Below are 115343 nucleotides of genomic sequence, written 5' to 3' on the forward strand. Positions count from 1 at the left end.
TTTGATTCAAACAGGCGACGGCGTTAGGAGTCATGTGGTGTGACTGGTGTGCAGTCATAAGCTCTACCGATCTTGGAGGCGGGGGCTGGGGATTTGTTTTTTTTGTGGTGGCTGTTGTTTTATCAGAGTGGTGAGTTGGTTGATATCTGACTTTTGGTTGCTCGAAATAGAATCTTGGGGTTATCGTGAAAGGGAATTATCTTACCATTACAAACACGAAAAGCCCAAACGGTAACAGAGAAGCTGTCTCAAGGCCCGAAGCAGCTCACGAAACCCGAACGGTAACAGAGAAGCCGTCTCAAGGCCCGAAGCAGCTCACAAAAGCCCAAACGGTAACAGAGAAGCCGTCTCAAGGCCCGAAGCAGCTCACAAAAATCCCAAACGGTAACAGAGACCACGTCTCAAGGCCCAAAGCAGCTCACGAAAAGCCCGAACGGTAACAGAGACCACGTCTCAAGGCCCGAAGCAGCTTACCCAAATCCCAAACAGTAACACTCTTTATCCGCTCCAGTTTTCTTGATATATCCCGAAATCTCTCGATATAATCCCAGAATTATTGATATCCCGAAAATCCACCAGTTCACATGGTCCGCACACCCCCACATGCGCCCCTAATGCACGCAAAAAAACCACCCTACCCCCAAATTCCCAAGGTAGAGTGGCCAATCTACTCAAATCTTACTGCATATCCATCAAAACAATACGTGCTGGGGATGCGTCCACACCGCTCAGCTTCAATGGCGCTGCACACATGATGTACTCGCCTTCTGCGATATCCTTCAAACGCAAGCCTTCAATGATGATTACACCATTTGCGAATAGAGTTTTGTGTGTCGGGTGGCCTTCTTGGCTGCGCTCGATGCCAAGTGCATCGACGCCAACGCCACTTACGCCGATTTCAGCCAAATAAGCCGCTGCGTCTTCTGCTACATACACAAAGTCAAAGTTGAACTCTTCATCAAAAGAGTTTTTCGTTTTAAATAAAAGGAAATCGTCCTTGCCAATATCAAGTCCTTCGATATCTTTCACCGTAATGCGGTCCTCCACTGCAGTCAAATCAAACACTTTACAAGGGCCGACAAGCTTTTCCAATGGTAAGGTTTCGATTGTTTCGCCGTCGACTACCATATGAAGCGGGGCATCCACATGTGTTCCTGTGTGGACATCAAGCTCCAAGCGTGTTTCAGTGACATAACCGTTTGTGTTGGTTGTTTGTTTAGGCTGCTTTTCCGGTTTATTTTTATATACTGGCATTCCCGTGTAAATAGGGGATGAAACGTCATAAACTTTCATGTAAAAAAACTCCCTTCTAATTTCCAAGCACTAGCGTTCAAAAAGCGTTCATGTGCTTACAATGGCCACCAATGGAAGCCGTCTTTTTGCAATAGCCCGTCGGCCTGCTTTGGACCCATGGAACCTGATTCGTAGTTCGGGAAGTCGAATGCTTTCGTGTTTTCCCACGCTTTGGAGATCTCATCGATAAAGCTCCAAGACAGGGCCACTTCATCCCAATGGGTGAAGTTTGTCATGTCACCACGCATTGCGTCATAGATCAGGCGCTCATAAGCTTCTGGTGTGTTAATACCATCGATGCAATTGTTCGTGTAATCAAGTCTGATAGGTGTTGTTGTTACATCCTTACCCGATTTCTTAGCATTTAAATGCAAGGTGATTCCTTCTTCCGGTTGAATGTTGATGACTAGAAGGTTAGGATCCACTTTTTCCCCGCGATTATAGTATAGGTTCATCGGAATATCCTTGAATTGAACGATAATCTTTGTGGACTTTTCCGTCATTCTTTTGCCGGTACGGATATAGATTGGGACACCAGCCCAGCGGAAATTGTCAATCAGCAGTTTTCCTGCTACATATGTTTCCGTATTGGAGTTAGGGTCCACAGAATTTTCCTCACGGTAACCTTGGACTTGGTTGCCGTCGACAATCCCTGCTCCGTACTGACCGCGCACGAAATAGTCCTCCACATCATCTTGTTCAATCTTTCTCATCGCACGCAAGACTTTTACTTTTTCACTGCGAATTTCTTCTGGATTCAGCTTGATTGGGGGCTCCATAGCAAGAAGCGCAACCATTTGAAGCATATGATTTTGCACCATATCTCTAAGGGCGCCAGAATTTTCATAATAACGTCCGCGATCCTCGACTCCAAGTACTTCACTGGAAGTGATTTGGATATTTGAGATGTAACGATTATTCCAAAGCGGCTCGAAAAGGGCGTTGGCAAAACGGATTACTTCAATATTTTGAACCATTTCTTTTCCAAGATAATGGTCGATACGGTAAATTTCGGATTCGTCGAACGCTTGACGAATTTCAGCATTCAATTCTTTAGCAGATGGAAGATTGTGTCCGAACGGTTTTTCAATGACAAGGCGTTTCCAGCCATCTGTTTCTGTCAGGCCTTCTGACTTTAGGTTCGTTGCAATAGTGCCGAAAAACTCGGGTGCCATGGCAAGATAGAAAATTCTATTACCATTTGTTTCGTAGTCGGAATCTAGCTCACCGCACAATCCTTTTAGCTGTTGGTAAGATTCGCTGCTAGTCACATCAAAAGGATGATAATAGAAGTGAGAGCTGAACTCTTCTACATTTCCGTCACCATTTGCCACGCTGCTTACAGAATTTGACACATTGGAACGGAACTCCTCATTTGTGAGTGGACGTCTTGCAACGCCGACAACAGCAAAGTTTTTAGAGATGCTACCATTTTTATAAAGACGGTAGATGGAAGGATATAGCTTGCGTTTCGCTAGATCTCCTGTTGCACCAAAAATGACAATTAAAGATGTCGGATTTTCTTTTTTACTCACCGTAAGAACCTCGCTTTATGTACTATTCTTTAAAATATGTGTTATAACATTACTGTTGATTAGGCTGATTAATTATGTAAAAATGTAACAATTTCAAAAATAAGTATGAAACATTGAAAAAATAACCTACCCAAGTATTTTATTTTATCTGTTACGGGGGAGGAATTCAATCTTTATTAAGCCTTATTTACTTACCAATCACTATATCACATCTGCAGTGGAACTCAGAATGATAGGCCTCGTCGTTAGTATGAAAAAATAAGGACAAAACCATTCATACAGAAAACTTCAAGGCCTCATAAATTCTTCTATATGATAAAGTAAGAAAGACAGGAAAGAACGGAGGGACAAACAGGTGGAAAATGTTAGTGGAACATGGAAAACTTTGTGGGAAAAGGAGTCGTCCCAAAAGTATTTTAAAGAACTGATGGACTTTCTGGAAGACGAGTATGCCAAACAAACCGTCTACCCTGAAAAAAAGTACATCTTCTCAAGCTTTGAGGCAACAAATTATGAAGAGGTAAAAGTCGTCATACTAGGTCAAGACCCTTACCACGGAAAGGGTCAGGCACACGGTATGAGTTTTTCTGTGCAGAAGGGCATTCGAATTCCGCCTTCCCTAAAAAATATCTATCAGGAACTCTATGATGATCAAGGTTTAGAGCCTGTGAATCATGGCTTTTTGATGGAGTGGGCGAAGCAAGGTGTGTTATTATTAAATACGGTTTTGACGGTGAGAGAGAGCAGTCCGAACTCCCATAAAGGAAAGGGCTGGGAACTTTTTACCGATGAAGTCATCAGATTATTGAATGAACGAGACAAGCCAGTCATTTTCATCCTCTGGGGTAAACATGCGGAGCAAAAGGAAGCATTGATTACAAATGGTCGTCACTTTATCCTGAAAAGTCCGCACCCAAGCCCTTTTTCTGCACGGAAAGGATTCTTTGGCAGCAGGCCATTCTCAAAGGTAAATGCCATCCTAGAAGAAATCGGGGAAGATGCAATCGATTGGCGGTTAACGCCTTGAAAAAGAATAATTGAGGAAGTGCACGAATGCAAACTTGGAAAAAAACGATACAACATATAGTCCAACACCGTAGTTTTATGAATGCCGTCATGTTTGTTATCCTCTTGAACGCAATCTTAATCGGGGTAGAAACTTATCCAGACTTAAGAGCAGAATACGCAGGACTGATTCATGGCTTTGAAGTGTTCTTTTTATGGTTTTTTACCATTGAAATCATTTTACGGATGCTGGCAGAGAAGAAAATTCATCATTTCTTCCGAAGCAGATGGAATGTATTTGACTTTGTCATTGTCGCTGGGGTCCTCTTTTTTAGCGGAACCTATTTCATTTCCGCCATCCGGATTTTACGTGTCCTAAGGGTGCTGCGGGCCATTACCGTCATACCATCCTTACAGCGTCTTGTGACAGCTTTTCTAAAAACAATCCCGTCGCTTGGAACAATCATGATGCTATTATCGCTTGTTTTTTACATTTACGCAGTATTAGGAGTCTTGCTTTATGGAGACATCTCACCAGAATATTTCGGATCGCTGCATTTAGCGCTTGTAACACTGTTCCAGGTCATTACATTGGAATCATGGGCAAGCGGGGTATTCCGTCCCATATTTGCTGAAAGCCCACTTTCATGGGTATATTTCGTTTCCTTCATCTTGGTTGGAACGTTTATCGTCTTGAACCTAATTGTCGGTGAAATTTTGAACAACATTCAGGAAGCTAAGGAAGAGGAATTAAAAGAAGAGAAAATTGAGGTCAGTAAAAAAGAGTTGGCGAAAATCACAAACGAGATTGCTGAGCTGAAACAACTGATACAACAAAAAGAAAAGATGTAATAGGATGGACACGGAGGAATTATAACTTCGTGTCCTCTTTTTAATAAAAAAGTTAAGGGTGATACTAAAGACCCACACGCTAGATGCCGAAATAAAATAAAAGAGAGATACGAAAGTGGCTATTTGTGCAAACGGTTTCATTTAAAAGGGTGTAGGGGGTAGAAATATGGGGAATTTGAGGAAAAGACTTTTGGTTTTGACTTTATTAATCGGAAGCATAGGCTTGGCAGCATCCATTGTTATTTGGCTGAATAGCATGCAGGTGCAAAAGGGCGTCAATGAGTTAGATGAGATAACCAAGATCAATGAGAGTTATTTTGAACTCGTACAATCTTATCAAAGCACTTTGGCCGATATGTACTTTGTTGTATCAAGTGGATACTCCAAAACACATGTTGAAAAGATTGAGAAAAACTTAGAGCAAACCGAGAAGAAGCTGCAGGAATTCGAGCCTTATTTTACGAAATTTGAGGAATTTGGTCAGTTGAAGCAGTATTTTGTTGTTTCACATGAAACATTGTCAAAACAATTCGACATTATTAGCGATGTTTCGAATGCTGCCAACATGGACCGCGTTCGAATCACGACATCGGAGGACCTAGCGAAAGCCCGTAATCAAATAGAGCGTGCCAATGATAGTGGCATGCAGTTTCTACAGGCTTTTAATGATGAAAATAGACAGGTCATTCTGGATAAAGTAAAATCAACGGAGCTATGGACCTTAGTGACGCTCGGTATCCTTGTATTCGTTCCGATTTTTGCCCTTTTAATGTTCAGGAGAGCATTCAACAAGGGAGTCAACCAGGTTCTTGGTCGCGTGAACGCCTATCAGGAGGGGGACTTTTTATATGAAGCAGAGCAATCTTCTTTTAGAAAAGATGAGTTCGGGCAAATTGAAACTTCTCTCACCACCATGGGGCAAAATATAGAGCAACTTATGCAAGGGAGTATTGGTGCAAACCAACGTCTTCAGCTTGTCATGAAAGAGCTCTTGGTAGCAGCGGAACAGAACTTAGAAGAATCAGCTGAGATTAAACAGCGTTCTGAACAAGTAACCAAAAAAGTGTCTATGCAGTATGAAGGGACGACAGCGATATCTGCCGTAACAGAGCAGGCTTCCGCCAGTACGCAGGAGATTTACAGCATTGTAGATGAAATGAAACGCAACCTGGAAGCAATGGAGAGCCTATCGAAAAGAGGGGCACAATCATTAAAACAGATGGTGGCAGACATGCACCAATCTTCGAAGGAGACCGAAACGATTGTAGATCGTTTTACCAAAATAAAAGTAGATATTGATGAAGCGAACAGCTTCCTTAAAGGAATAACAGAGATTACAACCCAGACCAATTTGCTAGCCCTTAATGCCTCCATTGAAGCGGCAAGGGCAGGGGAGGCTGGAAAAGGATTTGCTGTGGTGGCAGAAGAAATCCGAAAGCTTTCCGGCCAAACAGATCTTTTTTCCAAGCAAATTAACAGCATTACTGGTCGCATTCAAGAAGATACCAATGAAGTCCTGAAAGAATTCCAGCTTTTCAAAGAAACAATCGAGCAGACAAATGAAAAAAATGAAGCGTCCGCCAAGCTGTTCCAGGAAATAGCCACTAATAGCGGGGCATTGCTAGAGCAGGGCACTCATATTACGGTGACCATGGAAGAGATAAGTCACGGAGTAAATGAAATCGTCCATTCGGTAAATGACTTGGTTGCATCCTCATCTGAATTGACAGAGGAGATGGGAGAGGTTGTAAAAGCTGCAGATCATCAAGTCGATCTATCGAACAACATGAGACGCACGGTCGATACAGTGAAAGAGACCGCCGAAGATTTGGCAGCCAACATCGCATCCATAAACATGAATAAATCGTGAACATGAAGCCTGTGGAGTGATTTCTCCACAGGTTTTATATGTTATGGGAAGATGGAAAATGGTAGAATGGAGGTTGGACAAGAAGGGATTCGAGAGGAAAGGGTGGGGAGCATGGCCAAACGTATTAATTGCTTAAAATGTAAGCATTACTATGTCACGTGGGATGCCAAGTTTCCAAAAGGCTGTCGGGCATTCGGTTTTAAGGCAAATCAGTTGCCTTCCGTTGCCGTGTTTCGTTCTTCCGGAAGTCCTTGTTTGAAGTTTGATGCAAAAGATTCACCAATAAAACCCAGCCAGAACGGGTATTATGTGTAAAAGGAGCTCACTATGAAAAAAATAAATTACCTTCCATGGATCATCGGCATTTCGATCGCGGTAAATGCACTGGTTGTCGTATTGTTTTTCTTACCTCAATATGAAGGGTTAGCGCACGTCGATTTAACATTTTTACCGATGATGAACGCGATTTTTAACAGCTTTACTTTTGTCTTTTTGGTATGCGCCTTAATTGCCATCAAAAAGAAAAATATAACGGTCCATCGTCGCTTTATATTGGCGGCTTTTTCATCCACCACCTTGTTTTTAGTTACATATGTGACCTATCATTCCTTAACAGAGTCCACTCCATTTGGCGGGGAAGGAATTATTCGTTCCATTTACTTTTTTATTTTACTAACTCACATCGTGTTGGCTGTCGTAATCGTGCCTTTGGCCTTGTACTCCTTGGCTACAGGGCTAAGCATGCATAAAGAACGACACCGGAAGATTGCGCGCTGGACCATGCCATTATGGTTATATGTCAGCCTGACAGGTGTTATTGTGTACCTGATGATATCGCCGTATTATTAATAAACATTATTGGATCTCAGGACAAGGAGGGAAGAAGGATGAGCATTACGCTGGATAAGGTTTTGGCACGCTTGGAGTCGGAACTGGAGAAGGCCATAGATACCGGAAATGTGCAAAAAAAGCGGGAGCACCTTGCTGCGATAAAATCCCTGTGTGAGTTGGCCTTGGAGACGGATTCGGAAGGGGATGTGTTGACTTCGGCAAGGACTGCAACTCAACCAGCTGCGGCCTCAACGGCTCGTAGCATCCAAAGGGCGCCCGTATCTTTCGAACAAGCGGCACCTATCTACACGCCGCCAACCCAACCACCAACCATCACAAACGCCCCGTCCAAACCAATCAAAGAAGACGACGCGAATGGGGACTCACTGTTTGATTTTTAATAAAAGGGGTCAGACCCCTCTTTAACTATTTAAAGGGTTAAAGAGGGGTTTTTATTGTTCTTTTAGGGTTTCTCCCCACAACTTACCATACTAAAAACGGTGTGGTAACTTAAACTATAAACACCCCAGTAAGTAATGGAGGTGTTTTACATGCCTGGTGGTACAGACGGATCGATGTATGGTTTAATGGCGGCGTACGTTAGCACTAATTTTGACTCGTCGACAAAACTTTCTCACGATCGTTACGAAGTGTATGTAAATGGTGACTTTGTTGGGCAGAAGAATTTGCTCTCGACTAGAGAAGACGTCACAAGTGTCAATGAATTCTTACATTCACATGGATATAATGACTTTTTGTCTAACATAGATGGTGATCATTATCATATACAAACGGAAAAGAAAGAAAGGGAGCTCAAACAGGCTCTGCAGATTTATCTTCATTCTAGATAATTCATAAATGCCCTTATCGCTTTGCTTGTTGGAGCGGTGGGGTGTTTTTTTATTTGGTGTGGCGAGAAGTGAACATTGTGTGTACTTACATGTCATATAGCAGGTTAGGTTTTAGTATCCCGCTTGGTCAGGGGAAGCTAATACTATATAATTCATTATATTGAAGAAATATAACAGACCTTTTGAAAGGTGGAAAAACAGATATGAATTTATTTATCATCCTTGCAGCAATAAACGGATTTTTGGCAGTGGCTCTCGGGGCATTTGGAGCTCACGGACTTGAAGGAAAAGTATCCGAAAGAATGATTGAGATTTGGAAAACAGGTGTCACCTATCAAATGTTCCATGCCGGCGGACTTTTTGTCGTGGCCCTGCTTATGGAACGCTTCAATAGCACAGGCCTATTAAACGGAGCAGGCTGGTCCTTCCTCATCGGAATCATCCTATTTTCCGGAAGCCTGTACATCCTCACCCTCTCCGGCATAAAAATACTCGGAGCCATCACCCCACTAGGCGGCGTAGCCTTCCTCATTGGCTGGGTGCTAATCATTGTTGCAGCGGTCAAAGGATAAGGGGTTTTGAATGAAGGGTTTAGGTTATTGCGTTGAAGTTTTAAAGAGGTAGAGAGATAAAGAGGGGTCTGACCCGCTGTGCGTTAATACGTTAACACACAGCATCGTCAGACCCTTTTATTATTTGTTCTTTAGCTCGTTTTTTATCTTGGTTGGTACTGGGTTAGGCCTTGGCCTCCGCTGTTGAATGGGTATTCGTAGTCTAGTTCTTCATCGAATGTGATGTAGTCTAGGTAGACCATTAGGAGAAGATAACGTTTGCCGGTTTGCGGATCACTTAGGATGATGTGATCGCGTCCTGCTGCTTCGATGATTCCTTTAAATATTTTGGCATTCCATTCCCGGTTGTTCTCAAATGTCATGTACACAGTTGCCAGCTTACCTCGATTTAAGCGAAGAATATTTTCAATATAGGATTGTTCTAGCGGCAACATGCCTGGCACATCCTGCCCACCTTGCGGACCGCCAGATTGGAATTGTGTAGGATAAGACGGTATGCCTGTTTGCTGCCCCGCAACTTGCTGTTGTTGAGGCTGTTGTTGCAATTGTTGCATCGGAAAACCTCCGCCTCCACCGCCGCCATACCACTGCTGTCCATAGTTTCTGTAATAGGATGAGTAAGGATCTGCTCCGTACCCCGCTGAAAATGGGGCACCTGCTGCCTGTGAAAACTGTTGATTCATCTGTCATTCCCTCCTCAAAACTTTTATCTGCTTCATTGTGAGAAATAACTCCCATCTTCACGCCTCGAGTTATAGCAAGCTCTTTGGCGGAAAAAGGGTTGCTAAGGTTCAAATAATTAAGTCGCACTACTTGATTGTATGAAAATTAGAGAAGGAATATGACAGGGGTAAGAGAAGGGAAGGAGGTGGAAGTATCTAAGCCGGAAGCGGTGAAAAATCATATACTTCGGTAACAGAGGAGGCGTCTCAAGGCCTAAAGCCACGTCTCAAAAAGTAAAACGGAAACAGAGAAGGCATCGCAAGGCCCGAAAGAAGGAAGAATCCAGAAGTTCGGGAACAGAAAAGGCGTCTCAAGGCCTGAAGTAAGAAAGAATCCAAAAGTTCGGTAACAGAGGAGGCGTCGCAAGGCCCGAAGGAAGAAAGAATCCAAAAGTTCGGTAACAGAGAAGGGGTCTCAAGGCCTGAAGGAAGAAAGAATCCAAAAGTTCGGTAACAGAGAAGGCGTCTCAAGGCCCGAAGGAAGAAAGAATCCAAAAGTTCGGTAACAGAGAAGGCGTCTCAAGGCCTGAAGAAAGGAAAAATCACAGAGTTCGGTAACAGAGAGTGCCAAAAATTAACTACCAACAAAAAACGCCAAGCAACCAAACTGGAAAACCAGCCGGGCGACTTGACGTCAACAAACAATCTTTATTTTACACGTGTAAGAAAGAGTAAACGCGATCTTCTTCTAACAGGTTTCCAACATAGAATGCACCAAATTCACCAAAGCGTGCACTTACTTCGTCAAAGCGCATTTCATACACAAGCTTCTTGAATTGAAGTGCTTCGTCCGCAAACAGAGTTACGCCCCACTCGTAATCGTCGAAACCGACAGAACCAGTGATGACCTGCTTCACTTTTCCAGCATACTGACGGCCGATCATGCCGTGGCTGCGCATCATGCGACGACGGTCTTCCATCGGCAGCATATACCAGTTGTCTTCTCCGTTACGGCGCTTGTCCATCGGGTAGAAGCAGACATGCTTTGCTTTTGGCAATTCAGGGTATAGTCTAGCAAGGATTTGTGGGTTCTGATACGGGTCCTCGCCTTCTGGTAAGTAGTTACTAAGCTCCACAATCGACACATAAGAGTGCACAGGGATTGTGTATTGAGCTAAAGTTGTTTTGTTAAATTCGTTTTCGATGTCATTCAACTCTTCTAACGTCGGACGTAAAAGCATCATCATGAAGTCCGCTTTTTGACCCACGATGGAGTACAATGCGTGGCTTCCGTTCTTCTCTAACTGAACTGTGTTCCACTTTTCCACAAGTCCGAGGAATTCATTAATAGCCGTTTGGCGTTCTTCGCTAGAAAGCGTCTTCCAAAGGGCCCAATCTACCGTACGAAAATCATGGAGGCAATACCAGCCGTCCAATGTTTGAGCTGCTTCACTCATTACAATCACTCCTTAACAAGATTGTGTATGTATCCTTCCTTACTATATCACAGTTTCCCCATGACTTCCTGTAAGTAAAACTCTGAAATTGTGAAAGCTTCATGAATAGTAAAGGTCAGCTCAGATACAATAGTAGGGCATAGATGGAGCAGTTTTTTTAGAAAATAAAGACTTTTTTCTGTAAGCGATAACAATAGAGGGTACCGGTTGCTTTTCCATGTTGAAGGAGTATCCTAAACAATAGAAGCAAAAATAAAGCGGATTAAGGAGTGACCTTTGTGAGCGATTTATTTCAAACATTAAAAGACAAAGTAGCAGGAAAAGATATTAAGATTGTATTCCCAGAAGGCAATGACGAGCGTGTATTAACGGCAGTTGCTCGTTTGGCTGCGGAAAACATGGTTAAACCGATTGTGGTTGGGGATTTGGACGAGATTAACGGACTTGCTTCCGAGTTGAAGTTGACATTGGACGGCGTGGAAATTTATGATCCAAAAACATACGAAAACATGGACGAGCTTGTAGCGTCATTCGTGGAGCGTCGTAAAGGGAAGGCGACTGAAGAGGATGCACGTAAAATCTTGTTGAACCCGAATTATTTTGGCACGATGCTAGTACACGTTGACCGTGCACAGGGGCTTGTAAGTGGAGCGGCGCATTCAACGGCTGACACAGTGCGTCCAGCCCTTCAAATCATCAAAACGAAAGAAGGCGTACGCAAGACTTCGGGTGTATTCATCATGGTCCGTAACGACGAGAAGTATGTATTTGCAGACTGCGCGATCAACATTTCCCCTGATAGCAATGACCTTGCAGAAATCGCAGTAGAGAGCGCGGCAACAGCGAACATGTTCGGCATTGATCCAAAAGTTGCGATGCTAAGCTTCTCTACAAAAGGATCTGCAAAATCTTCTGAAACAGAGCGTGTAGTAGAAGCGGCGCGTATCGCTTCCGAACGCGCACCAGAGCTTGTGGTGGACGGAGAATTTCAATTTGACGCGGCATTCGTACCTTCTGTAGCGGAAAAGAAAGCACCAGGCTCTAAAATTCAAGGGGACGCAAACGTATTCGTATTTCCAAGCCTAGAAGCAGGAAACATCGGCTACAAAATTGCCCAACGCCTAGGAAACTTCGAAGCTGTAGGCCCAATCCTGCAAGGCCTCAACAAGCCAGTAAACGATCTTTCCCGCGGCTGCAGCGTAGAAGACGTCTACAAACTAGCACTAATCACAGCAGGACAAGCGGTAAACTAACAAACAAAAGCGAATACTCAATGCATGCTTAAAAAACAGAAAAAAAAGAGGTATGTGCCGCCAAAGCACATACCTCTTTTAATTATTCGACGGAAAGAAGCAAAACCCTTTGGGGGTCTGACCCCCAAAGGGTATTTTTTTCTCCCAAAGCATGTATTATAATGCTAATGAAGCTTTTTAGTCCGGAATTTAAGAGGAGCATTAATAATTATGGTAGATCCAACAGAACCAACACAACCAATTTACACGCCTGCGTTGCAGTTGTTGAAGCAGCCGAGCTGGCGAATTATAGATCAGTCGTCTTTAGGGACAAATTTTCATGCATTGCAATCTTTTGCGATGGATGACACTTTATGCACCGCTGTTGGCAAAGGGGATAGCGGAGCGGCATGTCGGACGTGGGTGCACCATAACACGGTCGTTTTAGGTATTCAAGACACGCGTCTCCCTCATTTACAAGCAGGGATTGATTATTTGAACAGTCAAGGCTATGAGGTAATCGTCAGGAATTCAGGTGGTCTTGCAGTCGTCCTTGACCAAGGAGTCCTGAATATTTCCCTTGTTTTTCCGGAAGGGGAGAAGGCAATTGATATCAATCGTGGATATGATGCCATGTGGGAGCTGACAAAGCATATGTTCCGCGATATGCCATACAACATGGAAGCCAAGGAGATTGTCGGTTCCTATTGTCCTGGAAGCTACGACCTTAGCATTGATGGCAAAAAATTTGCAGGCATCTCTCAGCGCCGTATCCGAGGTGGAGTGGCTGTCCAAATTTACTTATGCATTAACGGAAGCGGATCAGAGCGAGCAAAGATGATAGGAGAATTCTACAAACGCTCCCTTCAAGGCGAAACAACCAAGTTTGCTTTTCCTACCATTGTGCCAAACGTGATGGCTTCCCTGACAGAGCTCACTGGTCAGAACCTAACAGTACAAGATGTTATGCTGCGCCTTCTGACTTCACTTAAAGAAATTAGCGGCACCATCTTCGCCAACACCCTCCAAGGCCAGGAATTGGAGCTGTACGAACAATACTACTCAAGAATCGTCGAACGAAACGAAAAAGTACTGGGAGAAAAGTAAAAGGGTCTGACCCCACTTTAACGCATTAACGTAAGTGGGGTCAGACCCCTTTTATTTCTATTCCGCCAGTTTCTCCAAATTACCATTGCGGTCCATCATGAATTTGGATGGGACGTGTTCTTCTTCGTCGAAGAGGACTAGTTTGCGGGCTCGGTTCATGATTTTCATGAGTGTTTCGTAGTCTTCTTGGACGGTGACTTGTTCGGCTTGCAGTTTTTGGACGCGTTTTTCCAGTTCGTTGTTGGCGCGCGCAAGTTCTGCGTTTTCTTTTACTAATCTCTCATTTTCTTGTTGTAGAGCACTAGTATGAACGTTTGAGTGTTTCATGGTTTGTAAGAAACTAATTACTTGCTCCATAGATAAAGAAGATTCTATTCCCATTCCCATGCCGCTCCCGTAGCCTGCAAAAGATGGTTGAGCTTTCAGTTCTGCTGCTCTTCTTTCCACTCTAGTTTGTGGAACAGTCATCGGTTGTTTTACCTCTGTACCTTCAAGCGGTCTTTCCTCTATTTGTTCCAACACAAACGGCAGGTCTTCATTCACTACAGTCTCAGGTGGTGTGTACAATAACTTCTTCGTAGGCTGCCCTAGCGCACGCTGACGTTGCTTTCGCTGCTTTTTTGCAAGCTGCAGTGCCTTTTCATAATCATGGCGCACCACTGCGTTCCAGCGGAATCCACATGCAGCGGATGTGCGGTTCAGTTTGTCGCCTACTTCTTCAAATGCATTCAATTGGGTGCTTCCTTCACGGACATGGCGCAGAACGGTTTCTGCTAGCAATAAATCATTTTCTTCAGACCAAGCATCTTGACGATCTTTCATATATAATCCAACTCCCTTATCTAATCATCGTTCTGTCTATATTTTTGACGGAGAAAAAAATATTTATACATATTCATAGAAAAAATTACTAGATTGTTATCTGTCAGCATTTCGCCAAGAATCTCATAGAAACGAACTTGCATTGTCCATGGATTCCCTGTAAAATACCTTTTAGCTAATGAACGATAAAGTGATTCCACTCACTTTTTGAATAGAAAGGGCTGTGTAGAACCATGGCAAATGAGTTTCGCATTTGTGATGACTGCGATGCTACCAATGTGAAAACCTTGATCCCGAAACTCAAAAAAGTGGACGAGGGCGCATGTGTGGAAGTGGGCTGTCAATCCTATTGCGGGCCGGGAAGAAAGAAGTCGTTTGCATTCGTAAACAACCGTCCTGTCTCCGCCCCAACAGAAGATGAACTGATAGAAAAAATAGTGAAAAAGCTAAAGAAATAAAAAATCGCCTCTGTGTCCCTGCATAGGTGATTTTTTATTCGCCTTTTCTAGAAAAAAGCAAGACTAAGAGGCAACGAAGTAGGGTAAACCCTTAGAGGGAGTTTCCCCTGTTAGGCGGAGTGCAGGGTGTCCGACTCCGAGGCAAGATAGCGGTAGACTTGAGACCTCACAGGCGAAGCCGAGGAGCCTCAAGCACAGCCCTAAGGATAAGCGAACACCCGGAACGCAGACTAACAGGTGTTTAACCAAAACCCACCTTTTCTTGTAAAATATTTACGATATAATAGAGTTAGATAAATATTATGCCGAAAATAAAGAGGTCAATGAAATGAGTTATGCAACCGAAAAACTGAGTGAAGAAAAGGTGTTTAAGGACCCTGTGCACAGGTATGTCCATGTGCGCGACAGGGTCGTTTGGGATTTGATTGGGACAAGGGAATTTCAGCGCTTGCGCAGAATTCGCCAGCTTGGTACCACCTATTTGACGTTCCACGGTGCGGAGCATAGCAGACTGAACCATTCATTGGGAGTATACGAGATTGTCCGTCGCATCATTGATGACGGATTTGAGGGAAGACAGGATTGGAATCCGGATGATCGCCTGTTATGTCTATGCGCTGCCTTGCTGCACGACCTGGGACATGGTCCTTTTTCCCATTCCTTTGAAAAGGTGTTCCACTTAGATCATGAAGATTTCACTCAAGCCATCATTCTTGGGGACACGGAAGTAAACGCCGTCCTAAAAAAAGTCCATAAGGATTTTCCGAAAGATGTGGCCGAGGTCATCGCGAAAACGTATAAAAATAAATTAGTGGTTAGCATGATTTCTAGTCAGATAGATGCTGACAGAATGGACTACCTTCAGCGTGACGCTTATTTTACTGGTGTCAGTTACGGGCATTTTGATATGGAGCGGATTCTGCGCGTTATGCGCCCGAGAGAAGATCAGGTTGTTATCAAGTCTAGCGGGATGCATGCGGTGGAAGATTATATTATGAGCCGCTATCAAATGTACTGGCAGGTTTATTTTCACCCTGTAACAAGAAGTGCAGAAGTGATTTTGACGAAAATATTGCACCGTGCGAAACAATTACATCAAGAATATTACACCTTTAAATATCATCCTGTTCATTTTTACTCTCTTTTTGAGGAAGAAATTTCAGTGGAGGACTACATAAAGCTTGATGAAGCAGTCATTATGTATTATTTCCAATCCTGGCAGGAAGAAGAAGATTCGATATTAAGTGACTTATGTCGACGATTTATGAACAGGAATTTGTTTAAATACGTCGAATTTAATCCTAATAAGCAAATGATGGACTTGATGGAACTGACAAGTCTCTTTAAGAAAGCGGGCATCGACCCTGCATACTATCTAGTGGTGGATTCCTCGTCCGACCTGCCATACGACTTTTATCGTCCGGGAGAAGAAGAGGAGCGCCTTCCGATTCACCTGCTTATGCCAAACGGGGATGTGCGTGAGCTATCGAGGGAATCTGAGATTGTGGATGCCATATCCGGCAAAAGAAGAACCGATCACAAGCTTTATTTTCCACAAGACATGCTAGAAGATTTAACGACAAAAAAAGCGGCAAAGAAAAAAATCAGAGAGATACTAGGAATATAGGCAACGGATAAGGTTAGGAGATGAAAGGGTTTGTTGACAGATCACGCAAAATTAATGAAGGTGTTTGCATCTGCAGGTGAAGTCATTGGGAGAAAAAAGCTGCAGAAAATGGTGTATATAGCCAAAAAGCTAAACTACCCATTTTATGAAAAGTACAATTTCCATTTTTACGGACCATACTCAGAAGAAGTGACATTAAGAGTAGAGGAGCTTTGCAATCTCGGCTTTTTAAGCGAGCTCAAAGAAAACAAAGGGGGCTACTCGCAATATCGCTATTCCCTGACGGAAAATGGGGAGGAGTTTCTCACGCACTACGACCTGGAGATGCCGCATCTGAACGAGTGCATGACAAGGATGAATGAACAGAGCTCTCGCTTTTTAGAGCTTGTTTCCACGGTGCTATTCTTTGAGAACCTGCCGCGGGAAGAGGTTAAGGAGAAAGTCTTTACGTTAAAAAGCAAGCAGCGATATACAGAGGACGAAGTGAACGAGGCCTACGATTATATCGAAAGCCTTCGTGCATGCATCACACAATAATTGTAAGAAGCCCAAGAGGATGGTTGGATCCTTTTGGGCTTTTTCTATATGGAAAAATTTAAAAGTTACAATAATCTCTGAAAAAGTCACAATCATCACCTGAAAAGTCACAATCCCCCTCAAGAAAGTCATAATAACGGCAGAAAAAGTCACAATAACCAGAAATGGCCCTCTCAAAAGGCAAAATTTCTTCGGATAACCACACCCATGGCAAGACAACAGGCTTACCTCCACCCCAAAAAGGGAATGCTACCTATAAAAAGCCGACAAAAAGGGGAGTAACATACATATGGAAAAGTGGACCTTAAGAGTAAGAAAGGAAATATGGTTTGTGCCAAGCCTTTACGCATTGGCAAGCCTTATTCTAACAGCGATTGTCATAACGGTAGACACCGTTTTTGCGGATTCGGTACAGAACAACCTTCCGAAAATATTTTTCACTAACGTCGACTTGAGCACCACCATCTTGAGTTCGATTGCGACCGCAATTCTCACGATGACGACTATTTCGTTTTCCACCATCATGGTGGTGCTGACAACCTATTCGAGTCAGTTCTCCCCGAGGACACTGCAAGATTTCATGACAGAAAAGACAACCTTGCATGTGCTGGGAGTGTTTGTCGGGTCCTTTATTTATACGGTGTTGTCCTTATTGTTCATGAAAGATTGGTTAGATGAGCAGCGAGTGTTAGCGTCAGGGGTTGGCGTGATTCTCGCTGTGATTTGTGTTGGATACTTTGTCTTTTTCATTCACCATGTCGCACGCTCCATCCAGGTCAGCAAGCTTATTGAGAGGGTTATGAAAGAGGGGATTGCTACAGTAAAAAAGAAAAAGCTACTCTATAAAGCCGAAAAAATACTTTTTGAAAAGATGGAAGTTTCAGCGACCTCTTTTCAAGAAAAAATGGAACTCACTCCAAAAGCCACAGGGTATGTTCAAGTCATCGATGCAGAAGGGTTGGCAGCCAAGGCGAAGGAGCAAGGTTTTCAGGTTGTTTTCAATAAACGCATTGGTGACTTTGTAACGGAACGTAGCGTGATCGCCATTGTTTATTTTACAAAAGGTAAACCAGAAGATTTGGACTTGACCGCTTTCATCGAGGTGGGAGAAGAGCGTACACCGCTTCAGGACGGGGAGTTTGCTTTGCAAAAACTCGCGGAAGTGGCCCTGCGAGCAATATCTCCAGGGATAAACGACCCTAATACGGCCAATAACTGCATTCGGTACATGAGCAGGCTGCTGATCGATTTTGGTGAGGTCGATTCAGACGCGATTACTTACCTGGATGAAGATAAAGAGAAACGGGTGACGATTCCGCAACGGACCTTTGAAGAAATCCTGTACACCGGTTTTTATCAGATTCGAATTTACGGAGAACGGGATATTTCGGTTGTACTCACGATCTTGGAGTGCCTGATTCTTATAGCCGAGGGAAGCAATCAGGAGATGAAGGACAAGGTTAAGAACATGTGGGAGTTTTTAGTAGAAAGCATTAAAGAGGAATATTTCGAGCCGCTTGATATAAAAATGGTAGAGGAGAAAAAGAAAAAATTAAGTGAATTACTGAACTAAAAAGGGATTCGAGAGCCTGTCCGAATCCCTCTCAACATTTATTGATCGCTTAATCGCTTACCGCCAACCGCATAGTGGCCCTTTGTCATCTCTTCAATAAAGACGACGATTTTCTCTTCCGGTGCACCGGTCGTTTCGCTGACAGCAGCTGTCACTTTTTCCACCAACGCTTTTTTCTGTTCCTCACTGCGGCCTTCAAGCATTTTAACAGTTACATATGGCATATTGAAATCGCTCCTTTGAATGTTTTTAACTCTCCCGTAAATTATTGTATAATGTAAAGAAAAGCGCAAGCGGCAGGATCGGTTTTGTCGCTGCAGCTAAACAAATGGCAAGGGGGCTAGAATATGGATCAGGAAAAGAAGAAAAAACCAATTGGCTTTAATATTATAAAAAATGACCCGACAGATGGGCACGGAGGATTTGGAATCGGGGCGCTCAGCCTTGATAATGTTTCGCCTGTATTTGTAGATGTGGAGGGTGGGGAAGCATTTGTCGATATTGGCGCAATGCATGCCCGCAGTACGGTAGAGCGTGGGATTAAGTTCCTTCCCAACAAAGAGGACGTGCCGAACGGAAAACCATACTGGCTTGTGTGGGTAACCATCGACCGCAAGCAGGAAGGGCCGTATTATGCAGGAGTGACAGCGTGTGAAATGACGGTGGATCGTGAAATTCGCCGAGGCTACAAGTCACTGCCGGAGCACGTGAATAAAATGGATAAGTCCATGAAACGCCATATCATGGTGGAGCATATGGATGACCATTCTAAAGCTATTTTGCAAAACTATTTGGAGTCTCATGACAGTGGAATGTGGGAAAGAGCTTCCGATGACCTCAAAAAGCAATTAGCAACAAACTAGTTTGTCAAGAGGATATCAAAAATAAAGATGTGACATTTTTTTGAATGTTCGACTCTACCCACTTGAGTTATTACGACAAAAAAAGTAAAATTAAACTCACATGTGTAGAACACATGGAAAGCTAGGACACCTAAAACCCCCGGGAGACATCCCGGGGGTTTTAACTTTTTTAGGATACTATTTGTTCTTTGAGGCATATAGCTGTTGATTGGAGCAAAAGGCGAAGACTCTTGAGGGAGATAGCGCTAGGTGGAGACCCCACAGGCGCAGCCGAGGAGTCTCACGTCAGCCCCTAGGAAAGCGAAGCCGTTTGCGGAAATCAACAGCGGTGTTTCTTATACATTACATCCAAGGTACAAATCGTTTCCACCATTTTTTATTTTCTTTTTTCGGTTGTTCTTCAGGAACTGCTTCCTCTTCTTTTACATCTTCTAAATGCGCCATGCAGTATTCGGTTGGTTCGGTTCCTTTAATATAATAGCTTAGCCTTGAAACCGGACAATCGCTTGTGGCAAGAAGGCCACTTTCCGGATTGACCTGCACCCCGACAACTCCTTCTGTTGGTGCAAATGCCACAACAGATTTATTGTCGAGCGCGCGCTCCATGAATCCTGCCCATAAATTTTTTGCATAATGTTTTTCCGCCCAAAGCGTAATGGATTGATCACGGTCATAGCCTGTCCAGACAGCACTGACCAGCTGCGGGGTGTACCCGATCATCCAGCTATCCGTTTCTGTGGACCCTGATTTTCCGGCATAAGGCCTTGTCAGCTTGTCGAGAATCGCATTCCCGGTTACGGCCATATAGCCGTTCAAGGCCGGATCGAACATTCCGGTCATCATATGATTCAGGACAAATGTTACATCAGGATCCAGTAATTGCTTCGTTTCTTTTTCCCGCTCAAAAAGGATTTCTCCCTTGTAATTCACAACTTTCTCAATAAAAACAGGCTTCACTTCTTTTCCACCATTCGCAAAAACACTGTAGGCATTGGCCATGTCGAGTACCCGGACAGGGGAAGTACCTAATGCAAGAGAAGGGACATCCTTTATTTTAGAATGGATTCCAAGTTCTTTTGCCTGTTTGGTCAATTCTTTTTCGCCAAGCAGTAAGTGAGTTTTAACCGCATAGACGTTATCGGATAATGGCAAAGCCTGCATCATCGTCAACACATCATTCGCATAGTAATTATTAAAATTATGAGGCGTGTATTGCGAGCGACCGTTATCGACTTCGAAGGTTGTCACTTCACTTCTAAAGCCGGTAGATGGCGTGAATCCTTGCTCAAGCGCTCGATAATACAGCAATGGCTTAAAAGTCGAACCGGGCTGTCTTTCTGCCTGCGTCACCCTGTTGTACGGGCTTTCTTCGTAATCTCTTCCGCCTACAAGCGCAAGCACTCTCCCCGTTTTCGGATCCATAGAAACGAAGCCGACCTGCATATCAGACTCCGGATCGAACGTTTTCTCCACTTCCTCTTCGGCAATAGCCTGGAGAGAAGGATCCAACGTAGTGTAAATATGAAGCCCACCCATTTCTAACTCTTCTTGCAGACCCAAAACATTTCTAATCTCCGCTCGAACAGCATCTTGAAAATAAGGGGCCATGAACTCTTTCGGCAAATGCTCACGATTTCCGTATGTTAGCGGCTGTGCGAGTGCTTCTTCCGCTTCTTTTATCGTAAGAGAGCCGTTTTCCACCATGGAATGCAAGACAATTTCCTGCCTTTGTCGTGCCCGTTCGCTGTCTGCATAAGGTGAAAAGACGCTTGGACCTTTCGGAATACCTGCAAGCATGCTGGCTTCCGCTAATGTCAGCTCTTTTGCAGGCTTGTTAAAATAGTAATAAGACGCCGATTCAATTCCATAAGCGCCATGACCATAGTAGATCGTATTCAAATAGCCTTCAAGAATCTCTTCTTTCGAGTAATTAGCCTCAATCCTAATCGTATAAAGGGCTTCATCCCATTTTCGCTTCCACGTCTTATCATGAACAAGAAAAAGATTACGGGCATATTGTTGCGAAATGGTACTAGCTCCTTGCACCTTTGCACGGGCCTTAATATCAGCAAGGATGGCACCACCGATTCGCTTAGGATCAAACCCGTGATGGGTGAAAAAACGTCTATCTTCCACCGCCACCGTCGCATCAACTAAATAAGGGGAAATGTCCTCGAGTCCGACCCAGTAACGCTTCTCGCCACTATGAGCCTCTCCAATTATCGCCCCGTCCTTGCTATAGAAAATCGATGACTGCGTAACAGAAAGGGGAGGAGCGCCCTTGGATTTCGCATAAATCCAAACACCGCCAACCAAAAGAAAGAAAGAGATTGATAGGATAATTCCGATAAATAACATGGCACGAATATATTTAATAACCTGCTGAAACCGGTCGTTTGTGATTAATTCCATTTTTCTCGAACCCCCTTTATCTAAGACCTCTATCTAATGAAATTTTCATAGTGAAAAAACTAAGTTGATTGAAGTGGAAGGCGCGTAGACTTCCGGGGGAGGAAGGGATAGGGGAGACCCCGCAGGCTTGCCGAGGAGGCTCCCGGACCGCCCGCAGAAAAGCGAAGCGCCTGGAACGAAAATCAACCGTTAAAACGAACATATATCTTCATTCATAAAAAATGGTTTTATTTCCTAGTATTAAATTCTTTGAACCTTTTTAAACATTTGCAGAAAAATAAATTTTTTACTTGAATTTTTGCTAGATTCATCTATACTTTTTTCTTGGTGATTAGAAAAGTGGACGCGGTTGTTTTTTGGCCGAAGAAGCAAGAAATCCCGACAATTCAATGTTTCATTTTTCATCGATAGGGAACGATAAAAACGAGCATTTAACGATAGAAACTAACGCTTATGGCCGCAAGATAGATAGTAAATTTAATGTTGGAAGGGAATGTTGTACAAAATGGAATTATGGTACACAGAATATCAAACAAAAAACTTCGGAATCACAGCGAAAATCAAACGCACTTTACATACAGAGCAGACGGAATTCCAAAAGCTTGATATGGTAGAAACAGAAGAGTTCGGCAACATGCTTATCTTGGACGGCATGGTTATGACGACACAAAAGGACGAGTTCGTTTATCACGAAATGGTGGCACACGTGCCATTGTTCACGCACCCAAATCCTGAAAATGTGTTAGTAGTAGGCGGTGGAGACGGCGGCGTTATCCGCGAAGTCTTGAAGCACCCAAGCGTGAAAAAAGCGACACTTGTTGAAATTGATGGGAAAGTAATCGAGTACTCCAAGAAGTATCTTCCTGAAATTGCAGGAGAGCTTGAAAACGAGCGCGTGGAAGTGAAAGTCGGTGACGGCTTCATGCACATCGCAGAAAGCGAAAACGAGTATGATGTAATCATGGTTGACTCCACAGAGCCAGTTGGACCAGCTGTTAACCTATTTACAAAAGGCTTCTACGCAGGAATCTCCAAAGCGTTAAAAGAAGACGGCGTATTCGTAGCGCAAACGGACAACCCTTGGTTCACACCTGAGTTAATCACAAATGTACAACGCGACGTACGTGAAATCTTCCCGATCACACGCCTGTATATCGCAAACATCCCAACATATCCAAGCGGCATGTGGACATTCACAATCGGATCCAAAAAACACGACCCACTGGAAGTAAGCGAAGACCGCTTCCACGAAATCGACACAAAATACTACACAAAAGACCTGCACAAAGCAGCATTCGCCCTACCTAAATTTGTAGCGGATTTAGTGAAGTAATAAGGTAGAGAGATAAAGAGGTAAAGAGGGGTCTGACCCTCGCCGCGGTACAGCTTTGAAGTTATAGAGAACTAAAGAGGGGTCTGACCCTCAGCGCGTTAAAGCGCTAAGGGTCAGACCCCTTAAAATAAATATAAATCACACTATGAGGGACGAAAGTGAGATACGTCATATTTTAACTGTTTCGCCTGTTGATTGAAGTGCAGGGTGTGAGACTCCTCGAAAATGCTACGCATTTTCTTCGTGCGATGCGTCGCTGTCGAAGCCTTCCATGTCCTACGGGAGGAAGGGACTGGGGAGACCCCTGAAGCGTTGTGAGGAGGCTCCCGGACCGCCCGTGGAAAGCGAACACCCGGAACGGAAATCAACAGGAAGTTGACTAATTCACACCATTTTCTTGAAACTACCCCCTCACTCCAAGGAGGAAACTACCCATGCGTTTTGATGAAGCATATTCAGGCAACGTATTTATTAAAAGCCATCCAAGCTTTGAAGATAGCCAAGCAGTAATCTACGGTATGCCGATGGACTGGACAGTAAGCTACCGCCCAGGATCCCGCTTCGGCCCGTCCCGTATCCGCGAAGTATCCATCGGACTAGAAGAGTACAGCCCGTACCTAGATCGTGAATTAGAAGAAGTAAAATACTTTGATGCTGGTGATATCCCATTGCCATTCGGTAATCCGCAAAAAAGCATCGAAATGATTGAAGAATACATCGACAGCCTTTTAGAAAAAGATAAGTTCCCACTTGGTATGGGAGGAGAGCATCTTGTATCATGGCCAGTCATCAAGGCAATGTACAAAAAGTATCCAGACCTTGCTATCATCCATATGGACGCTCACACTGATCTTCGTGACGACTACGAAGGCGAGCCGCTTTCCCACTCCACACCGATCAAGAAAGCAGCAAACCTAATCGGGCCGACGAATGTGTACTCATTTGGAATCCGTTCCGGTATGAAGGAAGAGTTCCAATGGGCTAAGGAAGTGGGCATGCACATCTCCAAGTTTGAGGTGCTTGAGCCATTAAAAGAAATCCTTCCAACACTTGCTGGCCGTCCGGTATACGTAACTATCGACATCGACGTTCTTGACCCTGCACACGCACCAGGTACAGGAACAGTGGATTGTGGCGGTATCACGTCCCGTGAGTTGCTTGCATCCATCCATGCGATTGCAGGTTCCGATGTGAACGTGGTTGGAGCGGATTTAGTTGAGGTTGCACCTATTTATGACGCTTCCGAGCAAACTGCCAACACTGCAAGCAAGCTGATCCGTGAAATGATTTTAGGTTGGGTAAAATAAGCATTTTATTTTTGGCTCTGTTTTTCAAGTACTTGCGAGAGTGCTTGGGGGACAGGGCTTTTTATGTGTTGGCAGGTTCTATATAACCGAAGAAGGTGGGATTATAGATGAACGGTCTAATAGGGAGGTCCAATTTGTTTGAAGCTTGAAGAATACAAGGGAAACTGACTAATAGAACGCTTCTATACGCCTGAAGGCCAAGGAAACTCAGGCAAACTGTCTAATAGAACGCTTCTATACGCTTGAAGGCCAAGGAAACTCAGGCAAACTGTCTAATAGAACGCTTCTATTCGCCCGAAGGCCAAAAAAACTCAGGCAAACTGTCCAATAGAACTCCCAATTCTCCAATCTCAATTCCAATCCCCCTTCCACCCCCACCCAACGCGAAAATCCACCATTTTTCCACCGCCCACCAACATCCTCTATTGAACTCCACACCCTACTTGTTTTATACTATGAAGGTTATAGAAAAATCGACGCGAACCAGTAAGCGTTAAAGATAAAAGGATGTGGGGCCAGATGGCAGACAATCAAAATCACTTAAAGATGCCGATAAAGGTGACGTTCCAATCGGAAATAATTAATGCGGATAATGACAGGGAATTTGTTGTGTTTGGGGCAGATGGTCAATACTACATAAAAGGTGAGTCAGAATACATCGTCTTCTCAGAAGAACTTGAAGGCAAAGAGAAGGTCGATTGTTTTTATAAAATTACAGACAAAGAAGTACGTCTGAAGCGCTCAGGGGACATCAATATGTTGCAATCCTTCCGTGCGGGTGAAACGACAGACGGAAGCTACCAGGGTGCTGGCGCAAGGTTTCAGTTTGAAACGGAAACCGAAAAAGTGGTCATGATGAAGGATCCCGATAAGAAACGAGGCTGTTTGCAGCTTGACTATAAATTGAAGGTTCAAGATCAAATAACCGGTCAATACTTGATAACAATCAACTACGAGGAGGAACAGGCAAGATGAATATAGTAGAACAAGTACAAGAACGCCTGAAAGAAGAGATTAAGGCTTCCGTTCTTAAAGCAGGCTTGGCAACAGAGGAGCAAATCCCAACTGTTGTGCTCGAAACACCGAAGGACAAAGCAAACGGAGATTACTCCACGAATATGGCGATGCAGCTTGCACGAGTAGCGAAAAAAGCACCACGCATGATTGCGGAAGAAATCGTGAAAAATTTTGATCAATCAAAGGCATCAATCGATAAAATTGATATCGCCGGCCCGGGATTCATCAACTTTTACATGGACAATGCTTATCTGACAGATTTAATTCCGACAATCCTTAAAGAAGGCTCCAATTACGGGCGTTCTAACGTCGGCAACGGCGAAAAAATCAATGTCGAGTTCGTATCGGCCAACCCTACAGGCGACCTTCACCTTGGACATGCCCGTGGTGCAGCAGTGGGGGATTCTCTTTGTAATGTACTTGACAAGGCAGGCTACGATGTAACACGCGAATACTACATCAACGACGCGGGTAACCAAATCAACAACCTCGCACTTTCTGTTGAGGCACGCTATTTCCAAGCACTTGGCCAAGACAAAGAAATGCCGGAAGATGGCTATCATGGAAAAGATATCATTGGAATCGGCCAGGCAATCGCAGATGAGTTCGGCGACCGTTTCGTCCATGAATCTGAAGAAGACCGCCGCAGCTTTTTCCGTGAATACGGCTTAAAATACGAAATGAAAAAATTGCAACAGGACCTAGAAGAGTTCCGTGTCCGCTTTGACGTTTGGTACTCCGAGACTTCCCTTTATAATAACGGGAAAATTGACGATGCAATGGCAACCCTTCGCGAACAGGGCCACATCTACGAAGAAGAAGGAGCAACTTGGTTCCGTTCCACAGAATTCGGCGATGACAAAAACCGGGTACTAATTAAAAATGACGGATCTTACACGTATTTAACTCCGGACATCGCGTACCATCAGGATAAACTAAAACGCGGCCATGACAAGCTTATCAACATCTGGGGAGCAGACCACCACGGCTACATCCCTCGTATGAAGGCAGCCATTGAAGCGCTTGGTTACGGAAAAAACGCACTGGAAGTAGAAATCATCCAGCTTGTCCACCTTTTCCAAAACGGTGAAAAGATGAAAATGAGTAAGCGTACCGGTAAAGCTGTAACAATGCGTGACTTGATGGAAGAAGTGGGCTTGGATGCTGTACGTTATTTCTTTGCGATGCGTTCAGGTGACACGCATTTAGATTTTGATATGGACTTAGCAGTTTCCCAGTCTAATGAAAATCCTGTATTCTACGCACAATACGCGCACGCTCGTATTTGCAGCATGCTTCGCCAAGGCGAAGAGCAAGGTCTAAGCCTAGAAGGGGACTTTGCGCTAGAACACATCTCTTCTGAAAAAGAGATCGACCTTTTGAAAAAGCTTGGGGAATACCCACTTGCGGTAGCGGAAGCGGCAGAAAAACGCATCCCTCACCGAATTACAAACTATATATTTGAACTTGCTTCCGCGCTTCACAGCTTCTACAATGCGGAGAAAGTATTAGACCCTGACAACCAAGAAAAATCCAGAGCACGTCTTGGTTTAATGAAATCTGTTCAAATCACGCTGCAAGATGCACTTAAGTTGATCGGAGTTTCAGCACCAGAGAAAATGTAAGACCAAAAAGCTCTCTACTAGAAATTAGAGTAGAGAGCTTTCTTTTGGTCAAAATAACAACATAAGATAAATACAACAAGGGAGTTTTCCAACAATGAAAGAAAGTTTATTAGCACTAGCAACAGGCATGGTCGTAGGATTTCTCTTCGCCCTCTTCCGCCTGCCAATCCCAGCGCCGCCCGTATTCTCCGGCATCGTAGGAATCGTCGGCATCTACCTTGGCTACCGCCTATTCACCTGGATAGCACCTATTTTTCAATCAAGCAACTAAAAAAGAGAGGGGTTTGACTCTTCACCGCATTAGAGCGGTGAGGGTCAGACCCCTCTTTACTTCTTTATCTCTTCACCACTCCACCGCGCCGCCACTCAGACGTTTGACTCCACGAATTTTCGCGATTTCTTCGCATAGTTGAAGTGCCGCTTCATCTTTCCGTTTTGCTTCTACCATAAAGTCCACATCCTGCCCCAAGTCGACTGCCACTTTCAAAAATTCCATGATAAATTGAAGGTCCACAAAGTCCGCATGGTGTCGCAATTTCTTTTCCGAAATAGGAGAGGAGATATGTATCTTGGGAATGATGCCAATATCCTTCCACGTTCCATATACACGTGGCAACAGTTCTTCCCATGACACAGAACTTGGATTCGCATACTCATGATGGTAATCAAAGGCAAGCGGGATTCCAAGCTCCTCGCATAACACCAATGTTTCCTCCGTTGTGTAAGTCTTATCATCGTTCTCCAACGTCATCCGTGCCCTGACCTCATCTGGTAACGACAAAATATTCTCCCGGAACCTCTCCACCGCAAGCTTCTTGTTCCCATAAGCACCACCGACATGGATATTGATTGTACCCTCGTCTTCTAACCCCATCGCTTTCAACATCTCATAGTGGTACACCATATCAATCACCGCATTCTCGGTTATATGCGGTTTATCACTCGTAAACAACGTGAATTGGTTGGGATGGAAACTCGAACGCATGCCATACCGCTTTACCAAGTCGCCAATCTCCTTGAATTCATCACCAAACTCACGAACAAAGTCCCATTTTACATCAGGGTGGGTGGCAAGCGGAACGATAGAAGACGAGAAGCGGAAGACTTGTATTTCGTGTGCAATGCAAAAATAGATCGTCCGCAAAGTGTTCCGTAAATTTTCACGTGTTACGGCTAATAATTTCTCCTTCTTTTCAGCATCACCCAGCTGCTTGTACCGAGTATAGGTCAACGCCCGGGCAGGGGATGCCTCCCACAACGTCCAAGATTGTGATACAAATCCAAAGCGAATACGCATCTTACCAGACTCCTTTTCAACAGCTTACCTTGCCTTATCTTACAACAATGGCGCAATAATCTTGGACAGCTTTTCTTTTCCTTTATCCATCCAAGTTCTGTTTCGGATAAATTCAAGCGTCAATTTCTCCGAATTGTGAATGTCCTTATGAATCTCCTGAACGGTCTTGTGCACAAACTCTTTATCAAAAATTAAACAATTAATTTCATTGTTCAAAAAGAGGCTGCGCTTATCAAAATTGGCAGTCCCAATATCACAAGTATGGTCATCAATCACGACCACTTTGGCATGATAAAATCCAAGATAGAAGCGATAAACATCGGCACCTGCTTCTATCAGCGTTGCGAAATAGGGGAACGCTGCATCCATCACCAGCGCATGGTCCGCTTTGGCCGGAACAAGAATCGTCACCTTCACGCCGCGTCCGAGAGCGTCTAGTAACTCATCCAACAAGGATTCACTCGGAATAAAATAGGGAGTACAAATGATGATCGATGTCTCCGCTTTTTGAATTAGCTTATAGAACGTTTCCGTCAAATGGCCGCCATTCGTTGGTACCAGTTTGTGCGTAATGGGTCCTTTCGGAAGCTCCGGATAATACCTTTCGCCCCATTCGCTAGATGGAAAATCGCCGGCTTGCTCCCAGTTTTGGATAAACTGTGACTGAAGATCCTGAACGCCTTCCCCCTCAAGTTTAAGATGGTAGTCACGCCAAACGCCAAACTCCGGATCCTGTCCCAAATATTCTTTTCCAATATTGAATCCACCAACATATCCGATTTTTCCATCAATCACCGTTATCTTCCGGTGATTTCGCTGATTGATACTGAAAAAAAAGAATGGAAATGCGGGCTTATGGTAAACCTCCACTTTGATACCGTGCTGTTCAAGGTCTTTAATGGTTTCTTTTTTTATGTCAAACGATCCAAAATAATCAAGAAGGAGACGAACCTCCAAACCCTGATCTGCCTTATCTTTTAAAATAGACAAAAATTCTTTACTCGCATGATCGTTTCGTACCATGTAAAAGAGGGAATGAATGTGATTGGTGGCATGACGCATATCGTGAAATAAATCCTTATACAGCAAGTTGCCATCGGCATAAAGCATAATCTCACTCTGCCTTTTCGGAAACTTCAGCCTTTTGATTTCTTTTAAATGCTTTTTTCTCCCCAGGTGTAAATCAAGTGCCAACCAAGCAAACACAAGTACAATCGCCCCGATAATGATAAATGCAATTTCCATCCTTTTCCCTCCCGAAAACACGTCCATATAGTTTTTACGTATTCCTGCGTTCTTATCCTATAACTAATTACCCATACCCTAATTCGTCGAAAAATAAAGCCGATATTTAAGTTAAATGTGTTGACTGAATGCTCATTCAGTTATAAGATATAGGTAAATTACTAAAGTTCTGAAAATTATATTCTTTCCAAACATTGAGGCTCTTTCGTAGAAAAAAACACGTAAAAGGCCGACAGTAAAAGGGGACACGAAAGGAGTGGGAGATGTGAGTAACGGTTTGTTAATTGCCAATTGGATTTTAACGATAATTGTAACCGCTTACGCAGTATCGCTATTTGTTTACTTGATCAGAACAAGGATTCAATTCATCAAACTTGGGAAAAAAGTTGAATTCGACAACAAAGTGAAAGAACGATTAGACAAAGTTTGGGTCAATGTTTTTGGCCAGAAAAAATTATTGAAGGATAAGAAAAGTGGGATTATCCACGTCATGTTCTTCTATGGATTTCTGATGGTCCAGCTTGGGGCGCTGGACTTGATCATCAAAGGACTTGTTCCAAACGCGCATTTGCCGCTTGGACCATTATATCCAGCCTTTACGTTTTTCCAAGAGCTAGTAACGCTAATGATTTTAGTTGCGGTTGTATGGGCCTTCCACCGCCGCTATGTGGAAAAGTTAGTTCGTCTAAAAAGAGGCTTTAAATCCGGCCTAGTATTATTATTCATCGGCGGGTTAATGCTTTCTGTTTTATTTTCAAACGGAATGGGACTTATCTGGCATGATCACGGCTTAACATGGAGTGAGCCGGTGGCATCCTTTTTCGCACTCATGTTCAGCTGGATCAATGAAACGGCTGCCATTGCATTATTCTATGTCGGCTGGTGGATTCACCTATTATTCTTATTAACCTTCTTGGTGTACGTACCGCAATCCAAGCACGCGCATTTGATTGCAGGACCTGCGAATGTATTTTTCCATCGCACAACGAACCCAGGAAAGCTTGAGAAAATTAATTTTGAAGACGAAACACAAGAAACATTCGGTGTCGGAAAAGTGGAAGACTTCACCCAATACCAATTAATCGATATGTATGCCTGTGTGGAATGTGGACGCTGTACCAACATGTGTCCGGCAACAGGCACAGGAAAAATGCTTTCACCGATGGATTTGATCGTTAAAATCCGTGATCACTTAACAGACAAGGGAGCGGCCATCACGTCTAAATCCCCTTGGGTACCAACATATGCGTTCAATAACACGCATGGTAATCAGCTTGCCATGGCTGCTGCCGGAAAAGGTGCACAAGAAAGTGCGGCAACAATCGAATACAGCCCAAGCCTGATCGGCGATGTAATCACCGAAGAAGAGATCTGGGCATGTACGACCTGTCGTAACTGTGAGGACCAATGTCCGGTAATGAACGAGCATGTGGATAAAATCATCGACCTTCGCCGTTACCTGGTTCTTACAGAAGGGAAAATGGATGCAGATGCACAGCGCGCGATGACAAACATCGAACGCCAAGGAAATCCTTGGGGTCTAAACCGCAAGGAACGTGAAAACTGGCGCGATGCAGCACCAGAAGTAAGCATTCCTACGGTAAAAGAAATGAAAAAAGCAGGGGAAGAGTTTGAGTTTCTGTTCTGGGTAGGGTCCATGGGATCCTTCGATAATCGCTCCCAGAAAATCGCCATCTCTTTTGCAAAATTAATGAACGAAGCCGGCGTTAAATTCGCGATTCTCGGCAACAAGGAGAAAAACTCCGGAGATACGCCGCGCCGCCTAGGAAACGAATTCCTATTCCAGGAGCTTGCGACAAGCAATATCGCGGAATTTGAGAAAAACGAAGTCAAGAAAATCGTCACCATCGACCCGCATGCTTACAACATTTTCAAAAATGAGTATCCTGATTTCGGCTTAGAAGCTGAAGTTTACCACCATACAGAAGTGTTGGCAGAGCTTGTGAAAGAAGGAAAACTCAAACCAGTACACGAGGTAAAAGAAACAATCACGTATCACGATTCCTGCTACCTCGGAAGATACAACGAAGTATACGAGCCGCCTCGTGACATCCTGAAAGCCATCCCAGGCGTCAAAGTGGTCGAAATGAACCGCAGTCGCGAAACGGGAATGTGCTGTGGAGCAGGTGGAGGCCTCATGTGGATGGAAGAAGACACAGGCACACGCGTCAACGTCGCCCGTACTGAACAAGCACTCGAAGTCGCACCAAGCGTCATCAGCTCCGGCTGTCCTTACTGCTTAACGATGCTATCTGACGGCACGAAAGCAAAAGAAGTAGAAGAAAACGTCGGCACATACGACGTAGCAGAACTACTAGAACGCTCCGTCATCGGCGAAAAACAAGAATTAGTATCCTAATAGAATAATAGAACCCAGCATACAAGGTGTACGTAGTTCTCTGCGTGCACCATATGCTTTTCACCAAAACTGAGCGCTCGTTCAGTTTTTAAAACAGAGTGATTGTAAGCGGTAACAACTTATGTCGAATTAATTTACCCAGCTGCTTGGAGTGCAAGGTGTGAGACTCCTGAGGGAGATAGCGGTAGGTTGAGACCCCTGAAGCGAAGCGAGGAGGCTCAAGTACCGCCCCTAGGAAAGCGAACACCTGGAACGCAAAGCAACTGGGAGTCAAAGCGAATTTTTTTAAAATAAAAGGAGGAAATCAACCATGGGAAAAACAGTAATCGTTAGTGGAGTCCGCACACCAATCGGCCGATTCGCAGGAGGATTAAGCGCACTATCTGCCTCAGACCTAGGAGCAGTTGCCATCAAAGAAGCACTAAACAGAGCAAACCTATCAGGCGACCAAGTAGGCGAAGTCATCATGGGCACCGTCCTTCAAGGCGGCCAAGGTCAACTTCCATCCCGCCAAGCCTCCCAAAAAGCAGGCCTGCCATGGGAAGTACGCACCGAAACCATCAACAAAGTCTGCGCTTCCGGCATGCGTAGCGTCACACTAGGCGACATCCTCATCCGTTCCGGTGAAGAGGAAGTCATCGTCGCAGGTGGAATGGAATCCATGAGCAACGCACCATACATGCTTCCAAAAGCAAGATGGGGACTTCGAATGGGCGACAGCACCGTACAAGACATGATGGTGCATGACGGGCTTACTTGTACCTTCACAGGCGTTCACATGGGTACCTACGGAAACAGTGTCGCAAAGGAAATGGAAATCAGCCGTGAAGACCAAGATGCATGGGCATTCAGAAGTCACCAACGCGCCATTGAAGCAACGGAGAAGGGTTATTTTACAGATGAAATCGTCCCAGTTTCCGTACCGCAGCGAAAAGGAGATCCGGTTGTTGTTAGCAAGGATGAGTCTCCTCGAAAAGATACATCCATTGAGAAACTTGCGTCATTAAGACCGGCGTTCGACCATGACGGAACGATTACGGCAGGAAACGCGCCAGGCGTGAATGACGGAGCCAGTGCGCTTGTGTTAATGAGTGAGGACCGTGCAGCAAAAGAAGGGAAAGAAGTAATGGCAACCATCCTTGGGCATGCCTCCATTGCAGTGGAAGCAAAGGATTTCCCGAAAACTCCAGGACTTGTCATCACCGAACTTTTAAAGAAAACAGGAACAAAGCTTGAGGAGATTGATCTTTTTGAAATAAACGAAGCATTCGCAGCGGTAGCACTCGCATCTGCAAATCTAGCAGGATTGGATTTGGAGAAGGTGAATGTAAACGGCGGAGCGGTAGCACTTGGACATCCGATTGGAGCAAGTGGGGCACGCATCATTGTGTCATTGATTCATGAGCTGAAGCGCCGCGGCGGCGGCCTTGGAATTGCTTCTATCTGCTCAGGCGGCGGTCAGGGCGATGCAATTTTGATTCAAGTATAAGCGAAAACTTTTAGGAGGAATCAGAACATGACAATTCAAAAAGTAATGGTAATTGGGGCAGGACAGATGGGCTCAGGCATCGCGCAGGTTTGTGCGATGGCCGGGTATGACGTATATATGAATGATTTGAAGCAGGAATTCTTGGAGCGCGGACTTGCGGGCATTACGAAAAATTTGAGTAGATCCGTGGACAAAGGGCGTATGACAGAGGATGAAAAAACAGCTGTACTGAGTCGCCTGCAAACAACAACCACTCTTGAAGATGCCAAACTTGTCGACATCGTCATCGAAGCGGCAGTGGAAAACATGGACATTAAAAAGAAGATTTTCGCAGAGCTAGATCAGCACGCTCCGGCTCACACCATTTTAGCGACAAATACATCTTCGCTTCCAATTACGGAAATCGCTGCAGCGACAGGCAGACCGGAAAAGGTAATCGGGATGCACTTTATGAATCCTGTACCTGTTATGAAACTGGTAGAAATCATTCGCGGTTTGCAGACAGCAGACGAAGTGTACGGCGCAATTGAAGATATGACAAAGAAGCTATCCAAGCTACCGGTGGAAGTGAACGATTTCCCAGGATTCGTTTCTAACCGTGTGTTGATGCCGATGATCAATGAAGCCATTTTCACAGTTTACGAGGGCGTGGCAACACCGGAAGCAATTGATGAAGTCATGAAGCTTGGCATGAACCATCCCATGGGGCCGTTGACGCTTGCGGATTTTATTGGGCTTGATACATGCCTGTACATTATGGAAACGTTGCATGAAGGCTTTGGCGATGACAAATATCGTCCATGTCCGTTGTTAAGAAAATATGTGAAAGCTGGTTGGCTGGGCCGCAAGACTGGCCGCGGATTTTATACGTACGAGACGTAAGAATCGGTTGAGTGAGACAAAGGGGTATTTTTTAAGACAGCAGGAGAGGGGACGAATAGCATGAATTTACGTTTTACAGAAGAGCAGGAAATGGTTCGGAAAATGGTGCGCGATTTCGCAGAAACCGAAATTGCACCTTTCGTGGAAAAAATGGAAGAGGGCGAGTTCCCTCGTGAGATATTGCGGAAAATGGCGGACCTTGGCCTGATGGGAATGACCATTCCGGAAGAGTACGGCGGAGCGGGCATGGACTTTCCTTCCTACATCATCGCCATCAATGAGCTTTCCCGTGTGAGCGCAACGGTAGGAGTGATCCTGTCCGTACACACGTCTGTTGGGACGAATCCTATTCTCTATTTTGGCACAGAAGAGCAGAAGCAGAAGTATGTGACGAAGCTAGCATCTGGTGAGTATCTTGGCGCGTTCTGTTTGACGGAGCCGAGTGCGGGGTCGGATGCAGGGAGTTTGAAAACCCGTGCCGTTAAGCAAGGGGACCACTATGTGTTGAATGGAGCGAAGGTGTTCATTACAAACGGCGGGGAAGCGGACACGTACATTGTGTTTGCTTCGACTAATCCGGAGCTTGGCTCCAAAGGGGTCTCCGCATTCATCGTGGAAAAGGATACTCCTGGATTTGTAATTGGAAAAGATGAGCACAAGATGGGGTTGCACGGCTCGAAAACGGTCCAGCTGACGTTTGAAGACGCTAAGGTTCCTGCGGAAAACTTGCTTGGAGTGGAAGGCGAAGGGTTCAAAATTGCGATGGCGAATCTTGATGTCGGTCGAATTGGCATTGCGGCTCAGTCCCTTGGTATCGCAGAAGCGGCAGTGCAGGCAGCAACAGCCTATGCAAAAGAGCGTGTTCAGTTTGGCAAGCCAATCGCGGCACAGCAGGGTGTTTCTTTTAAACTGGCAGACATGGCGACTGCTGTGGAAGGTGCGAGGCTGTTGACGTATCGTGCGGCCAACCTGCGTGCTTTGGGCAAGCCTTGCGGGAAGGAAGCATCGATGGCGAAGCTTTTTGCGTCTCAGACTGCGATGAACGTGGCGATAGAGGCCGTTCAGGTATTCGGCGGCTACGGCTATACGAAGGATTATCCAGTCGAGCGCTACTTCCGTGACGCAAAGGTTTGTGAGATTTACGAGGGAACGAGCGAGATTCAGAGATTGGTGATTGGGAAACATTTGATGAACTAGTGGGGGACAGCGTTGAAAGATCGGGAGGCTTTAGCGAGTGTTAGTGTGTAATTTTTGTTTAATTACGTGCTGTTCGCGGCCAAATGTCCGAAGATTTTCGAAAGTTGACCGAAGTTTTCAGGAAGTTGACCGAAGATTTGGCAAAGTTGACCGAAGTTTCAACGAAAGTGTCCGAACCAATTTTTCAAATGGCCGAACCCACCGTCAAAGTTGTCCGAACGCAACAAAAGGTTGACCGAACCATAGCTAAAAGAACAATAAAAGTGTCCGAAAGTCCTTCTGAAATGACCGAACGGTTTTCTAAGGCACTTAAAATAGCAAAAAACGATATAAACTCGTGAAATTTAAGACGAAACTGCCGCGCAACGGCCCCGCGAAAAGTGAGGCCCGGAGCGTGTGAACCATTCAAAAAATCGGGGGATGAAAAATATGAACTTTTTACTATCTGAAGAACATGAAATGATTCGTAAAATGGTACGTGATTTTGCCAAGAACGAAGTGGAGCCGACAGCTGCTGAGCGTGATGAAGAAGAACGCTTTGATATGGAAATTTTCAAAAAGATGGCGGACCTTGGTTTAACAGGAATCCCGTTTCCGGAAGAGTACGGCGGTATCGGAAGTGACTACTTAGCATATTGCATCGCGGTAGAGGAGCTTTCACGGGTATGTGCTTCTACAGGGGTAACCCTTTCCGCACACACGTCCCTTGCGAGCTGGCCAATCTACAAGTACGGAACAGAAGAGCAGAAACAGAAATATTTGGTGCCTCTTGCGCAAGGAACAAGCATCGGTGGATATGGTCTTACTGAGCCAGGATCCGGGTCTGATGCAGGCGGCATGAGAACAACAGCGAAATTAGATGGCGACCATTATGTCCTGAACGGCTCAAAAATTTTCATCACAAACGGCGGGATTGCGGACATCTATGTGGTGTTTGCCGTAACAGATCCGTCCAGCAAGCATAAAGGCACGAGCGCATTTATCGTAGAAGCGGACTTCCCAGGCTTCAGCGTTGGGAAAAAAGAACAAAAGCTAGGCATTCGTTCTTCACCAACGACAGAAATCATTTTTGAAGATTGCCGAGTGCCGGTAGAAAACATGCTTGGAGCAGAGGGAGAAGGCTTTAAAGTGGCGATGACGACGCTTGATGGCGGGCGTAACGGGATTGCTGCACAGGCTGTTGGGATTGCACAAGGTGCACTGGATGCAGCAGTTGCTTATGCAAAAGAGCGCGTTCAGTTCGGAAAGCCAATTGCGGCACAGCAGGGTGTTTCTTTTAAACTGGCAGACATGGCGACAACGGTGGAAGCTTCAAGACTTCTAACCTACCAGGCGGCTTGGAGAGAGTCCGAGGGCTTAAGCTATGGCTTGGAGTCTGCGATGTCCAAACTGTTCGCTGGCGACACGGCGATGAAGGTGACAACTGAAGCGGTTCAGGTATTCGGCGGCTACGGCTACACGAAGGACTATCCGGTGGAGCGCTATATGAGGGATGCGAAAATTACGCAAATCTATGAAGGAACACAAGAAATCCAACGTCTCGTTATCTCCAGAATGCTTACTAAGTAAGTAGGTGACAGACAGGATGATGAAAAAACGTCAAGTACATGCATCCGTTAAAGATGAGCGGCTGATCGAGAAGCGCCGCGACCAGATGATCAAGGGAGCGGTGAGCCTTTTCAAAGAGAAGGGGTTCCACCGCACGACAACAAGGGAAATTGCGAAAGAGGCCGGCTTCAGCATCGGCACGCTCTATGAATATATCAGAACGAAGGAAGATGTCCTTTACCTTGTCTGTGACCGGATTTATGACCAGGTAGGAGAGCGCTTGCAGGAGGAACTCGACATGAAGCGGGGGAATCTGGAAAGCTTGAAATCCGCAATCCGGTACTATTTTAGGGTGATGGATGAAATGCAGGATGAGGTCCTTGTTATGTATCAGGAGGCCAAGTCTTTATCAAAAGACGCGCTTCCTTACGTATTGAACAAGGAGCTTGCGATGGTGGCCATGTTTGAACAGGTCATCAGAAACTGCATGACCGCTGAGGATATCGAAATGAAAGAACAGCAGATTCAATTGGTTGCCCATAATATTTTCGTACAGGGTCAGATGTGGGGATTCCGGCGCTGGGTGCTGCACAAGCACTTTGAGCTGGATGCCTATATTGAAGGCCAGATTGAACTTTTAGTGCACGGACTTACAAAGGGGGAGAATGTGAAACATGGAAGTTTATCGTCCAATTAACCATATTCGTTTTGTAACAGCTTCAAGTCTTTTTGACGGGCATGACGCCTCAATCAACATCATGCGCCGCATCATCCAGGCGAGCGGTGCGGAGGTTATTCACCTTGGCCACAACCGCTCCGTTGAGGAAATCGTGAACGCGGCGATCCAGGAGGATGTGCAGGGGATTGCCATTTCCTCTTATCAGGGCGGACATGTCGAATATTTTAAATATATGTATGATTTGCTGAAGGAGAAAGGCGCCTCTCACATCCGCATTTACGGTGGTGGCGGCGGGGTCATCATTCCTAGTGAGATAAAAGAACTGCATGCATACGGGATCGCACGCATCTTTTCGCCAGAGGATGGTCGCGAACATGGGCTGCAAGGCATGATCAATTCGATGCTGAAGGAATGTGACTTTGTAACGGTCAAATCCCTTGGCGATGAAGTGGAACGTCTGGATGCGGATAATCATCAGGCGATTGCCAAACTGATTACGTTGTCCGAGCTGCAGGTGACTTCAGATGAAGAGGTGGCGGCAACGGCTCAAACGGCCTTGGCTAAGGTAAAAGAAAAGCAGAAAACTGTGCCGGTCCTTGGGATTACAGGGACAGGTGGAGCGGGGAAAAGCTCGCTGACAGATGAGTTGATTCGCAGATTTATAAACGAAGTACCAGATAAAAAAGTGGCGATTCTGTCCATTGATCCGACGAAGCAGAAGACAGGTGGGGCATTACTTGGAGACCGGATCCGCATGAACGCGATTTTTAACCCGCGTGTGTATATGCGTTCACTTGCAACCCGTGGATCCCGTTCTGAGCTTTCCTTGGCGATCCAAGATGCGATTGCTGTCACGAAGGCTGCCGGTTTTGACTTAATTATTGTCGAAACGAGCGGAATCGGGCAGGGAGATGCAGGAATCACGGAGATTTGTGATATCTCCATGTATGTGATGACGAGTGAATTCGGTGCGCCATCTCAGTTGGAAAAAATCGATATGATTGATTACGCGGACCTGATCGTCATTAATAAATATGAGCGCAAAGGCTCCGAGGACGCGAAACGCCAGGTGCAAAAGCAGTACCAACGCAGCCGTCTTTTATGGGATAAAGAATTGGATGAAATGCCGGTGTACGGTACGATTGCGAGCCAGTTCAATGACTTAGGGACGAACACGCTTTTTGCGGCGTTATTGGAGTTAATGAATGAGAAGACTGGTTCAGCTTATTCTTCTAGCTTGCCGACGTCCAAGGATGTGGAAAAACAGAATGTGATCATACCTAATGACCGCCGCTATTATTTGCGCGAGATCAGTGAGACGGTTCGCAATTATCATAAGATGGCTGCTGAGCAGGTCGAATTGGCGAGGAAGTTGTTCCAGCTGGATGGAGCGATGGAGGCTGCTGTTGGGAATGAGGAGCTTGTGGCATCCCTTGCTGAGCTTCGCCGTGAATACGAAGAAAAATTGACAAGCAACTCCCGCAAAATTTTAGCTGGTTGGGAAGAGAAGAAAGAGAAATATTCCGGTGACCAGTTTGTTACAAAGATCCGTGACAAGGAAATCATCACGAAACTTACGACTAAAACGTTGTCTGGCTTGAAAATTCCGAAAGTAGTTCTGCCGAAATATGTGGACTATGGGGAGATTTTGAAGTGGGTGTATCGTGAGAACGTGCCTGGAGAATTCCCTTATACGGCCGGTGTGTTCCCGTTTAAGCGAGAAGGAGAGGATCCGAAGCGTCAATTCGCTGGGGAGGGGACACCTGAACGTACAAACCGCCGCTTCCACTATTTAAGTAAGGATGACGATGCAAAGCGATTAAGTACGGCATTTGACTCGGTTACGTTGTACGGGGAAGATCCGGCTGAACGTCCGGACATCTACGGAAAAGTAGGAAACAGCGGCGTGAGCATTTGTACATTGGATGACATGAAAAAGTTGTATGCGGGCTTTGATCTGTGTGCGCCAAGCACCTCCGTTTCGATGACTATCAACGGTCCTGCGCCTGTTATTTTGGCGATGTTTATGAACACGGCGATTGATCAGCAGGTGCAGAAGCGTGAAGAAGAACTTGGTCGTGTGTTAACGGTAGAAGAGTTTGCTGAAGTTCGAGCTATTACGATGCAAACTGTTCGTGGAACGGTGCAAGCGGATATTTTAAAAGAAGATCAAGGCCAGAATACGTGCATTTTCTCAACAGAGTTTGCTTTGAGAGTAATGGGAGACATCCAGCAATACTTTATTGATAAAAAGGTACGCAATTATTATTCTGTATCTATTTCTGGGTACCATATTGCCGAGGCGGGCGCGAACCCGATTACACAATTGGCGTTCACGCTTGCGAATGGTTTCACGTATGTGGAGTATTACTTGAGCCGCGGTATGAAGATTGATGACTTTGCGCCGAACTTGTCGTTCTTCTTCAGTAACGGACTTGATGCAGAGTACACAGTAATCGGTCGCGTGGCACGCCGTATCTGGGCGACAGTTATGAAAAATAAATATGGTGCCAATGAGCGCAGCCAGAAGCTGAAGTATCATATTCAGACGTCCGGTCGTTCCTTGCACGCACAGGAAATCGACTTCAACGATATTCGTACGACACTGCAAGCCTTGATGGCTCTGCAAGATAACTGCAACTCACTGCATACGAATGCGTATGATGAGGCAATTACAACGCCGACGGAAGAATCTGTTCGTCGAGCGATGGCTATTCAGATGATCATTACCAAGGAGCACGGCTTGGCGAAAAATGAGAATCCGTTGCAAGGAGCCTTTGTCGTGGAGGAGCTGACAGACCTTGTGGAGGAAATGGTGCTGCAGGAATTTGAACGCTTAAATGACCGCGGTGGCGTCCTTGGTGCGATGGAGACTCAGTATCAGCGCGGAAAAATTCAAGATGAGTCCATGTACTATGAGATGAAAAAACATACAGGCGAGCTTCCGATTATCGGAGTGAACACCTATAAAAATCCGAATCCGCCTTCTGAGGACGATTTGAATGATATCGAGCTTGCTCGTTCAACAGAAGAAGAGAAGCAAACGCAGATCCAAAACCTTGCAGCGTTCCAGGAGCGTAATGCAGGAGAGGTGGAAGAGGCGTTAGGTAGGCTGAAGCAAGTGGCAATCACCGGTGGCAACATCTTTGAAGAACTGATGGAAACCGTCCGAGTGGCAAGCCTCGGCCAAATCACCACAGCCCTCTACGAAGTCGGCGGCCAATTCAGACGAAACATGTAAAGAAAAGAAGCTGGGGAACCCCGAGACAATCGGGGTTTCTTCGCTAACTTTATAGGGTTCGACGCGGAGAGGGAAATACCTTTGGGGGTCTGACCCCCTTTTTTTCTTTTTTCTCATTTTTTTCGCTATTTTCGCTTTTTTATAGGTTTTTCATTTTTTTGAGGGAAAGATTTATTTTATGCTGGATTAAACATTGGTATTTTGTTTATAATGAGTGGTATGGATTTTTCTAGGAATTGCTATGATTATTGTCTTTTTACATATATAGAAAGGATGTGCAGACATTGGCATTAAACCATTTAACGGCAGAAGAAGTGCAAGAGATGTCATTGATCGAAATCGCTACTGCTTTATTTAACGAACAGAAGCAGTCTGTGACTTTTGGCGAATTAATTACGGAGATCAAGAAAATCACCGGTTTTACAGACGAAGACCTTAAGGGCAAGTTGTCTCAGTTCTATACGGACCTGAACATTGACGGCCGCTTCATTTGTATTGGAGAAAACCAATGGGGACTTCGTGCATGGTATCCTTATGATCAAATAGAAGAAGAAACAACTCCTCAGGTGAAGGCAAAGTCCAAGAAGAAGAAGAAGGCTGTTGACGAGGACGATATCGATGCTGACGAGTTCGATGAGTTGGATGAAGAAGAATTAGAATTCGACGATCTGGATGATTATGAAGAGGACGAAGTGGAAGAAGATGACTTTGACGACGCCGATGATGATGCAGACGAAGATGATGACGAAGAGTTTGAAGAAGACCTAATCGAAGACGAGGAGTATGGGCTCGATGACGATGAGGAAGAAGAAGAATTGGAAGAAGATGAAGAAGAAGACCTCTAATCGCAACTAGTAACCACTCCCCGGGACGACAATCGGGGAGTGTTTTTTCATAAGTCTAAATCGAAAAAAAGTGAAAATTCGCAAGTTAATTCAAACCTTGACTTTTCACCCCCGACTAGGTAGAATCTTTTTTGGGCTCCTTAAAAAAGGACACGTATAATTTGTTGAACATATACACGCTCCCCTTGCTGCAAATGCTGGCAAGTGGGGCGTTTTTTATTTTATTGGTGAATAAACATTCATATGCTGAACCTGAGAAATTGGGGGCAGCTTCATTTTTTCGTAAATGAATTTAGTGTTTTTGACTAATGATAAAAATGTTAAATGCCTCTTAAAAGCATATTCGTTACTTATTATTATTTTCAAATAAAATTTTTTCGAGGGGGAGACAGCATGACAAAGTATATTTTCGTAACAGGTGGCGTAGTGTCATCCTTAGGTAAAGGGATTACTGCTGCATCATTAGGTAGATTATTAAAAAATCGCGGGTTGAATGTGACCATCCAAAAATTTGATCCATATATTAATGTGGATCCGGGTACAATGAGTCCTTACCAACACGGGGAAGTATTCGTGACAGGCGACGGAGCAGAAACGGATCTTGACTTAGGTCACTATGAGCGTTTCATTGATATCAACCTGAACAAATATTCCAACGTGACAACAGGGAAAATTTATTCTACGGTTCTGAAAAAAGAGCGCCGCGGCGACTATTTGGGTGGAACAGTGCAGGTTATCCCACACATTACAAATGAAATTAAAGAGCGCGTTTTCCGTGCTGGCCGTGAGACAAATGCAGACGTGGTCATCACTGAAATCGGTGGAACGGTAGGGGATATCGAGTCACTTCCATATCTTGAAGCAATCCGTCAAATCAAGAGTGACATCGGTCGAGACAATGTGATGTACATCCACTGTACACTTGTTCCTTACATCCGCGTGGCTGGCGAGTTGAAAACAAAGCCGACACAGCACAGTGTAAAAGAACTTCGCGGTCTTGGAATCCAACCAAATATCATCGTATTGCGTTCTGAAATGCCGATCTCTCAAGATATGAAGGACAAGATTGCCTTGTTCTGTGATATCGATGAGAAGGCGGTTATTGAATCTATCGACGCTGATACTCTTTATGAAGTGCCATTAGCTTATCAAGCGCAAAACATGGACAATATTGTCGTGGATCACCTGAAGCTTGAGACAAAAGGTGAGGCGGACATGACAGAATGGACGGCACTTGTGAACAAGGTGAAAAACCTTTCCAAGAAAACGACGATCGCCCTTGTCGGAAAATATGTGGAGCTCCAAGATGCCTACCTTTCTGTTGCGGAAGCATTGCGTCATGCTGGTTATGAGTACGATGCAGATGTAAAAATCAACTGGATCAACTCCGAAGAAGTAACAGCTGAAAACGTGGACGAGCTATTGAATGGTGCGGACGGAATCCTTGTACCAGGTGGTTTCGGCGACCGCGGTGTGGAAGGGAAAATTGAAGCGATTCGCTATGCGCGTGAGAAGAAGGTACCATTCTTCGGAATCTGCCTTGGCATGCAGCTTGCCTCTGTTGAGTTTGCACGTAATGTCCTTGGATTTGAAGGTGCCCACTCTGCTGAGCTGAACCCGGAAACGCCATACCCAATCATCGACCTTTTACCAGAGCAAAAAGACATCGAGGACCTTGGCGGAACGTTGCGCCTTGGATTATATCCTTGTAAGTTAAATGACGATTCCTTGGCACAAAAAGCTTATGCAGACGAAGTGGTCTACGAACGCCACCGTCACCGCTATGAGTTCAACAACCAATATCGTCAACAAATGGAAGACCACGGATTCATCTTCTCCGGCACAAGCCCTGACGGCCGTCTGGTAGAAGTAATTGAGATCAAAGACCACCCATGGTTCCTTGCATCCCAATTCCACCCAGAATTCACTTCCAGACCAAACCGCCCACAACCGCTATTCCGCGACTTTGTGGCAGCATCTTTGAAAAATGCTGAGGTTATGGCTTAAATTTATAGATATACAAAAAGCTCAGAGTTTTTGATAGCTCTGAGCTTTTTAATGTTATTTATCACGATTTGTGGTTTTGTATTTTTCGCCCTTACTGTCATAAGTAATCCATTCCCCAACAGGTTCGCCATTCTCAAAATACCCTGACCGCTTGATGGTCCCATCGGCACGATACCATTCCCAATAGCCTTCTGGTTGGTCGCCTGACATTTTCCCCTTTGACCAAATGGTTTTGCCGTTTGCATGGTACTTTATCGTGTACCCGTCAATTACTTCTAACGGCTTTTCCTTAACTGAATTTTGCTTTGTTAAGTCACATTGCTCTTTCTCCAATAGGAACCCTCCCACTCTTTACGAAAAAAATTAATCGTACATCCTAATTAGCTTTGACACCAGCCAACATGCTTACCAACTCTGGCATCCAATAAAATTTGTTCTACTCTTGTTCTTCCAAAATCTCTTTCAACGTAAAAGCTAGCCCATGATAAACATATAAAGCCACCATGCTAGAAGGAAAGCCAAAGCGTTCCCCGTCATCACCGGGAATCAGTGGCTTCTTCAACTTCAGGTCAATATGTACATCAGACAAAGAATCAAGGGTTTTCGTCACGTCAGTAGATTCCTCCTGCTCAAGTTCCATCACCGTCGAAATACCCACTATTTCAATTCCTAGTTCCTTTAAAGCTTTTGCTGTACTAATCGCTTCTTCATCTGTAGAAAAGCGGGACACAATCAACGCCCGATCTGTATCGGTCAAATCGTGGAAACTGTCTAGGTCTGATAAAAGGGTGGCGCTCATAAGCGGCTCCGCTCCTGAGATTGCTTCCGCCTCGACTGCTTTCATCTCCTTCACACCGTGCACATAAATACGTCCATCCCCGACGGCAGCCTGAGCCAAAAGCCGAGCCGCATCCTCAAACGCAAACTCCTCACTAGAACCTATTCTATTAAACACACCCTGCAACTGAGTCGTAAAAATCTTCAACATCCCAAATCACACTCCTATAACATAAATTATTAAACAAAACCCCAACCCTCATTCCACCAAAATTCAAGTATAATAATAGGTAGTATGACAAAAGTAGCAAAAATCCTAGGGGGGTCTGTCCCCTTTTCGTTCGCGTTTTTCCTACATAATCCGACATCCTCTGTGTTGGCTGGAGCCTTCTACATCAAGGGGGAAAGTCCTGCTGGGGTCTGACCCCTTAACAAAAATTTCTTTATAATTTCCCTTCCTCAAAAAATTTCCCGGTCGAAAAAGGAGGAAATAAGACTATTATAGTAGAATTAGGTGGGTGGATGGAAACGGATTGATTATTTTTAGAGATGGGGTGTAATGGTGGGTCAAAAATTACTGATTGTGGATGACCAGTATGGGATACGGATTTTGTTGAATGAAGTATTCCAAAAAGAGGGCTATCAGACGTTTCAGGCAGCAAACGGGTACCAAGCATTAGATATCGTAGAAAAGCATTCACCGGACTTAGTATTGTTAGACATGAAGATCCCCGGTATGGACGGAATTGAGATCTTAAAGCGGCTAAAAGCAATTAATTCTGATATCCAGGTAATCATTATGACAGCATACGGTGAATTGGATATGATCCAGGAGTCGAAAGACCTTGGAGCAATCACGCACTTTGCCAAACCATTCGATATTGATGAAATTAGGGATGCGGTCCGTAAAAACATGCCGCGTCAATCGGTGTAAAACGTCCATTTTATAACTGAATATTAAAACATTTTAGGTGTTATCGCTTACATTGAAAAACGGCATACTTCAGTAGTTGCCGTTTTTCTACATAGTTGATATGCTAAGTACTGGATAAAAATCATCCGTCAAGTTTTTGCACTTTTTGACCTGATATACATAACTGGTTTACCGTTTGGTCATGCTAGTTTTGATATGGGTGAAATTTTTTACAAAGGTATGCACGAAGGACAAGCCCTTGTGTTTACCACTTTGTAAAGACGGGAAAAACTTTTCGGAGTGAATATAATACAAAGGAGGATGTTATCATGCCTTTAGTTTCCATGACAGAAATGCTGAAAAAAGCAAATGCAGAAGGCTATGCAGTAGGTCAGTTCAACTTGAACAACCTAGAGTTCACACAAGCAATTCTACAAGCAGCACAAGAGGAGAATTCACCAGTTATCCTTGGTGTTTCTGAAGGTGCAGCTCGTTATATGGGTGGCTTCAAAACAGTAGTAGCAATGGTTAAAGCTCTAATGGAAGAGTACGGGGTAACTGTACCTGTAGCAATCCATTTGGACCACGGTTCAAGCTTTGAATCTTGTGCAAAAGCGATCCACGCTGGATTTACTTCTGTAATGATCGATGCTTCTCACCATCCATTTGAGGAGAACATTGAAACAACTTCTAAAGTTGTAGAATTAGCACACTTCCACGGAGTTTCTGTTGAGGCAGAGCTTGGTGTAGTAGGCGGACAAGAAGACGACGTTATCGCTGATGGCGTAATCTATGCTGACCCTAACGAGTGTGAAGAGCTTGTAAAACGCACAGGAATTGATTGCCTAGCTCCAGCTTTAGGCTCCGTACACGGTCCTTACAAAGGTGAACCGAACCTTGGCTTTAAAGAGATGGAAGACATCAACAACCGTGCTGGCGTTCCTTTAGTATTACACGGCGGAACTGGAATTCCTACGCATGACATCCAAAAAGCAATCTCTTTTGGAACAGCGAAAATCAACGTTAATACAGAAAACCAAATTGCATCTGCAAAAGCAGTACGTGAAACACTTGCTGCAAAAACAGAAGAGTACGATCCTCGTAAATACCTAGGACCTGCTCGCGACGCAATTAAAGATACAGTAAAAGGCAAAATGCGCGAATTTGGATCTTCCAACAAAGCGTAATTAATTTTTTTAACAAGACAACACCATTCAACCAACAACAAGGCAACGATATGCAGAACCGCCATACCCGGCGGTTTTGTTTCATTTAAATATGAAAGCGTAAACATATTTTAAATACAAAGGAGAGAATGACATGAAGTTTTTCATCGACACAGCAAACCTTGAAGAAATCAAAGAAGCTCATGCACTAGGACTACTTGCAGGAGTTACGACAAATCCTAGTCTAGTTGCAAAAGAGAACATCACATTCGAAGACCGCCTTCGTGAAATTACAGCGTTTGTAGAAGGATCCGTCAGTGCGGAAGTTATTGCACTTGATGCAGAGGGCATGATTGAAGAGGGAAAAGCACTTGCGGCAATAGCACCAAACATTACGGTAAAAGTACCAATGACTCCAGACGGCTTGAAAGCAGTAAAAGCATTCAGCGACCTCAACATCAAAACGAATGTCACCCTTATTTTTAACGCCAACCAAGCCTTGATGGCAGCAAGAGCAGGAGCTACATATGTTTCACCTTTCCTTGGACGCTTGGATGACATCGGTCAAAATGGATTGGATTTAGTATCCGATATCTCGGACATTTTCGCCATCCATGATATCCCGACAGAAATTATCGCAGCATCTATCCGCCACCCGATGCACATTACAGAAGCGGCACTAAAAGGAGCACATATTGCCACGGTTCCATACAAAGTATTGATGCAACTTTTCCACCACCCATTAACAGACCAAGGAATTGAAAAATTCCTAGCTGATTGGAATAACCGCAAACAATAACCTAGTAGTTCGCAGTAAAAGGCGCGCAGGCTCCTGCGGGAGGAAGGGACAGGTGAGACCCCGCAGAAAGCGAAGCGCCTGGAACGGAGAACAACGGTGTAATGAAATTTGCAAACATTTACCCTCTGCTAAAAAAATGGCAGGGGGTTTTTGTTAATTTAAGCTATTTTTCGACAAAAGTACCGTGTCGAATATAGGCGGATGGTATCAAATATTACGATTTGATAAAGTTTCATGCATTTTCATATATGAAAAGAAAATTTTCGTGTAAACTAATAGCTAACGAAAATTTTTATGATTGGTAATAATTGTGTATAATAGACAATAGCACTTTTGGAAACCAACCTCGCCTTGAAGGGAGAACTATATGGAAAAGTTAAAAATTCTTGGTGGTAACAAGTTAAATGGAACCGTACGCGTAAGTGGAGCGAAAAATAGTGCAGTGGCTTTGATCCCTGCAACCATTCTAGCGGACTCGCCCGTCACGATCGAAGGGTTACCGCAAATATCAGATGTAGAGATCTTGAGCAGCCTGCTTGAGGAAATTGGCGGCAGCGTATCGCTTGAGGGAGAAGACCTAACTGTTGATCCTTCTAAAATGATCGCCATGCCTCTTCCAAGCGGAAAAGTGAAAAAGCTTCGTGCTTCCTATTATTTAATGGGAGCAATGCTTGGACGTTTCAAAAAAGCAGTTGTAGGATTGCCTGGTGGCTGTCATTTGGGACCAAGACCTATTGATCAGCACATCAAAGGCTTTGAGGCACTTGGAGCAGAAGTAACAAATGAGCAAGGCGCCATCTACCTGCGAGCAGAAGAACTAAGAGGGGCACGCATTTACCTTGACGTGGTAAGTGTCGGCGCAACCATTAATATCATGCTTGCTGCAGTGAAAGCAAAAGGCAGAACGATCATCGAAAATGCGGCAAAAGAGCCGGAAATCATCGATGTAGCGACCCTTTTAAGCAGCATGGGTGCAAAAATTAAAGGTGCGGGGACAGATGTCATCCGTATCGATGGCGTCGAGAGCCTTCATGGGTGCAAACACACCATCATCCCGGACCGAATCGAAGCAGGTACATACATGATCATGGCTGCTGCAACAGGCGGCGAAATGATCATCGACAATGTCATCCCAACCCACCTGGAGCCGCTTATTGCAAAGCTCCGTGAAATGGGCGTACGCATCGATATCAACAATGACCAAGATCAAGTACTTGTCGTTCCTGGCGAAAAACTGAAAGCTGTCGACGTAAAAACCCTTGTCCATCCAGGGTTCCCGACTGACCTTCAGCAGCCAATGACAACCCTTTTAACAAAAGCAGAGGGTACGAGCATCGTAACAGACACCATCTATTCCGCCCGCTTCAAGCACGTTGATGAACTTCGTCGCATGAACGGACAGATCAAAGTAGAAGGCCGTTCTGCTATCATCAACGGACCGGTTCAGCTACAAGGTGCCAAAGTAAAAGCAAGCGATCTGCGTGCAGGAGCGGCCCTTGTCATCGCTGGCCTACTGGCTGACGGCTTGACAGAGGTTACAGGTCTTGAACACATCGACCGCGGCTACAGTCACCTAGAAGAAAAGCTAGAAGGACTAGGTGCCACGATCTGGCGCGAAAAATTAACAGAAGAAGAAATCGACCAAATGCAAAATTCATAATTTAAAAAAAGAAGGAATTCGCTGAGAATATAGCGGGTTCCTTCTTTTTTGTAGATACCGCTTTCAAATACCGACAAATGTGATATACTATTAACGAAAAGTATAGCACAATGCCTTGGGTTGCACGGACAACCTCTTGGCTCACCATAAAAAATGACTAGATTCATAGAATGCAAAGGGAGTGGAAGGTATGGAAAGAAGTTTATCCATGGAATTAATTCGAGTAACAGAAGCAGCGGCTTTATCCTCTGCACGCTGGATGGGGCGCGGAGATAAAGACAGCGCGGACGGTGCGGCAACTTCCGCCATGCGTGATGTGTTTGATACAGTCCCGATGAAGGGTACGGTTGTTATCGGAGAAGGGGAAATGGACGAAGCACCGATGCTCTATATCGGTGAAAAGCTTGGCACAGGCTACGGGCCGCGCGTGGATGTAGCGGTTGATCCACTTGAAGGTACTAGCATCGTAGCATCCGGCGGATGGAATGCGCTAGCCGTACTTGCCATCGCGGACCACGGAAATCTTCTTCATGCTCCTGACATGTACATGGACAAAATAGCTGTCGGTCCAGCAGCCGTCGGAAAAATTGATATTAATGCATCTGTTACAGACAACCTGAAAGCGGTGGCAGAAGCGAAAAATAAAGATATTGAAGACGTCGTGGCGGTTATTTTGAACAGACCGCGTCATGAAAAAATCATCGCAGAACTACGCGAGGCTGGTGCCCGTATCAAGTTGATTGACGACGGAGACGTTGCCGCAGCCATCAATACAGCCTTTGACCACACCGGTGTGGACATCCTGTTCGGTTCCGGTGGCGCACCTGAAGGCGTAATCGCCGCAGTCGCACTGAAATGCCTTGGAGGCGAAATTCAAGGGAAGCTTCTTCCTCAAAATGAAGAAGAGCTGATTCGTTGCCGCAAAATGGGCATCGAAGACATCAACGCCGTACTAAGAATGGAAGACCTTGTACGCGGTGATGACGCCATCTTCGCCGCAACAGGTGTAACCGACGGAGAGTTGCTGCGAGGCGTGCAATTCAAAGGCACCAACGCCACCACCCACTCCGTTGTTATGCGTGCAAAATCCGGCACCGTCCGCTTCATCGACGGCCAACATAACATCAAGAAAAAACCAAACCTGGTATTTAAGCCATAACTGGATACTAGGAAATATAGTAGCCCACCCAGTTGATTGGAGTGCAAGGTGAGAGCCTCCTGCGGGGGAGTAATGGAAGATTGAGATCCCACAACGAAGTGAGGCCATTGAAAAACTAATAACGTATAGTTTTTAATAATTCCTAGCTGTTGATTGGAGCAAAAGGCGAAGACTCCTGAGGGAGATAGCGCTAGGTGGAGACCCCGCAGGCAAAGCCGAGGAGACTCCAGCAGCGCCCCTAGGAAAGCGAAGCCGTTTGCGGAAATCAACAGCGGTGTCAAAGGAATATGTAAATTCAAAAACTTTTTCAGTGGCCTCAGCGAAGCGAGGAGGCTCAAGCACCTTCTCTAGGAAAGCGAACACCTGGAACTTAAATCAAAGGGAGTCTAAGCTAAACCATAAATTGAACCGTAAATGGAACCCTCCCATTTACGGTTTTCCTATATACCAACCTCAAAAAACCCGCACACCTTCCGAATATTGTAATAGACAACCAGTCCCATTCGACACAAATAGGGGAAATACAAGAATATTCCCCAGAAAATAAAGGCAAAACTCAAAGCTTGTCTACAGAAAATAGTTGCTTAAAAGACCATTTTGTGGGTAAAATAAACAATACTACGAGTATTTATGCAAAATCTACCTTATATCTTCCTAGCGATTCTTCTACAATTTCTTCATAAGGAGAGTTTATCCCACAAACACGAGGGAAGCGTCCTCACTTCCATTTCATCATCCTAAAAAAAGTGCAGCGACTAGTAATATATTTCCCATCCTTCGAACTTAATTCGACTTGAATCAGTGTTGGAAGACAAACAAACATTTATCCTTGGATCATAAACGAACTAAACAATTAAACGAATAGAGTGGTGTTTTCTTTTTATGGATTTTACTATTTCTCACTTAGAAACTTTAAAATTAAAAGAACTATATGAATTTGCACGTCAGCATAAAGTGTCTTACTACAGCAAACTGACCAAAAAAGAACTTATTTTTGCTATTTTAAAAGCACAGGCTGAAAAAGACGGTCTATTGTTCATGGAAGGGGTACTGGAGGTCATCCAATCGGAAGGCTTTGGTTTCCTGCGTCCGATTAACTATTCTCCAAGCTCAGAGGATATCTATATTTCCGCATCCCAAATCCGTCGTTTTGACTTAAGAAATGGGGACAAGGTTTCTGGTAAAGTGCGCCCTCCGAAAGAGAATGAGCGTTACTACGGGCTACTACATGTAGAAGCGGTCAATGGTGACGATCCTGAATCTGCAAAAGAGCGTGTACATTTCCCAGCTTTGACTCCTTTATATCCAGATCGTCAAATTGTTCTTGAAACAAAGCCTAAAGGTCTTTCTACGCGCATCATGGACTTGATTGCGCCTGTAGGATTTGGTCAGCGTGGACTGATCGTTGCTCCACCAAAAGCAGGTAAAACAATGTTAATCAAGGAAATTGCCAACAGCATCACGACGAATCACCCAGAAGCGGAACTGATTGTGCTTCTGATTGACGAGCGTCCTGAGGAAGTAACCGATATTGAACGTTCCGTTGCTGGAGACGTTGTAAGCTCCACATTTGATGAAGTACCTGAAAACCACATCAAAGTGGCTGAGCTAGTTCTGGAGCGTGCCCTTCGCCTTGTAGAGCACAAGCGTGACGTTATCATCCTGATGGATAGTATTACTCGTTTAGCGCGTGCATACAACCTGGTAATTCCGCCAAGTGGACGTACACTTTCCGGTGGTATCGACCCTGCCGCATTCCACCGTCCGAAGCGTTTCTTCGGTGCTGCGCGTAACATCGAAGAGGGTGGAAGCTTGACGATTCTTGCGACGGCTCTTGTCGACACAGGATCCCGTATGGATGACGTCATTTATGAGGAATTCAAAGGTACAGGTAACATGGAGCTTCACCTTGACCGTCAACTTGCTGAACGCCGTATCTTCCCGGCTATCGACATCCGTCGTTCCGGTACGCGTAAAGAAGAGCTGCTTATCCCGAAAGACCATCTTGACAAGCTATGGGCTATCCGTAAAACGATGTCCGACTCTCCAGACTTTGCAGAAAAACTATTGCGTAGACTTCGCCAATCCAAAACAAACCAGGAATTCTTCGAAATGCTCGAAGAAGACCAAAAAGCGGGAACGGCAAAACGCTAAAATAATTAAACTCATGCGCACCCTTGCTTTGTCAGGGTGCGTTTTCATTGGTATATGACTTCTAGCTGGTGATTGGAGCACAGGGCGAAGACTCCGGCGGGAGATAGCGATAGTCTTGAGACCCCACAGCGGAGCGAGGAGGCTCAAGCACCGCCCCGCGGAAAGCGAAGCCAAGTGCGGAGATCACCAGCGGTGTTATAGTGGTGTATCTATCTAGGAAAACATTGGTTGCCACACCTTTAGATATAACTCAAAAGTAATCTTGCAAAACAGCCCATAAGTTGATATAATTTCATCAGTGTGTTTTTAAGATAAGTGATGGCGGCCTACAAGGCTGGTATCATTTGAATGATAACTCTGTTTCGAAAGACTCAGGGCGAAAAGGAGATGACAAGAATGAAAGCTGGAATTCATCCGGATTACCGTAAAGTTGTATTCATGGACATCAACACTAGTTTCAAATTCATCACAGGTTCTACGATGAAAACAAACGAAACTATTGAATGGGAAGACGGTACTACTTACCCTCTAATCAAAGTTGAGATCTCTTCTGATTCTCACCCATTCTACACTGGACGTCAGAAGCATGCTGCTGCTGATGGACGTGTTGAGCGTTTCAACAAAAAATACGGCCTTAAGTAATAAAGTAAAACAGGCAGGTTATCCTATATCTTGCCTGTTTTTTTACTTCTATTTACATAAACTAGTGCTTAGAAGTCGTTTTTTGGACGGTGCTGCTAAGCACTTTTTATACGTAAAATTATTAAAAAGGAGAGGCCGTATATGTATGTAATGAAGCATTCCGGTTGGGTGGAAGCGATTTGTGGCAGCATGTTTTCGGGAAAGTCCGAAGAGTTGATTCGCCGCATGAGACGCTCCCAATTTGCCAAACAGGAAATTCAAGTATTTAAGCCAGCCATCGATAATCGTTATAGTGATGAAGCGGTTGTTTCCCATAACGGAACCTCAATCATAGCGTTGCCTGTTCCGACTTCTCAATCGATTCTAGATAAGGTGCTGCCTGAGACGGAAGTTGTCGGTATTGATGAAGTGCAATTTTTCGATAATCAAATTGTAGAAGTGGTGCAGGAGTTGGCAAACAGAGGCTATTGTGTGATTGTAGCTGGACTAGATCAGGACTTTCGCGGAGAGCCGTTCGGTAAAATGCCGGAGCTTTTGGCGATTGCTGAATCCGTAACAAAGCTGCAAGCGGTATGTGCTGTCTGTGGATCCCCTGCGAGCCGTACGCAACGTTTAATCAATGGAGAACCGGCTTGCTACGATGACCCAATAATTTTAGTGGGCGCTTCGGAATCATACGAACCTCGCTGTCGTCATCATCATGAAGTTCCTCACAAAGTGTCTGTGCTGCAAGAAATGAAAAAATAAATATTTCCTAAATTTAGTCGGTAAGATAAAAGAAGAAAGAGGATACGCTAAGAAACAGGAGGTGTTTGCATGAAACATGCAGTCCTGTTATTGGTGATATGCTCTTTTTTTATTAGTGGATGCAGTGGCGAACAACGCTTCGGTGCGGACGAGGATTTTGACGGAGAACGATTGATTGGTGTAAAAAATGATGAACAAGACGGCTTCTATAAACGAGACCTCGACACAGAAGACTATAACACCAACCAAAATCCAAATTTCCTCGATCTCTCCGAAAATCGTCCTGACTACGGGGACGACGAGAATAAATTTGCCGAAGTAATTGAGTTAAATAGTGACCTCAAACCTGGCCCAGTCTACATTACCGGTGACACAGCAAGAGTCACTGCCTATGCGCCAAGTGGCATTTCAAAAGAAGAAAAGAAGCGTGTGCAGAGAAAGCTCAAAGAGAAATTCTTAGAAGTCACTCCCCGCTACCACGTTAAACTGACAATTAAAGAAAGATAAGAAGAGCTCGTTCTGATTTTCGGGACGGGTTTTCTTTTTGGTGGCAGGGTTTGGAGCCAATTGAGGTATGTTGATTTTGACGCACCATCTAACCTATACTATAATTAGAATGTTGTAGATATAAAATAATTGCAGATTTTTCTGTATACATTTATAGAGGTGAATGCACGTGTTTGATCGTTTGCAGGCAGTAGAAATGCGTTACGAAAAATTGACGGAGCTTTTGAGTGATCCGGAAGTCATCAGCGATACGAAAAAGCTGCGCGAGTACTCCAAGGAGCAGTCTGATATTCAGGAGACTGTGGAAGCATACCGTGAATACAAGGCTGTTACAGAGCAATTGGATGATGCAAAAGCGATGCTTGAGGATAAATTGGATGCCGATATGCGCGAGATGGTAAAAGAAGAGATTTCTGAACTGGAAGAGCAACAGGAAAACTTGGCGGATCGCCTACATATTCTTCTTTTACCGAAGGACCCGAACGACGACAAAAACGTTATCATGGAAATCCGTGGTGCAGCGGGTGGAGATGAGGCGGCGCTGTTTGCAGGCGATCTATACCGCATGTACAGCCGATATGCTGAGGCTCAAGGCTGGAAAACAGAAGTGATGGAAGCTGCGTCTACGGGCGTTGGCGGTTACAAGGAAATCATTTTTATGATTACAGGGAAGGGTGCATATTCCAAGCTGAAATTTGAAAATGGTGCACACCGCGTGCAACGTGTCCCCGAGACAGAATCAGGCGGCCGCATCCATACTTCAACAGCGACGGTAGCGGTTTTGCCTGAAGCGGAAGAGGTTGAAATTGAGATTCATGACAAGGACATCCGTGTAGATACATTTGCATCTAGCGGTCCTGGTGGACAATCTGTAAATACGACGATGTCCGCTGTACGTTTAACGCATATCCCGACAAACACAGTTGTTTCCTGTCAAGACGAGAAGTCTCAGATTAAAAATAAAGAAAAAGCGATGAAAGTTCTTCGTGCCCGCGTGTACGATAAGTTCCAACGTGAAGTACAAGCTGAATATGACGCGAACCGTAAGCAGGCGGTAGGTACAGGTGACCGCTCTGAGCGTATTCGTACGTACAACTTCCCGCAAAATCGTGTGACCGACCACCGCATCGGCCTGACCATTCAAAAACTTGACCAGATTCTTCAAGGAAAGCTTCAAGAAGTCATTGATGCTTTAATCATGGAAGACCAAGCGTTAAGAATGGAACAGATGGAAAAATGATGAAGGCCATGAAGGTGTACGAAGCCCTGAACTGGGCTTCTTCTTTTTTAAAAAAGAACGATCGCGACGAAAATGCGGGAGAATTGTTGTTGCGACACCATATGAAATTGGATCGTGCCCAGCTCTTTAGTAGAATGCAAGAAATGATGCCGATGGAGATGCAAAGCTCCTTCATTTTCAACGTGCATAAACATGTTGCTGGAATTCCAGTGCAGTACTTAATGGGTAAAGAAGAATTCTACGGCCGCAGCTTTTTTGTCAGTGAAGAGGTGTTGATTCCAAGACCTGAGACAGAAGAGTTGGTGGTTGGCGTATTAGACCGCGTGAAAAAGCATTTTGAAAACGGTTCTGGATCGGCTGAAGAAAAATTGAGCGTTGTGGACGTTGGGACAGGGAGCGGTGCGATTGCAATTACGCTTGCGTTGGAAAACAGCCATCTAAACGTGTACGCGACAGATATTGCCGGTGAATCGCTGGAAGTGGCGATGGATAATGCAGAAGCATTGGGTGCGGATGTGGAGTTCCTCCAGGGTGACTTATTGCTTCCATTCATCGAGCAAGATATAAAAGTGGATGTGGTCGTCTCCAATCCTCCGTATATTCCGCAAAAGGAGTATGAAGGGCTGTCCACGGTAGTAAAAGATTTTGAGCCGTATCGTGCATTGGTTGGCGGTATTTCCGGGTTGGAGTTTTACGAGCGATTCATGGACGAGCTTCCGAAAGTGCTGAAGGAGCGGGCCATTGTGGCATTTGAAGTAGGCATGGGACAAGGAGAAGCCGTAAAAGCGTTGTTGGAAAAGACATTTCCTCATAGTACAGTGGAGGTAGTGTTGGACATCAACGGTAAAGATCGGATGGTTTTTGCTTTAATTGGATGATGTTAAAATTGGAAAAGGAGCAGGGAGCTGCACCTTGCTTGCTACAGTGGATTTGGGCAAGGTGTTACCGGTTTTCGGTTGATGGAAGGGATACAGGTTCTTTTAAACCTAAATTTACGCTTCCATTATTGCTCCGTCTTCCTGTTGAGGTCTGGCAAGTGTCAGGCCTCTATTTGTTTTTTCTTCCACAAATTTCACAAATGCTTGGCGGATCTCTTCCTTCTTTTCCGCGGTGCACAGGTTGATTAATTGAGACAGGTTCGAATCATACGAAATGGTGCGATGATAATGATGGTAAAATGCTTTACCTGTCATCCAGCGACCACCTACCAAAATTTCAAACACGATAGGAATGCTGATGTGATTGAATGCACTCTTCATTTCTCCGATGCGGAATGCCTCAATATTGCAAGTGAACGATCTCATAAAGCCGATCTCCCTTTCTTAAAAAATACACAGCATAAAGTAACCCGTCCTGTACATATACCCTCATCCCTCAACCCCCAAACCTCAAAACTAGCAAACTACCAAAAACGAAGGTTAGGGGTTCGACGTGGAGAAAGAAAAACCTTTAGGGGTCTGACCCCTTATTTTTCGACAATCACAGAAGACCGCCCGCTGCATGGCGCCTTCGACAGGAGGGAGGGATCTCCTGCAAGGGTCTGACCCCCTTTTTTAAATTTTTTCTCTCTATTTTTTTGCATTTTAGTAGTTTAGGATTTTTGTTTTTTGCCTAGACTGTTTGCTAGAGGGGAGTTGGGGGAAATGTTGAAGAAAAATAAAATTACTTTATATATAGTGTTACTTTTTGTGGGGGCTTATCTTTCGCTTTTGGGAGAGCAGGCGACGGCTGGTGCGAATGTGAAGAATGGTGCGATGGTCATTCCGGATGAAGCGATTAGACTTCGTATTCTAGCAAATAGCGATAGTGAACAGGATCAGGAACTAAAAAGAAAAATTCGCGACCGTGTGAATGAGGAAATTACGGTTTGGGTGGAAGGATTGACTTCCATGGAGAATGCTCGCGAAGTAATTACTGGCAACATGGATCAAATCGAAAAGATCGTAGAAGAGGTAATGGCAGAGGAAGGCATGGTTCAAACTTATAATGTAGATTTTGGTAGAGTGGATTTTCCAACGAAAATGTACGGAAAGTTCATCTACCCTGCAGGAGATTATGAAGCGATTCTGATTACACTTGGAGAAGGTACCGGAGCGAATTGGTGGTGCGTATTGTTCCCGCCACTGTGCTTCCTGGACTTTTCAAACGGAGAAGCAACGGCAAGTCCTTTTGAGGAAGAGGAAATGGAAGGGGCCGGTGAAACGGCAGAAGTCACTGCTACAACGGCAAAGGCTGACACTCAAACGAACACACAGGACTTTCTAGTGGATGAAGAACCAGAAGAAGTGGAAGTGGAATTCTTTCTAGTAGAGCTTCTATCATCTCTATGGAATAAAATTACGGCTTAAGGTTCTACTTTTTCATCTCTCTCAATAGAGTAGTATTAGAAACTACTAGATGAGGTGAAATTAATGAAAGTATTACGATCAGCCACACAAGATGACCTTTGGGCATTGCAAGTATTTTTAAGAAGAGCAAATATAACTATCGTGGATTTGGAAGATAAGATAGAGGATTTTATCATTCTTGAAGAGGAGAATGAGGGGATTTGCGGGACCATTGGAATAGAAGAGTATGGAAATGCAGGGCTTTTGCGCTCACTTGTGATTGGTCCGTCCGTCAAGCAGTTTCAACTATTGCAAATGTTTGAGCATACCCAGCAGCATGCCAGAAAAAAAGGACTGGAGCATCTCTACTTAGTTACCAACAAAAATAACTTCATCCAATTTTTCGAACTGCTCAACTTTTATCCACAACCTATTCACACCGCACCACAAACCATGCTCGCATCCGACTTCTTCCAAGAAATCACCCAACAAGAAGGATGCACACTAATGGTGTGTGAGTTAAAGGGTCAGACCCCTTAGCAGTGAGGTAACGCATTAACGCATGGAGGGTCAGATCCCTTAGCAGTGAGGTAACGCATTAACGCATGGAGGGTCAGACCCCTTAGCAGTGAGGTAACGCATTAACGCATGGAGGGTCAGACCCCTTATCACCAAGCTAACGCATTAACGCACAGCGGGTCAGACCCCCTTTACCCCTTTATTGCTTTTCAATCCACATTACCCACAAAGTTATCCACGGTTTGGTGAGGTTTTATCCACAGTTTGTGGATAAGGCTTGTGTTATTTGTGGAAGTTCTTTATACTTTCAGGTGAAATGCTTACATATTAACATGTTAATAGATTGTAGAATGAGGGATAGTAAATGGAAACGAAATTATGGGCTGTGGATAAAGAAGAACCGATAACAAACAGTTATCCACAGATTAAGGAAGCTGCCAGCTTGCTGAAAGAAAATGAAGTGGTGGCTTTCCCAACAGAGACGGTATATGGTCTTGGGGCTAATGCCTTGTCAGATCAGGCTGTATTGAAGATTTTTGAAGCAAAGGGACGTCCTAGTGACAACCCGCTTATTGTGCATATATCTAAATTAGAACAACTAACTGAACTTGTGGATAACGTATCAGAGCCTGCCCGCAAATTAATGGATGCTTTTTGGCCAGGGCCGCTTACGTTGGTCCTTCCAAAGAAAGAGGGAGTTTCGCAATATGTGACGGCCGGCCTTGAAACGCTTGCTATCCGTATGCCGGATCATGCGGTGGCCAGGGCGTTGATGGAAGTTTCGGGACTTCCCCTGGCAGCGCCGAGCGCGAATTTATCTGGAAAACCCAGTCCTACTACTGCAAAGCATGTGGAGGAAGATTTAATCCACAGGATCGCCGGAATTGTGGATGGAGGGGCAACGGGTGTCGGGCTTGAGTCTACAGTGGTGGATTGCACGACAGAGGTCCCAGTAATCCTAAGGCCGGGCGGTGTAACGAAGGAAGAACTGGAGAAAGTGGTAGGTAAAGTGGACGTAGACCCTGCTTTATTTTCGCAAGAAGAGCAGCATAAACCTAAGTCGCCTGGGATGAAATACACGCATTATGCACCTGTTGCCCCGGTGTATCTGGTCGAGGGAAGCGAAAGTTTCTTGCAGCAAACGATCACAGATGCTCAACGAAAAGGTCAAAAGGTAGGGGTCCTCGCAACAAGAGAGACCATCGCACAAATAAAAACCACAGAAATTACTGCCGTTTCCTGCGGTACGAAAAAAGATCTTACCACCGTGGCGAGCCAATTGTACGATGGCCTACGCTCGTTTAATGCGACGGATGTGGACGTGATTTATAGTGAAACATTCCCCAGAACCGGAGTAGGTGCGGCAATTATGAACCGATTGGAAAAAGCCGCTGGACATAAGTTAATAAAAGAATAATGCAAAGGACCTCTGTAACAATGGGGTCCTTTTTTGTTCCAATTTTCCTTCTATTCCCGAAGGCTTGTGCATATCTTGAAGTAGACAAGTCCTAAGGGGAGGCAGAGCATGGGGATTACGTTTGGGGAATTTATGACACTATTATTGATGGCGATTGCGCTCGGGATGGATGCTTTTTCCGTTGGGCTTGGGATGGGCATGATAAAGCTGAGATTGCGACAGATCTTTTACATAGGGGTTACCATTGGAATTTTTCATATTTTCATGCCGCTTGGAGGAATGGCGGTTGGGAAGGTGCTGTCAGAGGAATTTGGCTCAATTGCGACGCTTATTGGAGGATTACTCCTTGTGTTGCTGGGCCTGCAGATGATGTTTTCTTCTTTTAAAGAAGAGGACGGGCCTATGATTTCCCCCGTTGGAGCGGGTTTGTTCGTATTTGCGCTTAGTGTGAGTTTGGATAGCTTTTCAGTGGGACTTAGCCTCGGGATTTACGGGGCGAGAACCTTGTTAACCATTTTGTTGTTTGGAGCGGTGAGCATGCTGTTGACGTGGATGGGGCTTATTTTCGGCAGAAAGTTGCAGGGGTGGCTCGGGTCTTACAGCGAAGCGCTTGGTGGCAGTATTTTACTAGGGTTTGGAATTAAGTTATTGTTTTTTGTGTGAAAATAAAAGGCCTGGAGCGGGTCTTTTTTTATTTTATCCTCTTAAAAAATAAATGGTTATGCCGACATAACTAGAGAGAGGGCCTTTATGACTATTTCTTCTTTCTTTTCGTTTATAATAAAAGGAAAAGGAGGAATCAGAAAATGAATGTTTTATTTGTATGTACGGGAAATACGTGTCGGAGTCCGATGGCTGCTGCGATCTTGGCAGGTCGTGACATAAAGGATGTCGAGGTTAAATCAGCTGGTGTATTCGCGATGCCAGGTAGTGAAGCATCCAGTCAGGCGCAGGAAGTGTTAAAAGAAAAGGGATTGCCGGCTGAGCATCAGTCTTCCCAGGTGTCGGATGAGTTGATTGAGTGGGCAGATTACATTTTCACCATGACAGCCCAGCATAAAATGTTGCTCGAAAACAGCTATCCAAACAGCTTGGGGAAAACATATACCTTAAAGGGATTTGCTAAGCAAAGTGGAGAAGTAATGGATCCTTACGGTGGTTCGGTCGAGACGTATCGCGCGACATTCGAAGAGCTTCAAAACGTCATAGAGTCCATAGTAGAAAAAATAAAATAGCGCTCATGCAGGCTGCCATTTGAGAGAGATTTCTGTGCGGACCATGCATGGAGGAGGAAGTACGATGGGGGAAAACGGGAAATATAAGTTTGGCTTACGCTACAAGCTCGTGTTGTTTACCACGATTTTAGCGGTCATCACGTATACGGTCAGTGGTTTTTTCATTTATTTTTTAGTAGATTATGTGGAAGGATTTATGGGGGCAAGCCTTTTCACTGTCCTTACATTGGTACTTGGAATTGTATGGTCCGGGATACTCGCTTTTTTTGCGGCAAGATATATTACGAAACCATTGCAACAACTTGAGGAGGTTGCTCAAAAAGCGGCAAATGGGGATTTATCTGAGGATGTACCGGTATCCAACTCGCGTGATGAAATCAGTGCGGTCGGGGATGCGTTCAACCTCATGTTACATAACCTGCGCGACATGGTGAAAACCATTAATGAAACATTTGAAAAAACGAATGAAAAAGTGGAAGAAATAAGCAGCGTATCCATGCAGGCTTCTGAGCAGGCAGAAAACATCTCTTATACGATCGAAGAGATTGCAAAAGGAGCCGAAAGTTCCGCAGCTTCCATTCAAGATACGGCAGAATCGGTGGAGGAAGTCATTAAAATTGCCGATGAAGTTCATGAAAAAGCAACGTCCTCCCAGCAGCTTTCTGAAGAAATGGTGAAGGACCTTGATGAAAGTAAGGAGGTTATCCACTCTCTTGTTTCTGGTATTCAGAAGCTTGCAGGTGAAAATCAGACGTCCTTAAAGACAGTGGAGCGCCTTGAAAAGAATGCAAAAGAAGTAGAAAATATCATCTCACTTGTTGGGGATATTGCTGGTCAGACAAATCTGTTAGCGTTAAATGCATCCATTGAAGCGGCGCGGGCCGGAGAGCATGGACGCGGTTTTGCAGTAGTTGCGGAAGAGGTCCGTTCCTTGGCAGATGAAAGTGCTAAAGCGGTGCAAGGGATCTCTGAACTGATCAAAAACATTCAAGAAGAAGTGAAAAACGTTGTAACGCAGATTACAGGGCAAGTGAAGGCGGCAAACTTGGAAGCTGAAAAAGGTACGGCAACGAATACGGTGATTGCGGAAATGACCAATTCTGTATTAGAGGTTGCGGCATCCGTTAAACAGATTGCAAGCCTTGTGGACCGCCAGATGGATAGTATCCAAACGACGGCACGTCAGTCTCAAGAAGTGGCGGCGATTGCCGAAGAAACCTCTGCTGGAGCGGAAGAAGTAACGGCCACCACCCAAGAACAGGCAAGCATGATTGCGGATGTTGAGAAAATATCCCAAGAGCTTGCGGGACAGGCGAGCAACTTGAAGCGCATGATATCAAGGTTTAAAGTGTAATGTGATTAGCTTGGGCATTTAGTTGCTCAAGCTTTTTTGTTGGCGAAAAAAGTCCGCGAACATCCCAATGGATTTTTTCGCTTTAGACGGGTAAGATGTACTTATAAAAGAATCATTCGAATAGGGGATGAAAATATGAGAGTGGCAATTGCTTCAGATCACGGTGGGATCAACATCCGTGAGGAAATTAAAGGATTATTAAAAGAATTGAACATAGAGTTTGAAGACTTCGGGTGTGAGTGTGAGACTTCCGTTGATTATCCAGATTATGCCCAGCCTGTTGCGATGAAAGTTGCAGAAGGTGAATTTGACCGCGGTATCTTAATTTGCGGAACAGGGATAGGGATGTCGATTGCAGCGAACAAAGTGAAAGGCATTCGTTGTGCGCTTGTGCATGATATGTTCAGTGCGAAAGCGACGCGCGAACACAATGACAGCAATATATTGGCGATGGGGGAGCGTGTCATCGGACCAGGGCTTGCCCGTGAAATTGCAAAGATCTGGCTGACAACAGAATTTGAAGGCGGCCGTCATGAAAACCGCGTGAATAAGATTCATCAGTTGGAGAAGTAAAATGATGCATTTAGAGTGGAAAGAACAGTTGCAGCAGATGCTAAATGACTTGCAGGATCAGGCAGGGTTAAAAAAGGGCCAGATTCTAGTGGTAGGTTGCAGCACAAGTGAAGTGATTGGAGAAAAAATAGGAACAGCGGGGACGGAAGGTGTCGCTGAAACACTTTTTGCTGTGTTGAATGAGTTTCGTAATAAAACAGGTGTCGATCTTGCTTTTCAATGCTGTGAACATTTGAATCGCGCGCTTGTAGTAGAACGAGAAACAGCATGTAGACGTGGATTAGATGAAGTAACAGTTATTCCGGTTAGGCATGCAGGTGGTGCTATGGCATCGTACGCCTATCATAAAATGGAAGACGCGGTGATGGTCGAACACATCAAGGCTGACGCAGGCATCGATATCGGGGACACGCTGATCGGCATGCACCTCAAACACGTCGCCGTCCCAGTGCGCAGCTCGGTTAAATCCATCGGCAACGCACACATCACCATGGCAAAAACTCGCCCCAAACTCATCGGCGGCGCCAGAGCAACCTACGAAATCCCCACAACAGAAACAAAATAAACAAAAAATGGGTCCGGCCTTCGACATGGATGACGAAAATCCTTTGAGGGTCTGACCCCTTTTCGTTATTTTTTATTTTCACGAAAGTTTTTCTAAGTAAGCGCTATCAATCTTCCTTTTCTGTTTCTATCTATTGTCCATCGTGATAAAATGGAGGAGGTAAAGGTTGAAAAGCCGAATGTAGTTGTTTTTTTAAACATATTAAATTTGATGTTCATACTTAAAGGGGGATTCCGAAAGTGAAATTAGCACAACAGGATCAGCAATTGTTTCAATCCATCCAGGATGAATTGGCAAGACAACGCACGAAAATTGAGTTGATTGCTTCTGAGAACTTTGTGAGTGAAGCGGTTATGGAGGCTCAAGGATCTGTACTGACGAATAAATATGCAGAAGGGTACCCAGGTCGTCGCTATTATGGTGGTTGTGAACACGTAGACGTAGCGGAGAACATTGCCCGTGACCGTGCGAAGGAAATTTTCGGAGCCGAGCATGCAAATGTTCAACCACACTCTGGTGCCCAAGCGAATATGGCGGTTTATTTTACCATTCTAGAACAGGGCGACACGGTCCTAGGGATGAACCTTTCCCATGGTGGCCATTTAACGCACGGTAGCCCGGTCAACTTCAGTGGTATTCAATATAATTTTGTGGAGTATGGAGTGGACAAAGACTCTCATACGATCAACTATGAAGACGTGGCAGAAAAAGCAAGACTGCACAAGCCAAAGCTAATCGTTGCTGGTGCAAGTGCTTACCCGCGCGCCATTGATTTCGCTAAATTCCGTGAAATCGCAGACGAAGTGGGAGCATACCTAATGGTCGACATGGCTCATATTGCCGGTCTTGTTGCAGCTGGTCTTCACCAAAACCCGGTTCCTTATGCGGATTTCGTTACAACTACCACTCATAAAACGTTGCGTGGACCTCGTGGTGGGATGATCCTTTGTAAAGAAGAGTGGGCGAAGAAAATTGATAAGTCCATTTTCCCAGGTCTTCAGGGTGGTCCGCTTATGCATGTAATCGCGGCTAAAGCTGTTGCATTTGGCGAAGCGCTACAACCGGCATTTAAAGACTATGCGCAAAAAATCATCGAAAATGCTCACCGCCTGGCAGAAGCACTGAAAAATGAAGGTCTTTCTCTTGTTTCGGACGGAACGGACAACCATCTTTTACTTGTGGACGTACGCTCTCTTTCCATCACAGGGAAAATTGCAGAGAAAGTGTTGGATGAAGTGGGGATCACGGTGAACAAAAACACGATTCCTTTCGATCCGGAAAGCCCGTTTGTAACAAGTGGTATCCGTATTGGTACGGCAGCTGTCACAAGCCGTGGCTTCACACTTGAAGATATGGATGAAATTGCGTCCATCATTGCCTTCACATTGAAGAATCATGAAGATGAAACGAAGCTGGAAGAAGCAAAAGAGCGTGTAGAAGCAGTTTCTGGAAAATATGAATTGTATCCTTCTTTAGGATAAAGGTGATTGGGAGAGAGGTCTGAGGTTAGACCTCTCTTTTTTGTAGAAAAATGACTTGAATCAATCCTGCTTTTTCTGTAGAATCAATGGAAGTGTGATTTGAGAGCCGGAAAAGTGATGAAAACCGGCTAGACATGATAAAAGGAGAGATTTCGAATGGCAAAAGTGTACGTATTTGATCACCCGTTAATTCAGCACAAACTTACATACATCCGCGATAAAAATACAGGTACGAAAGAGTTTCGTGAACTAGTTGATGAAGTGGCAAGTTTAATGGCATTCGAGATTACCCGTGACCTTCCGCTTGAGGAAGTGGACGTGGAAACACCGGTTTCTATTTCAAAATCAAACGTTTTAGCAGGGAAAAAGCTAGGAATCGTTCCAATCCTACGTGCTGGTCTTGGCATGGTAGAAGGGATGTTAAAGTTGATTCCAGCAGCAAAAGTTGGACATGTCGGCTTATACCGTGACCCAGAAACGCTTCAACCTGTTGAATATTATGTAAAATTACCATCTGATGTGGAAGAGCGCGACTTCATCGTGGTGGATCCGATGCTTGCAACGGGCGGATCTGCAATTGAAGCAATTCACTCCCTGAAAAAACGTGGCGCGAAAAACATTAAATTTATGTGCTTAATCGCTGCCCCTGAAGGTGTGGAATTACTTAAAGAAGCGCACCCTGACGTAGATATCTACATCGCAGCGCTTGATGAAAAGCTGAACGAAAAAGGCTACATTGTCCCAGGTCTAGGTGACGCTGGCGACAGACTATACGGAACAAAATAAGATAACTTTTGTAAGGCTGTTTGGAGATCGAGGGAGATCTTTGAGCAGCCTTTTTTACTGTTGTATATGGTAGAATATGGATTCTTGATAATTTGACTTGTTTATTTGTATACTTCTCCTGTTTATTTGACTAATTCCCCTGCCTTATTGACTAATTCAGCAGTTTTTTTGACTAATTCGCAAACCTCTACAATTAACCTATCGAATTTCCCGCACAATTCCACCCCATGCATAATCCCTCTCCAATAACAAATGCTACAAATCAGAGGTGAAGGACGTGAAATTAGGGAAAATATCATTTTGTATTGTACTTACTGTGCTGCTGGTGACAACAATACTAACGCAACCACTAAACAATACAACAGCAGCCACCACCACATTCATGAACGAACGCACAAGCGACTCATTACATACAAACAACATACCCAAATATCCAAAACGGCCGCCACTTCCGGTAAGCAAAGACAATGAACTGGAGGAACAGACGGTTATTTTAATCGTGGAGGAAAATAGCCAAAGCTCCGTGAAAAATCTAATACAACAACAATATCCCAACCTGAAGATAAAGCGGACTTATACGGCAGTCTTTAAAGGCTTTGCCATCCACGGACCGCTCAAAGATCTGGAAAAGCTCCAAAAGGAAAAAGGAATTCTTGAAGTTTCTCCTGTCACCAACTACACCCCTAATCTTGACGAAAGTGTGCCATTTATCGGCGGCGGAGAGAAGATGCACCGCCTCTTTGACAAGAAAGGAAATCGTCTCACAGGAAAAGGTGTGAAGGTGGGAATCATTGATACAGGAATTGACTACACGCACCCTGACCTTAGGGACAATTATGCAGGAGGATATGATTTTGTCGATGAGGACAATGATCCAATGGAGACGAAGAGATCTCAAGGAATGCCAACTCTTCACGGAACCCATGTTGCTGGGATTGTCGGGGCGAACGGGCACCTGCATGGCGTGGCGCCGGAAGCGGAACTAATTGCCTACCGGGTCCTTGGTCCAGGAGGGCATGGTTCAAGTGAGCACGTAATAGCCGCCATCGAGATGGCCATTCATGACAAGGTGGACGTGTTAAATTTATCTCTTGGAAACACCATAAACGGTCCGGATTGGCCGACTAGCCTGGCATTGAACAAAGCGGTAGAGCATGGGGTGGTGGCAGTCACTTCAAGTGGTAATTCCGGACCAAACCTTTGGACGGTCGGATCCCCTGGGACATCGTCTGAGGCCATCTCAGTCGGAGCCTCCACACCACCGCTTCACATCCCGCACCTGTCGCCTATGTTTTCTAAAAGAGAGATAGAGATGCTGCCGCTGCAAGGCTCGCTGCCTTGGGATTTTCCGACCAAGCCGATGGGTATGGTGTATGCAGGACTTGGAGAAGAAGAAGATTGGGAAGGTAAAAAAATCGAAGGGAAAATAGTGCTGCTCGAACGCGGCAAGATCCCGTTTTCCGAAAAGGCACATCATGCTAAGATGCGTGGAGCGGCTGGTGTAGTGATCTACAATAACCTTGAGGGCAATTTTACAGGAACATTAGAGGTTGCTATGGATATGCCGGTGGTCTCGATTTCCAAAGAAGACGGACTTTACTTAAAAAAGCATTTAAAAAGAAGTTTCTCCATGATAAAGACCACTTTCAAATGGCACAAAGATGACATTGCCAGCTTCAGCTCCCGCGGTCCGGTTACACACACGTGGGAGATCAAGCCGGATGTGGTGGCACCGGGTGTCGCGATAGACAGCACGATTCCTAACGGCTATCTCGCCCTTCAAGGCACAAGCATGGCCGCACCGCATGTGGCAGGGGCGAGTGCGCTCATCATTCAAGCTCATCCTGATTGGACGCCAGCACAGGTGAAGGCTGCCTTGATGAATACGACAAAGCCTCTCATAAAAGAAGACGGATCAAGTTATTCCGTATTGGAGCAGGGAACGGGACGCATCCAGCTTGAGGAAGCGATCCAAACGAACAGCCTCGTTTATCCTGGTTCCCTTAACTTTGGGATGCTAGAGAAGAAAGACACGCGAACGCAAAAAGAAGTTCCGATTACCATAGAAAACGTCTCGGACAAAGAAGTTACCTATTCTGTAGAAATACCAAAACAGCAAAATGGAGTGCAGTGGAAGACGCCAATCACCTTTACTCTCCAACCAAAAGAAAAACGTGATACAAAAATCACGCTAGACATCACTCCAAACCAGCAGAAAGCAGGGATGCACGAGGGGGAGGTCGTCGTGAACGCAAACAGCCAAAAGATTCGCCTGCCTTTCCTCTATATAATAGAAGAACCAAATTACCCGCGTATCATGGGCTTTCAGTTCGGCTATGGAGACAAAGAGGGAGAATATCAATATGAAGTGTATTTGCCAGAGGGAGCAGAGGAGCTGGGAATAGCCCTATACGAAGCAGATACGCTCCACTTCATCGACTATCTGGACTGGGAGCGGGACCTACCTCGTGGACTATATAAAAATCAGATCCCGGCAGACCGTGTAAAAGTGAAGGGGCTTGTGAAGGCAGTAGTCTTTGCCAAGAAGCTGGACAAGGAAGATACCGTGGAAGCGGATCTATACTTTGAGTGAACCGGGCTGAGATGAAAGGCACGACGACTCAAATGGGCCTGTGTGCCTGTCCACTCGCCCCAAAGAGACATTTTTGTCGAACCCTGTCAAGCAGCACAACCTGAAACAACCGAATAGTCACATAATGTTCACAATCGACAAACTTAACCTATATGTCATATGTGATAAAATAATGTTATACAACAGCCGAATGAGGAAAACTGTTCATCATTTGGCTGTTTTTTACTGGAAAAATACATAGCGGAAAAGCTGGTTGAAAGATAAATCTTACCAATGAAAAGAATGTCGATTTTTCCTTAGAACACATTGACATTGACAAAGTGCTATTGTATGCTTACAAAGGGTATAAAATGATAGGGTTTTCATAGGTTATAAAAACCAATTTTATACATATTTAGCATCGATTTATCAGCAAGACCTCTAAACTTTACCGCATGTAAAACGGGGTGTTTTCTATGGAAGATAAACGCCGCCCATTCCAAGCAATGGCTTTGATGTCCGGAATCCTTTCCTACTTAGTTGGTCCCACCTTAGTCGGATTATTTGCAGGAAGATGGCTGGATGGAAAAATTGGTACAGAACCATTGTTCCTTATTATTGGACTTCTTTTAGGACTAGCAGCTGGTGTAATAGGAGTATTATACCTGGTCCAAAAATTCTTCTCAGGAGAGTCATAAATATGCCCGAATCAACCGAACAGTTTATGAGGCATATGAAGTATTTCTTATTTTTTCTTGCCTTTTTTGTATTAGGTTGGGGAATCACCCCATACCAAGATTGGTTCCTAGGTTTGATCCTCGGGACGGTGATAAGCATTTACAGCCACTGGTTGCTGCATAAGAAAGTGAAGAGATTCACGGAAGCGGTTGCCGAGGGACGCAAAGCTGTCACATTAGGTTCTTTTTCAAGAATGGCCGCCGCAATTCTCGGAGTGGTCATCGCTATGAGATATCCGGAAACACTGAATCTCTACGGCGTCATCATAGGGATTATGACATCCTATATTGTCATTATCATAGATTCATTTGTAACACTCTTTAAAGCAGTGGGGAAGAGAGGTGAGTAGTGTTGGGTCACAGTGCTCCTATAGCGACACTTGATTTGTTTGGTTATGACCTTCATTTCAACTTGTCGAATATTATGATGACTATTATAACAGCCTTAGTCGTGTTTCTTATTGCAATACTTTGCACAAGAACACTTGCTTTGAGACCTACCGGAGCCCAGAACTTTATGGAATGGTTGGTTGACTTTGCAAAAGGTATCATTAACAGTACCATGGATTGGCAGACAGGGGGCAGATTCCTTTCATTAGCTCTGACCATACTTATGTATGTGTTCGTAGCAAATATGCTAGGGTTGCCATTTGCGATCATTCTTGGGGATGAACACACTTTATGGTGGAAATCGCCGACAGCAGATCCTGTTATTACGCTTAGTCTCGCGGCAATGGTAGTAGCATTGACGCATTATTATGGGATTAAGATGAAAGGCTTTAAGGAATACGGGAAGGACTTCTTCAAACCGATGGCGTTCTTATTCCCACTTAAGATCATTGAAGAATTTGCTAACACATTAACGCTTGGTCTGCGTTTATACGGGAACATCTTTGCAGGGGAAATCTTGCTGGGATTACTTGCGGGACTGGCAGTTAACGGTTATCAAATGGGCTTCATGTCCGGAATCATTGGAACAGTAGTTGCAATCATTCCTATGTTAGCTTGGCAAGCCTTCAGTATTTTCGTTGGTACCATCCAAGCATTTATCTTCACCATGTTAACAATGGTTTATATGGCACACAAAGTGAGTCATGACCATTAATTTATAAATCTTTATTAACCAAAAAAAACTTTTCTTAATCATAAGGAGGAAATTATCAATGGGTCTTTTAGCAGCAGCGATTGCAATTGGTTTAGCAGCACTTGGAGCAGGTATTGGTAACGGATTAATCGTAAGTCGTACAGTAGAAGGTATCGCTCGTCAACCTGAGCTTAAATCTACTCTTCAAACTACAATGTTCATCGGGGTAGCACTAGTTGAGGCTGTTCCAATCATCGCAGTAGTTATCGCGTTCATGGTTATCGGTGGTTAATTAACTGCCCGAATAATTCTTAGCTTCAATAATGGCGAAGTCCGTCTCACACGAGAACCTTCGCCTTTCCTTTAGTATGAACTATTTTTTAAAAAATCTAGCCAAGGTGCCCTTTAGGTGCTTGTGCTTTTCTTATGTATTCCTCGAAGGGAGTGAAAGCATTGTATAGCTTAGATCACTTAGTGCTTGGTGCAGGATTCCTAACTTTAGGAGATGCACTATTCCAGTTAATCACATTTTTAATCTTACTATATTTCCTTAGAAAATTTGCTTGGGATAAGCTTGTTGGAATGATGAAGCAACGTGAAGATCACATTGCAAACGAAATTACAGCAGCTGAACAAAGTAATGTAGAAGCGAAAGCTCTTGTAGAAGAGCAAAAGGCTCTTTTAAAAGAAGCTCGCACGGAAGCTCAGGCTTTAGTGGAAAGCGCGAAAAAGATTGCAGAAGATCAAAAAGCAGATATCGTAAGAGCTGCTCAAGAGGAATCTGCACGTCTTAAAGAAGCGGCAAGAAAAGAAATCGTTCAGGAAAAAGAGCAAGCAGTTGTTGCCCTTCGTGAACAGGTTGCATCCTTGTCCGTATTAATCGCTTCTAAAGTGATTGAAAAAGAACTAAACGAAAAAGATCAGCAGAAGCTTATCGATGATTACGTGAAACAGGTAGGCGAAGTGCGATGAGCAAAAACGGAGTAGCAAAGCGTTATGCATTGGCTCTTTTTGAACTGGCAAAAGAAAACAATCTTTATGCACAGTTTGATGCAGAGCTTGCAGAAGTAAAACAGGTGTTCTTGAACAACAAGGAACTTGATGTTGTCCTGAGCAACCCGAAAGTACGCAAAGACTCTAAAAAGCAGATCGTCCGTGAGGCATTTGCTTCCGCATCACCATTTATCGTAAACACGTTACAGCTTTTAATAGACCGTCACCGTCAAGGTATCGTCGTGGATATGATTGACGAGTACAAAGCACTTTCTAATGAAGCCCTTAATGTGGCAGACGCGAAAGTGTACTCTGTTCGCGCCTTAACGGACGCAGAGCAGGCTCAACTTTCCGCTGTATTTGCAGCAAAAGTTGGGAAAGCTTCTTTAAACATCAGCAATATCGTAGATCCATCCTTAATCGGCGGCTTGAAGATTCGCATTGGCAACCGTATTTTCGATGGAAGTGTTAGTGGAAAATTAGAACGTCTTGGACGTCAACTTACAACGAATAGATAGTAGATAGGGGTGAAATTCATGAGCATCAAAGCTGAAGAAATTAGTGCGCTGATAAAAAAGCAAATCGAAAACTATCAGTCTGAAATCGAAGTTAGCGATGTTGGTACTGTTATCCAAGTTGGGGATGGTATCGCTCGTGCTCATGGTCTCGACAACGTCATGGCTGGAGAGCTAGTTGAATTTTCTAACGGAGTTATGGGTCTTGCCCAAAACTTAGAGGAAAACAACGTCGGTATAGTAATCTTAGGACCTTATACTGAAATCCGCGAAGGCGATGCAGTTCGTCGTACAGGCCGTATCATGGAGGTACCGGTAGGTGAACAACTTATCGGCCGTGTAGTAAACGCATTAGGACAACCAGTTGATGGATTAGGTCCAATCGAAACAAACAGAACTCGTCCAATCGAAGCACAAGCTCCTGGTGTTATGGATCGTAAATCCGTTCATGAGCCACTTCAAACAGGTATCAAAGCGATCGACGCTCTTGTACCAATCGGACGTGGACAACGTGAGTTAATTATCGGAGACCGTCAAACAGGTAAAACATCTGTTGCGATCGATACGATTCTTAACCAAAAAGACCAAGACATGGTGTGTATCTACGTTGCCATCGGTCAAAAAGAATCTACAGTTCGTGGAGTAGTAGAAACTCTACGTAAGCACGGTGCACTTGATTACACAATCGTTGTAACTGCATCTGCATCTGCACCAGCTCCAATGCTATTCTTAGCACCTTATACTGGAGTAACAATGGGTGAAGAATTCATGTACAACGGCAAGCACGTTCTAGTTATCTATGATGACTTAACAAAGCAAGCTGCTGCATACCGTGAACTTTCCCTACTTTTAAAACGTCCTCCAGGGCGTGAAGCATATCCTGGTGACGTATTCTACCTTCACTCTCGTTTACTCGAGCGTGCAGCGAAACTTAGTGATGCAAAAGGCGCTGGATCCCTAACAGCTTTACCGTTCATCGAAACACAAGCTGGTGACGTATCTGCCTACATCCCGACAAACGTTATCTCCATCACTGATGGACAAATTTTCTTACAATCAGACCTATTCTTCTCCGGTGTTCGTCCTGCGATCAACGCTGGTCTTTCCGTATCTCGTGTAGGAGGATCCGCTCAAATCAAAGCGATGAAGAAGGTATCAGGTACATTGCGTCTTGACCTTGCATCTTACCGTGAGCTAGAAGCATTCGCACAATTCGGTTCTGACTTAGATAAAGCAACTCAAGCAAAACTTAACCGTGGTGCTCGTACGGTTGAAGTACTTAAGCAAGGCTTGAACAAGCCACTTAAAGTAGAAAAGCAAGTTGCAATCCTTTACGCTCTTACAAAAGGTTTCATCGATGATGTTCCTGTCCAAGACGTAACTCGTTTCGAAGACGAAATGCTTACTTGGTTAGAGCACAACCGTAAAGAACTTTTAGAAGAAATCCGTACAACTAAAGGATTACCAAGCGACGAAGCGATGGCTGAAGCAATCAATGCTTTCAAAAAGACTTTCGTAGCTACTGAAAAGTAATAGATCGACATAGTGAGTTACACCATGCGATGGAGGAACCCGAACCAACCTTCGATTCCTCCTTTCCATGTGTCTAACCACTCTGAATAGGGTTAAAAAGGTGGTGAAATCCTTTGGCATCATTACGCGACATAAAAACGAGAATTACCTCGACGAAGAAGACTAGTCAAATCACAAAAGCCATGCAAATGGTTTCCGCATCGAAACTAAATCGTGCTGAAACAAATGCAAAAGCTTTCAATCCTTATATGGATAAAATCCAAGAGGTTGTGGCAAGTATCGCACTAGGAAGTACCGATGTATCGCATCCAATGCTAGAAAGCCGTCCGGTAAAACGTACTGGCTACATCGTAATCTCCTCTGACCGTGGTCTTGCAGGTGCCTATAACAGTAACATCTTACGTACGGTTCATCAGACGGTTCAAAAACGTCATAAGTCTCAAGATGAATACGCAGTAATTGCCATCGGACGAATCGGCCGCGACTTTTTCAGAAAGCGTAATGTCCCTGTATTCTCCGAAATTACTGGTCTAGGCGACCAAGTATCCTTCTCAGACATCAAGGATATTGCGAATCGTGCAGTCAGCATGTACGCGGATGGAACGTTTGATGAGTTATACGTGTATTACAACCACTTTGTAAGTGCAATCTCCCAAGAAGTAACAGAGAAGAAGCTTCTTCCTCTTACTGACATTGCACCTACATCCAACAAGATTACATCCTATGAGTTCGAACCTTCCCAAGAAGGTATCCTTGAAGTATTGCTACCGCAATATGCGGAAAGCCTGATTTACGGTGCATTACTAGATGCAAAAGCAAGTGAGCACGCTGCTCGTATGACAGCGATGCAAAGTGCGACAGATAACGCGAAAGAGCTTATCCAAGGCCTTACACTTTCTTACAACCGTGCCCGTCAAGCAGCAATCACTCAAGAGATCACTGAGATTACTGCGGGAGCTTCGGCTTTGGAATAGAACGTACTTGAATCAAAATTTTGCAAAAGTAAGTTAGGAGGGAATACGATGAAAGGTCGCGTTACTCAAATCATGGGTCCAGTTGTCGACGTAAAATTCGACAGCGGACATCTTCCTGAAATATACAACGCTCTTCATATTAATCATAAAGCTCGTAGCGGAAATGAAGTAGATATTACTTTAACGCTTGAGGTTGCTCTTCACCTTGGAGACAACACTGTGCGTACAATCGCTATGGCTTCTACAGACGGTGTCGTTCGCGGCATGGAAGTAGAAGATGCTGGTCACCCTATCTCTGTACCAGTAGGTGACGTAACACTTGGTCGTGTTTTCAACGTACTAGGAGAAAACATTGACTTAGATGCTCCAATCCCAGCAGGTTCTCGTCGTGATCCAATTCACAGACAAGCTCCTACATTCGAACAGCTTTCAACAGACGTTGAAATCCTTGAAACTGGTATCAAAGTAGTAGACTTACTTGCTCCTTACATCAAGGGTGGTAAGATCGGTCTATTCGGTGGTGCCGGTGTAGGTAAAACGGTTCTTATCCAGGAATTAATCAACAACATCGCACAAGAGCACGGTGGTATCTCCGTATTCGCAGGTGTTGGTGAGCGTACTCGTGAAGGAAATGACCTTTACCACGAGATGACGGATTCTGGCGTTATCAAGAAAACTGCCATGGTATTCGGACAAATGAACGAGCCGCCTGGAGCACGTATGCGTGTTGCACTAACAGGTCTTACAATGGCAGAATTCTTCCGTGATGACCAAGGACAAGACGTTCTATTCTTCATGGACAACATCTTCCGTTTCACACAAGCAGGTTCTGAGGTATCCGCCCTACTAGGACGTATGCCATCTGCCGTTGGTTACCAACCGACACTTGCTACTGAAATGGGTCAATTACAAGAGCGTATAACGTCTACATCTGTAGGTTCTGTAACGTCTATCCAAGCGATCTACGTTCCTGCCGATGACTACACGGATCCGGCTCCAGCAACAACTTTCGCTCACTTGGATGCAACAACGAACCTTGAGCGTAAACTTTCCGAGATGGGTATCTACCCAGCGGTTGACCCTCTAGCTTCCACTTCCCGTGCATTGGCACCAGAAGTAGTTGGAGACGACCACTATGCAGTAGCGCGTGAAGTGCAATCCACTTTACAACGTTACAAAGAACTACAAGATATCATTGCTATCTTAGGTATGGATGAGTTAACGGATGAGGATAAATTAACCGTTCACCGTGCTCGTCGTATCCAGTTCTTCTTATCTCAAAACTTCCACGTAGCCGAGCAGTTTACTGGACAAAAAGGTTCTTACGTTCCTGTTCAGGAAACAGTTAAAGGATTCAGAGAAATCCTTGACGGCAAATACGACCACCTTCCTGAAGATGCATTCCGTCTAGTTGGACGCATCGAAGAAGTAGTGGAAAAAGCGAAGCAAATGGGTGTAGAAGTTTAATTAAAGGGACCTAGGAGGGAATGAAATGAAGACATTAAAAGTCAGCGTAGTTACTCCCGATGGCCCGGTTTATGAATCAGACGTAGAAATGGTAGTAGCCCGTGCTCAAAGCGGTGAGCTGGGAGTTCTACCAGGACATATCCCGATGGTTGCTCCACTTCAAATCGGCGGCGTTCGCATGAAAAAAGGCGACAAAACCGAACAAGTGGCAGTAAACGGAGGCTTCCTAGAAGTGCGTCCTGATAAAGTAACGATCCTTGCCCAAACTGCAGAAGCAGCAGAGCAAATCGATCTTACACGTGCAGAAGAAGCAAAAAAACGCGCCGAGCAACGACTACAGTCCAAAAAAGACGACGTCGACTACCGCCGCGCAGAACTTGCCCTTCAACGCGCAATCAACCGCATCAACGTAGCCAAAAGAGGGTAACAATACCCTGTAAACATAAGAATGTGAAAACCCCCTCTCTTCAGAGCAGACGTGCTTTGGAGGGTGGGGGTTTTTGTGTTGATATTAGATGAGTTGATTGTTGTTTAGTAGTTTGTTGCTTTAAAGAGATGAAGAGGGGTCTGACCCGCTGTGCGGTGATGCACTAAAGGATCTATGCCATAATACCTCTATAATGGATATATTGCTTTTACAATGGATAAAAGTCTCTTAACAATGGATAAATCGAATTTAGAATGGATATAAAATTTTTACAATGGATAAAACCACTTTAACAATGGATAAGTATATAATAAGTATTTTTTATCGACCGAAATGCACGTATATAATACCGATTTTTAACCGTTTATGTGAACCTCGCTTCAAAAGACAACCCCCACTTACCTCTTTTGTAACAAAACACCATCCGGTAACCCTAAATCCGTGTGACCCAACAGTAACCAATTACGCTTTTAATAAAAACAAGGTAATTGAACTTTGAACTAAACGTCTCCCACTGTTCCCTAAAAACAAAACTTCACCCCTCACCGAAACAATTCCCTTCGCCTCCCTAAAAACAATAGCCATAATAAGGATATCTCCTGTCGACACCGATATGGGTATTTGATATAATTGTTATCGGTTACAATTTTAAATATTGTGAGCAGTCTGAAAATGAAGAGAGACTTCGGAGGGGGCGGGCATGAATCTACTAAACTTATATCAAAATAACTATTTGATAGTGGTTGTATTCTTGGCTCTAGGGGTATTACTTCCGGTCGTGGCGCTTGCTATTGGACGTGTTTTGCGTCCGAATAAGCCATCAGCAGCCAAGCAGACGACCTATGAAAGTGGAATTGATCCCTTTCATGATTCACGTGTTCAGTTTAATGTTCGTTATTACATATTTGCCCTGTTATTTGTCATTTTCGATGTGGAGACGGTTTTCCTTTATCCATGGGCGGTGGCATATGAGAAGCTGGGGATTTTTGCACTGATTGAAATGCTTATTTTCGTAGTTTTATTACTGATCGGATTAATATATGCATGGAAGAAGAAGGTGTTGAAATGGATCTAAATCTAGAGAGTATCTCACCAGAGGAAATGGAAGAGCTGAAACAGACGGTCTTCCTGACAACATTGGAGGAGCTGAAAGCGTGGGCACGCAGCAATTCTATGTGGCCGATGACATTCGGTCTTGCTTGCTGTGCGATCGAGATGATGGGTGTAGGCTCGTCCCATTATGACCTCGACCGTTTTGGGTCCTTTTTTAGAACATCTCCGCGTCAATCCGACTGCATGATTGTGTCTGGTACCGTGACAAAAAAGATGGCACCCGTGTTGAAGCGCTTGTATGATCAGATGCCTGAGCCGAAATGGGTCATTGCGATGGGGTCCTGTGCGACTGCAGGTGGTCCGTATATCAAATCCTATGCCGTTGTAAAAGGTGTGGACCAAATTGTACCTGTAGACGTGTACATACCGGGTTGCCCTCCAAATCCAGCGGCTCTTATTTATGGAATCAACAAGCTCCGCGAAAAAATTCGATATGAAGCCAAGACAGGGAAGCAGGTGATCTAGCAGTGAGCGATGAGAAAAGCCTGGAAGAAAAAAAGAAAGAGGCCGCAGCCAAAGCAAAAGCTGCCGCACTTGCAAAATTAGAAGCAAAAAAGAAGATGGAAGCAAAGGCTTCTAAAGATAAAGAGGAACCATCAGAAGAAACGAATAATCCGGCTGACAATGAAATGAAAGAATTAGCCAAAGCAAAAGCTACTGCAGCTAAGGAATTAGCAAAAAAGAAAGCAGCAGCCGCAGCTAAAGCGGCAGCAATCGCGAAACAAAAAGCTAGAGCCGAAGCCTCAGACGGAGAAACAGACTCCTTGAAGGATTCCTCCGTCACTGATGATGCAAAAGAGCTAGCGAAGAAAAAAGCAGCCGCCGCAGCAAAAGCAAAGGCTGCCGCACTTGCCAAACAAGCTCGGGAGAAAGGTGAAGCAGCCGCCGCAGAGGGTGACGATACTAAAGCAAAAGCCATTGCAGCAGCGAAAGCGAAAGCCGCTGCAGCAGCCAAGGCAAAAGCCGCAGCACTCGCCAAACAGCAGCGTGAAGGCATAGCGGAGTCTGCTCAATCGGACTCTGGCGCAGAAGACCTGCAGGACGAAAAAGCAAAAGCGATCGCTGCAGCCAAAGCGAAAGCAAAGGCCGCAGCCGCTGCAAAAGCCAAAGCTGCCGCAGCCGCAAAAGGAGCAACATCAACTGCATCAGAGGAATCAGAAACACCAGCAGCACCATCACCAAACCAGAAATACCTCGATAAATACGTAAAAGTAATCAACGACAACCTCGGAGAAAACACCTTAGAAGACGCGTACATCAACGCGTTATCAAAAGATGTCCCGACGCTTGTCGCAAAACCAGAGACCTATTTTAAAGTGGCTTCATTCCTGCGCTACAATGAGCAGCTGACGTTTGAATATTTGTCGGAAATGCACGGGACGGATTTTGAAACGCATATGGAGATTTACAACCATCTGTATTCTTATAAGAACAAGCAGTCCGTGGCATTGAAGGTGAAAATAGATCGAGAAAATCCTGTCATCCCTTCCATCCAACCAATTTGGGAAGGGGCAAACTGGCCGGAGCGGGAGACATACGATCTTCTTGGGATTCAGTTTACAGGACATCCGAATTTGACGCGCATCATGATGCCGGATGATTGGGTCGGTTATCCGTTGCGCAAAGATTATGAGCCGTACGATGTGGAGGTGTAGCAGATGATTCGCACTGAGGAGATGCTACTGAATGTCGGACCACAGCATCCGAGTACCCACGGGGTGTTCCGACTCGTCATAAAAATCGATGGAGAAATCATCAAGGAAGCGACACCGGTCATTGGATACCTTCACCGCGGAACCGAAAAACTTGCGGAGAACCTCCAATACACGCAAATCATCCCGTACACCGACCGGATGGATTACCTTTCCGCCATGACCAATAACTATGTAATCTGTCATGCGGTGGAAACGATGATGGGCCTTGAGATCCCAGAACGCGCGGAATACCTTCGTGTGCTTGCGATGGAGCTTGGGCGTGTTGCCAGTCACTTAGTTTGGTATGGTACATATTTACTTGATATCGGAGCGGTCAGTCCGTTCCTATATGCGTTCCGTGAGCGCGAAATGATTATCAATCTACTAAATGAGCTATCAGGGGCCCGATTAACTTTCAACTACATGCGTGTTGGAGGCGTGAAGTGGGATGCACCTGAGGGCTGGATCAAGAAAGTAGAGGAATTTGTTCCATATATGAGGGAGCAGCTGAAAGGCTACCATGACCTTGTAACAGGTAATGAAATTTTCATGAGCCGTGTGAAGGGGGTCGGCCGTTACACGAAGGAGGATGCGTTTGCGTACTCCCTGAGTGGTGCGAACCTTAGATGTACAGGAGTGAAGTGGGATCTTCGTAAAGATGAGCCTTACTCCATCTATGATCGCTTTGACTTTGACGTTCCAACACGTGAAGGAGGGGACGCATGGGCACGTTATCACTGCCGCATGGAGGAAATCGAGGAGTCCCTGAAGATCATCGAACAAGCAGTCCAACAATTCCCCAAAGAAGGCGAGATCATGGCAAAAGTGCCAAGGATCATCAAGGCGCCAAAAGGAGAGGCATATGTGCGCATCGAATCTCCGCGCGGTGAAATCGGCTGCTACATTGCCAGTGACGGAAAAAAAGAACCATATCGCTTAAAATTCCGCCGTCCGTCTTTTTACAACCTGCAGATCTTACCGAAGCTTTTAGAAGGCGAAAATATGGCAAACCTGATCGCCATTTTAGGGGCAATTGACATTGTCCTCGGGGAGGTGGATGGCTAATGATGGAAAGCTTACTGCATTCATCACCATCCTGGACGAACTTTTTCATTTTTTTCGGATTGGCAACGGCCTTGCTCCTTGCCGTCCTTGGCTTCGTAACGTACGGAATCCTTGCCGAGCGTAAAGTAATGGGCTTCATGCAAGGACGAATGGGACCGAATCAGGTCGGGGGCTCCTGGGGCTTGCTCCAGACAGTAGCCGACGTGTTGAAGCTTCTTATAAAAGAAGACACAATCCCGAAACTCGCGGATCGACCGTTATACATTATTGCACCAGTTATCGCCTTCACACCGGCGTTCATGGTGCTTGCCACCATCCCATTCACCGACCGCTTTCAATTTGCGGACATCGGGGTCGGCTTGCTCTACTATATCGCCATTTCCGGTATCACAACGGTTGGCGTCGTAGCGGCAGGATGGGCATCAAACAACAAGTACTCGCTACTTGGAGGAATGCGTGCAGCGGCCCAGATGATTTCTTATGAAGTGCCGCTTGTCATGTCGGTAATCGGGGTTGTCCTCTTGGCAGGAAGCCTCAACCTGAACGAAATTGTTGCCGCTCAAGGTGATACATTCTGGTTCATCATCCTTCAGCCGGTCGGGTTTTTAATCTTCGTCATCGCATCTGTCGCAGAGTTGAACCGTACACCATTTGACTTACCAGAAGCAGAATCAGAGCTTGTCGCAGGTTACCATGTCGAATATTCCGGCTTCCGCTGGGCATTCTTCATGCTAGCAGAATATGTGTACCTGTTCGCGATGGCTTCACTTACCACCGTTCTGTTCCTAGGCGGATGGCTGCCACCATTTGAGTTCCTCGGTTTCATCCCAGGTGCCGTCTGGTTCGCACTGAAATTCAGCGTTGTCGTATTCGTGCTCATCTGGATTCGTGTCACCTTCCCGCGTCTGCGTGCAGACCAACTCATGGAATTCGGCTGGAAGGTACTGTTGCCGGTAGCACTGGCGAATATCTTTTTCTCGGCGATTATGAAGGAATTGTTTTTTAAATAATTTGGAATTTAGAGAGTTTCATAGCTGTTAATTGGAGCAAAAGGCGAAGACTCCAGCGGGGGAGTAGCGACAATGTTGAGACCCCGCAGCGCAGCGAGGAGGCTCAAGGTCGCCCCGCGGAAAACGGAGCCATTTGCGGAAATTGACAGAGGAGTAGAAAGCAATAAAAAACTCACTTTCATTACTAAAAAGGGTAACGGAAGAATAGGGGTGAAGCGAAATGCGCGGTCTTGCAAAAGGTTTAAAATATACCCTACAAAACTTAACGAAGAAAAAAGTGACCTATGATTACCCAAACGAACCGCTTCCACTACCGGACCGGTTCCGTGGCATCCAAAAATTTTACCCGGAAAAGTGCATCGTCTGCAACCAGTGCTCCAACATTTGTCCGACAGACTGCATCCAACTTACCGGGAAAAAACATCCCGATCCAACGAAAAAAGGGAAAATCATCGACACATACGATATCAACTTTGAAATTTGCATTCTCTGCGACCTCTGCACAGAAGTCTGTCCGACAGAGGCCATCATCATGACCAACAACTTTGAGCTTGCCGAATACAGCCGCGATCGACTTTTCAAAGACCTGCAATGGCTCGATGAAAACGATACGAACATCAGAAGGGAGAATAAAGCATGACGATTACCGGTGAATTTATCGCATTTCTTTTCCTAGCAATCGCTGCGATCGCCGGTGGAGTGCTTATGCTGAACCTGACAAAGGTCGTGCACATGGTTGTAGCCTTAGTGTTCACCTTCATCAGCATCGCCGGCATCTATGTCATGCTCTCCGCTGAATTCGTAGCGGCCGTACAAATACTCATCTATTCTGGGGCGATCACCATCATCATGCTGTTCGGAATCATGCTGACCCGCCACAACGACGAGTCCGAAACATCTGGGCTTGGCAGAAAAATATTCGTGGGCGCAGGGGTGCTTGGTTTTGCAGCAGTCATGTACTTCGGACTATACAGCCTTGATCTTGGTTCCCAAGATTCAGCTGACCTGCATGTGAACAACACCGAACAGATTGGTGTAGCCATCTATTCAAAATACGTCATTCCATTCGAATTGACCTCTGTGATCCTGCTCGTAGCCCTTGTCGGAGCAATCATTTTGGCAAGACGGGATGACGAAGACACGGACATTGTAAAAGAGGAGGCGACCAAGGAATGAGCGGAGTTCCCTTATCAGCCTACCTGGTACTAGCACTTATTTTATTCTGTATCGGACTTTACGGGGCACTGACAAAACGCAACACCGTCATCGTCCTGATCTGTATTGAACTCATGCTGAACGCCGTCAACATCAACCTTGTCGCATTCAGCAAATTCGGCATCGCACCGTCCATCACAGGGCAAGTATTCTCCCTGTTCACCATCACCGTCGCAGCAGCAGAAGCCGCAGTAGGCCTGGCTATCCTCATAGCCCTCTACCGCAACCGCCGCACCGTCAACATCGACGAAATGAATACGTTGAAGAACTAAAACCTTTCCGTTGATTCTAGTCTAGTGCGCAGAACATCAACGGTAATTAAAGAATTTTATAAAAAAGATAATATGAATACAATTCCAGTTCCCCCTGATGATTGGAGTGCAAGGTGTGAGACTCCTGCGGGGGAGTAACGGTTGGTTGAGACCCCTGAAGCGTTGTGAGGAGGCTCAAGCACCGTCCCGCGGAAAGCGAACACCTGGAACGGAAATCAACAGGGAGTTATCGAATTACCAAACTAAATTCTACCTCCGCAACCAGCTTGCACAAAAACGCAGCCACCAACACAAACCTGCGTAAAAGAAGGGGACTTGATACGATGATGGAGAATGCCTGGATCATCCCGCTTTTTCCGCTGATCTCCTTTATCCTACTACTGCTTGTCGGCAAAAGAATGAAAGAATCGAGCGCATTCCTCGGAATCGCACTCATCGCTCTATCACTCATCTTTTCCCTCACAGCACTATGGGAGCGGTTTTCAGCACCAACCTTCAAAGCCACATTCGACTGGCTCCAAATAGGAGATGTCGTACTGACGGCGGGATATGAAGTCAATCAATTAAATGCCTTGATGCTTGTCGTAGTATCACTTGTCAGCTTACTCGTACATATTTATTCCAAAGGATACATGCACGGAGACGACCGTTTCCACGTGTTCTACGCCTACTTAGGCCTGTTTACCTTTGCCATGCTGGCACTCGTCATGTCACCGAACCTGCTTCAGCTCTACATTTTCTGGGAGCTTGTCGGAGTAGGATCATTCTTGCTCATCGGGTTCTACTTTTATAAAAATGAAGCAAAAGCCGCTGCCAAAAAAGCGTTCATCATGACGCGTATCGGGGATGTCGGATTATTTATTGGGATTATCCTATTATTCTGGCAAGTCGGCAGCTTTGAATACGATGTTATATTTGAAGCAGTCAATACAGGAACCATATCGGCTGGAATGCTGACCCTCATTGCCATCCTTATTTTTATCGGAGCCATGGGTAAATCCGGTCAATTCCCGCTACATTCCTGGTTGCCTGACGCAATGGAAGGTCCAACACCAGTGTCCGCCCTCATCCACGCCGCTACGATGGTTGCAGCAGGGGTGTATTTGGTCGCGAGCCTGTTTCCGCTATTCAATGCCAGCGAAACGGTACTTATGACGGTTGCCATCGTCGGTGCATTCACCGCCATTTTCGCGGCGTCCATCGGCCTTGTACAAAAAGATATTAAGAGAGTGCTAGCCTATTCCACCGTCAGTCAGCTCGGCTTCATGATGCTTGCTCTCGGTTCAGCTGGCTATGTGGCAGGGGTTTTCCACCTCACCACACACGCTTTCTTCAAAGCCTTGCTGTTCCTTGCAGCAGGAAGCGTCATCCATGCCGTCCACACGCAAAACATCGACGAAATGGGCGGGCTTTGGAAAAAAATGCGCACCACCGGAATCTTATTTTTAATTGGAACTCTTGCCATCACAGGTGTTCCATTGTTCTCCGGCTTCTTTAGTAAAGAGGAAATCCTCCTTGCTGCCTGGGTGAACGGAAATCCTGTTCTTTTCTTACTAGCTTTGATTGCCGCATTTTTCACGGCATTTTATATGTTCCGCCTGTTCTTCCTGGTTTTCACCGGTGAAGCACGAGGAGATCAGCGTCATGTTCATGAATCGCCGTCCGTCATGACCATTCCGATGATCGTGCTTGGCGTCCTTGCCGTCGTGGCCGGTTACATGAACACCCCTTGGTTCGGTCATTTTCTCGGAGATTGGCTGACAGAGGGGACCACCATGTATGGCCCGTCCCATATTGAGGGGCCAAAATGGATCATGGCAGCTGCTATATTAGTTTCTTTTGCCGGAATCGGAATCGCCTACCTGATTTACTTCCGACGCTCAATCGCGCGCGAAACATTCAGTCAAGGTGTACCGCATCTTTACAGCATTTTACGCAACAAATATTTTGTCGATGAAATATACAATATGACATTCGTCTACGGAACAAGAGTAATCAGCCTGTTCCTGAAATACATCGACGAGTTCCTTGTCCACGGAACGATGAAGGGAATTGCCGCGGCGTCCCAACAAATCGGTAGACTAGGAGCGAAAGTACAGAACGGCCAAACCCAGACATACGGTGCAGTTGCGTTTGTAGGGCTCGCCATTCTCATCATCATTTTCGTCTTCACAGGGGGGTACATCGGATGAACAGTATATTTCTGACAGCCTTAATCTTTGCCCCTCTATTAGGTATCTTGGTTCTTCTTTTCACACCAAAAACAAACGTGGAAGCCATCAAAATCGTCGGATTCCTAGCAACCTTGCCGTCCTTGATCCTCGCGCTCATCGCGTTCTGGCAATACAAAGTAGGGGCGGGACTTGAGCAATACGCGGTGAAACTGGAGTGGATCACTTTTGGTAACAAAGATCTGACCAAAGAAATTTACGGAGCTCAAGTCTATCAGCCTATTTCTTTCGAGCTTGGCATCAACGGCTTCTCACTCGTCATGATTTTACTTACGGCTGTGCTTTCCACCCTTGCAGCCATCGCGAGCATCCATGTAAAAAAAGAATGGAAGGGCTATTTCATTCTCTTCCTTCTTTTACAAATTGGAATGCTTGGCGTCTTTGCAGCGGAAAACCTGCTCTTATTCTTCTTTTTCTTTGAGCTTACTTTAATCCCGATGTTCTTTCTCATCGGAAAATGGGGCTATTTTGAAAAAGAAAGTGCAGCATACCGTTTTCTAATCTACAACGGTCTCGGTTCTGCGATTCTATTAATTGTGTTCGTTGTCCTTTTCACGAAAACAGGCACAATGAATATCGCCGAAATCACGGCCATGTTCACAGGCAACAGCGACGCCATGTTCCTTGGCGAAGTTTCAGATGACCTACGCATGGGACTGTTGATTGCATTGCTTGTGGCATTTGGGATTAAGTTGCCGATCGTGCCGCTTCACAGCTGGATGCTGAAGGTACACGTGCAAGCACCACCATCAATCGTCATGCTGCATGCCGGCGTTCTTTTGAAAATAGGGGCATTTGGTCTCATCCGTTTCGGCGTCGGGATCTTCCCGGAACAATTCGACCAGCTAGCTTTCATTCTAGCAATCTTGGGAGTCGTGAACCTTCTTTACGGAGCGTTCCTCGCACTCATCCAAACAGATTTCAAAATGGTGCTGGCCTACTCCAGTATCTCGCATATGGGGATCGTCCTGATCGGACTTGCAGCCCTGAACGAAGCGGGAATCCAAGGCGCGATCTTCCAGGTGATCTCCCACGGATTCATCGCGGCACTCTTGTTCTTTTTAATCGGAGTGATGTACGAACGAACCGGAACGACCGAAATTGGCAAGCTTGGTGGTCTTGCAAAAGCGATGCCACTAACAGCCGGCTTCTTCCTTGTTGGCGCCATGGCTTCACTTGGCCTGCCAGGCATGTCCGGATTTGTCAGCGAATTTCTTGCCTTTATGGGACTTTTCAATGAAATGCCTGTTGTCGCTGCAGTCGGAACACTCGGAATCATCCTAACAGCGGCATACCTGTTGCGTGCAGTGCTTGGCATGACTTTTGGCACGAAAGCGGCAGGCTATAGCGAGAAAGTGGTGGACCTGCGCGGTGTTGAATTTGTACCCGTGTTTGCCATGCTATTCTTCATCATCCTGATCGGAGTATACCCTAGCATTCTCGCACAACCGCTGCAAGACACCATCAACGCCATTATTTTAGGGATAGGGGGGTGAACAGGAGATGGATTTAGAAACCTTACTCAGCTTTGATTGGAGTGTCATGGCACCAGAATTCATCATCCTTGGTGTAGCAACCCTTCTCTCACTACTGGACTTATTTTTACCAAAAAAAATAGACCGGAGACTGCTCGGCTGGCTAGGATTCGCCAGCATCCTGGTAGCTCTCGGATTCTTGGTGGGAATGTACGACAAGGGCCCGACAGAAGTCACCACGATTTTATATGAAACATACCGACTCGACAGCTTCGCGATGGCCTTTAAAACGTTAATTTTAGTTGGGGCAGCATTTGTGATGCTCATGGCAATCAGCTACGAGCCAAAAGAAGGCTTGCGGGAGTACAGAGGCGAGTTCTTCTACCTCTTGCTGCTAGGCGTCCTCGGGGCCATGATTATGTCCTCAAGCGGTGATCTTATTACATTGTTTGTCGGATTGGAACTATTATCCCTGGCCTCCTACGTCTTGGCAGGTCTTCGCAAAAAGAACCTGCAATCCAACGAAGCGGCCATGAAATACGTCATCAACGGCGGTATCGCCACCGCGATCACCCTGTTCGGGATGAGTTATGTGTACGGTTTGACAGGCACAACCAACCTGCAGGAAATGTGGATTTCACTATCTCAAATTAACGCACGCGACATGCAATACTTACTGGTCATCGCCTTCATGATGATGTTCGTCGGCTTGTCCTTCAAGCTAGCAACCGCCCCATTCCACATGTGGGCACCGGACGTCTACCAAGGCGCGCCCACACCAGTAACGGCATTCCTTGCAGTCGTATCCAAAACAGCAGGCTTCATCATCGTCCTGCGCCTATTCGTGACACTGTTCTTCCCAACACGCTCAGCAGAAGGCTCGTCCATGCTGTTCTCTATGGGAGAATTCATCGCGGTACTTGCCGTTGCATCCATGATTATCGGTAACTTTGTTGCTTTGCGTCAGCGCAACGTCAAGCGGATGTTCGCTTACTCAGGAGTCGCACACGCCGGTTACTTGCTGGTTCCACTGGCCACCGTCAACTTCATCTTCATTTTTGAAGCAATGTGGTTCTATCTGGTCGCCTACTTGTTCATGAACATCGGGGCACTGGCGGTACTGCAAGTTGTCACCGCCCGTGATGACTCAGAGGACCTAAGCCGATTCGCCGGTCTCTACCAGCGCTCACCGTTGCTTGCTGTATTGATGTCGGTATTCTTACTGTCATTGGCAGGCATCCCTGGAACAGCCGGATTCATCGGAAAATTATCGATCTTCGTCGGTGCCATTTCCGAACCAACTAACGCCTATGTCCTGGCATCCGTCTTGATACTAACTACCGTCGTCTCATACTTTTACTATTTCGGTATCATGACACAAATGTTCTTCCGCCCAGCAGCAAGTCAGGAAAAAATCCACGTTCCCGTTGGAATCTGGATTACGGTTTTTGTTTGCGCGATTGCTACATTGGCACTCGGAATCTTCCCAGGCCTTGCCATAGACATGTTCGGAAGCAATTTTGATATTTTATTAGATATCTTTGAAACAGACAACTAACCGATTGTCATCTTTTAGGGGTTTATGATTTAATAAAAAAGAAGGAGTTCCTATGCTCCTTCTTTTTTGTGGATTACTATAGGAAGAAACTAATGAAGCAAGGTATCTTAAGCTGATGTTGGAGCGAAAGGCTGAGACTCCAGCGGGGGAATAACGGTTGGTTGAGACCCCGCAGGCTTGCCGAGGAGGCTCAAGCACCGTCCCGCGGAAAGCGAAGCCTGGGGCGGAAATCAACAGCGGAGTAGAACCAGAACTTTAATATAAAAAAGAGGAGGCTGCTTTCACAATGATCGATTTCGGAGTACAAGCACTCGTTAGCATCATCTCCCACCTACTATTCATCATCATCACCTGGTGGGCACTCCAAGCCGTCCAATACGAAAAATGGATGAAACCAAACAAAGTCGTCCAAATCAGACTGTTACTGATCCTCATCACCATCGCCATCGGATCAACAGTCAGCAACTTTTTCCTAGACTACCTGTTCCTATCACAAAGACTTCCGATGATTTGGTGAAAATAATAGCAATTCAGTAAACCAGGGAGGGATTTCCCTGGTTTTTTGTTTTTATATCGCCGTCTACGTAAGAGCTAAAACTCCTGCCGGGGTCTGACCCCCAAAAAGAAAAAAACACAAAAATTTTGACGAACATTTCTATGTATCTCTTACTTCCACATTGGCCACACTGACTAGTAACAAACAAGGGAGCGTGGGGGATATGTTTATGAGGAAGAATGCGGGTAAGGGCTTCGTAACTAATACGAAATATACAGAAAAAAAGTGGAAACTTTATATTAATAGATTGCTAGGACTATTTTTTATTTTCGTAATATGTTTTACGGGGGTAATTCTTGGGAATGAAAGAAGCAGAGCTCAATTACCAAACGATATCAGTACTGAGATACTTGAAATCGCGGAAGTTTTTCAGAAGGAGAAAATAAATATTCAAGAATGGAAACTTTATGGGCGGAAGAACGTCTATAAAATTAGGGATTTAGTCGCTTTTCAAAAAGAGGTAAATCGTTTAAAACAGAATATGGGCCATCTTAGTTGGAACGTGATGGAAGAAGAGGATCAATGGAAGGCAGTTGGGACTTATTATAATGACTTACTAAAGCAGGAAGAGACTCTTCAGCTCATCACCACACACACAAACACATCCACGACATCGTATGTATTATATGAGATAACTGGGTATGGTTGGGAAAAGCCTGTAGCAACAGAGATAATAAATAATTTCCATTCGAATCTTACCAATATTTCTCATGAAGACTTTGAAATATTTAGTTGTATGACCGGCGATTTCAGTGATAAAATTGATGGTGATTTGCAAAATACGACAAATATTTTGCTAGACGCATTTTCAGCACAAAAAGTGGAAGAGATCCAGGAAGATACCTTTGTATCCGTTTCAGCATATACTGATGCATGGAATAATGTTCTTCCGACACATCAGGGAAAGATGAACTTACAAATTGGGTTACGAACACAAGGAATGGGCGATAAGACTACCGTGATTGTAGGCACGCCAATTATTACTGTTGAATATTAATATATAGAATAAAAGACGCGGAGGGGAACGTTTTGGAAAAAATCATCGTCCGCGGCGGACAAAAGCTTAAGGGTACTGTAAAAGTAGAGGGAGCAAAAAACGCAGTACTACCTGTCATCGCCGCAACTTTATTAGCTAGCAAAGGCAAATGCGAAATCTTAGATGTACCTGAGCTCTCCGACGTTTATACGATTAACGAGGTTTTGCGATATTTGAATGCCGATGTTGATTTTGAAAATAATCGTATAATTGTCGATGCAACAAGAGAGCTTCATACGGAAGCACCGTTTGAATATGTAAGAAAAATGCGCGCATCTGTCCTAGTTATGGGATCATTGCTTGCACGTAACGGAAAAGCGCAAATCGCTCTACCTGGAGGCTGTGCAATTGGATCAAGACCAATCGATCAGCATTTAAAAGGATTCGAAGCGATGGGTGCGAAAGTGAAAGTTGGAAATGGTTATATCGATGCCGAAGTAGACGGAAGATTACAAGGCGCGAAAATATATCTTGACTTCCCAAGTGTGGGAGCAACAGAAAACATCATGATGGCTGCAACACTTGCTGAAGGTACAACAATCATGGAAAACGTTGCAAAAGAACCGGAAATCGTGGACTTGGCGAACTTCTTAAACTCTATGGGAGCAAAAGTTCGTGGAGCAGGTACAGGTACCATCAGAATCGAAGGGGTTTCCGAGTTACACGGATGCCAACACAACATCATCCCTGACCGCATCGAAGCAGGTACATTCATGGTAGCAGCTGCAATCACAGGCGGAGACGTTATCGTTGAAGGCGCAGTGCCGGAACATTCCAGCTCTTTAATTGCAAAAATGGAAGAAATGGGCGTTAAGTTTGAAGAAGTCGAAAACGGATTACGCGTTATCGGACCAGAAAAGCTTAAGTCAATTGACATCAAAACGATGCCTCACCCAGGATTCCCAACAGATATGCAATCCCAAATGATGTCTTTATTATTGGCAGCAGAAGGCACGAGCATGATTACGGAAACAGTTTTTGAAAACCGCTTCATGCACGTAGAAGAGTTCCGTCGTATGAACGGCGACATCAAGATCGAAGGACGTTCCGTTGTCATCAATGGCCCATCGAAATTACAAGGCGCAGAAGTGGCGGCAACCGACCTTCGTGCAGCAGCAGCATTAACCCTAGCAGGATTAATCGCTGACGGATACACTCGTGTAACCGAGCTAAAACACCTAGACCGTGGATACGTAAACTTCCACAACAAACTAGCAGCACTAGGCGCAGACATCGAACGCGTAAGCTCCATGGAACAAGAACAAACGGTTATCCTAGAGCAAATCAAAGAAGCCTAAACACACCAAAACAGCCAATCATTTATTTATATTCTACAAAGAGGGTCAGACTCCTTTAAGGGTCTGACCCTTTTTTGAACTTTTTTTGTGAGCCTTCGACATGAGGGCGGAAATTCCTGCTGGGGTCTGACCCCAGCACAGCATTTTTTTCACTACTTATTAATATTCCAACTTTTTTTCTGTGAGACCATTTTTTTGTGGGATGTTGAGTTGTTTTCTGATAGTTGAGGGTTATGCCTATATAATATAGAAGTTTTTAGGAGTTTTTTAGGGTTGGAGGCGACTGTACGATCTCATGAAACCTGCCCATATTTTAGTCATAATTGCTTGTCCACTTCCATAAGAATGAAGAGTAAAGGTATCCAACCATCAGCAAACAACTACTACTTTATTGTTATCGGAGGCTCGGCGCTATGAGAAACTTGAAACCAATCATCGTACTCACATCCATTCTATTTGTCATGGTATTAATGGTACCAACTTTATTAGTCATGCCGTTTGTCGATAAGGAAAGCGGCCAGTTAGCAGAGGAACTCCAACCGAATCAACAAATCCAAAACCAAGTGGATTCCATTGACTCTCCGATTGATGTAGCCGTCTATCGACATAAACAGGAGATGATTGAAAAGATACCGCTAGAGGATTATATTGTAGGCGTGGTCGCTTCGGAAATGCCGGCTGACTTTGAGCTAGAGGCGTTAAAGGCACAGGCTTTGGCAGCGCGGACGTATATTTTAAGGCAGCTAATGGCGGAAGAAAAATTAGGCACACCAGAAGGCGCTGATGTGACAGATACCGAACAGCATCAGGTTTATAAAAGTCCAGAAGAGCTTAAAACAATTTGGTCAGCGGAAGACTTTAACTGGAAGATGGAAAAAATAAAACAGGCGGTCGCGGAAACAGCCGGATCCGTCCTTACCTATAATAATGCACCAATTGATGCAAGCTATTTCTCCACCAGCAATGGCTATACAGAGAACTCAGAAGAATATTGGCCAAACGAAATCCCATATCTTCGGAGTGTAGAAAGCCCGTGGGATGTAGATTCTGAAAAATACTTAAGTCAAGTTTCATTCCCAGTACAAGAGTTTCAATCTAAACTTGGGGTAAGCCTGGGAAGTGACGGTACGGTAGGGAAAATCATCGCCCGTACAACTGGGAATCGAGTGGAGACGGTAGATATTAATGGGAAGACGCTGAGTGGAAGGGAAGTGCGTGACATCCTTAAGCTGCGCTCCAGCGACTTTACTTGGGAGCGTAAGGGAGACAATATCATCATCACCACCAAAGGCTTTGGCCACGGAGTTGGGATGAGCCAATATGGCGCCAACGGCATGGCCCTAGAAGGCAAAAACTACACCCAAATCATCTCCCACTACTACAAAGACGTCCAAATCGCCAGCGCCGAACAATACCTAAATAAAGTGACAGCCAAAAGATAGAGAAGGGGAAAACTTAAAAAATGAAAAAAATAACCCTTTGGGGGTCAGACCCCCAAAGGGTTTTCCCTCTCCACGTCGAATAAAGGTTCACCCGTCAGACCCCGGCTCCTGCCGGGGTCTGACCCCTTTTCAAACTTTTTTTCAATTTCCATGCATAATTACACCTCCGTTGAAGAAAAATAAGCATTTCAAAATTTTTTTTAGCCTGGATGTATATTATTCTGTGAATCTGTTCAGAATGATTGCTGAGGTGATGATACAATGAGAGAGGAAGAAAAGAAACGGACTTCTCAAAATTCAAATTGGCAACGCTTAATGAAAAAGCGTTGGGTGTTCCCAGCAATCTATCTTGGGTGCGCAGCAATCATTTTGACAGCGGTTTTAGTATCCCAATCAGGTAATGAATCAGAAGGTAATCCAGGAAATACAGAAGGGCAAGGACCTACCACTTCTTATGGTGATCAAGATTCCATGGAAGTAAACAGCCCGGTAGAAAACTTTGTAATGCCGGTAACAGATGTTAACTCTTCTGTCATCCAAAGACCATTCTGGGATGCAAATGCATCTAAAGAAGAACAAGAAGCAGCTTTTATTGAGTACAATGGCATTTACCAACCAAACACAGGTATCGACATTGCAATGAAAGACGGCGAAACATTCGAAGTAGTTGCTTCTTTAAGTGGAACTGTAACGCATGTTGAAAATGATCCATTACTAGGAAACGTCGTAGAAATTGAGCATATGGATGGTGTGAAAACAATCTATCAATCACTGACTGACGTAAAAGTCAAAGTCAACGATTTCGTAGAACAAGGTGAAACAATCGCCAAAGCACACACAAACCAGCTGAACAAAGACGCAGTACATGTTCATTTTGAAATCCGCAAGGACAATGTAGCAGTGAATCCGAGTAGCTTTTTTAATAAACCAGTCACTTCCCTACTAGAGGAAGAAGGACAAGCTTCTGAAGAAGGAAGCGAGCCAGCTGGTGAACAAGAAGAAACTCCAGCAGAAGGCGAAGACAAGCCTGAAGACGGAGAAGACAAAGACGGCGACGAAGGATCTTCTGATGAAGAAAAAGAAGAATCTGTCAGCTATCTAACATAAATTAAAGTCTTGTTAATAAAATAAATGCTAGAACGATAAACTCTATTGAGCCAAAGAGCAGCTTACAAACGGGAAACACAACTCCGGAAAGCTGCTCTTTTTCTATGCAACTTTTTATACATTTCCATCCCAAACCAGGAATAAAGCCAAGCATACCTGGGTATACTAACAATACCGATACACAAACAACACAACAGCGCAATACAAGAGAATGTCAAAACCGCCAAACGCAGGTACCGTTTGGCGGTATTTTTTTGTTTGAGAAGAATTTTTTTCAAAAAGGGGTCAGACCCCTAAAGGTGTTTTCCACTTCATGTCGAATACTATATAAGTTGGCCCACTCCATGCCATTTCTCCACCACAAGACCTCCGCACTTTCCACTTAGCCCATGCCGACACATACCAACACATGCCATCAAGGCCAAATTCCACCCCCGAAAGGAGCACCACCCACATGCCCAGAAACCCAAGAATCTGGTTCCCCGGAGCCATGTACCACGTCACCACCAGAGGAAACCGCCGCAGTATCATTTTCTTTGAACCAAAAGACTATCAAACCTACAAGCGCATCCTCCTCGAAATCAAGTATAAATACCCGTTCAAACTGCACGCTTACTGCCTCATGACCAACCACACCCACCTGCTTATCGAGACCGAAACCACCAACATCAGCATGATCATGCAAAAAATCAACACCAAATACGCCCAGTACATCAACCGCAAATACAAACTCACCGGCCACCTCTTAGAAGGAAGATTTAAATCCAGCATCATTCACGACATAGACTACCAGATTGATGTCAGCAAATACATCCACCTGAACCCTGTCGCAGCCCAGATGGTCCACAACCCTGAAGACTACCCTTTCAGCAGCTACAAGCAATACCTCTACAACAACCAGCACGACCCACTCGTCACCACAAAAGACATCCTGAAATACTTTTCCACCACCCACCAACAAGACTCCTACCCACACTACGTCAACACCCCAAACACCCGAATCCATTTCACCCCCAACAACAAAGCAAAATTTCTTATTTTGAAAAAATAAAGAAAATTACGTATAATAGAAAATAATTCGCATAACGAAATAATAGGGGGATCAACTAATGACACTTAAACTCGACTATCTTAACAACCCATATCCATCTCAGCGCAACACTGTATTCGCTCAAAACGGCATGGTTGCCACATCCCAGCCACTAGCCGCACAAGCCGGCCTCGACATCCTGAAAAAAGGAGGAAACGCCATTGACGCGGCCATCGCAACTGCAGCCTGCCTGACGGTCGTGGAACCAACCTCCAACGGAATCGGCGGCGATGCATTCGCCCTGGTCTGGACAAAAGGGGAGCTGCACGGTCTCAATGCAAGCGGCCCAGCACCACAATCCATCTCAATCGAAGCGGTAAAAGAAAGAGGCCACGAAACAATGCCGAAAATGGGACTCATCCCAGTCACCGTTCCTGGCGCACCATCGGCCTGGGCAGAGCTATCCAAGAAATTTGGCAAACTATCACTCTCAGAAGTGCTGCAACCTGCCATCGAGTATGCAGAAAATGGCTACCCAGTCTCCCCAACACTCGGAAAGTACTGGAAAGGCGCATACAACGCCTATAAAAAATCCTGCACAACCGAAGAATTCACTCACTGGTTTGAAACCTTCGCACCAGACGGACGTGCACCGGAAATCGGGGAAACTTGGTCCTCCAAAGGACACGCAGATACACTAAGACAAATCGGTGAAACAAACGGGGAGGCATTCTACCGCGGCGAAATCGCCCAAAAAATCGCGGACTTCTCCAAGCAACACAACGGCTTCCTTACATATGATGACCTGGCAGCCTACCAACCGGAATGGGTGGAGCCGATCAAGGTCAACTACAGAGGCTACGACGTTTGGGAGATTCCGCCGAACGGCCAAGGAATCGTCGCACTCATGGCGCTTAACATGCTAAAAGAGGACACCTTCACCGAACGCGACAGTCTCGAAACCTATCACAAACAAATCGAAGCAATGAAACTCGCATTTGCTGACGCCAAAAAATACGTGTCAGATACAACGACTATGACCCACACCGCAGAAGAATTGCTGTCCGATTCCTTTGCAAAAGAAAGAAGAAATCTCATTACAGAAACGGCCTTAACGCCAGAACCAGGAACCCCACCAAAAGGGGGAACTGTCTATTTAGCGACCGCTGATGGGGAGGGGAATATGGTATCCTTTATCCAGAGCAACTACATGGGCTTCGGATCCGGAGTTGTTGTACCAGGCACCGGGATTGGGCTGCAAAACAGAGGGCATGACTTCTCCCTTGACCCAGAACACGAAAACGCGCTGGCACCAGGGAAGAAGACATACCACACCATCATCCCTGGTTTCCTGACAAAAGACAACGAAGCCGTCGGACCGTTCGGCGTCATGGGAGGCTACATGCAGCCACAGGGTCACATGCAAGTTGTCATGAACACCGTCGACTTCCACCTCAATCCGCAGGCTGCCCTGGACGCACCAAGATGGCAATGGATGGAGGGAAAAACCGTACACGTCGAGCACCACTTCCCGCAACACCTGGCCCAAGCACTCCAACGCAAAGGCCATAACATCCAAGTTACACTCGACGGAGGCAGCTTCGGCCGCGGCCAAATCATCTGGCGCGACCCAAAAACCGGCACCCTCACCGGAGGAACCGAACCAAGAACCGACGGCTGCGTTGCATCGTGGTAATGAGGTAAAGAGATAAACAATTAAAGAGGGGTCTGACCCGCTCTCCGTTAAATCACTAAAGAACTAAAGAGGGGTCTGACCCTCACTCCACTAAAGCACCAAAGCAACATAGAGGTCAGTCAGCCCCCTCACAAAGGAGGAAACCATACACCATGAAGCAATGGGACTTATTTATCGCATTCTTCCGTGTTGGGATGCTCGGTTACGGCGGAGGTCCGTCCAGCATTCCGCTTGTACATAAAGAGGTAGTAGGCAAGTACAAATGGCTCTCAGACGATGAATTCTCTGACATCCTGGCACTCGCCAACACCCTGCCCGGACCAATCAACACCAAAATGGCCGGTTACATCGGTTACCGCGTCGGCGGCTACACAGGCATGATGAACGCCATCCTAGCCTCCACGATTCCGACCATCATACTCATGATCGTCCTGCTCACCACGCTTACAAGCTTCAAAGATCAGGCGTGGGTACAGGGCATGACCAAAGCAGTACTACCTGTTGTCGGCGTCTTACTTGCCGTACTGACATGGGACTTTCTATCAAAATCACAAAAAGGACTAGGTTGGCCCGCAGCCATCCTCCTAATCCTAGCTAGTTTCCTGTTCATCGAGATTCTCGGCATCCATCCTGGAATCGTCATCGCACTTTTACTTGCAGCGGCAGTCCTGAAAAAAGACAAACCCAAACCGGAACAAGGAGGGACCCAACCATGATGATTTATTGGGAGATTTTCCTAGCCTTTTTCATACCGGGCATCCTGGGGTACGGCGGAGGCCCCGCATCGATTCCGCTAGTGGAGAACGAGGTCGTCCACCGCTACGGTTGGCTGTCTGTCTCCGAATTCAGTGAAGTACTAGCTCTCGGAAACGCACTGCCAGGGCCAATCGCAACCAAAATGGCTGGCTACATTGGATACGAACAAGCAGGCATCCTAGGCGCAGCCGTCGGCGTATTTGCCACCGTCGCACCATCACTCATCCTGATGATTGCGCTCATGAGCCTCCTGTACAAATTCCGAGACTCACCAAAAGTAAAACGAATGTCCAACTATGTGCGACCAACCATCGCACTCCTACTCGGAGTCATGGCCTACCGCTTCTTCACTGAATCCTACGAAGCAAGCGGCACCATCCAAACAGTATTTCTAGTTATCGCAAGCTACCTACTTCTTGAAAAATGGAAAGTGCACCCCGCATACGTCATTGTGGGAGCATTAATTTACGGAGCAATATTACTTTAAATAAGCAGGTGGGACGGTTCACTAGCTCCTTTGAACATCAATCGAGGCGCCATAAGCCAAAACCGTCCTTCCCCTTTCCAAAATATAAGGAGGTCTTCCATCATGACCAAAACCCTACTGTTAACAGGTTTTGAACCGTTTTTGAATTTTAAGATCAATCCAACAGAGGAGATTGTGAGAGAATTGGACCAACAGATAATTGGTCAATACCAAGTCATAAGCCGGGTGCTGCCTGTTGATTTCACCGAATCGGAAAAGTTGTTATTGGAGTATATGGAGGAGCTACAACCAGATGCCGTGGTTTCCCTTGGGCTTGCTGCCGGTAGGGCGCACATAACACCGGAGCGAATTGCAATTAATTGTAAGGATGCTGGTGGTGCGCCTGATAATAATGGAGTAGTGCTTCAGGATGCACCAATCAACCCAGATGGCCCCGACGGCTACTTTTCCACCCTGCCGATCCGCGCGATGGTAAACCATTTAAATGAAAATAATTTTCCTGCAAAAATATCTAATACAGCAGGGACCTACCTATGTAATAACGTCATGTACGCGGCATTGCACAAGCTAGCGCAACAGGGGGCAGACCCAGCGGCTAACCGTACTGATACAGATAAACCGAACACAGCCCAAATCCCGGCAGGCTTCATCCATATTCCAGCCTCACACCAGCTCGCGACCCAGCTCAACAACACACCAAGCTGGTCCCAGAGTGACCTGACTGCAGCCATCAAACTGACAATTGAAACGATGTGAGTGAAGGGAACAATCAACGAAAAAAAACCTGTATTCCTTATGGGATACAGGTCATTGCACATTCCTCTTTCAATCTTTTACAAATATCAACTTATACAGTTGAATCAGCACAAGCGGCATTAGTGCAAGAGCATAGACATAGCCGAACTGGGCAGAAGTTAGTGTGGCAACTTCAAATATCCCCTTTAAAGGATCAACCAGCAGAACAAGCTGCAGGAGCGCGATACCTAAGACGACCGCCCCTATCAAGTAGAGGTTCGAAAACAAGCCCACTTTGAATATCGACTGTCTGGAACGTGCGTTGAAGCCATGAAACAGTCGGGCAAGACATAGTGTGGAAAATGCCATGGTACTGGCTGTCAGAGGATCGTCCATGGTTAGTCCGATATGAAACGCAATCAAGGTAGCCACAGCAATTAAGAATCCTTCACTTAGGAGCCGGGCCGCAAACACTTTATTGAGAAGCGGGGTTTCCACATCCCTCGGTTTTTCATCCATCACTTTTTTATTATGAGGTTCAAGTCCAATTGCAATCGCCGGCATGCTATCTGTCAGCAAATTGATGAACAGCAGATGCACTGGCGCAAATGGGACAGGTAACCCGCCTATAGCAGCATAAAGGACAGATAAAATTCCAGCGGTATTACCGGCAAGCAGGAACCGGATGGAATTTTTGATGTTGGCATAGATGCTTCTTCCGTTCGCAATCGCCTTAACGATGGTGGAAAAGTTATCATCTGTCAGGACCATGGACGAGGCATCCTTTGCCACTTCCGTTCCTGTGATTCCCATGGCGATTCCAATGTTCGCCTGTTTCAATGCAGGACCATCGTTGACACCGTCGCCGGTCATTGCAACGATATTTCCTTTTTCTTGCCAGGCTCGGACAATTCGTATTTTATGCTCTGGAGATACTCGTGCATAGACGGAGATGTCCTCCACCATGCCTTTTAAGTCCTCATCATTTATCTTTTCGAGCTCAAATCCTTCCATTGCTTTATCGCCATCTCTGAAAATCCCGATTTCCTTTGCAATCGCAGAAGCGGTAATTTTATGGTCTCCTGTAATCATCACCGGTTTGATGCCAGCAGAAATGCATCGTTCGACCGCTTCCTTAGACTCCGCACGGGGAGGATCCATCATGGCAGTCAATCCAACAAAGATTAAGTCATGTTCATCCTCGGTAGAGACATTTTCATAATTGTCCACCTCTTTATAAGCAAAGGCTAGCACACGTAGTCCGCTTTCCGAAAAGGAATGATTCACTTCGTCGATTTTCTTCCTGTCCTCTTCTGAAAAATTGGATATGCCATCCGAAGTTTCTATTTTTACCACCCTATCCATCAAAACATCGACGGCACCCTTAGTAATCAGTACCTGTTTGGAATCTAGGGTATGGACAGTACTCATCAGCTTTCTGTCAGAGTCAAAAGGTACTTCCTTCAGTCTAGGGTAGGATCTTCTTGTTTCCATTTCGTCCAATTCATAAATTTCTTCCCCGAAATCTACCAAGGCAATCTCGGTGGGATCTCCAATTTCCTTATCCTTGGTGGTCTCTGCATCGTTACACAAAAGCTGCATATGAAGGAATTTTTCATGCAGGGCCTGGTCCAGCCTCAATTTGTCATGCTCATGGATTTCTGAATCCAGAAACACCTTCTGCACGGTCATTTTATTTTGTGTAAGGGTACCGGTCTTATCTGAACAAATGACAGAGATGCTACCTAAGCTTTCTACTGCGTGAAGCTTTCGGATAATGGCATTTTCCTTTGCCATCTTTTGTGTGCCAAACGCAAGCACGATGGTCACGATGGAGCTCAATGCTTCTGGTATGGCCGCGACTGCCAGGGCAACGGCAAACATGAATGAGTCAATCAATGTCCGTCCCCGAATGATATCAATCGCAAAAATAAGAACAGCAATAATGATAATAGCAATGGCGAGCTTCTTTCCAAAATTATCAAGATTCATCTGAAGTGGCGTTTTCTTCTCTTTCGCACTTTCCATCAAATTGGCGATTTTACCGATTTCCGTTTTCTCTCCGATTTCTGTAACCACAATGACAGCTCTCCCATATGTAACAAAGCTCCCGGAGAATACCATATTCGTCTTATCACCAATGGAAACATCGTCCTCATTAATAGGATCAACGGTTTTATCAACACTGACAGATTCACCCGTCAAGGAGCTTTCATTTACCTGAAGGCTGTGGGCTTCGATGATTCTGCCATCCGCACTTATGTAATCCCCTGCATCAAGGTAGAGTATATCTCCAACCACGACTTCCTTGGATGGTATTTCAATTTTATCTCCATTTCTTAAAACTTTGGCAGTGGGAGACGACAGGTTTTTCAGACTCTTTAGCGATTGCTCCGCTTTTACATGCTGAACGGTTCCAAGAATGGCATTGAGGATAACCACGACCACGATTACGATGGTGCTTTCAAACTTTCCTAAAAAGGCAGATAGTAAAGCTGCTACAATAAGAATAATGACAAGAAAATCCTTGAACTGTTCCATAAAGACCTGAAAAGTGCTTTTTCGCTGATCTTCTCCAAGTTCATTAAAACCATACTGCTCCTGTCTTTTTTTTACTTCCGAATCAGTAAGGCCATCCTTTGTAACCTCAATAGTCTTCAACACTTCTTCAAAGGGTATCTTATAGAATTTATCCATATATAGCTCCTTTCTTAACAGATTTATACTGTCTATACCCGAACTTTAATCACTACATACTATTCCTAAAAAAATAACTGTTATACACATATGAAATTGGTGTTAACTTGAGGTCACAGCACGTAATAAAGCTCTGCATCGAAACGCTCGACTAAAACCAAAAAAAGGCGGCCCCTTCAGCAAGCGGGACCGCCTTTTCCAACCCTCAAAAAGTACAACACCCCCACGTGCTAAATACCGTCCACCCCGAATACCATACTAGAGTGTCAAAAACCAACACCCATGGAGGACCCACCATGACCAAAACAAACATGAAAAAACTCCTGTGCTTTCTGGCAATACTGTCCCTTTTCGCACTATCAGCCTGCAGCGCCGACCCCGTCCAAGAAGACCTCATGACCTATGTAAACGAAGACCTGATGAGCATCTTTGAACTCGAAGCAGAAGCCGTTGACTCCTACTCCAGCGTTTCCGGCAACAACTACACCGATGACTGGACCATGTACGAAACGATGGACACCGTCACCATTCCAGCCTACACCGAATTTATCGAAAAACTAGAAAGCATCCGACCAGAAACGAAAGAAGTACGCGCAGTCCACGAGATCTACATTGACGCCAGCAACACCCAATTCCGTGCCATGAAAATGATCCTAATCGCACTCGAACTCCAAAGCTACGACAAAATCCTTGAAGCCAACGAACTCCTCGACGAAGGCCGCACCAAACTCCGCCAATTCCAAGACGAACTAGAAGAACTAATGGAAGCCCACGAAGTCGAATGGGAAGAGGAAATATTATAAATTCTTACAAAAGCCCCCGAGCAACCAAAAAGGCTCGGGGATTTTTTTGGAAAATTAAACTTTAGGAAACTATTAAAATATTTGTAAACAAATGGTATGATGAAACAAGAAAAAAAGATAGATTCGTAAAAAAGGGGGATTTTTTTTGAGGAGACTAGGTAAATTCTTCTCTAGTAGTTTAATCGGTTTGTTGTTGTTTACTACTCTAGTGACACCTACATTTGCCGAAGCAGTAAAAGCCGAGTACATAAAAGAAAACGGTTTTTATGTGGAGCTACTAGAAGAAGCTACATTGGTTGACATGAAAAGCCAAGAGAAATTAGTCACATTGTCAAAAGGCATCGTTCTAAAAGTAACGCACCAGGGAGAAGAGCTCCTCACTTTATGGAACAAAGAAGTGGTTCAACTAGTAACATCTTCTTTTGAGGAAGTAGAAGTGGAAGAGAATATCGAAGCTGAGCGTGTTGGAACTCTTCTCACAACCTCTGAAGTGACAATTTTAAATGTTGAGGAAAAAGAGGTAGTCTTGGCTACCCTCGAAAAGGATGTAACCATTGACTTTCACGCCCAAACGGAGGAAGGATACCAAGTATTCGTTGGGACAACGGAAGGTTACATAAATTCTACTGATGTCAAAATGGTGGAAGAAGCATCTGAAAACGAGACAGTAGAAGAAACACTGGAAGAATCTGAAGAGACAACTACGGTAGAGGAAACAGCCAACGTAGAAGAAAACGATGAAGCTCCAGAAACAAGTACAGAACAACCCGCAGATGAAGCGACTGAAGCTACTGCTAAACCTAGTACAGACAAAAACAAAACGCTTGAAACAGTTGAAGAGGAAGGAAGCGACACGACTGAAGTACTTGCAACAACAAGCTTCACCTCTTCTGACAAGTACTTTGAAGCAGCAGACAGACTATCTGTCTACGATAACAGCTCAGGCAAACTAGTACATGTCGGTTACTTGAACAAAGGACAAGTATTCCCTAGGGTCAGTGACTATGGAAGCTGGCACAAAATTAAATATGGCAACGGATATGGGTTTGTATGGAAAGCATCTACCATCCCTGCAACACAGGAAAAAATCAACCTCATCAAAAATTTAAATACTGGTGAGACCAACAGCGGAAGATTCATTGAAACGATTGATACCATCAGTGTCTATGATAATACATCCGGTTCACTAGTATCTTTTGCCTCCTTGTTTAAAGGTATCACATACCCAATTATCGGAGACTTCAGCAGCAGCTGGGTAAAAGTTGATGTGGCCGGGCGAATCGGATATGTGTACAAGCCTGCTACCAAAACAACTTTTCAGCCATCAGACAAGTACTTCGAAGTAACAGGTAGCAATGCGCCTATACTTGAAAATGGCCAAAGCAATGCTAAAGTTGTAGGATATTTGTCAAAAGGCCAAATTTTTCCAAGGGTAGATGAGCAGAATGGCTATCACCGCATCAAATTTGGAGACGGCTATGCCTTTGTTTCCAAAACCAATACAGAGCCATCAGATTCATCAAAAATTAAGAATGAAAACAAAGATTTGAAAAACTCATCTACTTATATCGTGACAACATCAGATGTCAGCCTCTACGATAACAGCACCGGCTCTCTAATTCTAATGGGAACCATGCTAAAAGGGACAAGATATCCTATCATCTCCCAAACTAGTAGTTGGATCAAAGTGGATGTTGGCGGCAGAATTGCAAGCATCTATAAACCTGCAACCAGACAAGAATTCAAAGCTGCAGACGAATACTTCCAAGTCATCCAAGACAGAGTAACCGTCTACAGCAACAGCACCGGTGCCTTATTACCAGTGGGGCATCTAATCAAAGGCCAATCCTACAAAAGAGTGAGCGACTACGGCAACAGCTGGCACCGTATCAAATACGGAAACGGTTACGGATATGTATGGAAAGAAGCGACAACGGTTTCTACAAGCAGTGCAGTACCAAAACAAAACCCTGGCAAGGAAAACGCTGACAGAAAGTTTTACACAATAGATAACCTGACAGTCTATGACAACTCAACAGGAAAACTGCTGCCATTCGGATCCATCAGATTCGGAGAAAGCTACCCAATTATCCGTGATTATAGCTCTACATGGTATGAAGTGGACTTTGCCGGAAGACTGGGCTATGTACATAAATCAGCAACCCAAGAAGGCGCAACATACAAAACAACACCATACGATATGACGCTCGAACAAATGCTTGAAGTCCAGTACAAATTGTTCCCAAAACCACAAACAGAAGAGAAATATCAAAGCCACTACTATATGAGAGAAGATGGTCTTGATGTGAATGGGGATGTTGGTACTGTTAATTCTCCGGAAACAGAGGGGTTTAATTTTAGAGATGAACCTAACAAATACGCTGAATCGTATGGTTATCTCCTAAACGGCGAAAAAGTTGAAGTAATTGGATTGGACTCAGCAGTAGATGAAGATGGCTATAGATGGTACAAAGTCTTTCCGAAGTACATCAACGCAAAAGAGGAAGACACATTATCGAAATTGAATCCTGAAAATTATCAGGAAGACAACCTCCAATTCCTGGTACTATCAAAGCCGGCTAATACGGATTACAATGACTTGAATGACTACCTTGAAGATGAAAATATATTTCTTGGTAAAGGAAAAGCCTTTGTGCAAGCAGCAAAGAGATATCAAATAAACGAGCTATACCTTATCTCCCATGCAATCCTTGAAACGGGACGTGGTACTTCAGAACTTGCTCAAGGAATGTTAGTTACTGAAGTAGATGGTAAAGCTGTTGAACCGAGAACGGTCTATAACATGTTCGGAGTTGGAGCAAACGACAGATGCGAACTTGGAAGATCACAGGACTGCGGAGCGGAATTTGCTTATAAAAAGGAATGGTTCAGTCCAGAAGAAGCAATTATTGGCGGCGCAAAATATGCTTCAGAGCAGTATGTCTATAATCCAGAATTCAAACAAGACACACTATATAAAATGAGATGGAATCCTGGATTTACAGGAATAGAAGGTAGAAATCAATACGCTACAGACATCGCGTGGGCGGACAGCCAAGTGAAGATTCTTGCTGGTATGTACCAAGTTATAGAAACGGATAACGTTTTTACTTTTGATTACCCTGTATACAAAGATTCTAACTAAAACAAAACACCATTACTCAAACGAATGAGTAATGGTGTTTTCTATAATTCTAAATCTGTTAGCTTCCAATCGCCTCTGTTTCCACTGCGCTCTCTAAATAATCGCGAACCGCTTCGCGCATAGGATCATAGCTTGTCCCTGCTAAAGCCTCTTCACTATGTAAAAACTCATACAGCTCGGTAAGCTGCGATTTAGTCAAATGATCAAGCTCAATAATGGCTCCATCCTCTTCGTAATAATAGCCCAGCAAATCATACACAACTGGTATATATAAAGAATCAAATTCAAATCTCCAGTCTATCAGAACATCTCTAATACCATCATGATCAAGAGGCTTCTCCTGATCAACCACTTCCAGCACTTCCTCTTCCTCGATAACAGGTTCAGCAGGCTCTATCGGAGTAGAAGGAGGAGAAATGGGTTCTTTCGGCTTAATAGGCTCAGGTTCCGGCTTGGGTTCTGGCTCAGGTTCTGGCTCAGGTTCTGGCTTAGGCTCCGGATTAGGTTCCGGCTTGGGTTCCGGCTCGGGTTCTGGCTCAGGTTCCGGCTTAGGTTCTGGCTCTGGTTCCGGCTTGGGCTCCGGCTTAGGTTCTGGCTTGGGTTCAGGCTTAGGCTCTGGATCAGGATCATCCTCGTTATTAGGTGTAATTAAATTAAGCTTTATCTCCGTCTCAGCGTAACTTATCACAGAAAAACTTAAAATGATAGCACTCCCAAGAAGGATAGCTAAAAATTTTCTCACAGTAAAACCTCCAAGCATTTTTTGGACGAATAAAAAGATTGCTACTTTATTATACCGATAGTTTTAACAAATTTACATAATTTTTCAAAAAACCACCACTATTTAACCAAAAAACTATTGTACTAATACACACCAAAATCCAACGCTCGAAAAATGTAGATTTCTATTCAAAAACAAACAGTTGACTTGAAACCACCCATATACCATAATCTAATTATTAGAATTATTATAAAATTCTGTCTTAATACAGAATAAACAAAACAGAAAAAGGAGGTAGATTCGACACAAAAAACTAAAGCGCTTACAAAAAGGAGGCAAACACGACATGCTATTATTCTACCTATTTCTAATCATCACCGTCACCAGCATCTTTCTAGCAATCAAAAAACAAAAGCCATTCCTACTATCAGTCCCAATAGCAACCCTAATCACCTACGCCGTCGTGGAAATCGCCCTAGTACCAGCACCCTTCCTCGACACCATCAAATTCATCTTCAGCCTAAGATAACGATGTTAACCAACGTCTGAAAAATTTTAACCCAAAAGGGGTCAGACCCCGGCAGGAATTTCGCCAACCGCGTCGAACCCCACTCCAAAACCAAAAGGAGGCTAACCTTTGAAAAAAATCGAGAAGTCCGTTGCTGATGCTTATTTTCGTGAGAAGAACAAGTTCATCTTCATTTATTTAGCTATTTGGCTTGGCGTTTCATTTGGCATTGTCCTGTTTGCCGAATCCCTGCAATTCACTATTTTCGGAGGCTTCCCGTTCCATTACTTCATGGGCGCACAAGGATCAATTATTGTCTTTATCATTCTATTATTCGTCAATGCCAAAATCAGCGACAAAATCGACGCAAAATATGGTATTGATGAAAAGGCCAACGAAGTCCTAAGCGCAGGCAAAACACTAGATCATTAAACTAACCTATACACACCACACCAAAGACTCCTACCAAAACTCACACAAGCTGACTCTTCACAGAACCTCACAGACCATTGAAAATAGAAACCTCACTAAACCCAAAGGGGGCCCAACGTTTGGATAATCAGTTTATCGTCTCACTCACCCTGATCCTGATCACATTCGGACTCTATATCGGAATTGCCATCTACAATAAAGCACGCCAAACCTCCGACTTCTACGTAGCAGGCCGCGGCGTTCCACCGATTTTCAACGGAATGGCCATCGGCGCTGACTGGATGAGTGCAGCCTCATTCATCGGACTTGCCGGGACCATCATGCTACTTGGATACGACGGACTTGCCTACATAATGGGATGGACAGGCGGTTACCTGCTCCTTACCTTCCTTCTTGCACCACAACTGAGAAAATACGGCCGGTACACCGTGCCAGAATTCATCGGTGATCGCTTTGACAGCCACACTGCCCGCGTCATCGCAGCAATCTGTACCATCATCATCAGCTTCACCTACTCCATCGGCCAACTTTCCGGCTCCGGAGTAGTAATCGGCCGCTTGCTAGAAGTAGACGCAAGAATAGGCACCTTGATAGGGGTAGTCCTAATTGCATTCTACGCCGCATTCGGTGGGATGAAGGGGATTACCTGGACACAGGTGGCACAGTACATCATCCTGATCATTGCTTACCTAGTTCCGGTAATATTCATGTCCCTGCAACTGACAAACAATCCATTACCATGGCTAACCTACGGAAACCTTGTCAACGAACTTGGGGCTCTCGACCGTGAACTCGGTTTATCCGAATACTTTGCACCTTTCACAAACGGCACCAAATGGCAGTTCCTGGCACTCATGTTTACACTGATGGCGGGAACAGCAGGTCTGCCACACGTAATCGTACGTTTCTACACCGTTTCGACTATGAAAGCAGCTCGCTGGTCAGGAGCATGGGCCCTACTTTTCATCGGTCTTCTATATCTGTCGGCACCGGCATATGCAGCATTTTCACGCTTCATCCTGATGAAACAAGTAGCAGGAAGCCCGATCGACCAGCTTCCGGCATGGACGCAATCCTGGGTCAACACAGGAAAACTTCAGCTTGCTGATACAAATGGGGATGGTATCCTGCAATGGACCGAACTCATCATCGCAAATGACATCGTCGTTATGGCCACACCGGAAATCGCCAACCTTGGTGTCTTTGTCATCGGACTCGTAGCGGCAGGCGCTATGGCAGCAGCTCTATCCACAGCAGGAGGACTGATGATTGCCATTTCGTCCTCATTTGCCCATGATATTTACTACCGTGTCATGAGACCGAATGCAACCGATAAAAACCGTCTAATGGTAGGCCGTGTCACCATTGTCACCGCAACCGTTCTGGCGGGTCTTGTAGCGTTGAACCCACCAGGGGCCATCACCCAGATCGTCGCATGGGCATTCGCGCTCGCTTCCGGAACCTTCTTCCCGGCACTTCTCCTTGGAGTATGGTGGAAACGTGCCAACGCACAGGGAGTCATCGCAGGGATGCTTGTCGGACTTGCCGTCACGCTATCCTATATTTTCGCAGCAAAATACGGCGGCTTCACTGTTCTTGGCATTATCGACACAGGAGCGGGTGTCTTCGGAGCGACTGCAGCCATCATCACCATCATTGTCGTATCGCTACGAACAAAAGCACCATCACAAAAAATTCAAGATGAAGTAGTCGACCTTCGTTATCCAGAACAAATGTCATATAAAGATGGGAACGTCTGGATCGACAACTAAAATAAGTAGCAGGGAGGAGCGGCGTTAAAGCACGTCGCTCTCTTCCTTACCAAAAAGGAGCCACCAACATGTTGCACCTCCTAACCAAAAACCTGACACAAGCCCAGGCAATCAAAATTAACAACCAATGCGAAATCTTCCATTACAATCAAGATGACATCATCCTTCATGCCGCAGACAACCGTGAAGGCGTCTTTTTCGTGCTTTCCGGCATGGCAGAAGTATATATACCATCTCAAAAATCTAGAGAAGAAGTCCTCGAAATCATCAAACCTAACGAACTCATCGGTCTGTCCAACGTCCATCACTTTCTTTCCAACCATTTCCCACAAAACATACAAATAGATCCTAAGATACCCTTGTATCCGGACCAGGTCTCAAAGACGCAGCTACAACCTTATCCATCCCTCATCCAAGTCCGCGCAATTGATGACCTAGAGGCACTTTTTATTCCATTCACTGTGTTAAAAGAAAGATGGTCCGAGCCAGGCATCCGTGATTTTCTTTTAGACCAGGTCAGCTCCAGACTGCACGACGTATACCATTCGCTTGCCGAACAAATCAATATGAACACCACCATTAATCCAGTAAGCGATCAGACCGTTCTCCGGGTCCAAGATTTCATGCAACCAGCCAAGTCTACAGTTCAAGCCAACACAACCGACACCATCCAATCCTTAGCAGAAAATTTGTCCCGAAACAACACTAAAACAGCCGCTGTAATAGTAGATAACAACATAATTCATGGAATCATCACAATAAGCGACTTCCTCCATCGCGTCATCACCGGCAGCAAGGGCACCCAAGAACAAGTTCATACCATCATGACCGAAAAACCGATTACCATCCCAAGTACCGCCTACTACTACGAAGCACTTACTACCATGATTCTAAACGGCATCAAACATCTGCCAGTCACAACAGAAGACAACCGGCTGGCAGGAATCGTCACATTGCAAGACCTGCTCCAAGCCAAACAACCAACCGATATACTTCAAAATACAGAAACACTAAAAAACATCGCCAAAGAAAATCTGGCACAAGCCAAACAAAATCTTTACGCAACCCTCAACACCATGCTTCAACAACAAGTCCCGATCATCCACACGCTTGAAGTCATGAACACCCTATACGACCAACTGGTTCATCGTTGTATAGAGCTATCCATAAAAGAAATGTCAACCGAACCTCCTACAAAATTCTGTTTCTATCTCATGGGAAGTGGGGCGAGAAAAGAACAGTTCCTCCTCACCGATCAGGACCATTTCCTAGTCTATGAGGACGATACAAACAAAAAATCAGATACTCATAGCGACCATATCGCCACCCGATACTTCACAGATCTAGCAGAAAAAATCGTCGCAAACCTGGAAATCGCCGGATACAAACGATGCAAGGGCGATATGATGGCATCTAACCCGATCTGGCGCGGCACACTCCAACAATGGGGGTCCCGCATCCATGAATGGACACTAAATGCCACCAATGACCGCTTGCTATTAGCTCAAAATTTTTTCTCATATCGCTATATCTTCGGAGACAACGACCTGCACTATCAGTTTCAACAAAAAATAATCAACTCACTAGACCGAGCCAAAATCTTTCTATATCGGCTGTCCCAACTCGAAAGGGAAAATCCAATCCCAACCTTGGAACAACCACTCAGGTCTATATTCCGCCGTAACAAAAAACAACTAGACCTGAAAAAAGAAGTTCTTTTTCCATATCACCACAGCCTACAGATTCTTGCACTCATGCATGGAGTCACATACGGCACACCAATTGACAAAATAGACCAGCTCCACCAAAAAAAGATCCTCTCGGAAAACTTCCAAAAGGATCTCAAAGCATCGATCAGTACCATCCTAAACTATTACGTCCGCAATCGATACAACCAACACCAAAGAGGGGAAGAGCTCACATCAACCTTAACACTGACCACCCTCTCTACCCGTGAAAAAGAAGAGCTGATGCTAAGCATTCGACTCATTAAAGAGCTTCAAAACCACATGCTTTCCTATTATTAAACGTGGAGCGAAACCGCCAAAAAGGAGGTGCCTACAAAATATGTTCTCATTCGCAAAAAAGCATTATTTCCCGAGCAATTTAGCAGAAAATATCCTGCTTTCCACACCTGTCGACAAACTCGAATTCACTGTATTCGATACAGAAACAACAGGCTTCAACGTGGCCAGGGATGACAGACTAATAGAACTTGGCGCGGTGAAAATAAAGAACCTCCAAGTCATCGATGACAGCGCCTATCAAACATACATCAACCCGAATCGACAAATTCCTCGGGAAATTACCGACCTAACCGGTATAACTCACAACCAAACAAACCAAGCGCCACAAGCACTAGAAGCCATCACCAAGCTGACCAACATCGCCAACCAAACATCAGTCTGCTATGTCGGCCACTATGTCGCATTTGATATGCATGCGATACAAGCAGAACTAAAACGCAACAACATGAAATGGAAAAACCCTAAATCCCTTGATACACTGGACCTTATCGGCTATATCGCCCCTAGCTACGACATGCGCGACCTTGAAAAATACGCCCGAGATTTTGGTACAAGAATCTACCAACGCCATTCCGCCCTGGGTGACGCCATGACCACTGCCTATCTATTTACCGAACTGCTCCAGATCTGCCATGACCGTGGAGTGCAGACATGGGGGGATTTGTTGAATTTAGGAACTAATTAAATGTTGTCATTCGTTCAAGAAAAATAATACAAAATTAAAAATAACTTTACCCGAATTTTTAAATACATGCTATAATGTTCTCAATAAAGAACAAAAAACATCTCCAAACTTAACCTAAAAGGAGCGGCAAATCTCATGAAAAGGGTAAAAACTCAACAACTCCACCTAATCCAACTACTTCGTGCAGTCGCCATCCTTTTCGTCATGCTAGGCCATCTCAACGGACTTCTCTTCAAAAGATATGCCCAGGACTGGTTCGGCATGGGCGAGTGGGGGAGGACAGGCGGGGTGGATATGTTCTTTGTCATTAGTGGGTTCATGATTGCTTATCTATACAAACACAAAATAGGGGAGTCCGGACACGCGGGCACCTTTCTTCTAAAACGCATCACACGGATCATCCCGTATTATTGGCTCACAACCTTTGGAGTACTATCAATACTGCTCATATTTCCATATTTCGGCGAACAATTCAGTCTGTCATATGTCATACAATCCTTATTTCTCCTATCAGATGATCCCATTCTGACAGTCGCATGGTCATTGAAACACATTTTTTTCTTCTATTTAATGTTCACCTTGCTATTGTTCAAACCAGCTATAGGAAGGCTAACCATCGCAACCTACCTTACAACCATCATCACGTGCTACTTCATCGACTTTTACCCTGAAAATATATTGGTAGCTACTATGCTAAATGTCAGCAACCTGACCATTTGGCTCGGTGCTATCGTGGCTTTTTCCCTAACATCATCACGCGTCAACATAAACCACCTAATAGGAGGGGCCCTAACCATCATTGGAATTGCCGCATTCCTGTTAATCTGGACAAACAACACCTATCAATTCCTAAATATTGAAGAGGGTACGATTCGACCACTTCTATACGGCATCAGCTCATGCTTTCTTGTGGCTGGTTTAGGGTCCATTGATCTCAATCAAAAAACAAAAGTTAACAAGTTGCTCGACTATATTGGAAAAGCATCATTCTCTATTTTCCTGACCCATAGTTTATTTCTCATGCTATTCATCATCCTCTTCATCGAAAATGCAAAAATACAAGAGGTCATCGGTTGGGACCTGACCATGGTAGCAATCCTTCTGCTAGCAACGACAGGAGGGCTGCTAGCTTACCAATTTGTTGAGAAACCATTGAACAAACGTCTGAACACCCTACTGAACCACAACAAAATGCACCATCATTCAACAGTACGAGCAAAAAAAATCTCATGAAAAGATAAAAGGGGACGGTCCAAAAGAACCGTCCCCATCTTCAAGACAGGTCCCATACACCTATATATCAAATTCCAACCGATCCCTAACCCCAGGCCAATCTGAATCAGCCAATACCACAATCACCTTATGATGACCAGGCTGCAGATTTTTCAACGGGATATCAAAGCTCAATTCCTGCCCCGGATCAACCATAATTTCCTCATAGATCATCGTGAACATTTTTCCCTCTGAAAATTGTTCGATCCGCACGCCATCCCTATACAAGATATAGTCATACCGCTGCCCGCTACGGAACGTTACCTTTTCCGGAACATCGCCAGTATTTTCTACAACAAAATGCAACATCACAGAATCCGGACCACTTTCAGAATACGTCAACTTGGCTTCCAAACCCATGCCACAACACTCCCATCGCAATCTAATCCTTTACTAGACTATTCGACAAAACTACGACTATACCTCTAATGATTGGAGAATAGGAAAAAGGGTGCTGTATTCTTAAATGTAGAATATCATCACAATATTATCTTGAATTTTTTGCAAGCTGTATTTTTGGACTACATCAGCTTTAACTCCCGTAAGTGGAAGCGTAATAACGTTTTTTCTTCTGGTAGGAACTCGAAATACAGCTCATATTTATCGTCAATCGTGTAGTAATAAAAATATAAACCTTCCATTTCGTTTAGTCCTTCTTGTTCCGGTTCACCCATTAGCTTCTCAACATCATCTGGTGTCAGTTGTTCAGGTGCAATCACTGTTAGCAATCCGACGGTATTTTCGCCTGCAGCTGTGCCGTAGCCCGTTTGGGAATATGTATAATAAAGGGCTTCATTTCGCTGGATATAAGCATCTGGTTCACCCAGTTCATTGACGATTGTCATAATCGGTGTTCCGATACTATAGCCATCTGGAGTAAACTTTCCTTCTTTTATACTTTCTAAGAAATGTTCATCTATCACAAAGGTTTCAGCAGGGGTAAAGGAATGGTTAAAGTCGACCGAAAGCTCCGGATCCGCACACTCCTCCGCCTCTTTCACTTCTATACCTTCTGCACCCATTTGAAAAGTGAGCACACAGCCATTATCTTTTTTTTGAAAAACTGCAACGTTTCCATCCTTTTTCGCGTATCCGCCTAAACTCTTTACTGAAACGAAAAATTCGGAAGAATCCTCAGATTTTGGAGTAGGATCATTATTAGAAACTTTTATATTAAAAGAAAAGCCTTCCTCCGTTTCATCATATGTAGTTAATTGCCCAACAATGGCTGGTTCGGAAGCAGTAAACCAATCACCATGCCAATTATCGGTCAAAGGAACATCCTCCTCTAAGATAGTTTCCTTTCCCGCTACTGGAACCACCTCACTAGAACCACCCTGACAACCCGCGAGAAACAAAAATGAACAACACAACGGTATGAATAATCTATTTATGACAAGGCCCCCCTAAATATTGGTTTTTCGAACCAATTATAGCACTTGGATACTTAAAACGGCTCCATTTTCAAAAAAATCAAACAAAAGCCTTGTCCCTCTTGACATTGTTGGCATAAACAACCAATCAAGCTAATAAACTGATACAAACCAAACATACAAAGAGAGTGTTTGAGGTGAGGGATCGTAGATTGTCTCGAAGAATTACACCAGCCATCCTACTTTTGTTTCCTATACAACTATAAATATATGCACTTCGTTACATCGGTATAAGCGGGTCTCATTTCACACTTCTCAACATCCACAATTTAGGGAGGGCGAGTGGTGTGCACGATTACATCAAAGAGAGAACTATCAAGATTGGAAAGTATATCGTGGAGACAAAGAAAACAGTTCGCGTGATAGCGAAAGAGTTTGGCGTTTCCAAAAGTACTGTCCACAAGGACTTGACCGAAAGGCTGCCGGAGATCAACCCAGACTTAGCAAACGAAGTCAAAACAATCCTTGATTACCATAAATCCATCAGGCATTTACGGGGCGGCGAAGCAACCAAGATGAAATACAAGAAAGAGGAAGAAGCCGTAAAATAAAGCAGAAATACCAGGGCGATGGAAACGCTCTGGTATTTTTGGTTTTTTAGAAAAAATGATGGTGGAAAATGGTTTTGGCACCAACTATGGTTCTTCTGGCACGAACTCAAGTGATTTTGGCACGAACTTGATGCGTTTTGGCACGAACTCCCCTCAAATCGGCACGAACTTTTATCGGAAAATCAACGTCTAAATACACGTAAGCTACTTTCGACAAAATACTCAAAAAAATGACACAGAACCACTGTTAAATTTCACCTTTATTTTGTAAAATGTGATAGAATATACAATTAGGACTAAAGATAGTGTTCATTAGTAATTTGCAACCAAACAAACAAAGAACATTCAGATAAAAAGTCGAAAGCAACAGCAAAAAAGCATAAATGCAAGGAGGAAAAAAGAAAGATGTTTGCAAGGGATATCGGAATTGACCTGGGTACGGCGAACGTACTCATCCATGTAAAAGGAAAAGGGATCGTCTTAAACGAGCCATCCGTAGTAGCACTAGACACAAACACAGGAAAAGTATTGGCGGTAGGGGAAGAAGCACGCAAAATGGTCGGGCGTACTCCAGGAAACATCGTTGCGATGCGACCGCTAAAAGACGGAGTCATCGCAGACTTCGAAGTAACAGAAGCAATGCTCAAGCACTTCATCAAAAAACTGAACGTAAAAGGCTTCCTATCCAAGCCACGCATCCTTATTTGCTGCCCGACCAACATCACATCCGTTGAGCAAAAAGCAATCAGAGAAGCGGCAGAAAAGAGCGGCGGCAAAAAAGTCTATCTTGAAGAAGAGCCAAAAGTCGCAGCGATCGGAGCAGGCATGGACATCTTCCAACCGAGCGGAAACATGGTAGTGGATATCGGTGGCGGAACAACAGACGTAGCAGTCCTTTCCATGGGCGACATTGTAACCGCTTCTTCCATCAAAATGGCCGGCGACAAATTCGACGCTGAAATCCTTCAATACATCAAAAAGAAGTACAAGCTTCTTATCGGTGAACGCACAGCAGAAAACATCAAGATCGAAATCGCAACCGTATTCCCTGGCGGCCGCAACGAATCCATCGACATCCGCGGACGCGATATGGTAAGCGGGCTGCCGCAAACGATCACCGTCAAATCCGACGAGATCGAAGAAGCACTGCGCGAATCCGTTCAAGTCATCGTGCAAGCAGCAAAAAGCGTCCTAGAACGCACACCGCCAGAACTATCCGCAGACATCATCGACCGCGGTGTCATCCTGACAGGCGGAGGAGCACTCTTGCACGGAATGGACCAACTCCTAGCAGAAGAACTAAAAGTACCAGTCCTAGTAGCAGAACAACCAATGGACTGCGTAGCAATCGGCACAGGCATCATGCTCGACCACATCGACAGCCTCCCAAGAAAAAGCTACGCCTAACCAACCAAAACAAACAACCACCAAAGGAGCACCCATTCCAGGGCAGCTCCTTTTCTATTACCAAAAACTAAGTCCAAAGCAACAACAAAGGGGTCTGGGGGTCTGTCCCCCAAAAAAGACCCCAAAAAATAATAAAATCC

108 protein-coding genes are annotated in these 115343 nt (G+C 44.9%); 92 read left to right on the forward strand and 16 right to left on the reverse strand.

What is annotated here, in order from left to right:
* Positions 1 to 678: 678 nt before the first annotated feature.
* Together HC179_RS13500 and zwf are read right to left on the reverse strand one after the other, a co-directional pair.
* Positions 679 to 1293: a cyclase family protein gene (locus tag HC179_RS13500; protein ID WP_168864784.1), complete on the reverse strand. Its 615-nt coding sequence runs from the start codon at positions 1291 to 1293 to the stop codon at positions 679 to 681.
* Positions 1294 to 1349: 56 nt separating this feature from the next.
* Positions 1350 to 2828, reverse strand: a complete 1479-nt coding sequence (zwf, locus tag HC179_RS13505) for a glucose-6-phosphate dehydrogenase (protein ID WP_168864785.1) — start codon at positions 2826 to 2828, stop codon at positions 1350 to 1352.
* 355 nt (positions 2829 to 3183) lie between these two features.
* Between zwf and HC179_RS13510 the strand changes: the two genes are divergently transcribed.
* The 8 genes from HC179_RS13510 to HC179_RS13545 all read left to right on the forward strand — a co-directional run bounded on the left by HC179_RS13510 (position 3184) and on the right by HC179_RS13545 (position 8809).
* Positions 3184 to 3855, forward strand: coding sequence for a uracil-DNA glycosylase (locus HC179_RS13510; RefSeq protein WP_168864786.1), 672 nt, complete (start codon positions 3184 to 3186; stop codon positions 3853 to 3855).
* Positions 3856 to 3881: 26 nt separating this feature from the next.
* Positions 3882 to 4685, forward strand: a complete 804-nt coding sequence (locus HC179_RS13515) for an ion transporter (RefSeq protein ID WP_168864787.1) — start codon at positions 3882 to 3884, stop codon at positions 4683 to 4685.
* 1231 nt (positions 4686 to 5916) lie between these two features.
* Positions 5917 to 6555: a methyl-accepting chemotaxis protein gene (locus tag HC179_RS21375; RefSeq protein WP_481747976.1), complete on the forward strand. Its 639-nt coding sequence runs from the start codon at positions 5917 to 5919 to the stop codon at positions 6553 to 6555.
* A gap of 111 nt (positions 6556 to 6666) precedes the next feature.
* Positions 6667 to 6870, forward strand: a complete 204-nt coding sequence (locus tag HC179_RS13525; RefSeq protein ID WP_240948534.1) for a hypothetical protein — start codon at positions 6667 to 6669, stop codon at positions 6868 to 6870.
* Positions 6871 to 6882: 12 nt separating this feature from the next.
* Entirely contained in the window at positions 6883 to 7404 is a 522-nt protein-coding gene (locus tag HC179_RS13530) for a DUF420 domain-containing protein (protein WP_088019814.1), read from the forward strand.
* A 38-nt stretch (positions 7405 to 7442) separates the two neighbouring features.
* On the forward strand, positions 7443 to 7787 hold the full coding sequence (locus tag HC179_RS13535; protein ID WP_168864789.1) for a YwdI family protein: 345 nt from the start codon (positions 7443 to 7445) through the stop codon (positions 7785 to 7787).
* A gap of 150 nt (positions 7788 to 7937) precedes the next feature.
* Positions 7938 to 8237 (forward strand): hypothetical protein, encoded by a 300-nt coding sequence (locus HC179_RS13540; RefSeq protein ID WP_010197523.1) that lies wholly within the window; start codon positions 7938 to 7940, stop codon positions 8235 to 8237.
* Positions 8238 to 8440: 203 nt separating this feature from the next.
* On the forward strand, positions 8441 to 8809 hold the full coding sequence (locus tag HC179_RS13545; protein ID WP_168864790.1) for a DUF423 domain-containing protein: 369 nt from the start codon (positions 8441 to 8443) through the stop codon (positions 8807 to 8809).
* A gap of 143 nt (positions 8810 to 8952) precedes the next feature.
* On the opposite strand, the gene gerQ is transcribed toward HC179_RS13545, so the two are convergent.
* Together gerQ and hemQ are read right to left on the reverse strand one after the other, a co-directional pair.
* On the reverse strand, positions 8953 to 9492 hold the full coding sequence (gerQ, locus tag HC179_RS13550; protein WP_168864791.1) for a spore coat protein GerQ: 540 nt from the start codon (positions 9490 to 9492) through the stop codon (positions 8953 to 8955).
* Positions 9493 to 10184: 692 nt separating this feature from the next.
* Entirely contained in the window at positions 10185 to 10928 is a 744-nt protein-coding gene (hemQ, locus tag HC179_RS13555) for a hydrogen peroxide-dependent heme synthase (protein WP_060664677.1), read from the reverse strand.
* A gap of 278 nt (positions 10929 to 11206) precedes the next feature.
* On the opposite strand from hemQ, the gene pta reads away from it, so the two are divergent.
* On the forward strand, positions 11207 to 12181 hold the full coding sequence (gene pta / locus HC179_RS13560; protein ID WP_168864792.1) for a phosphate acetyltransferase: 975 nt from the start codon (positions 11207 to 11209) through the stop codon (positions 12179 to 12181).
* Positions 12182 to 12391: 210 nt separating this feature from the next.
* Positions 12392 to 13267 (forward strand): octanoyl-[GcvH]:protein N-octanoyltransferase, encoded by an 876-nt coding sequence (gene lipL, locus HC179_RS13565; RefSeq protein ID WP_168864793.1) that lies wholly within the window; start codon positions 12392 to 12394, stop codon positions 13265 to 13267.
* Between the two features lie 57 nt (positions 13268 to 13324).
* On the opposite strand, the gene HC179_RS13570 is transcribed toward lipL, so the two are convergent.
* On the reverse strand, positions 13325 to 14089 hold the full coding sequence (locus tag HC179_RS13570; RefSeq protein ID WP_168864794.1) for an RsfA family transcriptional regulator: 765 nt from the start codon (positions 14087 to 14089) through the stop codon (positions 13325 to 13327).
* A gap of 233 nt (positions 14090 to 14322) precedes the next feature.
* On the opposite strand from HC179_RS13570, the gene HC179_RS13575 reads away from it, so the two are divergent.
* From HC179_RS13575 to HC179_RS13590, 4 genes are all read left to right on the forward strand, one after another.
* The gene (locus tag HC179_RS13575; protein WP_060664674.1) at positions 14323 to 14547 is read left to right on the forward strand and encodes a YuzB family protein; all 225 of its coding nucleotides are present in this window, start codon (positions 14323 to 14325) and stop codon (positions 14545 to 14547) included.
* Between the two features lie 328 nt (positions 14548 to 14875).
* A complete protein-coding gene (locus HC179_RS13580) occupies positions 14876 to 16174 on the forward strand; it encodes an HD domain-containing protein (protein ID WP_168864795.1) in 1299 nt (432 codons plus the stop codon).
* 30 nt (positions 16175 to 16204) lie between these two features.
* The gene (locus tag HC179_RS13585; RefSeq protein ID WP_168864796.1) at positions 16205 to 16711 is read left to right on the forward strand and encodes a YwgA family protein; all 507 of its coding nucleotides are present in this window, start codon (positions 16205 to 16207) and stop codon (positions 16709 to 16711) included.
* A 289-nt stretch (positions 16712 to 17000) separates the two neighbouring features.
* On the forward strand, positions 17001 to 18284 hold the full coding sequence (locus HC179_RS13590; protein ID WP_168864797.1) for a DUF2254 domain-containing protein: 1284 nt from the start codon (positions 17001 to 17003) through the stop codon (positions 18282 to 18284).
* A 38-nt stretch (positions 18285 to 18322) separates the two neighbouring features.
* Here HC179_RS13590 and HC179_RS13595 read toward each other — a convergent pair whose 3' ends face one another.
* Complete coding sequence (locus HC179_RS13595) at positions 18323 to 18529, reverse strand: 2-hydroxymuconate tautomerase (RefSeq protein WP_481747977.1); 207 nt, start codon at positions 18527 to 18529, stop codon at positions 18323 to 18325.
* Positions 18530 to 18631: 102 nt separating this feature from the next.
* Between HC179_RS13595 and HC179_RS13600 the strand changes: the two genes are divergently transcribed.
* On the forward strand, positions 18632 to 19147 hold the full coding sequence (locus tag HC179_RS13600) for a YwhD family protein (RefSeq protein WP_168864798.1): 516 nt from the start codon (positions 18632 to 18634) through the stop codon (positions 19145 to 19147).
* 342 nt (positions 19148 to 19489) lie between these two features.
* On the opposite strand, the gene HC179_RS13605 is transcribed toward HC179_RS13600, so the two are convergent.
* A complete protein-coding gene (locus HC179_RS13605) occupies positions 19490 to 21559 on the reverse strand; it encodes a transglycosylase domain-containing protein (protein ID WP_168864799.1) in 2070 nt (689 codons plus the stop codon).
* 505 nt (positions 21560 to 22064) lie between these two features.
* Between HC179_RS13605 and speE the strand changes: the two genes are divergently transcribed.
* The 5 genes from speE (at position 22065) to HC179_RS13630 (ending at position 27112) form a co-directional block, all read left to right on the forward strand.
* A complete protein-coding gene (gene speE / locus HC179_RS13610) occupies positions 22065 to 22892 on the forward strand; it encodes a spermidine synthase (RefSeq protein WP_148987178.1) in 828 nt (275 codons plus the stop codon).
* A 434-nt stretch (positions 22893 to 23326) separates the two neighbouring features.
* Positions 23327 to 24199 (forward strand): agmatinase, encoded by an 873-nt coding sequence (gene speB, locus HC179_RS13615; protein ID WP_148987179.1) that lies wholly within the window; start codon positions 23327 to 23329, stop codon positions 24197 to 24199.
* A gap of 519 nt (positions 24200 to 24718) precedes the next feature.
* Positions 24719 to 25174: a YwiB family protein gene (locus HC179_RS13620; protein WP_168864800.1), complete on the forward strand. Its 456-nt coding sequence runs from the start codon at positions 24719 to 24721 to the stop codon at positions 25172 to 25174.
* Complete coding sequence (gene argS, locus HC179_RS13625; protein ID WP_168864801.1) at positions 25171 to 26841, forward strand: arginine--tRNA ligase; 1671 nt, start codon at positions 25171 to 25173, stop codon at positions 26839 to 26841. The genes HC179_RS13620 and argS overlap by 4 nt, the downstream gene beginning before the upstream one ends.
* Positions 26842 to 26935: 94 nt before the next feature.
* Positions 26936 to 27112: a XapX domain-containing protein gene (locus HC179_RS13630; protein ID WP_148987182.1), complete on the forward strand. Its 177-nt coding sequence runs from the start codon at positions 26936 to 26938 to the stop codon at positions 27110 to 27112.
* Positions 27113 to 27184: 72 nt separating this feature from the next.
* Here HC179_RS13630 and uvsE read toward each other — a convergent pair whose 3' ends face one another.
* Both uvsE and cls read right to left on the reverse strand, forming a co-directional pair.
* On the reverse strand, positions 27185 to 28138 hold the full coding sequence (gene uvsE, locus HC179_RS13635; protein ID WP_168864802.1) for a UV DNA damage repair endonuclease UvsE: 954 nt from the start codon (positions 28136 to 28138) through the stop codon (positions 27185 to 27187).
* A 39-nt stretch (positions 28139 to 28177) separates the two neighbouring features.
* Positions 28178 to 29383 (reverse strand): cardiolipin synthase, encoded by a 1206-nt coding sequence (gene cls, locus HC179_RS13640; protein WP_168864803.1) that lies wholly within the window; start codon positions 29381 to 29383, stop codon positions 28178 to 28180.
* A gap of 265 nt (positions 29384 to 29648) precedes the next feature.
* Between cls and HC179_RS13645 the strand changes: the two genes are divergently transcribed.
* The 9 genes from HC179_RS13645 to HC179_RS13685 all read left to right on the forward strand — a co-directional run bounded on the left by HC179_RS13645 (position 29649) and on the right by HC179_RS13685 (position 43651).
* Positions 29649 to 31763 carry a heterodisulfide reductase-related iron-sulfur binding cluster gene (locus tag HC179_RS13645; protein WP_168864804.1) on the forward strand — a complete coding sequence of 705 codons (2115 nt, stop codon included), beginning with the start codon at positions 29649 to 29651 and terminating at the stop codon, positions 31761 to 31763.
* A 310-nt stretch (positions 31764 to 32073) separates the two neighbouring features.
* On the forward strand, positions 32074 to 33252 hold the full coding sequence (locus HC179_RS13650; protein WP_168864805.1) for an acetyl-CoA C-acetyltransferase: 1179 nt from the start codon (positions 32074 to 32076) through the stop codon (positions 33250 to 33252).
* Positions 33253 to 33279: 27 nt separating this feature from the next.
* A complete protein-coding gene (locus HC179_RS13655; RefSeq protein ID WP_168864806.1) occupies positions 33280 to 34134 on the forward strand; it encodes a 3-hydroxybutyryl-CoA dehydrogenase in 855 nt (284 codons plus the stop codon).
* A 60-nt stretch (positions 34135 to 34194) separates the two neighbouring features.
* Positions 34195 to 35331, forward strand: coding sequence for an acyl-CoA dehydrogenase (locus tag HC179_RS13660; RefSeq protein WP_168864807.1), 1137 nt, complete (start codon positions 34195 to 34197; stop codon positions 35329 to 35331).
* Between the two features lie 429 nt (positions 35332 to 35760).
* Entirely contained in the window at positions 35761 to 36900 is a 1140-nt protein-coding gene (locus tag HC179_RS13665; RefSeq protein ID WP_168864808.1) for an acyl-CoA dehydrogenase, read from the forward strand.
* Positions 36901 to 36919: 19 nt separating this feature from the next.
* Complete coding sequence (locus HC179_RS13670) at positions 36920 to 37576, forward strand: TetR/AcrR family transcriptional regulator (protein WP_168864938.1); 657 nt, start codon at positions 36920 to 36922, stop codon at positions 37574 to 37576.
* Positions 37554 to 40799, forward strand: coding sequence for a fused isobutyryl-CoA mutase/GTPase IcmF (icmF, locus tag HC179_RS13675; RefSeq protein WP_168864809.1), 3246 nt, complete (start codon positions 37554 to 37556; stop codon positions 40797 to 40799). The genes HC179_RS13670 and icmF overlap by 23 nt, the downstream gene beginning before the upstream one ends.
* A 275-nt stretch (positions 40800 to 41074) precedes the next feature.
* A complete protein-coding gene (gene rpoE / locus HC179_RS13680; RefSeq protein WP_346775147.1) occupies positions 41075 to 41644 on the forward strand; it encodes a DNA-directed RNA polymerase subunit delta in 570 nt (189 codons plus the stop codon).
* Between the two features lie 393 nt (positions 41645 to 42037).
* Positions 42038 to 43651 (forward strand): CTP synthase, encoded by a 1614-nt coding sequence (locus tag HC179_RS13685; protein WP_168864811.1) that lies wholly within the window; start codon positions 42038 to 42040, stop codon positions 43649 to 43651.
* 54 nt (positions 43652 to 43705) lie between these two features.
* On the opposite strand, the gene HC179_RS13690 is transcribed toward HC179_RS13685, so the two are convergent.
* Together HC179_RS13690 and HC179_RS13695 are read right to left on the reverse strand one after the other, a co-directional pair.
* Entirely contained in the window at positions 43706 to 43984 is a 279-nt protein-coding gene (locus HC179_RS13690; RefSeq protein WP_168864812.1) for a toxin-antitoxin system YwqK family antitoxin, read from the reverse strand.
* A 103-nt stretch (positions 43985 to 44087) separates the two neighbouring features.
* Entirely contained in the window at positions 44088 to 44639 is a 552-nt protein-coding gene (locus tag HC179_RS13695) for a DUF2529 domain-containing protein (RefSeq protein WP_168864813.1), read from the reverse strand.
* A gap of 348 nt (positions 44640 to 44987) precedes the next feature.
* On the opposite strand from HC179_RS13695, the gene HC179_RS13700 reads away from it, so the two are divergent.
* The 11 genes from HC179_RS13700 (at position 44988) to prmC (ending at position 56293) form a co-directional block, all read left to right on the forward strand.
* On the forward strand, positions 44988 to 45362 hold the full coding sequence (locus HC179_RS13700; protein ID WP_010197444.1) for a response regulator: 375 nt from the start codon (positions 44988 to 44990) through the stop codon (positions 45360 to 45362).
* A gap of 308 nt (positions 45363 to 45670) precedes the next feature.
* The gene (locus HC179_RS13705) at positions 45671 to 46528 is read left to right on the forward strand and encodes a class II fructose-bisphosphate aldolase (RefSeq protein ID WP_148987195.1); all 858 of its coding nucleotides are present in this window, start codon (positions 45671 to 45673) and stop codon (positions 46526 to 46528) included.
* A 133-nt stretch (positions 46529 to 46661) separates the two neighbouring features.
* Positions 46662 to 47306 carry a fructose-6-phosphate aldolase gene (fsa, locus tag HC179_RS13710; protein WP_168864814.1) on the forward strand — a complete coding sequence of 215 codons (645 nt, stop codon included), beginning with the start codon at positions 46662 to 46664 and terminating at the stop codon, positions 47304 to 47306.
* A gap of 367 nt (positions 47307 to 47673) precedes the next feature.
* The gene (locus tag HC179_RS13715) at positions 47674 to 48966 is read left to right on the forward strand and encodes a UDP-N-acetylglucosamine 1-carboxyvinyltransferase (protein WP_168864815.1); all 1293 of its coding nucleotides are present in this window, start codon (positions 47674 to 47676) and stop codon (positions 48964 to 48966) included.
* Positions 48967 to 49156: 190 nt separating this feature from the next.
* Positions 49157 to 50125, forward strand: coding sequence for a class II fructose-bisphosphatase (gene glpX, locus HC179_RS13720; RefSeq protein ID WP_148987203.1), 969 nt, complete (start codon positions 49157 to 49159; stop codon positions 50123 to 50125).
* Positions 50126 to 51007: 882 nt separating this feature from the next.
* Positions 51008 to 52279 (forward strand): transcription termination factor Rho, encoded by a 1272-nt coding sequence (gene rho, locus HC179_RS13725; protein WP_168864816.1) that lies wholly within the window; start codon positions 51008 to 51010, stop codon positions 52277 to 52279.
* Between the two features lie 396 nt (positions 52280 to 52675).
* Positions 52676 to 52921 carry a type B 50S ribosomal protein L31 gene (locus HC179_RS13730; protein WP_010200435.1) on the forward strand — a complete coding sequence of 82 codons (246 nt, stop codon included), beginning with the start codon at positions 52676 to 52678 and terminating at the stop codon, positions 52919 to 52921.
* Positions 52922 to 53062: 141 nt separating this feature from the next.
* Positions 53063 to 53668: a thymidine kinase gene (locus HC179_RS13735; protein WP_168864817.1), complete on the forward strand. Its 606-nt coding sequence runs from the start codon at positions 53063 to 53065 to the stop codon at positions 53666 to 53668.
* Between the two features lie 69 nt (positions 53669 to 53737).
* Positions 53738 to 54175: a hypothetical protein gene (locus tag HC179_RS13740; RefSeq protein WP_168864818.1), complete on the forward strand. Its 438-nt coding sequence runs from the start codon at positions 53738 to 53740 to the stop codon at positions 54173 to 54175.
* A 169-nt stretch (positions 54176 to 54344) separates the two neighbouring features.
* Positions 54345 to 55415: a peptide chain release factor 1 gene (prfA, locus tag HC179_RS13745; protein ID WP_168864819.1), complete on the forward strand. Its 1071-nt coding sequence runs from the start codon at positions 54345 to 54347 to the stop codon at positions 55413 to 55415.
* An 8-nt stretch (positions 55416 to 55423) separates the two neighbouring features.
* Positions 55424 to 56293, forward strand: coding sequence for a peptide chain release factor N(5)-glutamine methyltransferase (gene prmC, locus HC179_RS13750; RefSeq protein WP_168864939.1), 870 nt, complete (start codon positions 55424 to 55426; stop codon positions 56291 to 56293).
* A 114-nt stretch (positions 56294 to 56407) separates the two neighbouring features.
* Here the strand turns inward: prmC and HC179_RS13755 are convergent, their stop codons facing one another.
* Positions 56408 to 56719, reverse strand: coding sequence for a hypothetical protein (locus HC179_RS13755; protein ID WP_148987205.1), 312 nt, complete (start codon positions 56717 to 56719; stop codon positions 56408 to 56410).
* Positions 56720 to 57058: 339 nt separating this feature from the next.
* On the opposite strand from HC179_RS13755, the gene spoIIR reads away from it, so the two are divergent.
* From spoIIR to HC179_RS13965, 42 genes are all read left to right on the forward strand, one after another.
* Positions 57059 to 57763 carry a stage II sporulation protein R gene (gene spoIIR / locus HC179_RS13760; RefSeq protein ID WP_168864820.1) on the forward strand — a complete coding sequence of 235 codons (705 nt, stop codon included), beginning with the start codon at positions 57059 to 57061 and terminating at the stop codon, positions 57761 to 57763.
* 63 nt (positions 57764 to 57826) lie between these two features.
* Positions 57827 to 58282, forward strand: coding sequence for a GNAT family N-acetyltransferase (locus HC179_RS13765; RefSeq protein WP_168864821.1), 456 nt, complete (start codon positions 57827 to 57829; stop codon positions 58280 to 58282).
* A gap of 343 nt (positions 58283 to 58625) precedes the next feature.
* Positions 58626 to 59678 carry an L-threonylcarbamoyladenylate synthase gene (locus HC179_RS13770; RefSeq protein ID WP_168864822.1) on the forward strand — a complete coding sequence of 351 codons (1053 nt, stop codon included), beginning with the start codon at positions 58626 to 58628 and terminating at the stop codon, positions 59676 to 59678.
* Between the two features lie 108 nt (positions 59679 to 59786).
* Positions 59787 to 60341: a manganese efflux pump MntP gene (locus tag HC179_RS13775; RefSeq protein ID WP_148987209.1), complete on the forward strand. Its 555-nt coding sequence runs from the start codon at positions 59787 to 59789 to the stop codon at positions 60339 to 60341.
* 143 nt (positions 60342 to 60484) lie between these two features.
* Positions 60485 to 60913: a low molecular weight protein arginine phosphatase gene (locus HC179_RS13780; protein WP_168864823.1), complete on the forward strand. Its 429-nt coding sequence runs from the start codon at positions 60485 to 60487 to the stop codon at positions 60911 to 60913.
* A 64-nt stretch (positions 60914 to 60977) separates the two neighbouring features.
* On the forward strand, positions 60978 to 62267 hold the full coding sequence (locus tag HC179_RS13785; protein WP_168864824.1) for a methyl-accepting chemotaxis protein: 1290 nt from the start codon (positions 60978 to 60980) through the stop codon (positions 62265 to 62267).
* Between the two features lie 135 nt (positions 62268 to 62402).
* Positions 62403 to 62840, forward strand: coding sequence for a ribose 5-phosphate isomerase B (rpiB, locus tag HC179_RS13790; RefSeq protein ID WP_168864825.1), 438 nt, complete (start codon positions 62403 to 62405; stop codon positions 62838 to 62840).
* A gap of 1 nt (position 62841) precedes the next feature.
* A complete protein-coding gene (locus HC179_RS13795; RefSeq protein WP_168864826.1) occupies positions 62842 to 63405 on the forward strand; it encodes a TIGR01440 family protein in 564 nt (187 codons plus the stop codon).
* 239 nt (positions 63406 to 63644) lie between these two features.
* Positions 63645 to 64886: a serine hydroxymethyltransferase gene (locus HC179_RS13800; RefSeq protein ID WP_168864827.1), complete on the forward strand. Its 1242-nt coding sequence runs from the start codon at positions 63645 to 63647 to the stop codon at positions 64884 to 64886.
* A 156-nt stretch (positions 64887 to 65042) separates the two neighbouring features.
* The gene (upp, locus tag HC179_RS13805; RefSeq protein ID WP_148987215.1) at positions 65043 to 65672 is read left to right on the forward strand and encodes a uracil phosphoribosyltransferase; all 630 of its coding nucleotides are present in this window, start codon (positions 65043 to 65045) and stop codon (positions 65670 to 65672) included.
* Positions 65673 to 65949: 277 nt separating this feature from the next.
* On the forward strand, positions 65950 to 68265 hold the full coding sequence (locus HC179_RS13810; RefSeq protein WP_168864828.1) for a S8 family serine peptidase: 2316 nt from the start codon (positions 65950 to 65952) through the stop codon (positions 68263 to 68265).
* A 455-nt stretch (positions 68266 to 68720) separates the two neighbouring features.
* Positions 68721 to 68942: an AtpZ/AtpI family protein gene (locus HC179_RS13815; protein ID WP_168864829.1), complete on the forward strand. Its 222-nt coding sequence runs from the start codon at positions 68721 to 68723 to the stop codon at positions 68940 to 68942.
* 2 nt (positions 68943 to 68944) lie between these two features.
* Positions 68945 to 69331 (forward strand): ATP synthase subunit I, encoded by a 387-nt coding sequence (locus HC179_RS13820; RefSeq protein ID WP_168864830.1) that lies wholly within the window; start codon positions 68945 to 68947, stop codon positions 69329 to 69331.
* A 2-nt stretch (positions 69332 to 69333) separates the two neighbouring features.
* A complete protein-coding gene (gene atpB / locus HC179_RS13825; protein ID WP_168864940.1) occupies positions 69334 to 70086 on the forward strand; it encodes a F0F1 ATP synthase subunit A in 753 nt (250 codons plus the stop codon).
* A 58-nt stretch (positions 70087 to 70144) separates the two neighbouring features.
* Positions 70145 to 70357, forward strand: a complete 213-nt coding sequence (gene atpE / locus HC179_RS13830) for a F0F1 ATP synthase subunit C (RefSeq protein ID WP_060664615.1) — start codon at positions 70145 to 70147, stop codon at positions 70355 to 70357.
* A 134-nt stretch (positions 70358 to 70491) separates the two neighbouring features.
* Positions 70492 to 71037: a F0F1 ATP synthase subunit B gene (atpF, locus tag HC179_RS13835; RefSeq protein ID WP_168864831.1), complete on the forward strand. Its 546-nt coding sequence runs from the start codon at positions 70492 to 70494 to the stop codon at positions 71035 to 71037.
* On the forward strand, positions 71034 to 71576 hold the full coding sequence (locus HC179_RS13840; RefSeq protein ID WP_168864832.1) for a F0F1 ATP synthase subunit delta: 543 nt from the start codon (positions 71034 to 71036) through the stop codon (positions 71574 to 71576). Before atpF ends, HC179_RS13840 begins: the two co-directional genes overlap by 4 nt.
* An 18-nt stretch (positions 71577 to 71594) precedes the next feature.
* The gene (atpA, locus tag HC179_RS13845) at positions 71595 to 73106 is read left to right on the forward strand and encodes a F0F1 ATP synthase subunit alpha (protein WP_168864833.1); all 1512 of its coding nucleotides are present in this window, start codon (positions 71595 to 71597) and stop codon (positions 73104 to 73106) included.
* A gap of 113 nt (positions 73107 to 73219) precedes the next feature.
* Positions 73220 to 74080, forward strand: coding sequence for a F0F1 ATP synthase subunit gamma (locus HC179_RS13850; RefSeq protein WP_060664611.1), 861 nt, complete (start codon positions 73220 to 73222; stop codon positions 74078 to 74080).
* Between the two features lie 48 nt (positions 74081 to 74128).
* On the forward strand, positions 74129 to 75547 hold the full coding sequence (atpD, locus tag HC179_RS13855; RefSeq protein WP_060664610.1) for a F0F1 ATP synthase subunit beta: 1419 nt from the start codon (positions 74129 to 74131) through the stop codon (positions 75545 to 75547).
* Positions 75548 to 75572: 25 nt separating this feature from the next.
* The gene (locus HC179_RS13860) at positions 75573 to 75974 is read left to right on the forward strand and encodes a F0F1 ATP synthase subunit epsilon (protein ID WP_148987221.1); all 402 of its coding nucleotides are present in this window, start codon (positions 75573 to 75575) and stop codon (positions 75972 to 75974) included.
* A gap of 700 nt (positions 75975 to 76674) precedes the next feature.
* Positions 76675 to 77049 (forward strand): NADH-quinone oxidoreductase subunit A, encoded by a 375-nt coding sequence (locus HC179_RS13865; protein ID WP_010200369.1) that lies wholly within the window; start codon positions 76675 to 76677, stop codon positions 77047 to 77049.
* Positions 77040 to 77552: a NuoB/complex I 20 kDa subunit family protein gene (locus tag HC179_RS13870; protein WP_010200368.1), complete on the forward strand. Its 513-nt coding sequence runs from the start codon at positions 77040 to 77042 to the stop codon at positions 77550 to 77552. Before HC179_RS13865 ends, HC179_RS13870 begins: the two co-directional genes overlap by 10 nt.
* Positions 77553 to 77554: 2 nt before the next feature.
* Positions 77555 to 78742: an NADH-quinone oxidoreductase subunit C gene (locus HC179_RS13875; RefSeq protein ID WP_168864834.1), complete on the forward strand. Its 1188-nt coding sequence runs from the start codon at positions 77555 to 77557 to the stop codon at positions 78740 to 78742.
* 3 nt (positions 78743 to 78745) lie between these two features.
* The gene (locus tag HC179_RS13880) at positions 78746 to 79846 is read left to right on the forward strand and encodes an NADH-quinone oxidoreductase subunit D (protein WP_168864835.1); all 1101 of its coding nucleotides are present in this window, start codon (positions 78746 to 78748) and stop codon (positions 79844 to 79846) included.
* Positions 79846 to 80856, forward strand: a complete 1011-nt coding sequence (gene nuoH / locus HC179_RS13885; RefSeq protein ID WP_168864836.1) for an NADH-quinone oxidoreductase subunit NuoH — start codon at positions 79846 to 79848, stop codon at positions 80854 to 80856. Before HC179_RS13880 ends, nuoH begins: the two co-directional genes overlap by 1 nt.
* Positions 80857 to 81076: 220 nt before the next feature.
* Positions 81077 to 81496, forward strand: coding sequence for an NADH-quinone oxidoreductase subunit NuoI (gene nuoI, locus HC179_RS13890; RefSeq protein WP_148987225.1), 420 nt, complete (start codon positions 81077 to 81079; stop codon positions 81494 to 81496).
* Positions 81493 to 82032 carry an NADH-quinone oxidoreductase subunit J gene (locus HC179_RS13895; protein ID WP_168864837.1) on the forward strand — a complete coding sequence of 180 codons (540 nt, stop codon included), beginning with the start codon at positions 81493 to 81495 and terminating at the stop codon, positions 82030 to 82032. The genes nuoI and HC179_RS13895 overlap by 4 nt, the downstream gene beginning before the upstream one ends.
* On the forward strand, positions 82029 to 82343 hold the full coding sequence (gene nuoK / locus HC179_RS13900; protein WP_010200357.1) for an NADH-quinone oxidoreductase subunit NuoK: 315 nt from the start codon (positions 82029 to 82031) through the stop codon (positions 82341 to 82343). Before HC179_RS13895 ends, nuoK begins: the two co-directional genes overlap by 4 nt.
* A 323-nt stretch (positions 82344 to 82666) precedes the next feature.
* Positions 82667 to 84535 carry an NADH-quinone oxidoreductase subunit L gene (gene nuoL, locus HC179_RS13905; protein WP_168864838.1) on the forward strand — a complete coding sequence of 623 codons (1869 nt, stop codon included), beginning with the start codon at positions 82667 to 82669 and terminating at the stop codon, positions 84533 to 84535.
* On the forward strand, positions 84532 to 86070 hold the full coding sequence (locus HC179_RS13910) for a complex I subunit 4 family protein (RefSeq protein WP_168864839.1): 1539 nt from the start codon (positions 84532 to 84534) through the stop codon (positions 86068 to 86070). Before nuoL ends, HC179_RS13910 begins: the two co-directional genes overlap by 4 nt.
* 7 nt (positions 86071 to 86077) lie before the next feature.
* Positions 86078 to 87607 carry an NADH-quinone oxidoreductase subunit NuoN gene (nuoN, locus tag HC179_RS13915; protein ID WP_168864840.1) on the forward strand — a complete coding sequence of 510 codons (1530 nt, stop codon included), beginning with the start codon at positions 86078 to 86080 and terminating at the stop codon, positions 87605 to 87607.
* A gap of 286 nt (positions 87608 to 87893) precedes the next feature.
* Complete coding sequence (locus tag HC179_RS13920) at positions 87894 to 88124, forward strand: DUF1146 family protein (RefSeq protein ID WP_168864841.1); 231 nt, start codon at positions 87894 to 87896, stop codon at positions 88122 to 88124.
* Between the two features lie 208 nt (positions 88125 to 88332).
* On the forward strand, positions 88333 to 89160 hold the full coding sequence (locus HC179_RS13925) for a YwmB family TATA-box binding protein (protein WP_168864842.1): 828 nt from the start codon (positions 88333 to 88335) through the stop codon (positions 89158 to 89160).
* A 32-nt stretch (positions 89161 to 89192) separates the two neighbouring features.
* Positions 89193 to 90497 (forward strand): UDP-N-acetylglucosamine 1-carboxyvinyltransferase, encoded by a 1305-nt coding sequence (gene murA, locus HC179_RS13930; protein ID WP_168864843.1) that lies wholly within the window; start codon positions 89193 to 89195, stop codon positions 90495 to 90497.
* Between the two features lie 413 nt (positions 90498 to 90910).
* On the forward strand, positions 90911 to 91939 hold the full coding sequence (gene spoIID, locus HC179_RS13935) for a stage II sporulation protein D (RefSeq protein ID WP_168864844.1): 1029 nt from the start codon (positions 90911 to 90913) through the stop codon (positions 91937 to 91939).
* A gap of 261 nt (positions 91940 to 92200) precedes the next feature.
* The gene (gene spoIIQ, locus HC179_RS13940; RefSeq protein WP_168864845.1) at positions 92201 to 93046 is read left to right on the forward strand and encodes a stage II sporulation protein SpoIIQ; all 846 of its coding nucleotides are present in this window, start codon (positions 92201 to 92203) and stop codon (positions 93044 to 93046) included.
* Positions 93047 to 93500: 454 nt separating this feature from the next.
* Entirely contained in the window at positions 93501 to 94097 is a 597-nt protein-coding gene (locus HC179_RS13945) for a transposase (protein WP_168864846.1), read from the forward strand.
* 58 nt (positions 94098 to 94155) lie between these two features.
* Positions 94156 to 95772: a gamma-glutamyltransferase gene (gene ggt / locus HC179_RS13950; protein WP_168864847.1), complete on the forward strand. Its 1617-nt coding sequence runs from the start codon at positions 94156 to 94158 to the stop codon at positions 95770 to 95772.
* 152 nt (positions 95773 to 95924) lie between these two features.
* Positions 95925 to 96488: a chromate transporter gene (locus HC179_RS13955; protein WP_168864848.1), complete on the forward strand. Its 564-nt coding sequence runs from the start codon at positions 95925 to 95927 to the stop codon at positions 96486 to 96488.
* A complete protein-coding gene (locus HC179_RS13960; RefSeq protein WP_168864941.1) occupies positions 96488 to 97015 on the forward strand; it encodes a chromate transporter in 528 nt (175 codons plus the stop codon). Before HC179_RS13955 ends, HC179_RS13960 begins: the two co-directional genes overlap by 1 nt.
* A 102-nt stretch (positions 97016 to 97117) precedes the next feature.
* Positions 97118 to 97771 (forward strand): pyroglutamyl-peptidase I, encoded by a 654-nt coding sequence (locus HC179_RS13965; RefSeq protein WP_168864849.1) that lies wholly within the window; start codon positions 97118 to 97120, stop codon positions 97769 to 97771.
* A gap of 69 nt (positions 97772 to 97840) precedes the next feature.
* Here the strand turns inward: HC179_RS13965 and HC179_RS13970 are convergent, their stop codons facing one another.
* Positions 97841 to 100447 carry a calcium-translocating P-type ATPase, PMCA-type gene (locus HC179_RS13970; RefSeq protein ID WP_168864850.1) on the reverse strand — a complete coding sequence of 869 codons (2607 nt, stop codon included), beginning with the start codon at positions 100445 to 100447 and terminating at the stop codon, positions 97841 to 97843.
* A gap of 296 nt (positions 100448 to 100743) precedes the next feature.
* On the opposite strand from HC179_RS13970, the gene HC179_RS13975 reads away from it, so the two are divergent.
* Both HC179_RS13975 and HC179_RS13980 read left to right on the forward strand, forming a co-directional pair.
* Positions 100744 to 101250, forward strand: a complete 507-nt coding sequence (locus tag HC179_RS13975; protein ID WP_168864851.1) for a hypothetical protein — start codon at positions 100744 to 100746, stop codon at positions 101248 to 101250.
* Positions 101251 to 101395: 145 nt separating this feature from the next.
* Positions 101396 to 104395, forward strand: a complete 3000-nt coding sequence (locus HC179_RS13980; protein WP_168864852.1) for a glucosaminidase domain-containing protein — start codon at positions 101396 to 101398, stop codon at positions 104393 to 104395.
* Positions 104396 to 104453: 58 nt separating this feature from the next.
* On the opposite strand, the gene HC179_RS20900 is transcribed toward HC179_RS13980, so the two are convergent.
* Complete coding sequence (locus HC179_RS20900) at positions 104454 to 105137, reverse strand: hypothetical protein (RefSeq protein WP_205825328.1); 684 nt, start codon at positions 105135 to 105137, stop codon at positions 104454 to 104456.
* 325 nt (positions 105138 to 105462) lie between these two features.
* On the opposite strand from HC179_RS20900, the gene HC179_RS13990 reads away from it, so the two are divergent.
* From HC179_RS13990 to HC179_RS14015, 6 genes are all read left to right on the forward strand, one after another.
* Complete coding sequence (locus HC179_RS13990; protein WP_168864853.1) at positions 105463 to 105645, forward strand: hypothetical protein; 183 nt, start codon at positions 105463 to 105465, stop codon at positions 105643 to 105645.
* Between the two features lie 108 nt (positions 105646 to 105753).
* A complete protein-coding gene (locus HC179_RS13995; protein ID WP_168864854.1) occupies positions 105754 to 106056 on the forward strand; it encodes a DUF4212 domain-containing protein in 303 nt (100 codons plus the stop codon).
* Between the two features lie 119 nt (positions 106057 to 106175).
* Positions 106176 to 107828 (forward strand): sodium:solute symporter family protein, encoded by a 1653-nt coding sequence (locus tag HC179_RS14000; protein ID WP_168864855.1) that lies wholly within the window; start codon positions 106176 to 106178, stop codon positions 107826 to 107828.
* Positions 107829 to 107896: 68 nt separating this feature from the next.
* Positions 107897 to 109855, forward strand: a complete 1959-nt coding sequence (locus tag HC179_RS14005; RefSeq protein WP_168864856.1) for a DUF294 nucleotidyltransferase-like domain-containing protein — start codon at positions 107897 to 107899, stop codon at positions 109853 to 109855.
* Between the two features lie 40 nt (positions 109856 to 109895).
* On the forward strand, positions 109896 to 110540 hold the full coding sequence (locus HC179_RS14010; protein WP_168864857.1) for a 3'-5' exonuclease: 645 nt from the start codon (positions 109896 to 109898) through the stop codon (positions 110538 to 110540).
* A gap of 135 nt (positions 110541 to 110675) precedes the next feature.
* Positions 110676 to 111773, forward strand: coding sequence for an acyltransferase family protein (locus HC179_RS14015; RefSeq protein WP_168864858.1), 1098 nt, complete (start codon positions 110676 to 110678; stop codon positions 111771 to 111773).
* A gap of 60 nt (positions 111774 to 111833) precedes the next feature.
* Here HC179_RS14015 and HC179_RS14020 read toward each other — a convergent pair whose 3' ends face one another.
* Both HC179_RS14020 and HC179_RS14025 read right to left on the reverse strand, forming a co-directional pair.
* Positions 111834 to 112172: a BsuPI-related putative proteinase inhibitor gene (locus HC179_RS14020; protein ID WP_168864859.1), complete on the reverse strand. Its 339-nt coding sequence runs from the start codon at positions 112170 to 112172 to the stop codon at positions 111834 to 111836.
* 161 nt (positions 112173 to 112333) lie between these two features.
* On the reverse strand, positions 112334 to 113086 hold the full coding sequence (locus tag HC179_RS14025) for a DUF4309 domain-containing protein (protein ID WP_168864860.1): 753 nt from the start codon (positions 113084 to 113086) through the stop codon (positions 112334 to 112336).
* A gap of 446 nt (positions 113087 to 113532) precedes the next feature.
* On the opposite strand from HC179_RS14025, the gene spoIIID reads away from it, so the two are divergent.
* Together spoIIID and mreB are read left to right on the forward strand one after the other, a co-directional pair.
* Positions 113533 to 113796: a sporulation transcriptional regulator SpoIIID gene (gene spoIIID, locus HC179_RS14030; RefSeq protein ID WP_010200304.1), complete on the forward strand. Its 264-nt coding sequence runs from the start codon at positions 113533 to 113535 to the stop codon at positions 113794 to 113796.
* Between the two features lie 405 nt (positions 113797 to 114201).
* Positions 114202 to 115203, forward strand: a complete 1002-nt coding sequence (gene mreB, locus HC179_RS14035) for a rod shape-determining protein (RefSeq protein ID WP_168864861.1) — start codon at positions 114202 to 114204, stop codon at positions 115201 to 115203.
* Positions 115204 to 115343 lie beyond the last annotated feature (140 nt).

The organism is Bacillus sp. RO1, from assembly GCF_012524115.1.
In the GTDB taxonomy this organism is placed as follows: Bacteria; Bacillota; Bacilli; order Bacillales; family Bacillaceae_I; genus Sutcliffiella_A.

Excerpts from the sequence above, each read along its gene's own strand:
- nuoI (WP_148987225.1), top strand. The coding sequence starts at position 81,077 with ATGCGCGGTCTTGCAAAAGGTTTAAAATATACCCTACAAAACTTAACG.
- HC179_RS13735 (WP_168864817.1), top strand. The coding sequence starts at position 53,063 with ATGTATGTAATGAAGCATTCCGGTTGGGTGGAAGCGATTTGTGGCAGC.
- HC179_RS13955 (WP_168864848.1), top strand. The coding sequence starts at position 95,925 with ATGAAGCAATGGGACTTATTTATCGCATTCTTCCGTGTTGGGATGCTC.
- atpF (WP_168864831.1), top strand. The coding sequence starts at position 70,492 with ATGTATTCCTCGAAGGGAGTGAAAGCATTGTATAGCTTAGATCACTTA.
- cls (WP_168864803.1), bottom strand. The coding sequence starts at position 29,383 with ATGGAAATTGCATTTATCATTATCGGGGCGATTGTACTTGTGTTTGCT.
- HC179_RS13575 (WP_060664674.1), top strand. The coding sequence starts at position 14,323 with ATGGCAAATGAGTTTCGCATTTGTGATGACTGCGATGCTACCAATGTG.
- HC179_RS14015 (WP_168864858.1), top strand. The coding sequence starts at position 110,676 with ATGAAAAGGGTAAAAACTCAACAACTCCACCTAATCCAACTACTTCGT.
- mreB (WP_168864861.1), top strand. The coding sequence starts at position 114,202 with ATGTTTGCAAGGGATATCGGAATTGACCTGGGTACGGCGAACGTACTC.
- HC179_RS13960 (WP_168864941.1), top strand. The coding sequence starts at position 96,488 with ATGATTTATTGGGAGATTTTCCTAGCCTTTTTCATACCGGGCATCCTG.
- spoIIQ (WP_168864845.1), top strand. The coding sequence starts at position 92,201 with ATGAGAGAGGAAGAAAAGAAACGGACTTCTCAAAATTCAAATTGGCAA.
- hemQ (WP_060664677.1), bottom strand. The coding sequence starts at position 10,928 with ATGAGTGAAGCAGCTCAAACATTGGACGGCTGGTATTGCCTCCATGAT.
- speB (WP_148987179.1), top strand. The coding sequence starts at position 23,327 with ATGCGTTTTGATGAAGCATATTCAGGCAACGTATTTATTAAAAGCCAT.
- spoIID (WP_168864844.1), top strand. The coding sequence starts at position 90,911 with ATGAGAAACTTGAAACCAATCATCGTACTCACATCCATTCTATTTGTC.
- HC179_RS13920 (WP_168864841.1), top strand. The coding sequence starts at position 87,894 with ATGATCGATTTCGGAGTACAAGCACTCGTTAGCATCATCTCCCACCTA.
- atpE (WP_060664615.1), top strand. The coding sequence starts at position 70,145 with ATGGGTCTTTTAGCAGCAGCGATTGCAATTGGTTTAGCAGCACTTGGA.
- HC179_RS13620 (WP_168864800.1), top strand. The coding sequence starts at position 24,719 with ATGGCAGACAATCAAAATCACTTAAAGATGCCGATAAAGGTGACGTTC.
- speE (WP_148987178.1), top strand. The coding sequence starts at position 22,065 with ATGGAATTATGGTACACAGAATATCAAACAAAAAACTTCGGAATCACA.
- HC179_RS13655 (WP_168864806.1), top strand. The coding sequence starts at position 33,280 with ATGACAATTCAAAAAGTAATGGTAATTGGGGCAGGACAGATGGGCTCA.
- HC179_RS21375 (WP_481747976.1), top strand. The coding sequence starts at position 5,917 with ATGCACCAATCTTCGAAGGAGACCGAAACGATTGTAGATCGTTTTACC.
- HC179_RS13670 (WP_168864938.1), top strand. The coding sequence starts at position 36,920 with ATGAAAAAACGTCAAGTACATGCATCCGTTAAAGATGAGCGGCTGATC.
- HC179_RS13880 (WP_168864835.1), top strand. The coding sequence starts at position 78,746 with ATGATTCGCACTGAGGAGATGCTACTGAATGTCGGACCACAGCATCCG.
- HC179_RS13860 (WP_148987221.1), top strand. The coding sequence starts at position 75,573 with ATGAAGACATTAAAAGTCAGCGTAGTTACTCCCGATGGCCCGGTTTAT.
- nuoN (WP_168864840.1), top strand. The coding sequence starts at position 86,078 with ATGGATTTAGAAACCTTACTCAGCTTTGATTGGAGTGTCATGGCACCA.
- argS (WP_168864801.1), top strand. The coding sequence starts at position 25,171 with ATGAATATAGTAGAACAAGTACAAGAACGCCTGAAAGAAGAGATTAAG.
- HC179_RS13785 (WP_168864824.1), top strand. The coding sequence starts at position 60,978 with ATGGGGGAAAACGGGAAATATAAGTTTGGCTTACGCTACAAGCTCGTG.
- HC179_RS13535 (WP_168864789.1), top strand. The coding sequence starts at position 7,443 with ATGAGCATTACGCTGGATAAGGTTTTGGCACGCTTGGAGTCGGAACTG.
- HC179_RS13910 (WP_168864839.1), top strand. The coding sequence starts at position 84,532 with ATGAACAGTATATTTCTGACAGCCTTAATCTTTGCCCCTCTATTAGGT.
- HC179_RS13840 (WP_168864832.1), top strand. The coding sequence starts at position 71,034 with ATGAGCAAAAACGGAGTAGCAAAGCGTTATGCATTGGCTCTTTTTGAA.
- gerQ (WP_168864791.1), bottom strand. The coding sequence starts at position 9,492 with ATGAATCAACAGTTTTCACAGGCAGCAGGTGCCCCATTTTCAGCGGGG.
- HC179_RS13990 (WP_168864853.1), top strand. The coding sequence starts at position 105,463 with ATGCTATTATTCTACCTATTTCTAATCATCACCGTCACCAGCATCTTT.
- HC179_RS13590 (WP_168864797.1), top strand. The coding sequence starts at position 17,001 with ATGGAAAAGTGGACCTTAAGAGTAAGAAAGGAAATATGGTTTGTGCCA.
- HC179_RS13895 (WP_168864837.1), top strand. The coding sequence starts at position 81,493 with ATGACGATTACCGGTGAATTTATCGCATTTCTTTTCCTAGCAATCGCT.
- HC179_RS13665 (WP_168864808.1), top strand. The coding sequence starts at position 35,761 with ATGAACTTTTTACTATCTGAAGAACATGAAATGATTCGTAAAATGGTA.
- HC179_RS13500 (WP_168864784.1), bottom strand. The coding sequence starts at position 1,293 with ATGAAAGTTTATGACGTTTCATCCCCTATTTACACGGGAATGCCAGTA.
- HC179_RS14005 (WP_168864856.1), top strand. The coding sequence starts at position 107,897 with ATGTTGCACCTCCTAACCAAAAACCTGACACAAGCCCAGGCAATCAAA.
- HC179_RS13530 (WP_088019814.1), top strand. The coding sequence starts at position 6,883 with ATGAAAAAAATAAATTACCTTCCATGGATCATCGGCATTTCGATCGCG.
- HC179_RS13515 (WP_168864787.1), top strand. The coding sequence starts at position 3,882 with ATGCAAACTTGGAAAAAAACGATACAACATATAGTCCAACACCGTAGT.
- rho (WP_168864816.1), top strand. The coding sequence starts at position 51,008 with ATGGATTTTACTATTTCTCACTTAGAAACTTTAAAATTAAAAGAACTA.
- HC179_RS13660 (WP_168864807.1), top strand. The coding sequence starts at position 34,195 with ATGAATTTACGTTTTACAGAAGAGCAGGAAATGGTTCGGAAAATGGTG.
- spoIIR (WP_168864820.1), top strand. The coding sequence starts at position 57,059 with ATGTTGAAGAAAAATAAAATTACTTTATATATAGTGTTACTTTTTGTG.
- upp (WP_148987215.1), top strand. The coding sequence starts at position 65,043 with ATGGCAAAAGTGTACGTATTTGATCACCCGTTAATTCAGCACAAACTT.
- HC179_RS13570 (WP_168864794.1), bottom strand. The coding sequence starts at position 14,089 with ATGAAAGATCGTCAAGATGCTTGGTCTGAAGAAAATGATTTATTGCTA.
- HC179_RS13765 (WP_168864821.1), top strand. The coding sequence starts at position 57,827 with ATGAAAGTATTACGATCAGCCACACAAGATGACCTTTGGGCATTGCAA.
- HC179_RS13600 (WP_168864798.1), top strand. The coding sequence starts at position 18,632 with ATGGATCAGGAAAAGAAGAAAAAACCAATTGGCTTTAATATTATAAAA.
- HC179_RS13540 (WP_010197523.1), top strand. The coding sequence starts at position 7,938 with ATGCCTGGTGGTACAGACGGATCGATGTATGGTTTAATGGCGGCGTAC.
- HC179_RS13730 (WP_010200435.1), top strand. The coding sequence starts at position 52,676 with ATGAAAGCTGGAATTCATCCGGATTACCGTAAAGTTGTATTCATGGAC.
- glpX (WP_148987203.1), top strand. The coding sequence starts at position 49,157 with ATGGAAAGAAGTTTATCCATGGAATTAATTCGAGTAACAGAAGCAGCG.
- HC179_RS13970 (WP_168864850.1), bottom strand. The coding sequence starts at position 100,447 with ATGGATAAATTCTATAAGATACCCTTTGAAGAAGTGTTGAAGACTATT.
- HC179_RS13630 (WP_148987182.1), top strand. The coding sequence starts at position 26,936 with ATGAAAGAAAGTTTATTAGCACTAGCAACAGGCATGGTCGTAGGATTT.
- HC179_RS14010 (WP_168864857.1), top strand. The coding sequence starts at position 109,896 with ATGTTCTCATTCGCAAAAAAGCATTATTTCCCGAGCAATTTAGCAGAA.
- HC179_RS13775 (WP_148987209.1), top strand. The coding sequence starts at position 59,787 with ATGGGGATTACGTTTGGGGAATTTATGACACTATTATTGATGGCGATT.
- prmC (WP_168864939.1), top strand. The coding sequence starts at position 55,424 with ATGAAGGTGTACGAAGCCCTGAACTGGGCTTCTTCTTTTTTAAAAAAG.
- HC179_RS13820 (WP_168864830.1), top strand. The coding sequence starts at position 68,945 with ATGCCCGAATCAACCGAACAGTTTATGAGGCATATGAAGTATTTCTTA.
- HC179_RS13755 (WP_148987205.1), bottom strand. The coding sequence starts at position 56,719 with ATGAGATCGTTCACTTGCAATATTGAGGCATTCCGCATCGGAGAAATG.
- uvsE (WP_168864802.1), bottom strand. The coding sequence starts at position 28,138 with ATGCGTATTCGCTTTGGATTTGTATCACAATCTTGGACGTTGTGGGAG.
- HC179_RS13650 (WP_168864805.1), top strand. The coding sequence starts at position 32,074 with ATGGGAAAAACAGTAATCGTTAGTGGAGTCCGCACACCAATCGGCCGA.
- lipL (WP_168864793.1), top strand. The coding sequence starts at position 12,392 with ATGGTAGATCCAACAGAACCAACACAACCAATTTACACGCCTGCGTTG.
- ggt (WP_168864847.1), top strand. The coding sequence starts at position 94,156 with ATGACACTTAAACTCGACTATCTTAACAACCCATATCCATCTCAGCGC.
- HC179_RS13975 (WP_168864851.1), top strand. The coding sequence starts at position 100,744 with ATGACCAAAACAAACATGAAAAAACTCCTGTGCTTTCTGGCAATACTG.
- nuoH (WP_168864836.1), top strand. The coding sequence starts at position 79,846 with ATGATGGAAAGCTTACTGCATTCATCACCATCCTGGACGAACTTTTTC.
- nuoL (WP_168864838.1), top strand. The coding sequence starts at position 82,667 with ATGATGGAGAATGCCTGGATCATCCCGCTTTTTCCGCTGATCTCCTTT.
- icmF (WP_168864809.1), top strand. The coding sequence starts at position 37,554 with ATGGAAGTTTATCGTCCAATTAACCATATTCGTTTTGTAACAGCTTCA.
- HC179_RS13605 (WP_168864799.1), bottom strand. The coding sequence starts at position 21,559 with ATGGAATTAATCACAAACGACCGGTTTCAGCAGGTTATTAAATATATT.
- nuoK (WP_010200357.1), top strand. The coding sequence starts at position 82,029 with ATGAGCGGAGTTCCCTTATCAGCCTACCTGGTACTAGCACTTATTTTA.
- HC179_RS13700 (WP_010197444.1), top strand. The coding sequence starts at position 44,988 with ATGGTGGGTCAAAAATTACTGATTGTGGATGACCAGTATGGGATACGG.
- HC179_RS13865 (WP_010200369.1), top strand. The coding sequence starts at position 76,675 with ATGAATCTACTAAACTTATATCAAAATAACTATTTGATAGTGGTTGTA.
- HC179_RS13740 (WP_168864818.1), top strand. The coding sequence starts at position 53,738 with ATGAAACATGCAGTCCTGTTATTGGTGATATGCTCTTTTTTTATTAGT.
- HC179_RS13525 (WP_240948534.1), top strand. The coding sequence starts at position 6,667 with ATGGCCAAACGTATTAATTGCTTAAAATGTAAGCATTACTATGTCACG.
- HC179_RS13945 (WP_168864846.1), top strand. The coding sequence starts at position 93,501 with ATGCCCAGAAACCCAAGAATCTGGTTCCCCGGAGCCATGTACCACGTC.
- HC179_RS13770 (WP_168864822.1), top strand. The coding sequence starts at position 58,626 with ATGGAAACGAAATTATGGGCTGTGGATAAAGAAGAACCGATAACAAAC.
- HC179_RS13580 (WP_168864795.1), top strand. The coding sequence starts at position 14,876 with ATGAGTTATGCAACCGAAAAACTGAGTGAAGAAAAGGTGTTTAAGGAC.
- HC179_RS14020 (WP_168864859.1), bottom strand. The coding sequence starts at position 112,172 with ATGGGTTTGGAAGCCAAGTTGACGTATTCTGAAAGTGGTCCGGATTCT.
- HC179_RS13715 (WP_168864815.1), top strand. The coding sequence starts at position 47,674 with ATGGAAAAGTTAAAAATTCTTGGTGGTAACAAGTTAAATGGAACCGTA.
- atpD (WP_060664610.1), top strand. The coding sequence starts at position 74,129 with ATGAAAGGTCGCGTTACTCAAATCATGGGTCCAGTTGTCGACGTAAAA.
- HC179_RS13780 (WP_168864823.1), top strand. The coding sequence starts at position 60,485 with ATGAATGTTTTATTTGTATGTACGGGAAATACGTGTCGGAGTCCGATG.
- HC179_RS13965 (WP_168864849.1), top strand. The coding sequence starts at position 97,118 with ATGACCAAAACCCTACTGTTAACAGGTTTTGAACCGTTTTTGAATTTT.
- HC179_RS13925 (WP_168864842.1), top strand. The coding sequence starts at position 88,333 with ATGAGGAAGAATGCGGGTAAGGGCTTCGTAACTAATACGAAATATACA.
- HC179_RS13870 (WP_010200368.1), top strand. The coding sequence starts at position 77,040 with ATGGATCTAAATCTAGAGAGTATCTCACCAGAGGAAATGGAAGAGCTG.
- HC179_RS13685 (WP_168864811.1), top strand. The coding sequence starts at position 42,038 with ATGACAAAGTATATTTTCGTAACAGGTGGCGTAGTGTCATCCTTAGGT.
- rpiB (WP_168864825.1), top strand. The coding sequence starts at position 62,403 with ATGAGAGTGGCAATTGCTTCAGATCACGGTGGGATCAACATCCGTGAG.
- HC179_RS13695 (WP_168864813.1), bottom strand. The coding sequence starts at position 44,639 with ATGTTGAAGATTTTTACGACTCAGTTGCAGGGTGTGTTTAATAGAATA.
- fsa (WP_168864814.1), top strand. The coding sequence starts at position 46,662 with ATGAAGTTTTTCATCGACACAGCAAACCTTGAAGAAATCAAAGAAGCT.
- HC179_RS13705 (WP_148987195.1), top strand. The coding sequence starts at position 45,671 with ATGCCTTTAGTTTCCATGACAGAAATGCTGAAAAAAGCAAATGCAGAA.
- HC179_RS13545 (WP_168864790.1), top strand. The coding sequence starts at position 8,441 with ATGAATTTATTTATCATCCTTGCAGCAATAAACGGATTTTTGGCAGTG.
- HC179_RS13815 (WP_168864829.1), top strand. The coding sequence starts at position 68,721 with ATGGAAGATAAACGCCGCCCATTCCAAGCAATGGCTTTGATGTCCGGA.
- HC179_RS13795 (WP_168864826.1), top strand. The coding sequence starts at position 62,842 with ATGATGCATTTAGAGTGGAAAGAACAGTTGCAGCAGATGCTAAATGAC.
- atpA (WP_168864833.1), top strand. The coding sequence starts at position 71,595 with ATGAGCATCAAAGCTGAAGAAATTAGTGCGCTGATAAAAAAGCAAATC.